At 60.4% G+C, this 111609-nt stretch carries 116 protein-coding genes, 1 pseudogene and 1 riboswitch (2 of these 118 cut by a window edge); of the genes and pseudogenes, 59 read left to right on the plus strand and 58 right to left on the minus strand.

From position 1 onward, the window contains the following. The 7 genes from HXX25_RS07945 to HXX25_RS07975 all read left to right on the plus strand — a co-directional run. Positions 1 to 288: the end of a thioredoxin domain-containing protein gene (locus HXX25_RS07945; RefSeq protein ID WP_187165405.1), read on the plus strand. 435 nt of this gene lie to the left of the window's left edge; the window shows 288 of its 723 coding nt (coding positions 436-723); the start codon falls outside the window, past its left edge; it ends in the stop codon at positions 286 to 288. Between the two features lie 55 nt (positions 289 to 343). Then, the gene (locus HXX25_RS07950; RefSeq protein ID WP_187165406.1) at positions 344 to 3778 is read left to right on the plus strand and encodes an AAA family ATPase; all 3435 of its coding nucleotides are present in this window, start codon (positions 344 to 346) and stop codon (positions 3776 to 3778) included. A 110-nt stretch (positions 3779 to 3888) separates the two neighbouring features. Next, complete coding sequence (locus tag HXX25_RS07955; protein ID WP_233346600.1) at positions 3889 to 4221, plus strand: AtpZ/AtpI family protein; 333 nt, start codon at positions 3889 to 3891, stop codon at positions 4219 to 4221. A 10-nt stretch (positions 4222 to 4231) separates the two neighbouring features. After that, positions 4232 to 5017, plus strand: coding sequence for a F0F1 ATP synthase subunit A (locus tag HXX25_RS07960; protein WP_187165407.1), 786 nt, complete (start codon positions 4232 to 4234; stop codon positions 5015 to 5017). 48 nt (positions 5018 to 5065) lie between these two features. Next, positions 5066 to 5302 carry a F0F1 ATP synthase subunit C gene (locus HXX25_RS07965; RefSeq protein WP_109260931.1) on the plus strand — a complete coding sequence of 79 codons (237 nt, stop codon included), beginning with the start codon at positions 5066 to 5068 and terminating at the stop codon, positions 5300 to 5302. Positions 5303 to 5379: 77 nt separating this feature from the next. Beyond that, the gene (locus tag HXX25_RS07970; RefSeq protein WP_233346601.1) at positions 5380 to 5946 is read left to right on the plus strand and encodes a F0F1 ATP synthase subunit B'; all 567 of its coding nucleotides are present in this window, start codon (positions 5380 to 5382) and stop codon (positions 5944 to 5946) included. A gap of 11 nt (positions 5947 to 5957) precedes the next feature. Continuing rightward, positions 5958 to 6452 carry a F0F1 ATP synthase subunit B gene (locus HXX25_RS07975; protein ID WP_187165408.1) on the plus strand — a complete coding sequence of 165 codons (495 nt, stop codon included), beginning with the start codon at positions 5958 to 5960 and terminating at the stop codon, positions 6450 to 6452. 47 nt (positions 6453 to 6499) lie between these two features. On the opposite strand, the gene HXX25_RS07980 is transcribed toward HXX25_RS07975, so the two are convergent. The 7 genes from HXX25_RS07980 to HXX25_RS08010 all read right to left on the minus strand — a co-directional run bounded on the left by HXX25_RS07980 (position 6500) and on the right by HXX25_RS08010 (position 14019). Then, positions 6500 to 6817 (minus strand): hypothetical protein, encoded by a 318-nt coding sequence (locus tag HXX25_RS07980; protein WP_187165409.1) that lies wholly within the window; start codon positions 6815 to 6817, stop codon positions 6500 to 6502. A gap of 142 nt (positions 6818 to 6959) precedes the next feature. After that, positions 6960 to 8543 carry an aminomethyl-transferring glycine dehydrogenase subunit GcvPB gene (gene gcvPB, locus HXX25_RS07985; RefSeq protein WP_187165410.1) on the minus strand — a complete coding sequence of 528 codons (1584 nt, stop codon included), beginning with the start codon at positions 8541 to 8543 and terminating at the stop codon, positions 6960 to 6962. Further along, the gene (gene gcvPA, locus HXX25_RS07990; protein ID WP_187165411.1) at positions 8540 to 9889 is read right to left on the minus strand and encodes an aminomethyl-transferring glycine dehydrogenase subunit GcvPA; all 1350 of its coding nucleotides are present in this window, start codon (positions 9887 to 9889) and stop codon (positions 8540 to 8542) included. Before gcvPA ends, gcvPB begins: the two co-directional genes overlap by 4 nt. A gap of 20 nt (positions 9890 to 9909) precedes the next feature. Continuing rightward, positions 9910 to 10275, minus strand: coding sequence for a glycine cleavage system protein GcvH (gcvH, locus tag HXX25_RS07995; protein WP_187165412.1), 366 nt, complete (start codon positions 10273 to 10275; stop codon positions 9910 to 9912). Positions 10276 to 10293: 18 nt separating this feature from the next. After that, a complete protein-coding gene (gene gcvT / locus HXX25_RS08000; protein ID WP_187165413.1) occupies positions 10294 to 11388 on the minus strand; it encodes a glycine cleavage system aminomethyltransferase GcvT in 1095 nt (364 codons plus the stop codon). A 150-nt stretch (positions 11389 to 11538) separates the two neighbouring features. Then, a riboswitch (glycine riboswitch) is annotated at positions 11539 to 11629 on the minus strand. A gap of 58 nt (positions 11630 to 11687) precedes the next feature. Next, on the minus strand, positions 11688 to 13451 hold the full coding sequence (argS, locus tag HXX25_RS08005) for an arginine--tRNA ligase (RefSeq protein WP_187165414.1): 1764 nt from the start codon (positions 13449 to 13451) through the stop codon (positions 11688 to 11690). A gap of 4 nt (positions 13452 to 13455) precedes the next feature. Next, positions 13456 to 14019 carry a hypothetical protein gene (locus tag HXX25_RS08010; protein WP_187165415.1) on the minus strand — a complete coding sequence of 188 codons (564 nt, stop codon included), beginning with the start codon at positions 14017 to 14019 and terminating at the stop codon, positions 13456 to 13458. A 94-nt stretch (positions 14020 to 14113) separates the two neighbouring features. On the opposite strand from HXX25_RS08010, the gene ispH reads away from it, so the two are divergent. The 4 genes from ispH to rnhA are packed head-to-tail and all read left to right on the plus strand — an operon-like array spanning position 14114 to position 16473. Further along, positions 14114 to 15061 (plus strand): 4-hydroxy-3-methylbut-2-enyl diphosphate reductase, encoded by a 948-nt coding sequence (gene ispH, locus HXX25_RS08015; RefSeq protein ID WP_187165416.1) that lies wholly within the window; start codon positions 14114 to 14116, stop codon positions 15059 to 15061. A gap of 4 nt (positions 15062 to 15065) precedes the next feature. After that, positions 15066 to 15611: a hypothetical protein gene (locus tag HXX25_RS08020; RefSeq protein WP_187165417.1), complete on the plus strand. Its 546-nt coding sequence runs from the start codon at positions 15066 to 15068 to the stop codon at positions 15609 to 15611. Further along, positions 15608 to 16036, plus strand: coding sequence for a DUF1801 domain-containing protein (locus tag HXX25_RS08025; protein WP_187165418.1), 429 nt, complete (start codon positions 15608 to 15610; stop codon positions 16034 to 16036). Before HXX25_RS08020 ends, HXX25_RS08025 begins: the two co-directional genes overlap by 4 nt. Beyond that, positions 16036 to 16473, plus strand: a complete 438-nt coding sequence (gene rnhA / locus HXX25_RS08030) for a ribonuclease HI (RefSeq protein ID WP_187165419.1) — start codon at positions 16036 to 16038, stop codon at positions 16471 to 16473. The genes HXX25_RS08025 and rnhA overlap by 1 nt, the downstream gene beginning before the upstream one ends. Before the next feature lie 526 nt (positions 16474 to 16999). Here the strand turns inward: rnhA and HXX25_RS08035 are convergent. The 4 genes from HXX25_RS08035 to HXX25_RS08050 form a co-directional block, all read right to left on the minus strand. Continuing rightward, positions 17000 to 18169 carry a hypothetical protein gene (locus HXX25_RS08035; protein WP_187165420.1) on the minus strand — a complete coding sequence of 390 codons (1170 nt, stop codon included), beginning with the start codon at positions 18167 to 18169 and terminating at the stop codon, positions 17000 to 17002. Positions 18170 to 18459: 290 nt separating this feature from the next. Then, positions 18460 to 18915: an NfeD family protein gene (locus tag HXX25_RS08040; protein ID WP_187165421.1), complete on the minus strand. Its 456-nt coding sequence runs from the start codon at positions 18913 to 18915 to the stop codon at positions 18460 to 18462. A gap of 12 nt (positions 18916 to 18927) precedes the next feature. Next, positions 18928 to 19899 carry an SPFH domain-containing protein gene (locus HXX25_RS08045; RefSeq protein WP_187165422.1) on the minus strand — a complete coding sequence of 324 codons (972 nt, stop codon included), beginning with the start codon at positions 19897 to 19899 and terminating at the stop codon, positions 18928 to 18930. A 22-nt stretch (positions 19900 to 19921) separates the two neighbouring features. Beyond that, entirely contained in the window at positions 19922 to 20404 is a 483-nt protein-coding gene (locus HXX25_RS08050) for a peroxiredoxin (RefSeq protein ID WP_187165423.1), read from the minus strand. 111 nt (positions 20405 to 20515) lie between these two features. Here HXX25_RS08050 and HXX25_RS08055 point away from each other — a divergent pair, with 111 nt between their 5' ends. Beyond that, entirely contained in the window at positions 20516 to 21082 is a 567-nt protein-coding gene (locus tag HXX25_RS08055; protein WP_187165424.1) for a YqgE/AlgH family protein, read from the plus strand. Here the strand turns inward: HXX25_RS08055 and HXX25_RS08060 are convergent. The 10 genes from HXX25_RS08060 to coxB all read right to left on the minus strand — a co-directional run bounded on the left by HXX25_RS08060 (position 21073) and on the right by coxB (position 29198). Further along, positions 21073 to 22251 (minus strand): EAL domain-containing protein, encoded by a 1179-nt coding sequence (locus HXX25_RS08060; protein ID WP_187165425.1) that lies wholly within the window; start codon positions 22249 to 22251, stop codon positions 21073 to 21075. The two genes, HXX25_RS08055 and HXX25_RS08060, sit on opposite strands and share 10 nt — an antisense overlap. Further along, complete coding sequence (locus tag HXX25_RS08065) at positions 22208 to 22789, minus strand: GNAT family N-acetyltransferase (protein WP_187165426.1); 582 nt, start codon at positions 22787 to 22789, stop codon at positions 22208 to 22210. The genes HXX25_RS08060 and HXX25_RS08065 overlap by 44 nt, the downstream gene beginning before the upstream one ends. Before the next feature lie 44 nt (positions 22790 to 22833). Beyond that, positions 22834 to 23520: an SURF1 family protein gene (locus HXX25_RS08070; protein WP_187165427.1), complete on the minus strand. Its 687-nt coding sequence runs from the start codon at positions 23518 to 23520 to the stop codon at positions 22834 to 22836. 12 nt (positions 23521 to 23532) lie between these two features. Beyond that, the gene (locus HXX25_RS08075) at positions 23533 to 23832 is read right to left on the minus strand and encodes a DUF983 domain-containing protein (RefSeq protein ID WP_233346602.1); all 300 of its coding nucleotides are present in this window, start codon (positions 23830 to 23832) and stop codon (positions 23533 to 23535) included. A 69-nt stretch (positions 23833 to 23901) separates the two neighbouring features. Then, positions 23902 to 24765: a cytochrome c oxidase subunit 3 gene (locus HXX25_RS08080; protein ID WP_187165429.1), complete on the minus strand. Its 864-nt coding sequence runs from the start codon at positions 24763 to 24765 to the stop codon at positions 23902 to 23904. A 72-nt stretch (positions 24766 to 24837) separates the two neighbouring features. After that, a complete protein-coding gene (locus HXX25_RS08085; RefSeq protein ID WP_187165430.1) occupies positions 24838 to 25413 on the minus strand; it encodes a cytochrome c oxidase assembly protein in 576 nt (191 codons plus the stop codon). After that, a complete protein-coding gene (locus tag HXX25_RS08090; RefSeq protein ID WP_187167862.1) occupies positions 25391 to 25648 on the minus strand; it encodes a hypothetical protein in 258 nt (85 codons plus the stop codon). Before HXX25_RS08090 ends, HXX25_RS08085 begins: the two co-directional genes overlap by 23 nt. Further along, the gene (locus HXX25_RS08095) at positions 25645 to 26628 is read right to left on the minus strand and encodes a heme o synthase (protein ID WP_187167791.1); all 984 of its coding nucleotides are present in this window, start codon (positions 26626 to 26628) and stop codon (positions 25645 to 25647) included. The genes HXX25_RS08090 and HXX25_RS08095 overlap by 4 nt, the downstream gene beginning before the upstream one ends. Positions 26629 to 26688: 60 nt before the next feature. Continuing rightward, positions 26689 to 28338: a cytochrome c oxidase subunit I gene (gene ctaD / locus HXX25_RS08100; RefSeq protein ID WP_187165431.1), complete on the minus strand. Its 1650-nt coding sequence runs from the start codon at positions 28336 to 28338 to the stop codon at positions 26689 to 26691. A gap of 11 nt (positions 28339 to 28349) precedes the next feature. Next, positions 28350 to 29198 carry a cytochrome c oxidase subunit II gene (coxB, locus tag HXX25_RS08105; RefSeq protein WP_187165432.1) on the minus strand — a complete coding sequence of 283 codons (849 nt, stop codon included), beginning with the start codon at positions 29196 to 29198 and terminating at the stop codon, positions 28350 to 28352. A gap of 233 nt (positions 29199 to 29431) precedes the next feature. Between coxB and HXX25_RS08110 the strand changes: the two genes are divergently transcribed. From HXX25_RS08110 to HXX25_RS08125, 4 genes are all read left to right on the plus strand, one after another. Continuing rightward, positions 29432 to 29986: a hypothetical protein gene (locus HXX25_RS08110; RefSeq protein WP_187165433.1), complete on the plus strand. Its 555-nt coding sequence runs from the start codon at positions 29432 to 29434 to the stop codon at positions 29984 to 29986. An 88-nt stretch (positions 29987 to 30074) separates the two neighbouring features. Beyond that, positions 30075 to 31487: a metalloprotease TldD gene (tldD, locus tag HXX25_RS08115; RefSeq protein ID WP_187165434.1), complete on the plus strand. Its 1413-nt coding sequence runs from the start codon at positions 30075 to 30077 to the stop codon at positions 31485 to 31487. A gap of 115 nt (positions 31488 to 31602) precedes the next feature. After that, the gene (locus HXX25_RS08120; RefSeq protein ID WP_187165435.1) at positions 31603 to 33699 is read left to right on the plus strand and encodes a TonB-dependent siderophore receptor; all 2097 of its coding nucleotides are present in this window, start codon (positions 31603 to 31605) and stop codon (positions 33697 to 33699) included. Between the two features lie 116 nt (positions 33700 to 33815). After that, complete coding sequence (locus HXX25_RS08125; RefSeq protein WP_187165436.1) at positions 33816 to 34718, plus strand: aspartyl protease family protein; 903 nt, start codon at positions 33816 to 33818, stop codon at positions 34716 to 34718. Positions 34719 to 34801: 83 nt separating this feature from the next. Here the strand turns inward: HXX25_RS08125 and HXX25_RS08130 are convergent, their stop codons facing one another. The 3 genes from HXX25_RS08130 to HXX25_RS08140 form a co-directional block, all read right to left on the minus strand. Continuing rightward, positions 34802 to 36517, minus strand: a complete 1716-nt coding sequence (locus tag HXX25_RS08130; RefSeq protein WP_370543764.1) for a peptide MFS transporter — start codon at positions 36515 to 36517, stop codon at positions 34802 to 34804. A 198-nt stretch (positions 36518 to 36715) separates the two neighbouring features. After that, a complete protein-coding gene (locus HXX25_RS08135) occupies positions 36716 to 38089 on the minus strand; it encodes a glutamate--cysteine ligase (protein ID WP_187165438.1) in 1374 nt (457 codons plus the stop codon). A 70-nt stretch (positions 38090 to 38159) separates the two neighbouring features. Further along, positions 38160 to 38906, minus strand: coding sequence for a 16S rRNA (uracil(1498)-N(3))-methyltransferase (locus HXX25_RS08140; protein WP_187165439.1), 747 nt, complete (start codon positions 38904 to 38906; stop codon positions 38160 to 38162). A gap of 76 nt (positions 38907 to 38982) precedes the next feature. Here HXX25_RS08140 and ubiA point away from each other — a divergent pair, with 76 nt between their 5' ends. The 9 genes from ubiA to HXX25_RS08185 all read left to right on the plus strand — a co-directional run bounded on the left by ubiA (position 38983) and on the right by HXX25_RS08185 (position 47574). Beyond that, entirely contained in the window at positions 38983 to 39915 is a 933-nt protein-coding gene (gene ubiA / locus HXX25_RS08145) for a 4-hydroxybenzoate octaprenyltransferase (RefSeq protein WP_187165440.1), read from the plus strand. Positions 39916 to 39987: 72 nt separating this feature from the next. Next, entirely contained in the window at positions 39988 to 41454 is a 1467-nt protein-coding gene (locus HXX25_RS08150; RefSeq protein WP_187165441.1) for a pitrilysin family protein, read from the plus strand. 7 nt (positions 41455 to 41461) lie between these two features. Further along, positions 41462 to 42880: a pitrilysin family protein gene (locus tag HXX25_RS08155; protein WP_187165442.1), complete on the plus strand. Its 1419-nt coding sequence runs from the start codon at positions 41462 to 41464 to the stop codon at positions 42878 to 42880. A gap of 97 nt (positions 42881 to 42977) precedes the next feature. Then, positions 42978 to 43412, plus strand: coding sequence for a MarR family winged helix-turn-helix transcriptional regulator (locus HXX25_RS08160; protein WP_187165443.1), 435 nt, complete (start codon positions 42978 to 42980; stop codon positions 43410 to 43412). Between the two features lie 74 nt (positions 43413 to 43486). Continuing rightward, entirely contained in the window at positions 43487 to 44263 is a 777-nt protein-coding gene (locus HXX25_RS08165) for an enoyl-CoA hydratase (protein WP_187165444.1), read from the plus strand. After that, positions 44263 to 45171, plus strand: coding sequence for an aminotransferase class IV (locus tag HXX25_RS08170; protein ID WP_187165445.1), 909 nt, complete (start codon positions 44263 to 44265; stop codon positions 45169 to 45171). The genes HXX25_RS08165 and HXX25_RS08170 overlap by 1 nt, the downstream gene beginning before the upstream one ends. Continuing rightward, positions 45168 to 45902, plus strand: a complete 735-nt coding sequence (locus tag HXX25_RS08175) for a sulfotransferase (RefSeq protein ID WP_233346605.1) — start codon at positions 45168 to 45170, stop codon at positions 45900 to 45902. Before HXX25_RS08170 ends, HXX25_RS08175 begins: the two co-directional genes overlap by 4 nt. Before the next feature lie 4 nt (positions 45903 to 45906). Next, a complete protein-coding gene (locus tag HXX25_RS08180) occupies positions 45907 to 46197 on the plus strand; it encodes a GNAT family N-acetyltransferase (RefSeq protein ID WP_187165446.1) in 291 nt (96 codons plus the stop codon). A gap of 33 nt (positions 46198 to 46230) precedes the next feature. Continuing rightward, entirely contained in the window at positions 46231 to 47574 is a 1344-nt protein-coding gene (locus HXX25_RS08185) for a serine hydrolase (RefSeq protein ID WP_187165447.1), read from the plus strand. A 16-nt stretch (positions 47575 to 47590) separates the two neighbouring features. On the opposite strand, the gene HXX25_RS08190 is transcribed toward HXX25_RS08185, so the two are convergent. Next, complete coding sequence (locus HXX25_RS08190) at positions 47591 to 47866, minus strand: hypothetical protein (RefSeq protein ID WP_187165448.1); 276 nt, start codon at positions 47864 to 47866, stop codon at positions 47591 to 47593. A 122-nt stretch (positions 47867 to 47988) separates the two neighbouring features. Here HXX25_RS08190 and HXX25_RS08195 point away from each other — a divergent pair, with 122 nt between their 5' ends. Beyond that, positions 47989 to 49491, plus strand: coding sequence for a UbiD family decarboxylase (locus HXX25_RS08195; RefSeq protein ID WP_187165449.1), 1503 nt, complete (start codon positions 47989 to 47991; stop codon positions 49489 to 49491). Positions 49492 to 49512: 21 nt separating this feature from the next. Here HXX25_RS08195 and HXX25_RS08200 read toward each other — a convergent pair whose 3' ends face one another. Both HXX25_RS08200 and HXX25_RS08205 read right to left on the minus strand, forming a co-directional pair. Beyond that, the gene (locus HXX25_RS08200) at positions 49513 to 50184 is read right to left on the minus strand and encodes a DUF4386 domain-containing protein (RefSeq protein ID WP_187165450.1); all 672 of its coding nucleotides are present in this window, start codon (positions 50182 to 50184) and stop codon (positions 49513 to 49515) included. A 38-nt stretch (positions 50185 to 50222) separates the two neighbouring features. Next, entirely contained in the window at positions 50223 to 50891 is a 669-nt protein-coding gene (locus tag HXX25_RS08205; protein ID WP_187165451.1) for a hypothetical protein, read from the minus strand. A gap of 157 nt (positions 50892 to 51048) precedes the next feature. Here HXX25_RS08205 and HXX25_RS08210 point away from each other — a divergent pair, with 157 nt between their 5' ends. Both HXX25_RS08210 and HXX25_RS08215 read left to right on the plus strand, forming a co-directional pair. Continuing rightward, positions 51049 to 52236: an AraC family transcriptional regulator gene (locus HXX25_RS08210; protein WP_187165452.1), complete on the plus strand. Its 1188-nt coding sequence runs from the start codon at positions 51049 to 51051 to the stop codon at positions 52234 to 52236. Positions 52237 to 52347: 111 nt separating this feature from the next. After that, positions 52348 to 52785: a peptidylprolyl isomerase gene (locus tag HXX25_RS08215; protein ID WP_187165453.1), complete on the plus strand. Its 438-nt coding sequence runs from the start codon at positions 52348 to 52350 to the stop codon at positions 52783 to 52785. A gap of 55 nt (positions 52786 to 52840) precedes the next feature. Here the strand turns inward: HXX25_RS08215 and HXX25_RS08220 are convergent, their stop codons facing one another. After that, positions 52841 to 53344 carry a DUF6512 family protein gene (locus tag HXX25_RS08220; RefSeq protein WP_187165454.1) on the minus strand — a complete coding sequence of 168 codons (504 nt, stop codon included), beginning with the start codon at positions 53342 to 53344 and terminating at the stop codon, positions 52841 to 52843. A gap of 396 nt (positions 53345 to 53740) precedes the next feature. Here HXX25_RS08220 and HXX25_RS08225 point away from each other — a divergent pair, with 396 nt between their 5' ends. From HXX25_RS08225 to HXX25_RS08265, 9 genes are read left to right on the plus strand one after another with little or no spacing between them, the layout of a single operon-like run. Continuing rightward, positions 53741 to 55072: a dicarboxylate/amino acid:cation symporter gene (locus tag HXX25_RS08225; RefSeq protein WP_187165455.1), complete on the plus strand. Its 1332-nt coding sequence runs from the start codon at positions 53741 to 53743 to the stop codon at positions 55070 to 55072. Between the two features lie 54 nt (positions 55073 to 55126). Beyond that, positions 55127 to 55345 carry a hypothetical protein gene (locus tag HXX25_RS08230; RefSeq protein WP_187165456.1) on the plus strand — a complete coding sequence of 73 codons (219 nt, stop codon included), beginning with the start codon at positions 55127 to 55129 and terminating at the stop codon, positions 55343 to 55345. A 59-nt stretch (positions 55346 to 55404) separates the two neighbouring features. Next, the gene (locus HXX25_RS08235) at positions 55405 to 55800 is read left to right on the plus strand and encodes a hypothetical protein (protein ID WP_187165457.1); all 396 of its coding nucleotides are present in this window, start codon (positions 55405 to 55407) and stop codon (positions 55798 to 55800) included. Continuing rightward, entirely contained in the window at positions 55800 to 56462 is a 663-nt protein-coding gene (locus HXX25_RS08240; RefSeq protein ID WP_187165458.1) for a DsbA family protein, read from the plus strand. The genes HXX25_RS08235 and HXX25_RS08240 overlap by 1 nt, the downstream gene beginning before the upstream one ends. Before the next feature lie 59 nt (positions 56463 to 56521). Next, positions 56522 to 56956 (plus strand): hypothetical protein, encoded by a 435-nt coding sequence (locus HXX25_RS08245; RefSeq protein ID WP_187165459.1) that lies wholly within the window; start codon positions 56522 to 56524, stop codon positions 56954 to 56956. Positions 56957 to 56968: 12 nt separating this feature from the next. Continuing rightward, on the plus strand, positions 56969 to 57361 hold the full coding sequence (locus tag HXX25_RS08250) for an MAPEG family protein (RefSeq protein WP_187165460.1): 393 nt from the start codon (positions 56969 to 56971) through the stop codon (positions 57359 to 57361). A 44-nt stretch (positions 57362 to 57405) separates the two neighbouring features. Beyond that, a complete protein-coding gene (locus HXX25_RS08255; protein WP_187165461.1) occupies positions 57406 to 58767 on the plus strand; it encodes a TldD/PmbA family protein in 1362 nt (453 codons plus the stop codon). A gap of 16 nt (positions 58768 to 58783) precedes the next feature. After that, positions 58784 to 59026, plus strand: a complete 243-nt coding sequence (locus HXX25_RS08260; protein ID WP_187165462.1) for a DUF4170 domain-containing protein — start codon at positions 58784 to 58786, stop codon at positions 59024 to 59026. After that, positions 59007 to 60788, plus strand: coding sequence for an ABC transporter ATP-binding protein (locus HXX25_RS08265; protein WP_187165463.1), 1782 nt, complete (start codon positions 59007 to 59009; stop codon positions 60786 to 60788). The genes HXX25_RS08260 and HXX25_RS08265 overlap by 20 nt, the downstream gene beginning before the upstream one ends. Here the strand turns inward: HXX25_RS08265 and HXX25_RS08270 are convergent, their stop codons facing one another. Beyond that, complete coding sequence (locus HXX25_RS08270; RefSeq protein WP_187165464.1) at positions 60789 to 61454, minus strand: dual specificity protein phosphatase family protein; 666 nt, start codon at positions 61452 to 61454, stop codon at positions 60789 to 60791. A gap of 86 nt (positions 61455 to 61540) precedes the next feature. On the opposite strand from HXX25_RS08270, the gene HXX25_RS08275 reads away from it, so the two are divergent. The 4 genes from HXX25_RS08275 to HXX25_RS08290 are packed head-to-tail and all read left to right on the plus strand — an operon-like array spanning position 61541 to position 65516. Beyond that, the gene (locus HXX25_RS08275; protein ID WP_187165465.1) at positions 61541 to 62290 is read left to right on the plus strand and encodes a lysophospholipid acyltransferase family protein; all 750 of its coding nucleotides are present in this window, start codon (positions 61541 to 61543) and stop codon (positions 62288 to 62290) included. Then, entirely contained in the window at positions 62287 to 63555 is a 1269-nt protein-coding gene (locus HXX25_RS08280) for a 3-deoxy-D-manno-octulosonic acid transferase (RefSeq protein WP_187165466.1), read from the plus strand. Before HXX25_RS08275 ends, HXX25_RS08280 begins: the two co-directional genes overlap by 4 nt. Next, a complete protein-coding gene (gene lpxK / locus HXX25_RS08285; RefSeq protein ID WP_187165467.1) occupies positions 63552 to 64562 on the plus strand; it encodes a tetraacyldisaccharide 4'-kinase in 1011 nt (336 codons plus the stop codon). The genes HXX25_RS08280 and lpxK overlap by 4 nt, the downstream gene beginning before the upstream one ends. A 9-nt stretch (positions 64563 to 64571) precedes the next feature. Then, on the plus strand, positions 64572 to 65516 hold the full coding sequence (locus HXX25_RS08290; protein ID WP_187165468.1) for a lysophospholipid acyltransferase family protein: 945 nt from the start codon (positions 64572 to 64574) through the stop codon (positions 65514 to 65516). Here HXX25_RS08290 and HXX25_RS08295 read toward each other — a convergent pair. The 3 genes from HXX25_RS08295 to xseA are packed head-to-tail and all read right to left on the minus strand — an operon-like array spanning position 65465 to position 68087. Then, a complete protein-coding gene (locus HXX25_RS08295; protein WP_187165469.1) occupies positions 65465 to 66346 on the minus strand; it encodes a M23 family metallopeptidase in 882 nt (293 codons plus the stop codon). The genes HXX25_RS08290 and HXX25_RS08295 overlap by 52 nt on opposite strands. Further along, entirely contained in the window at positions 66343 to 66570 is a 228-nt protein-coding gene (locus tag HXX25_RS08300) for a DUF2093 domain-containing protein (protein ID WP_187165470.1), read from the minus strand. The genes HXX25_RS08295 and HXX25_RS08300 overlap by 4 nt, the downstream gene beginning before the upstream one ends. 29 nt (positions 66571 to 66599) lie before the next feature. Further along, positions 66600 to 68087 (minus strand): exodeoxyribonuclease VII large subunit, encoded by a 1488-nt coding sequence (gene xseA, locus HXX25_RS08305; protein ID WP_187165471.1) that lies wholly within the window; start codon positions 68085 to 68087, stop codon positions 66600 to 66602. 99 nt (positions 68088 to 68186) lie between these two features. Between xseA and purD the strand changes: the two genes are divergently transcribed. From purD to HXX25_RS08320, 3 genes are read left to right on the plus strand one after another with little or no spacing between them, the layout of a single operon-like run. Then, entirely contained in the window at positions 68187 to 69467 is a 1281-nt protein-coding gene (gene purD, locus HXX25_RS08310) for a phosphoribosylamine--glycine ligase (protein WP_187165472.1), read from the plus strand. 28 nt (positions 69468 to 69495) lie between these two features. Then, the gene (locus HXX25_RS08315; RefSeq protein ID WP_187165473.1) at positions 69496 to 70773 is read left to right on the plus strand and encodes an amidohydrolase family protein; all 1278 of its coding nucleotides are present in this window, start codon (positions 69496 to 69498) and stop codon (positions 70771 to 70773) included. Then, on the plus strand, positions 70773 to 71837 hold the full coding sequence (locus tag HXX25_RS08320; protein ID WP_187165474.1) for a phosphotransferase: 1065 nt from the start codon (positions 70773 to 70775) through the stop codon (positions 71835 to 71837). The genes HXX25_RS08315 and HXX25_RS08320 overlap by 1 nt, the downstream gene beginning before the upstream one ends. On the opposite strand, the gene HXX25_RS08325 is transcribed toward HXX25_RS08320, so the two are convergent. From HXX25_RS08325 to HXX25_RS08335, 3 genes are read right to left on the minus strand one after another with little or no spacing between them, the layout of a single operon-like run. Beyond that, on the minus strand, positions 71838 to 72254 hold the full coding sequence (locus tag HXX25_RS08325) for a hypothetical protein (RefSeq protein WP_187165475.1): 417 nt from the start codon (positions 72252 to 72254) through the stop codon (positions 71838 to 71840). Positions 72255 to 72311: 57 nt separating this feature from the next. Continuing rightward, the gene (locus HXX25_RS08330; protein WP_187165476.1) at positions 72312 to 72719 is read right to left on the minus strand and encodes a DUF4345 family protein; all 408 of its coding nucleotides are present in this window, start codon (positions 72717 to 72719) and stop codon (positions 72312 to 72314) included. A gap of 2 nt (positions 72720 to 72721) precedes the next feature. Next, positions 72722 to 73939 carry an acyl-CoA dehydrogenase family protein gene (locus HXX25_RS08335; protein WP_187165477.1) on the minus strand — a complete coding sequence of 406 codons (1218 nt, stop codon included), beginning with the start codon at positions 73937 to 73939 and terminating at the stop codon, positions 72722 to 72724. 88 nt (positions 73940 to 74027) lie between these two features. On the opposite strand from HXX25_RS08335, the gene HXX25_RS08340 reads away from it, so the two are divergent. Together HXX25_RS08340 and HXX25_RS08345 are read left to right on the plus strand one after the other, a co-directional pair. Next, positions 74028 to 74759, plus strand: coding sequence for a sulfite exporter TauE/SafE family protein (locus HXX25_RS08340; protein WP_187165478.1), 732 nt, complete (start codon positions 74028 to 74030; stop codon positions 74757 to 74759). Between the two features lie 11 nt (positions 74760 to 74770). Further along, positions 74771 to 75355, plus strand: coding sequence for a GNAT family N-acetyltransferase (locus HXX25_RS08345; protein WP_187165479.1), 585 nt, complete (start codon positions 74771 to 74773; stop codon positions 75353 to 75355). On the opposite strand, the gene HXX25_RS08350 is transcribed toward HXX25_RS08345, so the two are convergent. Then, positions 75339 to 75800 (minus strand): nucleoside deaminase, encoded by a 462-nt coding sequence (locus tag HXX25_RS08350; RefSeq protein ID WP_233346606.1) that lies wholly within the window; start codon positions 75798 to 75800, stop codon positions 75339 to 75341. The genes HXX25_RS08345 and HXX25_RS08350 overlap by 17 nt on opposite strands. Positions 75801 to 75841: 41 nt before the next feature. Between HXX25_RS08350 and HXX25_RS08355 the strand changes: the two genes are divergently transcribed. Next, positions 75842 to 76588: a pseudouridine synthase gene (locus HXX25_RS08355; RefSeq protein WP_233346607.1), complete on the plus strand. Its 747-nt coding sequence runs from the start codon at positions 75842 to 75844 to the stop codon at positions 76586 to 76588. 1 nt (position 76589) lies between these two features. Further along, entirely contained in the window at positions 76590 to 77153 is a 564-nt protein-coding gene (gene rsmD, locus HXX25_RS08360; RefSeq protein ID WP_187165481.1) for a 16S rRNA (guanine(966)-N(2))-methyltransferase RsmD, read from the plus strand. Here the strand turns inward: rsmD and HXX25_RS08365 are convergent. From HXX25_RS08365 to HXX25_RS08410, 10 genes are all read right to left on the minus strand, one after another. Beyond that, a complete protein-coding gene (locus tag HXX25_RS08365; protein ID WP_187165482.1) occupies positions 77150 to 77644 on the minus strand; it encodes a hypothetical protein in 495 nt (164 codons plus the stop codon). The genes rsmD and HXX25_RS08365 overlap by 4 nt on opposite strands. Then, positions 77644 to 79458, minus strand: a complete 1815-nt coding sequence (gene mutL / locus HXX25_RS08370) for a DNA mismatch repair endonuclease MutL (protein WP_187165483.1) — start codon at positions 79456 to 79458, stop codon at positions 77644 to 77646. Before mutL ends, HXX25_RS08365 begins: the two co-directional genes overlap by 1 nt. A gap of 31 nt (positions 79459 to 79489) precedes the next feature. Beyond that, on the minus strand, positions 79490 to 79777 hold the full coding sequence (locus HXX25_RS08375) for a TMEM165/GDT1 family protein (RefSeq protein ID WP_233346608.1): 288 nt from the start codon (positions 79775 to 79777) through the stop codon (positions 79490 to 79492). 71 nt (positions 79778 to 79848) lie between these two features. After that, complete coding sequence (locus HXX25_RS08380; protein WP_187165484.1) at positions 79849 to 80379, minus strand: DUF3035 domain-containing protein; 531 nt, start codon at positions 80377 to 80379, stop codon at positions 79849 to 79851. A gap of 68 nt (positions 80380 to 80447) precedes the next feature. Then, positions 80448 to 80921 carry a signal peptidase II gene (gene lspA, locus HXX25_RS08385; protein ID WP_233346609.1) on the minus strand — a complete coding sequence of 158 codons (474 nt, stop codon included), beginning with the start codon at positions 80919 to 80921 and terminating at the stop codon, positions 80448 to 80450. A gap of 59 nt (positions 80922 to 80980) precedes the next feature. Then, on the minus strand, positions 80981 to 81928 hold the full coding sequence (locus HXX25_RS08390) for a bifunctional riboflavin kinase/FAD synthetase (protein ID WP_187165486.1): 948 nt from the start codon (positions 81926 to 81928) through the stop codon (positions 80981 to 80983). Positions 81929 to 81937: 9 nt separating this feature from the next. Continuing rightward, the gene (locus HXX25_RS08395) at positions 81938 to 82381 is read right to left on the minus strand and encodes a MaoC family dehydratase (RefSeq protein ID WP_187165487.1); all 444 of its coding nucleotides are present in this window, start codon (positions 82379 to 82381) and stop codon (positions 81938 to 81940) included. Positions 82382 to 82442: 61 nt separating this feature from the next. Then, positions 82443 to 83288: a TIGR01459 family HAD-type hydrolase gene (locus HXX25_RS08400; protein WP_187165488.1), complete on the minus strand. Its 846-nt coding sequence runs from the start codon at positions 83286 to 83288 to the stop codon at positions 82443 to 82445. Between the two features lie 42 nt (positions 83289 to 83330). Beyond that, positions 83331 to 84545, minus strand: coding sequence for an EAL domain-containing protein (locus HXX25_RS08405; protein ID WP_187165489.1), 1215 nt, complete (start codon positions 84543 to 84545; stop codon positions 83331 to 83333). Between the two features lie 98 nt (positions 84546 to 84643). Then, entirely contained in the window at positions 84644 to 85315 is a 672-nt protein-coding gene (locus HXX25_RS08410) for an OmpA family protein (RefSeq protein ID WP_187165490.1), read from the minus strand. Between the two features lie 247 nt (positions 85316 to 85562). Between HXX25_RS08410 and HXX25_RS08415 the strand changes: the two genes are divergently transcribed. The 3 genes and pseudogenes from HXX25_RS08415 to HXX25_RS08425 all read left to right on the plus strand — a co-directional run bounded on the left by HXX25_RS08415 (position 85563) and on the right by HXX25_RS08425 (position 89672). Then, a complete protein-coding gene (locus tag HXX25_RS08415; RefSeq protein ID WP_187165491.1) occupies positions 85563 to 85850 on the plus strand; it encodes a co-chaperone GroES in 288 nt (95 codons plus the stop codon). 59 nt (positions 85851 to 85909) lie between these two features. Further along, a pseudogene (gene groL / locus HXX25_RS08420) lies at positions 85910 to 87560 on the plus strand (chaperonin GroEL). A 138-nt stretch (positions 87561 to 87698) separates the two neighbouring features. Continuing rightward, positions 87699 to 89672, plus strand: coding sequence for a S9 family peptidase (locus tag HXX25_RS08425; protein WP_187165492.1), 1974 nt, complete (start codon positions 87699 to 87701; stop codon positions 89670 to 89672). Between the two features lie 65 nt (positions 89673 to 89737). Here HXX25_RS08425 and HXX25_RS08430 read toward each other — a convergent pair whose 3' ends face one another. After that, a complete protein-coding gene (locus HXX25_RS08430) occupies positions 89738 to 90826 on the minus strand; it encodes a glycoside hydrolase family 3 protein (protein WP_233346610.1) in 1089 nt (362 codons plus the stop codon). A 302-nt stretch (positions 90827 to 91128) separates the two neighbouring features. On the opposite strand from HXX25_RS08430, the gene HXX25_RS08435 reads away from it, so the two are divergent. Next, positions 91129 to 92055: a hypothetical protein gene (locus tag HXX25_RS08435; protein WP_187165493.1), complete on the plus strand. Its 927-nt coding sequence runs from the start codon at positions 91129 to 91131 to the stop codon at positions 92053 to 92055. 107 nt (positions 92056 to 92162) lie between these two features. Further along, complete coding sequence (locus HXX25_RS08440) at positions 92163 to 92309, plus strand: hypothetical protein (protein WP_187165494.1); 147 nt, start codon at positions 92163 to 92165, stop codon at positions 92307 to 92309. A gap of 170 nt (positions 92310 to 92479) precedes the next feature. Here HXX25_RS08440 and pgi read toward each other — a convergent pair whose 3' ends face one another. Further along, positions 92480 to 94084, minus strand: coding sequence for a glucose-6-phosphate isomerase (gene pgi, locus HXX25_RS08445; protein WP_187165495.1), 1605 nt, complete (start codon positions 94082 to 94084; stop codon positions 92480 to 92482). Positions 94085 to 94132: 48 nt separating this feature from the next. On the opposite strand from pgi, the gene HXX25_RS08450 reads away from it, so the two are divergent. Beyond that, on the plus strand, positions 94133 to 94594 hold the full coding sequence (locus tag HXX25_RS08450; protein ID WP_187165496.1) for a hypothetical protein: 462 nt from the start codon (positions 94133 to 94135) through the stop codon (positions 94592 to 94594). Here the strand turns inward: HXX25_RS08450 and HXX25_RS08455 are convergent. From HXX25_RS08455 to HXX25_RS08470, 4 genes are all read right to left on the minus strand, one after another. Next, on the minus strand, positions 94591 to 96681 hold the full coding sequence (locus tag HXX25_RS08455; RefSeq protein ID WP_187165497.1) for a protein-disulfide reductase DsbD: 2091 nt from the start codon (positions 96679 to 96681) through the stop codon (positions 94591 to 94593). The genes HXX25_RS08450 and HXX25_RS08455 overlap by 4 nt on opposite strands. A gap of 97 nt (positions 96682 to 96778) precedes the next feature. Further along, a complete protein-coding gene (locus HXX25_RS08460; RefSeq protein ID WP_187165498.1) occupies positions 96779 to 97555 on the minus strand; it encodes a SapC family protein in 777 nt (258 codons plus the stop codon). Positions 97556 to 97694: 139 nt separating this feature from the next. Beyond that, the gene (locus HXX25_RS08465; RefSeq protein ID WP_187165499.1) at positions 97695 to 98315 is read right to left on the minus strand and encodes an OmpW family protein; all 621 of its coding nucleotides are present in this window, start codon (positions 98313 to 98315) and stop codon (positions 97695 to 97697) included. Between the two features lie 99 nt (positions 98316 to 98414). Beyond that, entirely contained in the window at positions 98415 to 100571 is a 2157-nt protein-coding gene (locus HXX25_RS08470; RefSeq protein ID WP_187165500.1) for a TonB-dependent receptor, read from the minus strand. 103 nt (positions 100572 to 100674) lie between these two features. On the opposite strand from HXX25_RS08470, the gene HXX25_RS08475 reads away from it, so the two are divergent. Together HXX25_RS08475 and HXX25_RS08480 are read left to right on the plus strand one after the other, a co-directional pair. After that, complete coding sequence (locus tag HXX25_RS08475) at positions 100675 to 101103, plus strand: transcriptional repressor (RefSeq protein WP_187165501.1); 429 nt, start codon at positions 100675 to 100677, stop codon at positions 101101 to 101103. An 18-nt stretch (positions 101104 to 101121) separates the two neighbouring features. Further along, positions 101122 to 102039 carry a thioesterase family protein gene (locus HXX25_RS08480; protein WP_187165502.1) on the plus strand — a complete coding sequence of 306 codons (918 nt, stop codon included), beginning with the start codon at positions 101122 to 101124 and terminating at the stop codon, positions 102037 to 102039. On the opposite strand, the gene HXX25_RS08485 is transcribed toward HXX25_RS08480, so the two are convergent. The 4 genes from HXX25_RS08485 to HXX25_RS08500 all read right to left on the minus strand — a co-directional run bounded on the left by HXX25_RS08485 (position 102036) and on the right by HXX25_RS08500 (position 105528). Next, a complete protein-coding gene (locus HXX25_RS08485) occupies positions 102036 to 102869 on the minus strand; it encodes a type IV pilus biogenesis/stability protein PilW (protein ID WP_187165503.1) in 834 nt (277 codons plus the stop codon). The genes HXX25_RS08480 and HXX25_RS08485 overlap by 4 nt on opposite strands. A 35-nt stretch (positions 102870 to 102904) precedes the next feature. Then, entirely contained in the window at positions 102905 to 103714 is an 810-nt protein-coding gene (locus HXX25_RS08490; protein ID WP_187165504.1) for a hypothetical protein, read from the minus strand. A 74-nt stretch (positions 103715 to 103788) separates the two neighbouring features. Then, entirely contained in the window at positions 103789 to 104679 is an 891-nt protein-coding gene (locus HXX25_RS08495; RefSeq protein ID WP_187165505.1) for a LysR family transcriptional regulator, read from the minus strand. 9 nt (positions 104680 to 104688) lie between these two features. Then, positions 104689 to 105528 carry a class I SAM-dependent methyltransferase gene (locus tag HXX25_RS08500; protein WP_187165506.1) on the minus strand — a complete coding sequence of 280 codons (840 nt, stop codon included), beginning with the start codon at positions 105526 to 105528 and terminating at the stop codon, positions 104689 to 104691. A gap of 375 nt (positions 105529 to 105903) precedes the next feature. Here HXX25_RS08500 and HXX25_RS08505 point away from each other — a divergent pair, with 375 nt between their 5' ends. The 3 genes from HXX25_RS08505 to HXX25_RS08515 all read left to right on the plus strand — a co-directional run bounded on the left by HXX25_RS08505 (position 105904) and on the right by HXX25_RS08515 (position 108322). Further along, positions 105904 to 106626 carry a hypothetical protein gene (locus HXX25_RS08505; RefSeq protein ID WP_233346611.1) on the plus strand — a complete coding sequence of 241 codons (723 nt, stop codon included), beginning with the start codon at positions 105904 to 105906 and terminating at the stop codon, positions 106624 to 106626. 297 nt (positions 106627 to 106923) lie between these two features. Further along, positions 106924 to 107355, plus strand: coding sequence for a DUF2141 domain-containing protein (locus HXX25_RS08510; RefSeq protein WP_187165507.1), 432 nt, complete (start codon positions 106924 to 106926; stop codon positions 107353 to 107355). Positions 107356 to 107995: 640 nt separating this feature from the next. Beyond that, the gene (locus tag HXX25_RS08515; protein WP_233346994.1) at positions 107996 to 108322 is read left to right on the plus strand and encodes an endonuclease domain-containing protein; all 327 of its coding nucleotides are present in this window, start codon (positions 107996 to 107998) and stop codon (positions 108320 to 108322) included. Between the two features lie 237 nt (positions 108323 to 108559). On the opposite strand, the gene HXX25_RS08520 is transcribed toward HXX25_RS08515, so the two are convergent. After that, entirely contained in the window at positions 108560 to 110749 is a 2190-nt protein-coding gene (locus HXX25_RS08520; RefSeq protein ID WP_187165509.1) for a 3-hydroxyacyl-CoA dehydrogenase NAD-binding domain-containing protein, read from the minus strand. A 12-nt stretch (positions 110750 to 110761) separates the two neighbouring features. Further along, positions 110762 to 111609 carry the 3' portion of an acetyl-CoA C-acetyltransferase gene (locus HXX25_RS08525; RefSeq protein ID WP_187165510.1) on the minus strand. The gene runs 361 nt beyond the window's last position, so only the last 848 of its 1209 coding nucleotides appear in the window; the start codon falls outside the window, past its right edge; the stop codon is at positions 110762 to 110764.

Genomic DNA, 111609 nt, shown 5'->3' on the forward strand with positions numbered 1-111609 from the left:
GAAGAGGAAGCAGATGCCTGCATTGAGGATGAAGCCATGCAACAACGTGTGCTGGCGCGGCATCAGCAATCGGTTGAAGACGGCGCGGGCGGCACTCCGGCCTTTTTTATCAACAATTATTTGTTGACCACAGACCCCACACCGGACGGGTTAGCGTATGTTTATCATGTGGATGGCGAGCCATTGATGCTGGATGGCGATCTGGTCCCTTCTACACATGATGCAGACACATTCCGCCGAATCATTCTGTATTTGGCCTATGAGCACGGTGAAGACACCGGCGAATAGGATGGGTCAGACGGCAGCCACACGGCATAGGACCGTCATGTAGGGACGGGACTGCGTGGAATTCAACTCACTCAGGCTGACCGGCTTCAAGTCGTTTGTGGACTCGACCGAGCTCTCGATCGAGCCTGGCCTGACGGGCGTGATTGGTCCCAATGGCTGCGGTAAATCCAACTTGCTGGAAGCTCTGCGCTGGGTGATGGGCGCCACCTCTGCCAAGTCCCTGCGCGGCTCGGGCATGGAAGATGTCATCTTCTCCGGTACCGATGCCCGCCCGTCGCGTGAGCATGCCGAGGTCAAGCTGGTGATCTCGAATGAAGACCGGACCGCGCCCGCCCGCTTCAATGACAACACCATTCTGGAAGTGGTCCGCCGCATCGTGCGGGGGGCCGGGTCGAGCTACAAGGTCAATGGCGAGGAAGTCCGCGCCAAGGACGTCCAGCTCCTGTTTGCCGATGCCGGCACCGGTGCCAACTCGCCCGCCCTCGTCCGTCAGGGACAGATCAGCGAACTGATCAATGCCAAGCCGGAAAACCGCCGCAAGGTGCTGGAAGAGGCCGCCGGCGTGTCCGGCCTGCGTGCCCGCCGCCATGAGAGCGAATTGCGCCTGAAAGGGGCCGAGACCAATCTCGACCGCTTGCAGGATGTGATCGACGAGCTGGAATCGCGTCAGGCTGATCTTGAGCGTCAGTCACGTCAGGCCGCCCGCTATCGCAAACTCTCTTCTGATATTCGCGGACTGGAAGCCGCGCTCTGGCTTCGCCGCTGGCGCGAGGCTGAAGCGGCTGTAGAAGCCGCAGCCGAAGCGCTGGACGCCTCGCGCGGCATTGCCAGCCAGGCCGCAGAAGCGGCAGCCTCTGCCAGTCTGGTCGCCGAGAAATCTGCGGCGGATCTGGACCCGCTGCGTCAGGCCGAAGCCGAAGCCAGCGCCGCCCTGCGCCGCATTGAACGCGAGCGCGATACGCTCGACCGGGATGCCGCCGATGCCGAACGTCACGTACAGTCGCTGGAACAACGCCTCGCCGATCTGACCGCCCAGATCGAGCGTGAAGGCCTGATCGGTGAGGACGCCGAGGCCGCCATCAGTCGCATCCGGGACGGCATTGCCGCGCTTGAAGCCGAAGCCGAAGGTGAAGCCGCGGCCATGGAAGCAGCCGCTGCATTGCGCGATGAACGCGATGCCGAGCGGCAGAAAAAGCAATCCGCACTCGATGATGCGTCCAACAGCTTTGCCGCCATTCGCGCCGAACGCGACGCCGCCGCGCGCAACCGGACACAGGCCGAACAACGCGTCTCCCGCCTCAATCTGGAACGCGATCGCGCCAATCAGTCCTTTGCTCTGCTGGGCGAAGGCGATGAGAGCGAACTGACCGCCATCATCAAGGCCGCAGAAGCCGCAGAAGCCGCTGTGGAAACGGCCCGCAATACACGCGACGCCGCCGAGGCCGCGCGCCTTGAGAGCGAAACGGCGGAACGGGCGGCGCTTGAACCTCTGAGCGCGCTTCAATCGGAAGCCTCGGCGCTGGAACGGGAAATCGCCACCCTCACCCGCCTTCTGGAACAGGACCATGTCGACGACCGCGCGCTCGATTCCATGCGCGCAGCCCCCGGATATGAAAAGGCGCTCGGCGCCGCACTGGGAGATGATCTGGAAGCCTCGCTGAACGAGGAATCTCCACGGCATTGGGGCGGAGAGGCGCAAAAAGCCGGTGATCTGCCGCGAGGCTGTGAGCCGCTTTCGAAATATGTCGATGCGCCCGCCGCGCTCACCGCTCGGCTGGACGCCATCGGCATTGCCGATTCGCAAAGCGCCAGTGAACTGGCAAAACACCTTCTGCCCGGACAGCGCCTTGTCACGCGGCAGGGCGATCTCTGGCGCTGGGACGGATATGTCTCGCGCGCGGACGCTCCTTCTGCCGCAGCTGCGCGCCTGGAACAACGCAATCGCCTTGAAACCGCCCGCCAGGAAGCCGCCACTCTGGACGAGAAAGCCGCGGCCGCGTCCGATGCCGTAGATGAAGCCCGCCTTGCCCTGGCACAGGCCCGCGAATTTGAACGCAAGACGCGCCAGCAGGCCGCCGATGCCGAACGCGCCGCGCGGGACGCCCAGTCGAAAGCCGCCGGCGCCCGGGAGAAAGCCGCCCGCGACAATGAGCGCCGGGCCGCCCTGTCGGCCGAAATCGATCGTCTGACCGCTGAATGCGAGGACGCCCGCGAACAATTGAAGACGGCCGAGGCCTCGCTTCAGGATGAAACCGGCCTCGCCGCCGCACAGGAAAACCTGACGGCCGCCCGTGAGGCCGCCGATCAGGCCCGCGCCGTCTTCGATGAGGCCCGTCAGGCCTACGAAGATCTCGCCCGCGCCTCAGCTGACCGGCAACGCCGGATCGCGGAAATGGGTCAGGAACGCGATGAATGGCAAACGCGGGCGCAAAGTGCCGCGACACGCCTCGATGAATTGACCACTGCCCACAATGAAACCGGAAAGGCGCTGGAAACCGCCCGTCTGAAGCCAGGCGAAATCCGTGAACGTCTGGGCAAGATCGGCGAAGCCCTCGCGGAAGCCGCGCGCCTTGCCGAAGAAGCCCGCGACCGGGCGCTGGGCGCTGAAACCGCCGCAAAGGCCGCTGATAGTGCCGCCCGCACGGCCGAGCGCGATGCCTCGACGGCGCGCGAGAAGCGCGCCGCCGATGAAGCCCGGCTGGCCGCGGCCAATGAACGCCTCGACGAAACCGATTCGCGCCTGCGCGAAGCGACGGGCGAGACCGCCCTTGTGCTGGCAGAGCGCGTTGATCCGGCCTTTGAAACGCTGGATCTGGATGATCTGGAACGCAAGCTCGACGGGTCCCGCCAGTCGCGCGAACGCCTCGGTGCGGTCAATCTGCGCGCCGATCAGGAGGCCACCGAGCTTCAGGAAAAACGCGACGAACTGGTTAGGGAACGCGATGATTTGCTGGCGGCGATTGATCGCTTGCGCAAGGGCATTGATGCTCTGTCGCGGGAAGGCCGGGCACGCTTGTTGGAAGCGTTTGAACGAATCGATCAGCATTTCCGCCAGCTCTTCGAAACCCTGTTTGAAGGCGGCCATGCCGAGCTGGCCCTGACCGAAAGTGATGACCCGCTGGAAGCCGGCCTTGAAATCTTCGCCTGCCCGCCGGGCAAGAAGATGGAGCGGATGTCGCTGATGTCCGGCGGCGAACAGGCCCTGACGGCATCGGCGCTGATCTTCGCGGTCTTCCTGTCCAACCCTGCCCCGGTTTGCGTTCTCGACGAAGTCGACGCGCCTCTCGATGACGCCAATGTCGATCGCTATTGCCGGATGCTGGATGAAATGCGCCGCCTCACGGCGACCCGCTTCCTCGTGATTACCCACAATCCGCTCACCATGTCGCGCATGGATCGGCTCTATGGCGTCACAATGGCGGAACGCGGCGTTTCGCAGCTTGTCTCTGTCGATCTCGCACGTGCGGAAGAACTCATCGCGGCTGAATAAATTTTCTCTTATTTTTCATAAGGATAATATGCGCATAGCTATGCTTGACTTGCCCTCCCCCCTTGTCTAGCTTGCGCGCGCTTTCCGGGGGTCCGGAGGGCAGCAAGATCATGATGTCCAGACGCGACGAACCAGACCGGAGCAATCCTGAAGATCACCTCGCCGATTTCGAGAAAAGGCTGTCCGCCAAGCTCGAAGCCCGGAGAGTGGAAGATCACAAATATGACCGCCCGCAGCAGGGTTGGGCGACAGGATTGAGGTACGGAACGGAGTTCATGGTTGGAGTATTGGTAGGGGCGTTAATCGGCTATCTGATTGACATCCTCTTTAATACCCTTCCGTTCGGATTGTTGATCGGGACTTTTTTGGGATTTGGTGCTGGGACGGTTAACGTCGTTCGAGCCGCAAAAGAACTGAGCGAACGCGCATCGCGCGAAAATTAAGGGGCCGGCCGTGGTAGACACGAACCCGATCAAGCAGTTCGAGATTCATGAAGTCGCTCCGCTGGAAATCGCGGGCCTCAATCTGGCGTTCACGAACTCTGCATTCTTCATGTTGCTGGCCACCGTCTCGGTGACGCTGCTGATGGTTCTGGCCACCAACAAGCGCGCCCTGGTGCCGGGCCGCGGCCAATCGGTTGCGGAAATCCTCTACGGCTTCGTGGCCGACATGGTGCGATCCTCGGCCGGCAATGAAGGGCTGCGCTTCTTCCCCTTCGTCTTCACGCTCTTCATCTTCATTCTGGCCGGCAACATGTTCGGCATGTTCCCGTATCTGCCGCTGCCGATCCCCGGTGTCGACAATCACAGCTTCACCATTACCAGCCACATCATTGTCACGCTGACCCTGTCCATGATGGTCATGACCATCGTCGTCGGCTTTGGCATTTACAAGAATGGCTTCAAATTCCTGAAGCTCTTTGTTCCTGCAGGCGTGCCGCCTGTTCTCTATCTTATCGTGACGCCGATCGAGGTCATTTCCTTCCTCTCGCGTCCGATTTCGTTGTCCGTGCGTCTCTTCGCAAACATGCTTGCCGGTCACATTCTCCTGAAAGTGTTCGCAGGCTTCATCATCATGCTGGCAAGTGCAGGCGCTGCCTGGGGTATTGTCGGTGTCTTGCCGTTTGCCATGGTGATCGGACTGACGGCGCTGGAATTCCTCGTGGCCTTCCTTCAGGCCTACGTGTTCGCCATTCTGACTTGCATTTATCTCAACGACGCGCTTCACCCGGCACACTGACGGGTAAAGCCGGACTATTTAACCGGACCGCTTACAAGGAGCTCCAAAATGGAACAGGGTCTTATCGATCTCGGAAAATACATCGGCGCTGGCCTCGCTTGCCTCGGCATGCTGGGCGCCGCCATGGGCGTGGGCAACATCTTTGGTTCCTTCCTGCAAGGTGCCATGCGCAACCCCGCCGCTGCTCAACAACAATTCGGCACGCTGATCTTCGGCTTCGCCGTGACGGAAGCCCTCGGCATCTTCTCGCTGCTGATCGCGCTTCTGCTTCTCTTCGTCGTCTAGAACGACAGACAACGTATTGGGCCGCGGGCTTGCCAGCCCGCGGCTGACGGTATTGTGCTAACGGAAAGAGTCGTCCCATGACGCTCATTGCGCTGATGAATCTGGCGGTCACCGCGGCTGAGGAAGCCGACGGCGGAGAGCATGAAGCCTCCGGCGTCTTCCCGCCATTTGATCCGACCTATTTTGCATCACAGATCTTCTGGCTCCTGATTTCCTTCGGGGCGCTGTATTTGCTGATGTCCCGGTGGGTCCTTCCGCGGATTGGCGGCATCATTGAAGAGCGCCGCGACCGGATTGCCGACGATCTGGATGCGGCTCAGCAGGTCTCTGCCGAGGCCGAGGAAACACGTTCAGCATACGAGCAAGCCTTGTCTGACGCCCGGGCTCGCGCCCACAGCCTGGCCGCGGATGCCAAGGCCGCCATGGACAAGGAAGTCGCTGCCGAGACCGCCGAGGTCGACGCCGCGATTGCCGCCAAGTCGGCCGAGGCTGAAAAGGCCCTGTCCGAAGCGCGCACCAGAGCGCTGGCCGAAGTGCGCACCATCGCATCTTCGACAGCCGCTGATGTGGCCAATCAGATTGGTGGACTGAGTGTATCCGAAGCGGATGCTGACAAGGTCATCACCGCCCTCGAAGGCCGGTAGGAGAAACGCGCATGACCTATCTCCTGAACGACACCTCATTCTGGGCCATGCTGGCCCTTGTCATTTTCTTTGGCATCCTCATCTGGGCCAAAGTCCCCGGCATTATCACCAAACAGCTTGATGACCGCGCCGACAAGATTCGCGGCGATCTCGACGAGGCCCGCCGCATGCGCGAAGAAGCGCAGGAATTGCTGGCCAGCTTCCAGCGCAAGCAACGCGAAGCCGAAGCCGAGGCCGAAGCCATCATCGAGCAGGCCAAATCCGACGCCAAGCATCTTCGCGAGGAGGCCCGCGTCGAACTGGCCGCCCGTATGGAGCGCCGCACCGCTCTGGCCGAGCAGCGCATCGCACAGGCAGAAGCCCACGCCGTCGCCGAGGTGAAGGCGCTCGCTGCGGACCTCGCAACGGATGCCGCCGCGCAGCTGATCGCCGAAAATACGAAGAAGGCCGATCATGCCAAGCGTCTGAAAGACGACCTGGCCGATCTGGAAATCAAGCTGAACTGATCCGCGCTTTTTTCGAATAAATGGAGCCCCGGCACGCCGGGGCTTTTTTATGTCTGACGGCTCGACGGACCGTCATCAGGACCATCGTCTTTTTCACCGAATACGCTTTTGACGCGCTGCCAGATACCGGGATGACGCTTCAGAAAACCGGTAATGATCCGGTGACCTGTGGCCGAACTGCCCGCAAGCATGAGGGCGCCAAGAATAAAGAGCGGCAAGCCGATCGGTATAAACGGTGTAATCACCGCCAGGGGTATGGAAATCACCATCAGGGCCAGGCCAAGCGCAATGCCGATCATCCGCAGAACCGTGGCAATGACGCTGCCCAGCGGCGTCTTGCTCATATTATTCAGCGTCTCGTTCATGGTCTTGCTTGCGTTCCTGACTCTCGGGTCAACGAGGTAGATGACTCTGCCTATTCGATCTTCAAGTCGGCGGATATCACCCATTCGACACATAAACAGTGAAAAAGTCCGGAATCAGGCAAAGCACTGACTCCGGACTGATTTATTCAGCGGCTTGCAGATCGTCCGCCGTTGGCGTCCAGCGCAGCACAGGCTGCCGTGCAGCACGGGTTTCATCGAGGCGGCGCATGGGCGCATGGATCGGGGCAGCCTTGAACCGATCCGCTTCTCCCGCGCTGGCCGCTTCTGCCAGACCCAGCAGGACATCGCAGAACCGGTCAAGACCGGATTTTGATTCCGTCTCCGTCGGCTCGATCAGCATCGCGCCATGTACGACCAGCGGGAAATACATGGTCATGGGGTGATAGCCCTCATCGATCATGGCTTTAGCAAAATCGAGCGTGGTGACACCGGTGTCTTTCAGGAAGCGATCATCAAACAGCGCCTCGTGCATACATGTGCCCTCAAAGGCCGGGGTCATGACATCCTTCAGACGGGCCAGAATGTAATTCGCATTCAGCACCGCATCTTCCGATGCCTGTTTCAGGCCATCCGAGCCGTGGCTCATCATATAGGTCAGGGCGCGGGTAAACATGCCCATCTGGCCATGGAAGGCCGTCAGGCGGCCAAAAGGCCGGGCGCCGGAACCGTCCACATCGGACAGGTTCTCGGCCATTTTCAGCTCGGCTCCGTCCGCCGTTTTCACGACAAAAGGCAAAGGCGCAAACGGCGCCAGCGCTTCGGAGAAGACGGTCGGGCCTGAACCGGGACCGCCACCGCCATGCGGGGTGGAGAAGGTCTTGTGCAGGTTGATGTGCATGGCATCAATGCCGAGATCGCCCGGCCGCACGCGGCCGACGATGGCGTTGAAATTCGCCCCGTCACAATAGAAATAGCCACCCGCCTCATGGATCAGGTCGGCAATCTCCTTGATGTCGCGCTCAAACAGGCCGCACGTATTCGGATTGGTCAGCATGATGCCGGCGACATCATCGCCCAGCTTGGCCTTGAAGGCCTCCATGTCGACCCGGCCGGTCTTGTCGGCCGGAATCTCGTCGGTGAAGAAGCCGCACTGGACCGCCGTCGCCGGATTCGTGCCATGGGCCGATTCCGGCACCAGCACGCGGCGGCGGCCGGTTTCACCGCGCGCATCCAGCGCCGCGCGGATCGCCATCATGCCGCACAATTCGCCATGCGCGCCGGCCTTCGGGCTCATGGCGACTGCCGGTGTATTGGTCAGCACCATCAGCCAGTGCGCCAATTCCTCGATCAGCTTGTAGGCGCCCTGCACCGTTTTTTCAGGTTGCAGCGGATGAATGTCGGCAAAGCCCGGCAAGCGCGCCATCTTCTCGTTGAGGCGGGGATTATGCTTCATCGTGCAGGAGCCAAGCGGATAGAGGCCCAGATCAATCGCATAATTCTTGCGGGACAGGCGCACATAATGGCGCATGGCTTCCGGCTCAGCCAGACCCGGCAAACCAATCGGGCCCTCGCGCTTCATTCCGCCCAGACGGTTTGGTCCGCCCTTTGGCGTTGGCAGGTCAACGCCGGACACATCCAGCGAGCCGCGTTCAAACAATAGCGGTTCGGCCTGATCCAGACCGCGCGAACCGGATAGTGTTTCATACCCGCCCGGATCAATATCGTGCTCGATGCGGGTTGGACGACCTTGTGTGTTCATGCTCATGCCAACACCTCCCGCAGGGCGGTTTCGAACGCCGCCAGATCCTCTGGCGTATTGGTTTCGGTGGCCGCGACGATCAGCACATCGTCCAGTCCGCCGCCCGGATAGAGGCGCGAGGCCGGCACACCACCCAGAACGCCCTTGTCGACCAGCGCGTCCACGACGTCCGCGGCCGGCCTGGTCAGGCGCAGGGCAAATTCATTGAAGAAGGTGTCGGTCAAGAGATCGACGCCTTCAATCGCGCCCAGACGGTCCGCGAGATCGCAGGCCGTTTCATGGTTCAGCTGCGCCAGCGTCGTCAGGCCTTTTTCGCCCAGCAGCGTCATGTGAATGGTGAAGGCCAGCGCACACAGGCCGGAATTGGTGCAGATATTCGAGGTCGCCTTGTCGCGGCGGATATGTTGCTCGCGCGTGGAAAGCGTCAGCACATAGCCGCGGCGGCCATCGGCATCGACGGTTTCGCCCGCCAGACGGCCGGGCAGATTGCGAATGAAATTGCGATCGTTTTTACAAGCAAACAAACCGACATACGGCCCGCCGAAATTGAGACCGACGCCGATCCCCTGCCCTTCGCCTACGGCGATATCCGCGCCCATTTCGCCCGGCGACTTGACGAGGCCCAGCGAGACCGGCTCGGTGAAGACGGCAATGACCAGCGCCCCGTGCGCATGCGCCTTCTCGGAGATATCTGTCAGGTCATGCAGGCGGCCGAATACATCCGGGGTCTGGATGACCACACAGGCCGTCTCGTCATCAATCGCCTCGGCAATACCCGACAGACCGCCCGGATCCGGATCGGTGGAGGCGATGTCGATATCCAGATATTTCGCCGATGTGCGCGTCGTCTCGGCGTAATGCGGGTGAAGGGACCCGGCGAGGACCGCTTTCTTGCGCTTGGTGACGCGGGCCGCCATCAACACGGCTTCGGCACAGGCCGTGGAGCCGTCATACATGGAGGCATTGGCGACATCCATGCCGGTCATGAGCGCAACCTGTGTCTGGAATTCGAACAGGGTCTGCAACGTGCCCTGGCTGATCTCCGGCTGGTAGGGCGTATAGGCCGTCAGGAATTCCGAGCGCTGGATCAGATGATCCACCGTGGCGGGAACATGGTGCTTGTAGGCCCCGGCCCCGACAAAGAAGGGCACGCTGGAGGCTGCCGTATTCTCGCCCGCCAGTTTCGACAGCGCGCGCTCCACCTGAAGCTCGGTCTGATACGCCGGAAGGCCGACCGGCCCGTCCAGACGTGCCGCCTCCGGTACATCGGTAAACAGCTGGTCGATCGACGACACACCGATCCGTTGCAGCATGTCCTGCCGGTCAGCCGGCGTCAGGGGGAGATATCGCATCCGCTTGTCCTGTCAGAGATTTAGGAGATATGCGCCGCATAGGCGGCTTCATCCATGAGGCCGTCCAGCTCGCTTGTGTCGCTGAGCTTCAGCTTCACGAACCAGCCATCGGCATCGGCACTTTCATTGACTTTCTGGGGCTCGCCTTCGAGTTCGCTATTGACCGCGACAATCTCGCCGGAGACCGGCGCATAGACTTCGGATGCGGCCTTCACCGATTCCACAACGGCCATTTCGTCACCCTGGTCGAAGGATTTGCCGACATCCGGCAATTCGACAAAGACGACATCGCCCAGTTGTTCGGCGGCATAGGCGGTGATGCCGACGGTAGCGGTGTCGCCATCGACTTTCACCCATTCATGATCCTTGGTGTATTTCACGCTCATCGCGTCCTCCCCTGTTGGCTATTCGCCCCGATAATAACGTTGTGCAACGAAAGGCATTTTCGCCACTTTTGCCGGCCGCGCCTTGCCGCGCAGCAGAATCTCGATGTCTGTGTCCGCAACGGCGTGTTCCGTGTCGATATAGGCCATGCCCACAGGGCCGCCCACCGTCGGCCCGAAACCGCCGGATGTGACAATACCAATGGACTGCCCGTCCTTGACGATCTCGGCCCCTTCGCGCGCCGGAGCGCCGGCCATGGTGAAGCCCACCCGCTTGCGCGCCGGCTTGTCGGCGAACATCTTCATAACCAGCGGGGCGCCAGGGAAGTCCAGCCGCTCGCGGCGCGGCTTGGCAACCGCCCACATCAGAACCGCCTCGACCGGCGTCGTCTCTTCATTCATGTCATGACCATAAAGGCAGAGTCCGGCTTCAAGACGCAGCGAATCCCGCGCGCCCAGACCGATCGGCTTGACCCGCTCATCGGCGAGAATTCTCTGTGTAATATCCGCCGCCCGGTCTGCCGGAATGGAAATTTCAAAACCGTCCTCGCCGGTATAGCCGGAGCGGGAGACGTAGATCTCCACGCCATCCAGCGTGAAGACGCCGCACTGCATGAAAATCAGCTTCGCCGCATCGGGTACCAGCGCGCCAAACGCGTCGGCCGCCTGCGGCCCCTGCAGAGCGATCAGGGCGCGATCCTCGATGACGCGCAGCTCACCCATTCCGGCGGTGTTTCTGGCAATGTGGGCGAAGTCATCGCCCTTGGTGGCCGCATTGACGACCAGAAAGAGACCATCTTCCCCGAACGGGCGCGACACCATCAGATCATCGCGAATGCCGCCCTGCTCGTTCAGGAGCAGCGTATATTTCTGTTCGCCCGGTTGCAGCGCCGAAAGGTCCGCCGTGACCAGCTTTTCAAGCGCCGCTTCATCGCCGGTATAATGCGCCTGACCCATATGCGAGACATCAAACAGGCCGGCGGCATCACGGGTGCGATTATGCTCGGCCATGATACCGTCATACTGAAGCGGCATGTCATAGCCCGCAAACGGGACGATCTTCGCGCCCAGCGCGACATGAAGGTCAAAGAGCGGTGTCTGCAGCGTATCCGTCATATTCTCGGGCCCCGTTTCCGGCATGTCCGGACTGTCCGGACGGCCCCCGCTGTCTTAATGACCTGAGAGATTCCGCAGGAAGAAGGACAATCCCTCTCCGGCTTGCTCCGTCGGTGGGACGCCGTATCCGGCGCCCGCTTTCCAGCGTTTCGTCATCCCGCGGTCCATTTGCCTGAGCGTTTCCGGGGCGGTTGCGCCTTCGGCGCCGGCCTTATTCGCCGGTCTCTCCCGCGGGGACGGGAGAAATGAGGTTTAGAGCGCGCGTATACAGAGTCAATCGCGCACAGCCGGTTTGCTGCTTACATCTTCTCCGGCGCGTCCATGCCTATCAGTGACAGCGCGATTTCCAGCTGTTTCAGCGTGGTTTGCGCCAGTGCCAGCCGCGATGACCGGATGGCTTCGTCTTTTTCCGGCAGGATCGGACAGGCCGCATAGAAGGACGAAAACGCCTGCGCCAGCGAATACACATGATCGCAAATGTGATTCGGTGCCCGCAGATCATAGGCGCGTTGCAGGGCCGCATCGAAGCCATCCAGACGGCGCACCAGGGCCGCCTCGGCCGGATCGGTGATCCGGATCGGCCCCGCCTTCAGCCCTTCGGCTTCGGCCTTGCGCATGATCGATTTCACCCGCACGGCCTGATACAGGAGATAAGGGCCGGTCTTGCCTTCAAACGAGATGAAGCGGTCCAGCTCGAAAATATAATTCGTGGTCCGGTAGTTTTGCAGGTCGGCAAACTTGATTGCGGCATTGGCGACCATGCGGGCAACCCGGTCGAACTCGTCAGCGGACAATTCCGCCCCGAGCCCCGCCTCGTTCAGACGGGCGCGCGCGCGCTCATAGGCCTCACTGATCAGGTCGGCGAGCCGGAATGTGCCGCCCGCGCGCGTGCGCAGGCGCTTTCCATCCGGGCCGTTGACCGTGCCGAACTTGATGTGCTCCAGCGAATCTTCCACCGCGAGGCCGGCCTTGTAGGCGGCGCGATAGACCTGCTCGAAATGATCCGACTGGCCCAGATCCACGACATAGAGGATCAGATCCGGATCATAATGCGTCTTCCGGTCCTGAATGGTGGCGAGATCGGTCGTGCCATAAAGGGCAGACCCCTGGGATGAAACAAGGATCAGTGGCGCCAGCTCCTTCTTGTCGTCCTCGCGGGCGACACGCACCACCCAGGCACCGTCCGATTTTTCGGCCACGCCGCGCGCCTTGAAATCCTCGACCAGAGCGGGGATCAGGTCATTGACGTCGCTTTCGCCTTTCCACAGGTCGAAATGCACGCCCAGCGCATCGAAATCATGTTTCAGAGCGGCGATGGACACGGCGATGAAGTGCGCCAGCAGCGCCCGGTATCCCCGGCGTCCGGCCTGCAATTCCGCCGTCGCCTTGCGCGCCAGCGCCGCACGGGCCTCGTTGTCCTTCGCGGCGGCGGCTGCTTGCGGATACAGCCGGGACAAATCCTCGATCGTCACTGGCGGCTCGGACGGATATTCGCCGGCAAAGTCCGCATCAAAATACGGCAGGTCCGGTTGTTCGGATTGCAGCTCGGTGACCAGCAATCCCATCTGATAGCCCCAGTCACCCAGATGAATGTCCGAGATCACCGTGTCACCGCGGAAGCGGAAGAGGCGCTGCAGACTGTCGCCCAGCACAGAGGAGCGCAAATGCCCGACATGCATCGGCTTGGCCACATTGGGCCCGCCAAAATCGATCATCACGGTTCGCGCCGCTTCGACCAACGCCGCCCCGGCCCGGTCATCCGCCACGATTCCATTGGCCTGCGCCTCGTAAACGCTTGTCGCCGGCGTGATATTCAGAAAGCCCGGCCCGGCGATTTCCAGCTCGGCAATCAGCGCATCGCCGTCAAGCTGCGCCGCAATATCGTCTGCGACCGCGCGCGGTGCCTTCTTGGCCAGCCTGGCCGCCGCCATGGCCCCGTTACATTGATAGGGCGCGAGGTCAGGCCGGTCCGATTCGGTGCATCGTCCGAGATCAGCCGGCAATCCAATAGCCTCGAACGCCGCACCGATACGGGCGGACAGCTGATCAACGATAGACGTCATGAGATCAGTCCTGATCCTGGCCTGCGTCCACGCGGAAGCGTTGACCGGCCCGGTTCCAGGCAATCTGTTCCGGTGTCAGATCAAAGCCGACAATGATTTCGAAATTCGTACCCGATGTCGTTTCGGTCGCGCGCGGGATCGAGATCCGGCTAATTGTTTCGGTCAGGAAAACCCGGTCCTGTCCGGGCTCGAAGCGGACGGTGATCGGGAATTCCTCGCGGTGAATCACGACGCTGTCCCGGCGGGTAACCGCTACGAAATATGTATAGGTATGAGTGCTGCCTTGCGCGGCAGGCCCGCGGCCAAACCCGAAATCAATCTCCAGATTCGCATTGATCGGCTCGAGATTGAAATAGCGGCAGAGCGAACGCACCCCGTTGATCTCTCCGGTGAAACCAACAGAGTCTATGGTGGCAGGCAGTTGTGTCAGCTCGACAACACGGTGAGCATCATACAATGCCAGCGCAGAAGGACACGGTCCCGGATTGTCAGGCGCTTCGGAAAAGACACGATCAACTGTGTTACAGCCGACAAGGGCGATTGCAATAAGCGGGACAAACAAGCGCATGGGTGATGACTCCGGACGGACGCTTCACTAGATCAGGGTCTTACGATGCCTATCCGGCCGCCGCAACGCCAAGACCGCACATGAAGGACAGGAAATGACGCAAGAGAAACGTCCGATGAAAGTTCTGCTGGCCGCCCCGCGCGGATTTTGCGCGGGCGTTGACCGCGCCATCCAGATTGTCGAGCAATCCATCGCCAGGTTCGGTGCGCCGGTCTATGTCCGCCACGAAATCGTTCATAACCGCCACGTCGTTGAGCGTCTGGAGCGGATCGGTGCGGTATTCGTGGATGAACTGGATCAGGCGCCGACGGACAGGCCCGTCGTCTTCTCCGCCCATGGCGTGCCCAAATCGGTGCCGGCGGAAGCCGAGCGCCGGGACATGATCTATATTGATGCCACCTGCCCGCTGGTCTCGAAAGTCCATGTCGAGGCCCAGCGCCATCATGCGGCCGGTATGGAAATCGTGCTGATCGGCCATGCCGGTCACCCAGAAGTCGTGGGCACGCTGGGCCAGTTGCCGGACGGCGCAATCACCCTGATCGAGACCGTCGAGGACGCCGCAACCTTCGAACCGAAAGATCCGTCGCGGATCGCCTTTGCCACCCAGACAACGCTGTCAGTCGATGATACCGCCGAGATTGTCGCCATGTTGCAATCGCGCTTTCCGCAGATCGCTGCCCCGCACAAGGAAGACATCTGCTACGCCACCACCAATCGTCAGGCGGCCGTCAAGGCCATGGCCGAACCGTGTGACGTCGTGCTGGTAATCGGCTCGGAAACCTCCTCCAACTCCAAGCGTCTGGTCGAGGTTGCGCTGCGCGCCGGTGCCAAACAGGCGGCTCTGGTGGAAGATGCCGCTGCCGTCGACTGGTCGATGCTGGACAAGGCCAAAACCGTCGGTGTCACGGCGGGGGCCTCGGCACCTGAACAGCTGGTTGAAGACCTCATCGCCGCGATTGGCGCGCGCTTCGAGACCTCGGTTGAAGAATTGCGCGTCACCGACGAGAATGTCGTCTTCAAACTTCCGCGCCTGGTGGCATAAACAAATGACATTCCGTCAACTCATTTCCCTCGCAATAGCGCTGCCTGTTGTTGCAGTCGCCGGATTCTATCTACACGAGCTCGGCCATTGGGGTATGGGCGAAGGGCTGGGGTATGACATGCAAATGTCGCTCAATGGCGCGTCGCCGATTGATCCGTCAATCCAGCCACCACTTCTGCATACAATGCTGGTAAAAGGGGCCGGCCCCGCAGTGACGGTGATTTTGGCCGTACTCAGTCTTTTTCTGGTACGCCTGAGTGCGGTTTTGGGCTTCGCCCTCGCTTTCTTTTCCCTTCACATGCGACTGACCGCATACTTGATATCAGTATTTATCAATCCCAATGACGAAGCCTCGATTGGATTACAGCTTGGGGTCGGCCCCCACATCGTCCATCTGGCTGTTATTGCGTTGTTGTGCGTTATCGCCCTCATTGTCGGGCACAGAGCCAAGGCGGGATGGCTTGCATGGCTTGTCGCATTCATCGCATCGTCAGCGAGTATTGCACTGGTCGTGATGACCCTGGACCCCATGCTGGGACGGCTGTTATGAGTGAAAACAAGACAAAGCCGACCGAAGTGTCTCCCGCCGAATTCATCGCCTCGGTCGAACCGGAACGCCGGCGCACGGAAGGCCGTATCCTGCTGGACCTGTTTGCAAAAACCACCGGCTGGACACCCCGTATGTGGGGGCCGTCCATCATCGGCTATGGCGAATATCACTACAAATACGACAGCGGCCGTGAGGGTGACTTCATGGCCACCGGCTTCTCACCGCGCAAGGCCAAGCTGTCAGTCTATATTCTGCCTGGCTATCAGGATTACGGGTCCATTCTGGCGCGCCTCGGCAAGCATTCCCTTGGTAAATCCTGCCTCTATCTCAACAAGCTTGGGGATATTGATCTGGACGTACTCGCCGAACTGATCACCGCCGGAATTACAGATCTCGCGAAGAAATATCCGGTCAAGGCCAGCTGATGGGACTGATTACAATTCACACCGACGGCGCCTGTTCAGGCAATCCCGGCCCGGGAGGCTGGGGGGCTTTGTTGGAATGGAAAGGTCATGAGAAAGAGCTCTATGGCGGCGAGCCCGAGACCACCAATAACCGCATGGAGCTGATGGCCGCAATCCAGGCACTGGAGAGTCTGAAACGCGCCGCGAAGGTCCGGCTGGTGACCGACAGCGTCTATGTCCGCGACGGCATCACAAAATGGCTTCATGGCTGGAAGAAAAATGGCTGGAAAACCGCCGCCAAAAAGCCGGTGAAGAATGAGGATCTCTGGCGGCGACTGGACGAAGCCGCCAGCCGCCACGAGATTCGGTGGGATTGGGTCAAGGGCCACAATGGTGACCCCGGAAATGAACGCGCCGACGAGCTGGCCCGAATGGGGTGTCAGTCGGTCATGGGGTAACAGGCCAGGGGCAGACGCCTGATTTGAACCTCTGCCCCCGATCCGGACTTATCGCGCCACCAGAACGATGGGGAATGTATCGAGTGTTCCTGCATTTGCACCGCGAGCATAGGCAAAGAGCTCCGCGCGCCGCGCCCCGCGCGTGTCATCTACAAAGCCAATGAGATCAAAACTCGGAACGCCACAGGCATCATCTTTCCCGGTCACAAACAACCAGGTCGTGCGATCCTGATTGAGGCGGGAGTTTGCGACAGTGACGGTACATTCGGCCGATTGCCCGGGCCATGTGACCGTCGCGGACCCCGCCCCTGCCCCATTCACTTCCGACCCGGTGTTCAGATCGCCGATATCGCTGCCATTGTAGAAGACATCGAAGGTCTGTCCGATCAGCGAATTGCCTTCAGCCGTCAGACTGCCGGTCAGTGTTTGTTCGGCAACCGGATCGTAAATCGCCTGATACGTAAATGTGTAGGGGCTCGCAAACAGATTGGTGATCTGGGCATTGATGCCGGCACTCGGGAAAACATTACCAGACTGCCGATTGACCGCATTGCTGGCAGTGCGGGTCGCGCTGACCCCTCGCGCAAAAGCAATCGCCGACTGGGATATGGAACGGCCACCCGGCAGCCCCGCGCTCGGAGATAAACATCGAGTTCGCGCCATAAATGATTATGGTCGCAGGGAAACTGCCGAATGGCCCGCCAGCTCCACCGAAGATCAGGCCGCGATAAACACCGACAATCGCATCTCCTGATGTATCAGGCGCCGCTGCGATGACGGCAAAACTGGTCGCACTATATCGCGTAGCAAGCTGGGCATCGGGCGAATTGATCGACACCTCACCAACCGCATCAGCGGCTGGCGCAGAAATGCCGAACTCAAAATAGACGCGCGCCAGACCGGGCAGGTTCGCAATTCCTTGCTGCCCGTTTGACTGTACATAGACGTTGAAAGTCCGCACCTGATTATTGGCGAAAATGACCTCAAGCGACTCTGCGCGATTGCCGATGCAGACGCCGTTGCTGTCGGTTTCACACAAATTGAGGGTGACAGGCAAAGGCGTATCGCCGGTATTGGCAGACACTGTCACGGTGCCGGCTGCGCCTATATTCACCGCTGCAATTGCCGCGGGACGACGTGCGCCTGCGGTCGGCAAATTAACATAACCGTCGCCCGAAAGCGTCTGGCCAATGACGAGAATATCCGGCGTCGGAGCTGCCGATACGTTGAGCAGCAGCGTATTGACGCCAGGAAAAAGCGGATTTCGGTAAAAATCGAAAGAGGCATTTTGCGCGGTATTTGCGCATCGCGTGAAGATATCGACATCGGCATTATTGAGCGGCACGGGCGAAGAAATCGCGACGAGCAAGTTCTGCGGCACACCACCGGGGTTAACGCTACTCGCCCCTGTCAGCGGGAAATGCGCATTCGCGGCGGCACCCGTCGGCTGATTGCTCGCATCCAGAAGCTGCCAGCTCAGCGATGCGCCCGGCGCGCCCTCTCCCAGAACAAGCTCGCAATCTGTTTGCGGAACAGAACTCAGGGCGGTGCCAAACACTGTCGCCGTCTCGCCAACGGCGACCGAACGGGACGATGGCAGCATCGAGAATTGAACGGCGTCTGCGCGATATGTCTGTGCATCCGCAGATGCTGCAGCCACGATACCCGCGAGGGCAAGACCAATAATTCTGAACATGAGCTTCCTTTGGATGGCGGGCGTTGAAACGCGGGGACCAACAAGACCTGAACGCGAGGGTTTGGTAGCAAACGCTTGCAGACCAGCGTGAATGCCGGATGCCAATCGAAGCTAATTTACGAAAATCGCTCACGCTATAGTAAACGGAGCTGAGATTGAAAATTATTGCGAACTTTCAGCGACAGGAACCCCGCCGGTAACGCCGGTACCGTCGCCTGGGGATTCAGGCAACGGCGCGCGGATGGGTGCGCGGAATGGAAAGCGCATGGCGCGAAACCGCAATCAGGTCATCAGACGGCCTTCAGCACCAGTCGTGTGCCGTCCAGCGCTGCCACGATGGCTTTGGCGCCCTCGGCAAGATCGGATCCGTCCTCGGTCTTGGCCGACCATTCGGTATCGCCATGACGCACCCGGCCGCGCCCTTCCGAGAAACCGCCCACGACCGTCACGCTCTCTCCCACGAGGTAGGTGGCGCGGCTGTTGAGGCCGCTGTCCGCACCGCTTTTCAGACGCGGTTTCAGCCAGCGGTCGCCGGCGATGAGAAAGCCCACGCCCAGTATCGCGAAGACGGCGAGCTCGACCGGCCAGCCGGTGAAGCTGGAGATCAGAGCCGTGACAAAGGCGGCCGCGGCCGGCCAGAGGATATAAGTGGTGCCGGTGAGCAATTCGGCGATCAGCAACACCGCCGCCAGGCCCAGCCACCACCACAGATTCAGGCCTTCCAGCCCCGCGATAATGATATCCACGACCCTGTCTCCCTAATCCGTTGACGGAACGCTGCCGCGGGACTGTTTGATGGCGCCCTCGGCGGCCCCTTTCGCCGCATCACGCGCCGCTTTGGTCAATTCACCCACGCCCATGACGGTTGAGACGATATTGGAAAACTCGGCCGGAATGATCACGGTTTTCTGCTGATCGCTCTCGGCCAGCTTGGCAAAGGCTTCAACGTATTTCTGGCCGAGGAAATAATTGATCGCGTTGAGGTCGCCTTCCGCGATGGCTTTTGACACCATTTCGGTCGCTCGCGCTTCCGCCTCTGCCGCCCGTTCGCGCGCTTCCGCATCCCGGAATGCGGCCTCCTTGCGGCCCTCTGCCTCCAGTATCTGGGATTGCTTCTGGCCTTCGGCACGCAGGATTTCAGACTGCTTCTCGCCTTCCGCTTCCAGGATTTCCGCGCGCTTCAGGCGTTCCGCCTTCATCTGCCGGGCCATCGCCTCGGTAATGTCCGGCGGTGGCGACAGATCGCGAATCTCTATGCGCGTGACCTTCACACCCCAGGGATTGGTCGCCGCATCAATGACAGACAGAAGCCGCGCATTGATGTCATCGCGGTTGGACAGGGTCTCGTCCAGATCCATCGAACCGACAACCGACCGGACATTCGTCATCGCCAGATTGAGGATGGAGAAATCGAGATTATCGACCTCATAGGCGGCGCGGGCCGGCTCCATCACCTGGATGAACACTACGGCGTCCACAGACACCATGGCGTTATCCTTGGTGATGACTTCCTGCTTGGGCACGTCGAGCACACGTTCCCGCATGTTGATTTTGTACCGAACGGAATCGACAAAGGGCACAATGAAATGAAGACCGGGGCTCAGCTTGCGTGTGTAACGCCCGAAACGCTCGACCGTATATTCCATGCCCTGGGGCACGGACTTGATCGTCATGGAAATGACCAGAAGTGCCAGAACGACGATAACGCCGATAAAGATCAACTCGCCCATGAAAAACTTCCTTTTTTGGTTATCAGAGCTGGCCGAGCATGTGTTCGGCACTGGAGGTCCGGAAGTCGCCGGGCTCCTCGGTGTTCAGAATCTCGACCACGCCGTCTTTCACCAGCATGGAAAAGCGCTGTGAGCGTGTGCCCATGCCAAAGCCGCTACCATCCATCGTCAGGCCGGTTGCTTTGGCGAAATCGCCATTGCCGTCGGCCAGCATGACGACATCATCGCCGACGCCCTGATCCTTGCCCCACGCATTCATCACGAACACGTCGTTGACCGAAACACAGGCAATGGTATCGATGCCCTTGGCGCGCAAATCGCCGGCTTTTTCAACGAAGCCCGGCAGGTGCTTGGCCGAACAGGTCGGCGTATAGGCCCCCGGCACGGCGAAGAGCGCGACGGTCTTGCCGGCGAAAACGTCGGATGTGCTTTTCTGCGACGGACCGTCTGCGGTCATCACGCCGAATTTGACGTCCGGAAGGCGGTCACCTTGTGAAATTGTCATTGCGTACTGCTCCTCGCATTTCCTGCTTTGGTTGAATTTGAACGAATGCTTTCCCTAAGAATAGCGGGAATTTGCCTTTACGTATCCCTGTTTTGCGGCAAGCATGGCGTTATGGCTGCAGACGGATATCTAACCGGCAAACTGTTGATCGCAAGCCCTGCGATTGGCGACCCGCGATTTGATCGGGCGCTGATCTATATCTGCGATCATGATGATGAGCATGCGATGGGCATTGCCATCAACAACCCGGTCGAGGATTTGCGCCTGCCGACCCTGTTCGAGCAATTGGGGATTGAGAGCGACATCCGCCTGCCGGACCAGGCCGTCCTGAAGGGCGGGCCGGTCGATGGGGATCGCGGCTTCGTCCTGCACACGCCGGACTTCGCCCACGAGAACGCCACACTGCGGGTTTCCGGCAATATCTGCCTGACGGCGACGCGGGATGTGCTGGATGCCATGGCCTCCGATCACCCGCCCCAGAAAGCCGTTCTGGCCCTCGGCTACGCCGGATGGGGACCAGGTCAGCTGGAAGACGAGTTACAGGCGAGCGTCTGGCTGGTCGCCGATCCCGAAGAAGCGCTGATCTTTGATGATCATTTTGACGATAAATGGGAGCGCGCCCTGCATCAGATCGGGGTCAATCCGGCGCATCTGTCAGCGGTTTCCGGTCACGCCTGAGCTCCGCCCATTGGCGATCTGATTCGGCCCGGCAGTCCTGCCCGGACGATTTCCGCGGCCAGTTCCGGTGCCACCGCGCCCGCATAGCGAAAGCCCTGACCAAAGTCACAGCCCATCGCCGCCAGTTGTTCGGCCGTGTCCGCCGACTCAATGCCTTCGGCGACAACCGTCATGCCGTAATGCTTGGCCAGTTGCAGGACGGACTCCACCACTTTCGTGGCACTCGCCGAGGTCGACATGGCGCGCACGAAATAGCGGTCGATCTTGACCGTATCGAAGCTGAACTGATCAAGCCGCGAAAGAGAGGAATAGCCGGTACCAAAATCATCCAGCGCAATCTGGATGCCCGCCGCTTTCAATTGCGTGAGCACCGCCGCCGCCCGGTCCGGCTCCCGCATGATTTCGGTCTCGGCGATTTCCAGCTTGTAGGTCCCGGCGCGAAGTCCGGCCCCGGAGATCGCCGCGATCAGGCGTTCGGCAAATCCGTCCGCCAGCAGCTCGCCAACGCTGGCATTGGCGGCCATGAAAAGCGGCGCGCTCGCCGCCGTCTGCCGCCAGGCAGACAGATCGCGCGCGGCCATCTCCCGCACCTGATCGCCGATTGCCCCCAACAGATCCATATCATCGGCCAGGGACAGAAAATCATCGGGACCGATAATGCCGACACCCGGGCGATCCCACCGTGCCAACGCTTCAAAGCCGGCCAGCGCGCCGGTTTCCAGCGCAATGATCGGCTGGTAGTGGGCGAGGATTTCCCCGCCCTCCACCGCATCGGAAATCCGCGTCTCCCGATCCAGCTGGTCGCGCGCATCGACCGAGAAACGTCCGGCCGGCAGAACCAGTCCTGACACGGATCCGTTCTCGATCCGCGAGCCGATGAAGCGCAGATAGCGCACGGCGCCTTCTTCACCGACCAGCCGGACCCGCAGGTCGATATCGCCGGCCACCAGAGCCGCCGTGAAATCCTCACGGTCGCCGGGCGCCAGCATGTTGATGATGTCATCCAGCTTGTAGTCCGGCTTCAGGAGGCCCAGCTCGCCCACACGCCCGGAAAAACGGGCGGTTTCAAGGTCGATGGCAAAGGCTACCGCCCCGGAGGCCCTCGCCGCGCGGCTGAACAGGGCCTCATCCACGGATGGGGTCCATCGCCAGAAGCGCCAACTTGTCATGATCGCGCCATTCACCGGCAATGTAGAGGAAGCGGCGCGCCAGCCCCTCATGCTGGAAACCGATCTCTTCCAGCAATTTGCGCGAGATTGTATTGTCCGGCTGCACCGCCGCCTCGATGCGGTTCAGTTTCAGTTCGTTGAAGGCAAAGGCCAGTACCCGCCTTATCGCCTGCCGCGCATATCCTTGCCGGATATAGGGCGTACCGATCCAGTAGCCGATATCCGCTGACTGCATCACGCCGCGTCTGATGTTGTTGAGATTACACGCCCCGACCAGAAGATTGCCGCGCTTGCGGATCACGAAGAAGGGCGCACCCCGCCCCTCTTTCCAGTCCAGGTCATAGCGCCGCATCCGGCCGCGATAGGCTGTCCGCGTCAGCTCGTCTTCTGTCCAGGACGGCTCCCACGGCTCGGTGCGGCGGCGGCTGGCAGCGCGCAGCTTGGCCCAGGCCTCATAATCTTCTGCACGCGGGGCCCGAAGCACGAGATCGCGGGTTTCCAGTTCGATTGTCGGGGAATCATCGCGCCACAACGCCATTCGCCAGCCTCATGCTTGTCGATGAACTCTATACACCAAACCCGCTAACGCCGGGTGAAACGCAACCGCCCGGCCTGCACATGCATCAGAAGGTAGACCGCGATCAGCCCGATCGCGAGCCCCCACCATGTCAGCGCATAGCCCAGATGCTGACCGGGCGGCACATTCGCCAGTTGCGGCGGCATCTCATCTCCCGCCGCGATCATCCAGAAATCCGTGGCGACGGGCCGCCCGCCCAACGCAGACGAGAGTGCCTCGGCTTCATAGCGGAAGAACTCTCCCGTCTCGACATTGTTGGCGGCATCAAAGGCGCCCGGCTCGGGCGGACGCGCAAACATCAGCACATCCGGAGCGGGAAGCACATTGCCGGTAAAGGTTTCAAAGCCCGTCTGGACCAGAAAATACTGTCCGGCAGCCGGATCAAAACAGGCCGGCACCGGCACGGGCGACATCAGCCGCCATCCCAGCTCTCCGGAGGTCGAGCGTCCGTGAAAACGGACTTCACCGCCTTCGACACCATCGGGCGGGAAAACGGCCCGGCCTGTAAAACTGCTGCGAATATCGCAAAGCGCCGCTTGCCAGTCGGCCGGGTCGCCGACCTCGCGGCTTTCCCAGCCAGAAATGGCGTCGGCCTTCTCTGCCATACGGCCGAATTGCCATGCTCCCAGCCAGATCAACAAGGCCAGGGCCGGAATGGAAAGAAGGGTCAGGAGAGGGAGCGGGCGAAACATCAGCGCCTCGCGTCAGTGCTCGTTATTGAAGCGGGCTTCTTCAGCGGCGTGCTTGAATTGCAGCGCAAACAGAATGCCCTTGCACGGCCGCAGCAAAAGCAGGCAAAGCAAGACGGTGACCGGCAGCCACAGCACCATATGCACCCACAATGGCGGCTGCATCGCGACTTCCATCAGAAGTGCCAGAAACACCACCGGAAAGCCGACAATCGACATGACGAAGAAGGCCGGACCGTCGCCTGCATCCGCAAAACTGTAATCGAGATCACAGACCTCGCAGGACGGGGCAATGGTCAGAAAGCCGGCAAACATGGCCCCCTCCCCACATCGCGGGCAGCGGCCTTTGGCGCCCGCGAGGAAGGGAGAGGTTTCAGCCATGCCTTACTGGAAAGCGACGTAGACGAAGGCAAACAGGAAGAGCCAGACCACATCCACGAAGTGCCAGTACCAGGCGGCAGCTTCCAGGCCGAAATGCTTCTGCGGAGACATGCCGCCCATCAACAGACGGATCAGGCAAACCGCCAGGAAGATCGTCCCGATGATAACGTGCGCGCCGTGGAAGCCCGTCGCCATGAAGAAGGTCGCGCCATAGAGATTGCCGTCAAAGGCAAAGTGCGCGTGGCTGTACTCATAGGCCTGAACAAAGGAGAAGCTGACACCCAGAATCACGGTCAGGATCAGGCCCTGGATGGCCCCCTTGCGGTCGCCATGCTGCAGCGCGTGGTGCGCCCAGGTCACGGTCGTACCGGACAGTAGCAGGATCAGTGTGTTTATCAGCGGCAGATGCCACGGATCAAAGGTTTCAACTCCCGGCGGCGGCCAGCTTTCCCAGCCGGAGAAATCGGCACCAATGGCAATCGCATCCCAACTTCCGCCCGCCCGCAGATCGTGGAAAAGCGCGCCTTCGAAGAACATCCAGAACCAGGCCACGAAGAACATGACTTCCGACAGGATGAAGAGGATCATGCCGTAGCGCAGGCCGATATCGACAACCGGCGTGTGGTCGCCGGCGCGGGATTCCCTGATCACATCACCCCACCAGCCGAACATCACATAGAAAATGCCCAGCAGGCCGATAGCGAACAGCCAGGGCTGCCCTTCGCCAAAGACAAAACTGTCTTCGGCCAGGCCCTTCATCCAGACCACAGCGCCCAGCATCATGATGAATGCAAACAGCGACGCTACAACCGGCCATGGGCTCGGATTGACGAGATGATAATCGTGTTTGACGGCGTGACCGGCCATGTCCTGTCTCCTGCGAGTCGTCCCCGGACGAATTTCAAAACCTGATACAGGCCGCCGGGGAAAGGATCAATGCTATGGTGCCGCTTCGCGGCGACCTGTCGCGCCTGCGCCGTCGGCATCCTGTTCGAAAAAGGTGTAGGACAATGTGATAGTGTGCACATCATCCATGCGGCTTTCTTCATCCATCAACGGATCGACGAAGAATAATACGGGCATTTCAATACTTTCGCCGGGCTGCAGGGTCTGCTCGGTAAAGCAGAAACATTCCAGCTTGGAAAAATACGGCGCGGCCTTGAACGGGGTCACATTATAAGACGCCATCCCGGTCACCGGGCGGTCCGAATTATTGGTCGCGCGATAGAAGGCCAGAGAGGTTTCTCCCACCCGCACCGTCATCGACGACTGCATCGGTTCAAAGGTCCAGGGCAAATCGCGCGACTGGCTGGCATCAAACCGGACCTCAACCGTGCGGTCGAGAATGGAACCCGCCTCGGCGGTGGCCACCTGCGTCGTGCCGCCATAGCCCGTCACCTGACAGAACAGATTGTAGAGCGGAACCGCCGCATAGGCCGCGCCGACCATGGCAATCGCCACGCCGGACAGCGTCACCATCAGGCGCGTATTCTTATTCTTCAGAAGTTGCTTCATCACCTGTCACAGCCTCCTCTTCCGCGGCCATAGCGTCCTGACGGGCGCTCACATTCTGCGTCAACCGGATCGCCGTAATCGAAAAGATCAGCACCATGAACGCCACCAGCGACAGGGCGATCATCACATTGCGGCGGCCACGCGCCTTGATGAAATCACGCTGGTGTTGCGCAGCATCGACTGCCGGCGTTTCGCCGGGAGCATGTGTGTCCGGAGGCGCGTTGTCTTCGGTCATAGAAGACCTCCGAGCGGCGTCGCGAAATAGGCGCCCATCGCATGCTCGGCGATCAATGCGGCGAACAGTGTTGCCAGGTATCCGATCGAATAGGCGAACAGATCCCGCGCCGCCTTGTCGCCAACGCGCACGGCATAGAGCGCACCATCCTCTGCCGATCCGGCTTCACCGGCGCGCGAATCAAAGATGCGCCAGGCCAGAATCAGGAAGACCGCTCCGCCCAGAAGCGCCGCCAGACCATAAAGCAATCCCCCCAGGCCGGTCAGCACCGGGGCCAGGGCGAAGGGTGTCAGGATCAGCGAATAGATCAGGATTTCCAGACGCGTGCGTTTCGGCCCCTTGGCCACCGGCATCATCGGCACGCCCGCGTCGGAATAATCGCCGGACTTGTAGAGCGCCAGTGCCCAGCTGTGCGGCGGCGTCCACAGGAAGATGATGGCAAACAGGATGACCGCATCCATCGACACGCCGCCCGTGGCGATCACCCAGCCAATCATGGGCGGGAATGCCCCGGCCGCACCGCCAATGACGATATTCTGCGGCGTCCGGCGCTTCAGGATCATGGTGTAGATGACGGCGTAGAAAAAGATCGAGAAAGCCAGCATGGCGGCGGCGAAGACATTGGCCGCCAGCGACATCAGGACAATCGCCAGTGCGGACGCAACGAGGCCGAAGCCATAGGCATCTTCCTGACGGACCTTGCCCAGCGGCACCGGGCGCAACCGTGTGCGGCGCATTTTCTGGTCGATATCGGCGTCATACGCCATGTTCAGCGCACCCGCCGCCCCGGCACCGAGGGCCAGAGCAAAGATGGCAATCGCCGCCATAAGCGGATGGATCGAGACCGGCGCCGCCACATAGCCGGCAAAAGCCGTGAACACGACAAGCGTCATCACCCGCGGCTTCATCAGCGAGACGTAATCCCGCCACTCTGCGGGTCTGGACGAGACATGCCCCGTCATGGCGATATCGCTTCGCATTTCCATTGTGTCATTCAATTGCGGCCGGGGCGGAGGTTTGCCTCCGCCCCGTAACCATTTCTAGTGTTTGTCCGACTTTACCACCGGCAGTTCGTTGAACTGGTGGAAAGGCGGCGGAGAGGACAACGTCCACTCCAGTGTCGTGGCACCCTCGCCCCACGGATTCGCCGCACCTTTGCGGCGGCGCAGGAAGATGTCGGCCAGCATGACGAAGAACACCACAGTACCGACCATCGTCACGACATAGCCGATCGACGAAACCTGGTTCCACAGCGCATAGCCATCCGCATAATCCGGGACGCGGCGTTGCATACCCTGAAGGCCCAGGAAGTGCTGCGGGAAGAAGATCAGATTCACGCCAATGAAGGTGATCCAGAAGTGCAGCTGTCCGAGGAATTCGGAGTATTTATAGCCACTCATTTTCTCGATCCAGTAGTAGAAACCGGCGAAAATGGCAAAGATCGCACCCAGCGACAGCACATAGTGGAAGTGCGCCACGACGTAATAGGTGTCGTGCAGGAAGGCATCGATACCCGCATTGGCCAGCATCACACCTGTCACACCACCCACGGTGAACAGGAAGATGAAGCCAATGGCCCAGACCATGGGAGTCTTGAACTCGATCGAGCCGCCCCACATCGTCGCAATCCACGAGAATATCTTGATGCCGGTCGGCACCGCGATAATCATGGTGGCCGCCACGAAATAGGCTTTCAGGTCCACGTCCATGCCGACGGTGTACATGTGGTGTGCCCACACGATGAAGCCGATGAAACCGATCGAGACCATCGCATAGGCCATGCCGAGATAACCGAAGACCGGCTTGCGCGAGAAGGTCGATACGATGTGGCTGATCATACCGAAGCCCGGCAGGATCATGATGTAGACTTCCGGGTGTCCGAAGAACCAGAACAGGTGCTGGAACATCACCGGATCACCGCCGCCGGCCGGATCAAAGAAAGTCGTGCCGAAATTCCGGTCCGTCAGCAACATGGTGATGGCACCCGCCAATACCGGCAGGGACAGAAGCAGCAGGAAGGCGGTGATCAGCATCGACCACACAAAGAGCGGCATCTTGTGAATGGTCATGCCCGGTGCGCGCATGTTGAAAATGGTCGTGATGAAGTTGATCGCACCGAGGATGGATGACGCACCGGCAAGGTGCAACGACAGGATCGCCAGATCCATCGAGGGTCCGGGGTGGCCACTGGTGGAGAGCGGCGGATAGATTACCCAGCCGCCGCCAAATCCGTTACCGGCACCTGAGCCCGGCACAAAGATCGAGAGCAGCAAAAGAGCGAAAGCAAACGGCAGCAGCCAGAACGAGATATTGTTCATCCGCGGGAAGGCCATGTCCGGCGCGCCGATCTGGATCGGAACAAACCAGTTACCAAAACCGCCAATCATGGCCGGCATGACCACGAAGAAGACCATGATCAGGCCGTGGCCGGTAATGAACACATTGTAGGAGTGCTCATTGGCCGCCAGCGCCCCGATGAGCGAGTTGCCGTCAAAGACCTGGATACCCGGCTCATACAGCTCCCAGCGGATAACCCCCGACATGGCGAAGCCGATAATGCCGGCGACAATGGCGAACACCAGATACATCGTGCCGATGTCCTTGTGGTTCGTCGAGAACAGCCAGCGGCGCGGATCCCAGATGCTGGGCGAGTGGTCGTGGTCGTCGTGTTGAGCGATTGTGTCTGACATATCTCTTCTCCTCAGCGCGAGGCCACCCGGGTCTCACGGACACCGGCTTGATATTCGGCAATCATCGTCCGGCCCGCGTCGACGTCTTCGGCGGCCGCGACCGCCCAGGCATCAAACACGTCTTGCGGAACGACATGGATTTCGATGGGCATGTAGGCATGGCGCAGGCCACAGATTTCCGAGCATTGCCCGTAATACACGCCGGTCTGTTCGGCACGGAACCAGGTCTCGTTCAGGCGGCCCGGAATGGCGTCGATCTTGATGCCGAAATTCGGCATCGCCCATGAGTGAATCACATCGGCGGCGGTGACGTTGAGACGCACCGTGGCATCGACCGGCACGACCAGCGGATAATCGGTCGACAGCAGGCGAAGCTGACCCGCTTCGGCGTCGATATCCTCGTCCGCGACCATGTTGGCATAGAACTCGCCGATCCCGAGATCGGCATATTCATAACCCCAATACCACTGATACCCGGTCGCCTTGATCGTCAGATCGGATTCGGGAACCACATCCTGAAGATAGAGGAGCCGGAAGGACGGGATCGCAATTACAACCAGGATCAACACCGGAACGGCCGTCCAGATAATCTCGATCAGCGTGTTGTGGCTGTTCTTGGACGGGGTCGGGTTCGCCCTGCGGTTATAGCGGATCATCACATATAACAGCAGGATCATCACCAGAATGACGATCGCGGTGATGATGTACATGACCAGAGTATGGAACTCGACGACTGATTCCATCACCGGAGTGACGGCGTCGCGAATGCCGATGGCATCAGGTATCGGTGCCCCGACCTGCGCTGCGGCAGTCGCTGCAAGGCCGGTCCAGATGGCGAGTAACGCGCTTAGAAATCGCATGGCTTCCCCAGATAATTGCTTGCCCACAAGTAGCCCTCTCGTGGATTGCGGCGGAATATAGAGCGCTACGTCGAGCCTGTCAGGCCGCTATCAGCGCTTTTTTGTCGCATACGTGGCTCTGCCCGGATTGTCGACGAAAAACATCTGCCAGATTCAGTGTTTTCCATGCCCGTACAATCTGCTATTTTGAAACCTCGAACAGTTGACCGTCCGCTGCAGGAGGGCTGGTAGCCATGACAAGACTGATCGCAGGAGTTCTGATTGCCTGCTTTTGGGCAGGCGTCGCAAGTGCGCAGTCGCTTGTCGTGATCGGCGAAACGCCGGCCGCCCGGTGTTACGATCATGCCCGCTGGGCCCGCGCCCATTATTCCTCACTGAATGCCTGCGATAACGCACTGGCTGCCGACGACTTGCCCTTGCGCGACCGTCAGCGCACCTGGGTCAACCGCGCCGTCATCAATCTCCATCTTGGTGAAGCCGAGGAAGCCTTGCGCAATCTCGACCGCGCCGTTGAGCTGGGCTTCGAGTCTCCCGAAATCGCAATGAATCGGTCCGCTGCACTGATTCGCCTCTCCCGTTTCGAGGAAGCGATTGAAGCCGCGACACTGGCGCTGGAAGGCGGATTGGCGGAAGTCGAAAAGGCCTATTTCAACCGCGCCGTCGCTCACGAACGCCTCGGGCGCATTGCCGAAGCCTATGCCGATTTCCGCGCCGCCAGCGATGCGGCACCGTCATGGGCCGCCGCACGCGAGCAGCTGGATCGCTTCAGCGTTTCCAACGGCACCTGATCACCTGATTCATCTATAAACAGTTCGCAGGCTCGCAACCGGGGCGCGGCACGGCTATGTCTGATACACGCCTTGCAGGAGTAGTGATATGTCGAGCGATCCCTTCGCCCCCTTTCAATTTGACGCCGATTCAGCGCGGTCGGTTATCGCCGACCCCTTGAATGGCGCCGATGATGGCGAGCTTTTCCTCGAACATGGCACGTCCGAAACACTGGCCTTCGATGATGGCCGGCTGAAAACCGCCTCTTTCGATGCCTTCCGCGGCTTCGGACTGCGCTGCGTGTCCGGCGAGGCGTCTGGCTATTCCCACTCCAGCGACCCCACGATTGACGCATTGAAACGCGCCGCCGGCACGGTTGGCGCCGCCAGAGAGGGCCGCAGCGGCACATTCGCCGCCGCGCCACAGGGCACAAACCGCCATCTCTATGATGCGATCGATCCGGTCAACGAGCCGGGCTTTGAAACCAAATCCGTTCTGCTGCAGGAAATCGACGCCTATCTGCGGGCCCGCGATCCTTCCGTGGTGCAGGTCTCCGCCTCCATCGCGGGATCAAAACGGGTGGTCGGTATTCTGCGCCCGGATGGCGATCTGAAAACCGATGACCGGCCGCTGGTCCGGCTGAATGTTTCCGTCACCGTGGAACGCGATGGCCGCCGCGAATCCGGGTCTGCCGGCGCTGGTGGACGCGACGCCTTCGAGGCCTGGATTTCGCCGGACAGCTGGAAGGCGCTCGCCGACGAAGCCTTGCGCATTGCCCGGGTCAATCTGGACGCCGTCGATATCAAGGCCGGTCAGATGGATGTGGTCCTCGGGCCCGGCTGGCCGGCCGTGCTCCTGCACGAAGCTGTCGGCCATGGACTGGAAGGCGACTTCAATCGCAAGGGCACATCGGCCTTTGCCGGGCGTATGGCCCAGCAGGTGGCGTCGAAGGGCGTCACCGTCGTCGACGATGGCACGATGGAAAAGCGCCGCGGCTCCCTGACCATTGATGACGAAGGCACACCCACCGAACGCACTGTCCTGATCGAGGATGGTGTGCTGGTCGGCTATATGCAGGATCGCCAGAATGCCCGCCTGATGGGGGTCGCGCCCACCGGTAATGGCCGCCGCGAATCCTATGCCCACACCCCCATGCCGCGTATGACCAACACCTACATGCTCGGCGGTGATCACGACCCGGCAGAAATGCTCGAAAGCCTGAGTGACGGGCTTTACGCCGTCGGCTTCGGCGGCGGTCAGGTCGACATCACCTCCGGCAAATTCGTCTTTCAATGCACCGAGGCCTATCGCGTCCGGAATGGCAGGATCGAGGAGCCGGTCAAGGGCGCAACCCTGATCGGCGACGGTCCGACCGCTCTGACCAAAGTGTCGATGATCGGCAATGACTTTGCCATGGACCCCGGCGTCGGCGTCTGCGGCAAGGGCGGTCAGGGCGTGCCGGTCGGCGTCGGTCAGCCCTCATTGAAAGTCGCCGGTTTGACGGTCGGCGGCGCAGGCTGATCACAGCAGTTCGCAGTTCAGTGATTGAAATTACAACCATTTAATCCAGATGAGTCGTTTTCTCCGCTAGCTTCCCCTGGCTTGGCCGGAGGGGGTCAGACAGGGATAGGATCTCATGCGAGAGAGATTGACCGCCTGCGCGTCCGCGCTGGCATTATTGCTGCTTGCCACACCGGCTGGCGCGCAGGACCTGAACCCGAATTCAGGGCCGATAGCCAATTCAGCCATTGTCGGCTTCGATTCGGCTTTCTTCACGGCCTTCAGCCCGGTCACGGCGCTCGACATGGTCAGCCGCATTCCGGGGTTCTCCCTTTCCGGCGGCGATACCGAACGACGCGGCCTGGCGGATTCCTTCGGCAATTTGCTGATCAATGGCCGCCGTCCGTCGAACAAGACAATCTCGCTTGAAACCGTGCTTCAGCGCATCAATGCCGATGATGTCGAACATATCGAGCTGATCCGCGAACCGCTGCCCGAATACGAAATGCGCGGCCATGCGCGGCTGGTGAATGTTGTCCTGCGTGAAGGCGCGGGCTCGTCAGGCTCGTGGAACACCCGGATCCGCTATTTTGACGGTGGCCGTCTTGTCGGAGATGGCGAGATCGCCTGGTCAACGACACGCGGCAATACGGATTACAATTTCGGTCTGGAGACAGATTTGAGACCGCAACGGGTCAGGCGCCGGGAATCCCTTTTCGACGCGGCAGGAAACCGGCTCGAAGCCCGGAACGACAGCGAACACCGTCGCTGGTGGGAGGTGGCCATCAATGCCTCCATCGCCCATCAGATCAGTCCAGACACCCGCATTCAGCTCGATGCGAGGGGCAGTACCTGGAATTGGCGGCGAAACCAGTATTCGCTGGTAGACGGATTCGCCGGCGGCACCCCCACGCTGATCCGCTACGAGCAATCCAGCACCACAAATTACGGCAATGAAGGGTCACTGACGGCCACCCTCAATCACACATTCAGTGATCGCTTTTCAACAACGACAACCGCGCTGTGGCGGCAATCAGGCTCCGAGGACGGACCAGAAGCATTCGAAGTCTATGATCCCGGCAACTTTGTCGAAGCGACAATCGTTTCCGTGGACAGCGAGAATTCAGAGCAGGTTCTGCGTCAGGCCTTCAGCTTCATCATCAATCCGACACACCTCGTCGAGTTCGGCGCGGAGGCCGCGCTGAACTGGCAGGAAACGCGGCTCGACATCCAGTTTGACGACGGCATCAATATTGTACCGATTGCCTTGCCCGTCGCCAATTCCCGCGTCGAAGAGCGGCGCGCTGAAGCCTTCTTCAACCATGTCTGGACCGTCAGCGAGTCCCTGATTCTGGAATCCGGACTTCGCTATGAGTTTTCGGAAATCGAACAGACCGGTGATACCAGTCAATCACGCAGCTTTTCCTATCCGAAGCCGTCGATCGCGCTGACATGGCAGGCCAGCGCCAATACCAGTCTCAGGCTTTCGGGCCGGCGCGATGTCGACCAGCTCGACTTTGACAAATTCGCCAGCTCCGTGGACGTGGCGGACAATAATGCCGTTGTCGGAAATCCGGATTACGAGCCGCAGCGGACCTGGACGCTGGAAGCGGAGGCCGAACGCCGGATCGGCGACGGCGGGTCCGTCTCCTTCCGCATTGGGCAGGACTGGATCGAAGGCGTTGATGACTTCATTTCCATCGTGACGCCCGAGGGCGTGTTTGATGCGCCGGGGAATATCGGTGATGGCACCATCTTCCGACTAACGGCCGAAGCCTCCTTGCCTCTGGACGCGATCGGGCTTTCGAATGCCGTCTTTGATGGCTTTCTCGAATGGTACAATACCGACATCTTCGACACGCTGACACAGCAGCACCGCCACCTGTCCGGTCTGCGGGAATGGGAGTTGCGGCTGGACTACCGGCAGACCTTTCCGGCGCTGGATCTGGCCTGGGGATGGGATTACTTCTGGCTCTCGGACGGTGAGGTGTTCCGCGCCAGCGAATATCGTCTCGAAGGCCGCACCGACGGCGATCTCGATATCTATGTTGAAACCACACGCTGGACCGGTCTGACCGCTCGTCTGGGCATAGATCAGGCGCTCGACAATGGGAATTCGCGGCAGCGGGTTTTCTTTAACGGTTCAAGGGCGCTGAACGTGATCGACCGCATCGAGTATCAGAACCGCCGTGAAGGCCCCCGGGTCTATCTCGAATTCCGCGGTACATTCTGACCAACACCGGTGCGGCCGCAGCAGCATCTTCCAAGATCACAATGCCGCGATCAGGCTCTTGCTGGCGTTGGAGCGGCAGCGCGCCTGCGCTAGGCTCGCTTCAAAAGGAGGATGCCATGTCCCTGAAATTCGGGAATACAGCCATTGCTCTTGCCGCTCTTGTGGCCCTGACTGTCAGTGGAGCCGCCGTGGCGCGCCTGGACAGCGTAACTCTGGAGCGAGCGCCGAGCGGTCATTTCCTCGTCCCGGTGACGATCAATGGCCAGGGCCCCTACACTTTCCTGTTCGATACAGGCGCAAGCCACACGGCCATTGCTCAACCGGTAGCCGAAACACTGGGATTCCGTTCGGAATGGAATCGAACCGACGATGTGCAATCGCTGACCACCCGGTTCGAAGCCGAGCGCTTTGCACTGAACCGGTTTGAATTTGCCACAACCGGCCCGATGCTGATCGACAGCGTCGTCATTCCGGACAGTGCGGACAATCCCAATCCGATTGATGGCCTTCTCGGCGCGGATGCGATCAATGCAAGGCGTTATGCCATGGATTTCTCTGCCGGCACGCTGACCTTTCATGCCGCGCCGGCACAGATTGCGGATGGCCGCGTCAGCCCGATTGGACTGCTCCTGTCGCGCGCTCACCTTCAACGCGGCGTCAGCCACATCAATGTCATTATCGATTCCGGAAGTGCGCTATCCATCGTCAATCAACGCCTCGCGCGCTATATCCGTCACCGCTCCGGAACGGTGCGATACAACATCAATGGTGTTGATGACGACGTCGATATCGAGGCCGCGCCGGTGAATGTTCGCCGCTTCCAGATCGGCGGACTTTGCGTTGACAGATTTCCGGCCCTGCAGGCCGATCTCGATGTCTTCAGTGCGCAGGGCTGGGATCATGAACCGGCGATGATACTGGGCATGGATGTGCTTCAATATGCGACCATCTCGATCGACCGGGATTCGGGCATCGTCCAGATCGACGCGTCCGACGCCAGCCATTCCTGCGCGCGCTGATCCACAAGGCAAGACAACAGTTATCCGTAGAAAAAAGCCCCGGCACAGGACCGGGGCTTTTCCATTTCAGACCTACGCCTGACTTACGGCGCGCCGGACGACCGGTCCATCGAGGGACCACCGGCTTCGGTGTCCTCGGGATGCGGCGTCATCGTGCCATCCGCATCACCCATCAATTTCTTGATGATCGGCGAGATCAGCAACATGCCGACCGCAATCGCCATCGCGATCAGGCCGACCTGCGTATACACCGCCGTATAGGTCGCTTTCGCCGCTGCAACGTCTGTCAGCTGGCCGCCAATGGTTTCCGCGCCCGTTGACGAGGCGATTATGCCGGCCAGGAAGTTGGACAGGCCCGAATAGAGGAACCAGGCCCCCATCGTCATGCCGACGACACGCGCCGGAGCCAGCTTGGTCACGGCTGACAGGCCAACCGGCGACAGCATCAGCTCACCCATCGTGTGAACGAAGTAGATGAGGAAGATGAAGTAGACCGCCGTCATGCCGGCTGTGCCACTGACATTCATGCCCAGAACGAGTGCCAGGAAGCCCAAGCCGACGAGGAAGACGCCAAAGGCAAACTTCACCGGCGTTGACGGATTCATTCGCCGCTTGGCGAGGTATATCCATAGCCATGCGATCAACGGCGCGAAGATGAAGATGAAGGCCGCATTCAGGCTCTGGAAGACCGGTGCGGGCACCGACCATCCGAGTATCGTCCGGTCCACAAGGCGGTCCGTGAACAGGTTCAGCGAAGAGCCGGCCTGTTCAAACAGCGCCCAGAACGGAATCTGTGCCAGTACGAAATAGATGGCGGCCAACATCTGGCCGCGTTCCTGCCCGGCCGTCTTGGTAAAGGCGTAGATCACAAGGAAGGCCAGCATGATCAGGCCAAGCGGACCCAGAATGCCGCCCATATATTGCGGGTTCATCACCGCCAGCATGGAAATGCCAATGATGGCCAGCCCTGCCAGATAGCAGGCCCATTCCACATTGATTGGGCCAAACACCTTCTTTTTCAGCTTTTCCGCATCGGGCGGATCCGCGCGGCCTTCAAGCCATCCCTGGAAGAACAGGAAGGTCAAAAGGCCGACTAGCATGCCAACGCCGGCAAGCCCGAACCCCCACGCCCATCCATAAACGATACCGATAATCCCGACCGAGACCGATGACAGGAATGACCCCAGATTGATGCCCATATAGAAGAGCGTGAACCCGGAATCCCGGCGTGTATCGCCCAACCCGTAAAGCGTTCCGACAATGGTCGAGATATTCGCCTTCAGGAAACCGACCCCGGCAATGATCAGTGCCAGAGCGAGATAGAGAATATTGACGTAAAGCTCTTCCTGCTCGATCCGGGTCATGTCACCGGAAAAATCGATCTGAGCGGGAAGACCGACCGCCGCCGGGTCAGCGACAACCATGACGCTGCCTTCATTCTCGAATGAAACAATCGACTGGCCGGAGTCTGAAATGACGATCTGGTTCGCATCCCCTCCGCGGCCATCAAGCGTCAGCTGATATTCCGCGCCCTCATAGGTCATGATTTCGCGGGAACCCGCGCCTTCGAACGCCATCATGCCGTGACCGAGCACCAGAAGAATGGCCCCGAATGTCACCGCTTTTCGTTGTCCGAGATAACGGTCAGCGAGTGTCCCGCCTATAATCGTCATCACGTAAACCAGCGCCGTATAGGCACCATAAATCAGCGTCGATTGCTGATCCGAAAACAGGAAATGCTGGGTCAGATAGATGATCAGCAGGCCGCGCATCCCGTAATAGGAAAAGCGCTCCCACATCTCGGTGAAGAACAGAATGGCCAGCCCTTTCGGGTGCCCGAAGAAACTTGTATCGCGCGAAGCGGCGTCGCCCGGCTGCCCCGCGACTGCTGGTGTATCTGTCACACTCATCCTCCCCAGATGAATTAAGTCTCGAATCCGGCCGGCACTTGACCACGGTGTTAACCACAGAACAAGTCGGGAGATGTCACGAATCTGTCAGTAAGCGCATTCGCGGAAGGCGGGGTCGACAGAATGCTCCCAGCCGGAGTGGTAGCGCTGCAGGAGTTCGCGCGCCGGACTGCGGCCACTGGCAGCAATGGCATCCAGCTCATCCAGGAAGATGGTTTCGTTCTCGCCATGGCCATTCAGCCGCGCCCGGGCCCGCAACCCATCGCGGGAAATCCGGAGTACGTCCCTGGCAATGTCCTGCAGGGTGTGATCGCGGAAGGGCGTGTGAAGTGCATCCCGCGCGGCACCGCGGCGCAGGCCTTCACGCTCCTCGGCGGTCCAGTCTTTCACCAGCTGCCAGGCGGCGTCCAGCGCGGCATCATCATAGAGAATCCCGGTCCAGAAGGCCGGCAGGGCGCACAGCCGGTTCCACGGCCCGCCATCCGCACCGCGCATTTCCAGGAAGGTCTTCAGGCGCACTTCCGGGAAAATCGTCGAGAGGTGATCGTCGAAATCATCCATGGTCGGGCGTTCACCCGGCAGCACCGAAAGCTTGCCATCGAGAAAATCGCGGAAGCTGAGCCCGGTCGCATCCAGAAACACGCCCTTGCGCTTCACGAAATACATCGGCACGTCCAGCGCATAATCGACATAGCGCTCGAAACTCATCCCGTCATCGAAGACGAAGGGCAGCATGCCGGTGCGGTTATTGTCGGTGTCGGTCCAGATATGCGCGCGATAGGACATGAAGCCGTTCGGCTTGCCATCCGAGAAGGGCGAGTTCGCGAACAGCGCCGTCGCCACCGGCTGCAGCGCCAGCGAGACGCGGAACATCTTCACCATTGTCGCTTCGCTGTCGAAGTCGAGATTGACCTGAACCGTACACGAGCGGAACATCATCTGATGACCCAGCGTGCCGACTTTCGGCATGTAAGCCTTCATCAGGTCATAGCGGCCCTTGGGCATCATCGGCGTTTCTTCCAGAGACCATTTCGGCGAAAAGCCCAGCCCCAGAAAGCCGGCCCCGATTTCATCGGCGACAGCGCGCACTTCGCGCAAATGGCTGTTCACTTCGGCGCAGGTCTGGTGGACGGATTCCAGCGGCGCACCCGACAATTCAAACTGCCCGCCCGGTTCCAGGCTGACGCTGGCACCATCACGCTTCAGCGCAATCGGCTTGCCGTTTTCCAGCACCGGTTCCCAGCCAAACCGCGTCATGCCTTCCAGCATCTTGCGCACGGTCGGTCCGTCGCCTTCATAAGGCAAAGGCCCATGATCATTCAGGCGGAAGCCGAATTTCTCGTGCTCTGTGCCGATCCGCCACCGGTCTTTGGGCTTGCAGCCCGTGGCAAGGTGTTCGGCCATCTGGCCGATGGACTCGATAATGGGCCCCTGGCCACCGTCTGAATAGGATCCGCTCAAAGCCTGTCGCTCCCTTGCCCTTTGAGCCTAGGTAATCAGCCGATACCCCTGCGGCAAGGCGGAACACGCATTATTCACGCGGTTGTGCACCGCCGGCCCAGTCACCGCACTGGCTCTGCCAGAGGCTCAGGGCCGCCGCCGCCGCTGTGTCGGCTCGCAATATGCGCGGGCCGAGGCTCACCGGCAGGGCCGATGGCAGGCTGCGAATTCTGGCCCGCTCTTCCGGCGTGAACCCGCCTTCCGGCCCGATCAGGATGGCGGCCTTGTTCGTCGGGCGATCGCGCAGCGCCGTCGCCATTGGCAAGGCCTCTCCGGCCTCGTCGCAATAGATCAGCACGCGATCCGCTGGCCAGCCATCCAGAATGGCGGCCAGTTTTTCCGCTTCGAATATCTCCGGCAGATCGAACCGTTCCGTCTGCTCGGCAGCTTCCTTCGCAAGCGCGCCCAACCGGTCGATTCGGACCTTGTCGGCGATGGTGCGCTGCGTCAGCACGGGCCGAATCCGGCGTACGCCCAGCTCGGCTGCTTTTTCCACAATGAAATCGGTCCGCGCTTTCTTCACCGGCGCAAACAGAAGATCGAGATCCGGTACACCCTGCGCCACCCGCAACCGCGCCCCGACAGTCAGGACAGCGCCCTTGCGGTCAGCGGCCCCGATTTCGGCCTCCCACTCACCGTCTTGCGCGTTGAAAAGACGAACTTTATCGCCGGTTTTCCGGCGCATGACGGAAATCAGGTAATGGCTCTCATCCCGCCCCAGCCGGATTTCGGCAGCGGCACTGAGCGAAGAGTCGCAATAAAGGCGCGGGTCGGTCATATCCTGCCGGTACGCATGACAGACTGCGGCGTCAACTCTCTTGCCCGGCTTTGCCGGTTCGGGGCAGAACAGACGCATGGTAACGGAATCAGATCGACGGGTGGCGGACAGCCTGCCGAAAAGCTGGGTGGATGCAGCGCCCGTCCGCTTCCGGCCGTTTCTGCGTCTCGCCCGCTATGACCGGCCGGTCGGCTTCTGGCTCCTGACCATCCCTTGCTGGACCGGCCTGCTGCTGGCCCGCCTCGGCAGCGGCGTTCCCCCGCAATGGAGCGATCTCGGGCTCGCCGTCCTGTTTGCCATCGGCGCCATCGCCATGCGCGGCGCGGGCTGCACCTATAACGACATCGTCGACCGGGATTTGGATCGCCGCGTCGCCCGCACCGCCGACCGCCCGCTGGCCGCCGGAACCCTGTCGGTACGCTCGGCATGGCTCTTCCTGCTCGCGCAATGCCTGATCGGTTTTGTGGTCCTGATGCAATTGCCGCCGCTGGCGATCTGGATCGCACTCGGCTCTCTGGCACTGGTGGCCGCCTATCCCTTCATGAAACGCATCACCTGGTGGCCGCAGGCCTGGCTCGGCCTGACCTTCAACTGGGGCGTTCTCGTCGGGTATGCCACTATCGCCGGGCAGATCGATGCAGCCGTGCTCGCCCTGTTTGCCTCCAGCGTTTTCTGGACGATCGGCTATGACACCATCTATGCCTGTCAGGATATGGAAGACGATGCGCTGGTCGGCGTGAAATCCACGGCCCGCGCCCTGCAATCCAATCTGCACCTCTGGCTATGGGTGTTTTACGCCCTGACCGCGCTGGGCGCGGCGCTCGCCGGCGTATTGGCGGGCGCGCCCGCCTGGTTTGCACTCGCCATCCTGCCCTTCACATTCCACCTTTTTGACCAGATCCGGAAGGTTGACCCGGATGACGGGCCCGCCTGCCTTGCCGTATTCAAAAGCAACCGGACGACAGGTCTGTTGCTGGCGGCGTCCTTTCTTTTCTGTTCGTTCATTTGACCTTTGTTCCGCATCATGGCGGGATAGGCACAGGCTTGCGCCCGGTGCGGCGCGATTAGAGGGAGGCTTTTAATGGCAAACCGGCTTTTGGCCGTATTGGGTGCCGCGGCATTATTTGCATGCAGTGAACCCGTCACGGAAACAGTTGTCGTCGATGCGCCCGATACCGAAACGACGGTCTCGGGCATTCAGGTCGATGTTCAGTATCACACGCTTGAAAACGGCCTGCGGGTCGTCTTGTCCCGCGACACCTCCGTCCCGACGGCCACCGTGGCCGTCTATTACGGCGTCGGTTTCCGCAATGAACCACGCGGCCGCACCGGCTTTGCCCACCTGTTCGAGCACCTGATGTTCGAAGGATCCGAAAACCTGCCCGGCGGCACGATGACCAATCTCATCTACAATGCCGGCGGCGTACAGAACGGCTCCACCCGCTTCGATTTCACCAATTACTTCGAGGTCGTGCCCAATAATGCGCTGGAAGCCATCATCTGGGCCGAATCCGACCGCATGGCGCGCCCGATCATTGATGAGGAAAATCTCGCAGCCCAGGGCGGCGTCGTGGAGAACGAGGTTCTGGTGAACGTCATCAACCAGCCCTATGGCGGCTGGATCTGGATCGACCTGCCCATGCTCGCCAATGAAAACTGGCACAATGCCCATAATTTCTATGGCGATCTGGACGATTTGCGGGCCGCCACGCTGGACGATGTCCAGACCTTCTTCGACACCTATTATGCGGTCAACAACGCCACGATCGTCGTCGTCGGCGATATTGATTACGACGAAACCCTCGGCTGGATCGAGGCCAATTTCGCCAGTATCGAACCGGGTCCGCCCCTGCCGGAGATCGATATTTCCGAGCCGCGCCAGGAAGAAGAGAAGTTCGGCGAAATCTATGACCGTCTGGCGCCGCAGCCCGCCTTGGGTTTCGGCTATCACATGCCGGAGCGCGGCACGCCGGAATATTACGCCATGGCCGTGATCGACCAGATTCTGGTCCAGGGCGATGACAGTCTCCTGAACCAGCGCATCGTCAATGAAGAGGGCTACGCCTCCAGCGTTTTTGGCGGCATCAATCTGCTCGGCAACATGTACAATTATAATGGCCCGATGCTGTGGTCGGCCGGCATGATTCACGGTGATGAATACGACCACGAAGTCATCATGGCCGATGTGGACGAGGTGATCGAGCAACTGCGCACCGAGGAGATCAGCGAGGAACAGCTCAACCGCGCCATCACCAAATTGCGCTCGCAATTCTACAATATCGTCGATTCCGCGTCGCGGTTCGGCCTGGCGGATCTGCTCGCGGTTTTCGCCATGTTTGATGATGATCCGTCCCGGATCAACCGGATCGAGCAAGGCTTTGATCAGGTCACGCCGGAACTGGTTCTGGCTACCGCGCAGGAATATCTGCGGCCCACCAACCGATCCGTGCTGCGGGTCATTCCGGATCCCGATGGCACATTGGGCGGTCAGGCAGAGGATACAGATCAAGGCGACTCCGGGACTGAAACACCGGATGAGGATCAATAGGGAGGACATGACGATGATGAAATCGACCACATTTCTGATGGCGGCATCCCTGATGCTTATGTCCGCTCCGACGGCTTTCTCGCAAGCCCTGCCGCGGCCGGAAATCGGCCCGGCACCGGCGTTCGAACTGCCGGAAACATCGACCGTCGTGCTCGATAACGGGCTCGAAGTCACCTTCATCCATTTCGGCCTGGCGCCGAAGGTGAACATTTCGGTGCAGATTCTGGCCGGCAATGTCTTTGATGGCGAGAATACCTATATCGCCGACCTGACCGCCGCCATGATGGAAGAAGGTGCCGGCGGGGAATCGCCGGAATCGATTGCCCGGGCCTTTGCTTCCATGGGCGGCGACATGAATGTCGGCGTCGGCATGCATACGACGAATTTCTCGGCCAATGTGCTGACCGAATTCGGGCCGGAAGCCCTTTCCCGCATCGCCACCGTGATCCGCAATCCGGATTTTCCGGAATCGGAATTCGAGCGCATCCGCCAAAGCCAGGTCCGCAATATGACAGTGGCCCGGTCACAACCGGGGCCGGTCGCCAATGAAGCCTATGTTGGCCTCCTCTACGGCACTGACCATCCCTATGGTCAGGGCATGCCGGACGAAGACCAGATGGAAAGCTTCACCATGGATCAGGTGCGCGCTTTCTATGACGCCAATTTCGGTGCCGCCCGGACCCGAATCTATGTGGCCGGACGCTTTGACGAAGAGCGTCTGGAGGCCGCCATTCGCGAGGCATTCGGCGACTGGGAGTCCGGCCCCGAAGCCAATATTCCGCCCGCCTCGATCAATGGCGGCCCGGTAGTCCAGCTGATTGATCGTCCCGGCGCACCGCAGGCCACCATCCGTCTCGGCTTTCCGGTTGCACCGATCGGTACCGAAGACGCCTACCGGATGACCGTCATGAACGCGATTCTCGGCGGCTCCTTCACCTCCCGCCTGACCAGCAATCTGCGCGAGGAGCGCGGCTGGACCTATTCGCCCGGATCCGGTGTCACCAACCGGGTCGGTACATCCTACTGGACTTTCAGTGCGGACATCACGACGGGTGCCACGATCCAAGCCTTCTCGGAAATCTTCAGTGAAATCCAGACACTCCAGCTGAATACGCCCGACGAGGAAGAAGCGGGCGGCATGCGAAGCTGGCTGTCGGGCCTGTTCATTCTCCAGAACGCCTCGACCGGCGGGCTAATCGGCCAGATTTCGAACCGCGATTTCTACGGTCTTCCGGGCGATTATCTGGAAACCTATGTTGACCGCATCAATGATGTCTCCAATGGCGACATCTCGGCAGTAGCGTCCGAATACCTGCAACCGGACCGCATGGTGCTGGTTGTGGTCGGCGACCTCGATTCGATTGGCGAAGGGCTTCAGGCCTTCCCGCAATTCGCGGATGCCGAATTCATCATGGACGAGGAATAGCTTCGGATAACGGAATTGAAAGGCCGGGCGGAATACGCCCGGCCTTTTTCCAATCCGGTTTCTTTCGGAAACGAACGAATCGGCCTTATCTTCCGGCATGGCCAGAATCCGCGCCGTCGACCGGCGATTATTCCTCTTGATAGAAATTGCCGCCCGGCGTCTCAACCGGGAGGCGGACAAGCGCCTGAAAGACGAGGCCGGCGTCTCGTCCGCTCAGGCCGGCGTGCTGTTTCTGCTGCTCCGGCGCGGCCAGCGCCGGATGGGCGGTCTGAGCAAGACCCTGTCGCTGAATCCGCCTGCCGTCACCGGGCTCGTGGACCGCATGGTCAAGGCCGGGCTGGTATCCCGGACAACCGACAAGACAGACGGGCGCGGTGCCATGGTGGCGCTCACCCGCAAGGGCACCGAGGCGGCCGAGCGGGCCGATATCGTGCTACGCGAATTGAATGCGGATCTGGAAGCGCGCCTCGGCGAGGAGGTCTCCGACATTCTCCACGACGCCCTGACCCGGATTGTTATCGCGGAAAGTTGACGCCTACGCGAACTGGATTTGGTCCGCAGACTTGCCTACACATTGACCGATCAATCGGTAACGGAGCCCGCCGCATGAGCAATCTAGTCTCGGTCGAAACATCAGACGGCGTGCGGACCATCCGCTGGAACCGTCCGGAAAAGAAAAACGCCCTCCTGCGTGAAATGTACACCGCCGCAGCCGAGGCCATTGAATCCGGTGAAGCGGAAAAGTCGGTGCGGGTTTTCGTACTGGGCGGACAGCCCGGCCTGTTCACGGCCGGCAATGATCTGGTCGATTTCATGGAAGCCCCGCCTCATATCGGTTCGGGCGATATGCCGCCGGTCGAGCGTTTCATGCGCGCCCTGATGGGAGCGAAAAAGCCCGTAATCGCCGAAGTGGACGGCCTCGCCATCGGCATCGGCACGACGCTTCTGATGCATTGCGATCTCGCTTACGCATCCGAGAATGCCGCCTTCAAGACGCCTTTTGCCGATCTGGCTTTGGCCCCGGAATTTGCCTCCAGCCTGCTCTTTCCCACGCGCCTCGGACGCGCGGCGGCCTCGGACCTTTTGATGCTGGGCAGTGTCTGGAATGCGGCCCGCGCCCTCGAGGCCGGCCTGATTACCGGTATCTTCCCGTCGGCGCGCCTTGCCAATGATGTGCGCGAGAAGGCGCTGGCCCTCGCCGCCAAATCCCCCGGCGCGGTCCGCAAGGCCAAGGAGTTGATGATGACGCCGGACGAGCCACTTGATGCCCGGATGGCCCGCGAGGGCGGCATTTTCGCCGAGATGCTGCAATCGCCGGAATTTTCCGAAGCCGTCACCGCTTTCATGGAACGCCGCGCGCCTGACTTCTCGAAGTTCGGCTGATGGGCAAGGGCGCGCATTCCTATATCGACGATCCGCGCAATGCGGATGTGAAGGTCTGGATCAATGGCGCGCTCTATCCGCGCGCCGAGGCGAAAATCTCCGTGCTCGATTCCGGCTTCGTGCTGGGCGATGGCGTCTGGGAGGGCCTGCGCGTTCACAAGGGCAGGATCGCCTTTCTGGACACCCATCTCGACCGGCTGGAAGAAGGCGCAAAAGCGCTCGATTATGATCTGGGCCTGTCGCGGGAAGACCTAACCAAAGCCCTCTACGACACGCTTGATGCCAATGGCATGCTCGACGGCGATGGCGTCCATATCCGCCTGATGACCACGCGCGGCCTTAAGGCGACGCCCTATCAGGATCCGCGTGTCACCATATCGTCGGCCACCATCGTTATCCTGCCCGAATGGAAGCGCCCGGACCCGGCAGTCGCGGAAAAAGGCCTGCGCCTCTTCACCGTCCATGTCCGCCGCGGCTATCCCGATGTTCAGGACCAGAAGCTGAACTCGCATTCCAAAATCAACTGCATCACCGCCTGCATCCAGGCCACCAAGGCCGGGGCCGACGAAGCCCTGATGCTGGACCCGCACGGATTTGTGGCCACCTGCAATTCGACGCACTTCTTCATTGTCCGCAAGGGCGAAGTATGGACGTCCACAGGCGATTATTGCCTCGGCGGCGTCACGCGCGGTGTGATCATCGACATTTGCCGCGAAGCCGGGATTCCGGTGTTCGAGAAGAATTTCACCCTGGCTCAGGTCTATTCAGCCGAAGAAGCCTTCACCACCGGCACTTTCGCCGGGCTGGTGCCGGTCATCGAGGTCGATGGCCGCAAGATTTCCGGCGGCCGCGGACCCATGGTGGAGCGCTTGCAGGCGCTCTATCGACGGAAGCTCGAGGCGGAATGACGCAAACCATCCGTATCTGCCTCTGGTCCGGGCCGCGCAATATCTCGACGGCGACCATGCGCGCGTTTGAAAACCGTCCCGATTGCGCCGTCTGGGACGAACCCTTCTACGGGCCCTATCTGGTTCGCACCGGCCTCGATCACCCCGGCCGCGACACCATTCTCGCCGCTGTACCGCTGGACGAGGATGACATCGCCGCCCGCTGCGCCGGTGAGGCACCCGATGGATCGCCGCTCTTCTTCCAGAAACATATGTGCCAGCACATGCTGGACGGAATACCGCGCGACTGGGCGGCCCATTGCCGTCACATCTTCCTGATCCGCGACCCGGCCGAGGTTGCCGCCAGTTTTGCCGCGACCACGGGCAGTGTGACCGCCGATGACATCGGTCAGGTCCGGCAGTCGGAACTCTACGAGAAAATCAGCCAGCGCACGGGCCGGGCCTGGCCGGTGATCGAGGGCGCGGATGTGCTCGCCGATCCCGAAGGCCTGCTACGCGCGCTTTGCGCCGCAATAGACATTCCTTTCGATGCCGCCATGCTGTCCTGGCCTGCGGGAAAGCGGGAGAGTGATGGCGTCTGGGCGCCGTGGTGGTATGGCCGCGTCGAGGCCTCGACCGGTTTCGAGCCGCCACAGCCGAGCCCGCACGATCTGCCGGACGGCGCGCGCAACGCCGTCGAAACCAGCCAGCCGCATTACGAGAAAATGCAGGCGCGGAAACTGAGGATCTGAAGCCATGAGTGAATATGAAATCCAGCATGAATCATCTGAAACCAAAGGCCGGTTCTTCATGGATCTGGGCGATGGATCGGAAGCCGAGCTGACCTATTCCATTGCCGGCCAGACCCGCTGGATCGCCGACCATACCGGTGTCCCGCAACAGCATGGCGGCAAGGGGCTGGCAGGCGAGCTCGTGCGCGCACTGATCGCGGGCGCCCGCAAGGCCGATGTAAAAATCATCCCGCTCTGCCCCTATGTGAAAGCCTGGGCACAAAAACATCCTGAAGAGGCGGAGATTTTCGACTAGGCTGCAGCCAGGACGTTTTCGGGGGAGAACCACATGACCATTCTGCGCTGGATCGGCGGCATCGTCGTTATCACCATCATCGCCGGCCTTGTCTGGCTCAACACATCGTCGATTGGCCGCATCTATATTCCGACCGCGACCGGCATCACCGCCAAACAGATCTGCTCGCTGACCTTCGTCTCGGATATCGATCCCGGTCTCGCCCGCGAGCTCTATGTCGACCCGTTGTTGGGCGGTCCGGCTTCGCTGATCAGCGCCAATGTCGACCGCGAGGACATGTCCGTGCATTCGCGCCTGCTCGGCCTCTGGCATGCCGAAGCCCAGTACCGCGAAGGGATGGGCTGTACGCTGGTCCACGGCGCACGGGAATTCGACCGTGATCTGACCGCGCCGTGGGAAAACGACCCCCAATATTATGCGCTGGATGCCGCGCACCGCGATGCCACCTTCGATTCGGACGCCTTGCAAGCCGCTATCGACGGCGTGTTTGATGACGATTTCGGTGCGCGCAATACGCTGGCCGTCGTCGTGCTGCAGGACGGCCGCCTGGTCGCCGAGCAATATGCGCCCGGCTTTTCCCGCGAAAACCGCCTGCACTCCTGGTCGATGGCCAAATCCGTTGCCGCCACCCTCGCCGGCGCCATGACCTTGCGCGGTGATCTCGACGTCTACGAAGAAAGCACGATCGAGCTTTTGGACGGTCTGGGCGAGGACGCGGAGACGACCACAATTGACGATCTTTTGCGCATGACCGGCGGCCGCGCCGCGCATGAGATCAATGACGGCACGGATCCCAATTCCGACATGCTGTTTACAGAGACCGACATGGCCCGCTTTTCCGCGACACGCGAGCGGCTCTTCCCGCCGGGCGAGCACTGGGAATACCAGTCCGGCGATACCGTGCTGGCCACCTGGGAGATGCAATCGCGCCTCGGCGACACGCTGGACGATCAGGTCCGCGCCCTGCGCGCGCTGATCTTCGAGCCGGCGGGTATTTATTCGCCGATTTTCGAGGCCGATGCCTCGGGCACGCTGCAGGGCTCGTCCTACATCTACGCCACGCCGCACGACTGGGCCCGTCTGATGCAGGTCTATCTTGATGACGGCATGGCCAATGACACCCGAATCCTGCCAGAAAACTGGCGCGACTATGTCACCACGGAAACGCCCGGCTCGAACGGGATTTACGGGTCAGGCTTCTGGCTCGCGCCGGAACTCTCGCCGCAGGCCTTCTATATGTCCGGCTTCCAGGGACAGACCACGCTCGCCATCCCGGAACATGATCTGGTGATCGTGCGCATGGGCGCCACGAATTATACCGGCACCGGCACATGGGACATGGCGCGGGCCATCATGGCGGCGCATATCGCGGAGTGACGCCAGACGCCGCGCGCTAGTCCGGCTGTCTGTGCCAGCCATCACTGTCCGTACTGCGCAGGATGCGGTCGAACGGGTCGGGCAGAAGGCGCTCGGCCTTGCGCAACCACTTGTCCAGCTTCCGGTGGTCTGCGCGCAGATTGCGCAGGCGGTTTCGCGCGGCGGCCGAATTGGCGAGGATCAGCCCCGCGCCAATGCCGACGATGACAATCCCGACCGGCACGGGCGAAAGCGTGAGCGGTAATCCCACGAGCACCAGCACCCAGCCGATCAATTGCAGAAACAGCGTCATCCGAACCTCATCCTGAAAAAAACAACGATTGCGACGCGGCGCGGTTCCATTCGCCGCAGGCGAAAGACTGGACAATGCCAGCGTAAATCGCAGATTGGGCGGCAGGCAAGAAGGCACCGGCCATGGCATACAAATCTCTGCGCGATTTTCTGGCGATGCTGGAGGCAAATGGCGATCTGAAGCGCATCACCACGCCGGTCTCGACCCATCTGGAAATGACCGAGATCCACCGCCGCGTGCTCGCCGCCGGCGGCCCGGCCCTGCTGTTCGAGAATGTCATCAACGAAAAGGGCGAGCGCTCGGACATGCCGGTGCTCGCCAACCTCTTCGGCACGGTGCAGCGCGTCGCCAATGCCGTCACCCTGGGCGGCACGCCGCGCTCTACCGCCGCCGAATTGCGCGAGGTCGGCGAGCTCCTCGCCTTCCTCCGCCAGCCCGAACCGCCGCGCGGCATAAAGGATGCGCTCTCCATGCTGCCGCTGGCGAAAACGGTGATGAGCATGCGCCCGAAAACCGTGCGCAACGCCCCCTGTCAGGAGGTGGTGCTCACCGGCGAGGATATCGATCTCGACAAACTGCCCATCCAGACCTGCTGGCCGGGAGAGCCGGCCCCGCTGATCACCTGGCCGCTGGTCGTCACCAAAGGTCCGTCGGACAAGAAGGAAGACGATTTCAATCTCGGCATTTATCGCATGCAGAAGCTGGGCAAGGACAAAACCCTGATGCGCTGGCTGAAACATCGCGGCGGCGCACAGCATTATCAACGCTGGAAAGACAAAAAGCCCGACCCCCTGCCCGCCGCCGTCGTGCTCGGCGCCGATCCCGGCACCATCCTCGCTGCGGTGACGCCCGTGCCGGACACGCTGTCGGAATACCAGTTCGCGGGCCTCCTGCGCGGGGCCAAGGCGGAACTCGTCGATTGCAAGACCGTGCCCCTGAAAGTGCCCGCCGAAGCGGAAATCATCCTCGAAGGCCATGTCCTGCTGGATGAATATGGCGATGAAGGCCCCTATGGCGACCACACCGGTTACTATAATTCGGTCGAGCCCTTCCCGGTGTTCCAGATCAGTGCCATTACCATGCGCAAGGACCCGATTTACCTCTCCACCTTCACCGGCCGCCCGCCGGACGAGCCCAGCGTGCTGGGCGAGGCGCTGAACGAGGTCTTCATCCCGCTTTTCCAGCAGCAATTCCCGGAAATCACGGATTTCTGGCTGCCGCCGGAGGGCTGTTCCTACCGCATCGCCGTGGTCTCGATGAAGAAGGCCTATGCCGGCCATGCCAAGCGGGTCATGCTCGGCGTCTGGTCTTATCTGCGCCAGTTCATGTACACCAAATGGGTGATCGTCGTGGATGACGACATCAATGCGCGCGACTGGAAGGATGTGATGTGGGCCATCTCCACCCGCATGGACCCGGCACGCGACATCACCCTGATCGAGAACACCCCGATCGACTATCTCGACTTCGCCTCACCCGTCTCCGGCCTCGGCTCCAAGATCGGCCTCGACGCCACCAACAAGATGGACGGCGAAACAACACGCGAATGGGGCGACAAGCTGGATATGGACGAGGCGACGAAAAAGCGGGTGGATGAGATGTGGGCGGAGCTGGGGCTGGGTTAAGCCCCAGCCCCCATCCGGCCGCTAGACCGGGTCTGCCCGCTGGGTCGATTTGAGCAGGATCAAAGCAAGGCCCGCAACGACAAACCAGACGATAAAGCCGAGCCCGAACACCATCGTGGCATCGGACAGCGCCGGGATCGTCGAGACAATCCCGGCCCCACCCACGAGAAAGCCCAGCCCGCTCACGGCCAGCGGCAGAGTCTTGGTCTGGAATCCGGCCAGGCTCAGAACGAAGATCCACATGCCGCCGGTGATTTCATTGCCGCCGCCCAGTCCGGCGCTGACAACCGTCGTCGACCGCCAGAGCGCGACTGCCGAATCCATATCCACCTCTGCCAGCCGGACAATCTGGCCGATCGCGATATTTTCCAGCATGCCGGTGGCAAGGATCAGCCCGGCCCAGATCAGCCCGAAGGCAGAAGCCGTCTGCGCGATGGCCCCGCTGGCTGTCAGACGCCGGTGCAAGCCGATGACGATGAACACCATCAGCACCGCATTGAGCACATAGATGACCTGGTTCCAAAGCGTCATCAGCGCCTGGTTGTCCACGAGAAAGCTGACATGGTCTGCGGCGGGCACAGCCGGGCTGCCATATTGGGCCGGCCCCAGGATCGAGAAATAGACCCAGAAGCCGATGATATAGGTTGCGCCTGCGGCAATGGCCGCCAGCCCGCTGATTTTCTGAAAACTCATCTCGTCTTGCCTTTCGTGTTTCGTTGGATGGAGGAGGGTCAGTCCGCGACGGCGTGGCCAAACCGGGTGCGCACCGCATGGAATACGGTCCAGACGACGACCGCCAGAACCGGCAGCGCCAGAAAAACGGGTGTTCGGAGAACCTCCGGCAGGACATGGTTATTGCCGAAGAAGAAGATGCCGGTCGCCAGGAAGAAGGAAAATCCCATCCGCCATAAATGCCGCGTCAGCCGCACCCGGAGCGCAGGCGCAGACATAAGGGCGTAGAAGATATCCAGCCCGCAAAGGATCGCGCTGACGAGCGCCAGCCCGTAGAAGGCGTCCGGAGGCAGGCCGTCGAGAGCGCCATCCGGGCTTGCGCCAGCGATCATGCCGCCCGCTACCGCCCCCAGCCCAATCAGGCCGGAAGAGACCGGTGCCATACGGCTGATCCAGCGGCACAGAACGAACCGGCTTTTGGCCGCCGCCCATCCGGTGATCAGCGCGTGAAAGCTGATCGCGGACAAAAAGACCGTGAACAGAATCTCGCGCGCCAGGCTGAGCCAGAGACCGCTGATCGCCAGCAATCCCATTGAGACCACAAACAGCGTGCCCGCTTTCCGGTGCACACCTTCGCCCTTGCGCGAGGCAAACGCCGTAAAGCCCGCAGCAATCGCGCCGCATCCGATCCAGAAGTGAAGATCGCCGAGGAGTTCCGGTTCAGTCATGTTTCGTCCGTTGTGAATGCCGGTAAACGGGCCGACGATGTGTCGTCTGGCACCCTCTATTCCGCATCACGCTATTGTCTGTCGTCCGTGCGGGACGGCGCGGACAAATTGCCGGCACAAGATTGATCCGCCCGCAGCTCTCCCCTAGACCACGCCAATGCAGACAGATGGCGTTCTTTTGCTTTCGGCACTGGTGACCGGAATTGCGCTGGCCGGTGCATTGGCGGTGGCCGTGACCGGCGCACGCCAGAATTCCGCCAAGTCGAGCCGGATTTATCTGCTCTCGGTTTTCGTGACGATGGCCGGACTATGCGCTCTGCCGCTGGCAACGGCCGTGCAGCCAGCCCTCTTCACCTTCTACACGCCCGCGCTTCTACCGCTGATGTTCGCCTTGCCCGTCGCTGTTTATCGCTATGCACAAAGCCGGCTGACCGGCACGGCCGAACCGCAAAACTGGCAGCGGGATGCCGTGCTGCCCCTGGCCGGTCTGGGCGTCATGCTCGGTTATTGGATGCTTCCTGCATCGGCCCGGCGCGACTTGTTCATCAACGGCGACCTTCCCGGCGGCATCGCACCGGCGGCTTTGACCCTGCTGACCTTCGCACTGATCTTCGTGTGGGTGGCCGCGTCCATCCTCTATCTGATCGCCACCTTGCGGACGCTGGCCCGCTACCGGGCGACTCTCAAATCCCTGTATTCGAACACTGAAGCCTTCGAACTGCGTTGGATCGATGGATTTCTGATCCTTCTGGTCGGCGTGTGGGCCGCCGCCGCCATCTCCCTGTTGAGCGACAATCTGGGCATCGGCTTTCTGACGCCGGACACGCTCGTATTTGCCCTCGCAGGCGGCGTCCTGTTGACGCTCACCGCTTTTGCCAACGCCCCTGTTCCACCTAATGCGTTGAATCTGCCGACCTCGCCGTCCGGCGACCCGGCCACGGAAAAATATGCGCGCTCGGCCCTCTCCACAGAGCGTGCGGAAAAGATCGCCGAACGCATTCTCAAGGCCATGGAAACCGAAAAACTCTACCTCGATCCCGGCCTCTCCCTGCAGAAACTGGCCCGGCATGTCACCACGCCGCCGAACCTGGTGTCGCAAACCCTGAATGAACAGCTGGGCATGACGTTTTTCGACTTCGTCGCTCAATGGCGCGTTGAAGACGCAAAATCACGAATCCTCGCAGGCGATGATTCTGTTTTGAACATCGCGCTGGATGTCGGCTTCAACTCCCGCTCGACCTTCTACAAGGCCTTCAAGCGCGAGACCGGGCAAACACCGAAGGAATTTCGCCGCATGCCGGGGGCATCCACGTCGATGGCGTCAACAGAACATGCCGGGCAGTGACGGATGCAACTCCCCCGAATTTGACACCCGCCGCTCATCTTGCGACCTATAGGGACCGCAGCGCGTCACTGGAACGCGCGACACCTTTTCACCCTCCACCAGGAAGAATTCATGCCAACAGCAAAAAAGGGCGACACCGTCCTGTTAACCTACATTGTAAAGACCGCAGACGGCACCGTCGTCGGCAAGACGGAAGATGATGCGCCCGTGCCGGTGACCATCGGCAATGCCGAAATTTTCCCCGAAGTCGAAGCCGCGCTGGACGGCCTGGAAGTCGGCAAGGAAAGCGCCGCCGTGGTCAGTTCCGGCAATGCCTTCGGCCCGCGCCGCGAGGAAATGGTCATCGACATTCCGCTCGCCCAGCTGCCGGGCGATCTGACGCCGCAACCGGGTATGACGCTCGGCGCACAGCAGCCGGATGGCTCGACCCAGCAGCTCACCATCACAAAGGTCGGCGAGGAAAGCGTCACCGTCGACGGGAATCACCCGCTGGCCGGCGAAGATCTCCATTTCGGCCTGACCCTGGTCGACATCCAGACCGCCGCCTGAGGCCATTCGTCAGAGCGCGCGCCTGCTGCAAATGCGGCGGCGCGCCTCGCTCACCCTAAGGCTCGCGGAACAGGAAGAGGTCGGGCGCCATGAAGGTCAGCCCGCCGAAGGCGAGGCAAAGCATAACGATCAGCGCGCCGCATGCCCGGGACAGTCCCGGGCTCGGCGCCGGAGCATGGTAAATCCCCACCGCGGCAAGCTGGCCCAACGCGATCGCGCCCACAAAAAGCACCATGTCGGCCAGCAGGCTGTGATGCCCGACGAGCGCCATGTAGCCGTAGAAGCCCAGCGCAATGACCAGCGGCGGCAAGGCCAGCGCGACCAGCCGCCCGGCCCAGAAACTCGGCAAACGGTGCCCGAACGCAAGAAAGCCGAAGCCCGACCAGGCCATCGCCGGCCAGAAGGCCAGCTTGAGATGCTCCCATACACTTTCATTGACGGCAGCGAAGACCGCAACCGGCCACGACTCACCTGACCATGCATAAGCGAAGTGCAGCGCCGAGCCGGCGAGCACGATGACGACAATGCCGAAAGTCTCGAAAAGCAGGAACCGGTGCATCGGGGTGTCCTTTCAACCGCAGCTGCCAGAATAGCACCGTTTGTGGCCGCGCGTCCGGGCGTGTTCGAAGCCGCGAGTGCCGCACCCTTCCTGTCCCCGCCGCCCTCTGCGGTATTAGACTGCCGGGTGGCGCTGGCCGTGACCGCTGGAGAGGGGCATACAGAGGCAGGTGCCGCAATGACCGGAGAATCCGGAATCATTGGGGGATAAAACTGGAGTCGTTGGAGGAAAAACCGGAGTCTCTGGAGAAAAACCGGAGTCATGTCGGAAGACCGCCAGAACCGGGATCATGATGACAGGACAGGAAAATCCGACGACCAAACCGCATCCGTCGACGGAAATTGTAGTAGTCGTAGTAGGAGACTCTTTTCTTCGTAGAATTATGAGACATTTTGAATGACCGAACCCAAACGCATCCGCACAAGAGGCCTCCGCAAGAAGCTGGAAAGCTGGATTCGCGGCCGCCTCTGGGCGCAGGTCATCACCGCGCTTGTCCTCGGCGCCGGTCTCGGCTTTCTGATCGGTCCGGATACCGGCCTTGTCAGCGCCGAAGCGGCGGATCTGGCCGGGCGCTGGCTGGCTCTGCCCGGCGGCCTGTTCCTCAACCTCATCCAGATGGTGCTGATGCCGCTGGTCGCCGCCTCCATCGTGCTCGGCCTCGCCGCCGGGGCGTCCGACCCGGAAAAGCTGCGCCGCCTCGGCGGACGGCTCGCCCTCTTCATCACCGGCACCACCCTGTTTGCCGCCGCCCTGGGCGCCACACTGGCGCTGTGGGTCCGGCCGGGGCTTTCTGTGATCACAAATCCCATGCCGCTGCCGCGCCTGCGCCCGGATCCGGCAAGTCTCACCGATCCCCTGACCGAAGCTGCGGCGCGCGCGCCCGATCTCATCGCCCGCATCGTTCCGTCCAACCCGCTCGGCGCCGCCGCCAACAGCGAGATGCTCGCCATCGTCGTGTTCTCGATCTTTGTCGGCCTCGCCTTCGTCGCCTCCAGCAATCAGGCGCGCCTCGCCCCGCTGAAGCAATTGTTCGAGGCCATGCTGGAAGTCTCGATGACCGTGGTGAAATGGGCCATGCACATCACCCCGCTGGCCGTGTTCGGCCTCACCGCCCAGCTCGTCGCGCGCATGGGCGTCTCGGCGATTTCCACGCTCGCCGCCTATGTCGGCCTTGTCCTCGGCGGGCTGGCGCTGCTGTTGATGCTCTATGTCGTCCTGGTCATGGTGCTGGGACGGATGGGGCCAGTGACCTTCCTGAAAGCCATCTTCCCGGTTCAACTTCTCGCCTTTTCCACCTCATCCTCGGCGGCCGTCATGCCGCTGTCGATGGAAACCGCGCGCAATCGGCTGGGCACGCCGGGCGATACCGCCAGCTTCATCATTCCGCTCGCCGCCACCATGAATATGGCCGGCACCGCGCTCTATCAGGCCATCGCGGTGATTTTCGTGGCGCAGGTCGCCGGGGTCCAGCTTTCCCTGCCGGAAGTCTCGCTGATCGTGCTCAGCCTTGTCGCCGCCTCGATCGGCGCACCGGGCGCGCCGGGCGTCTCCATCGCCATCCTGTCGGGCATGCTGGCCAGTTTCGGCATCCCGGCCGCCGGACTGGTCTTTGTCATCGGCGTCGACCGGCTGCTGGACATGTCGCGCACCGTCGTCAATGTCACCGGCGACCTCGCCGCCTGCCGGATATTGTCGCGAAATCAGGAGGAAACGGAAACCGGCGGTTAAGTCTGTTACCAGATCCGGCTCGCCTTCGCGGCCGGGTCCGTGCAGTCTGGCGGCATGAATACGGCCTATAACACCTCGCTGAACGCCATGACCGCCGCGCAGGCGCAAGTCGCCCAATCGGCCCGGCAGATCGCCAATCCCCGCGCCGACGAGAGCGGTGTGATCGAAGCCCTGATCGCCATCAAGGAAGCCGAAGCGCTGCATGCTGCCGCGGCCAGCGTCGCCCGCACCACAGCAGACATGGAACAGCATCTGATCGACATCATGGCTTGAGGCCCGCGTCACAAAACGTCATCCTGTTGCCTGACAGATTCAACTGACAGGATTGATTCATGCTGACCGTGCTTGCCGCCGCCTTGAGCCTGACCGCGCAGACCGCCGAATTCACCCACGACCCCGACCTGCTGAGCCAGTACATGGTGCAGGCCTGCCAGGTCCAGCAAGTGGGCCGGAATGGCGCAACGGAAGCGGAAAACCTGCCTTTCTGCACCTGTCTCGACGGGGAGCTCGCGAGCAACGCATCCGATGAACTCTACCGCATTTTCGCCCTCGGCAGCCAGGGCGCCATCGGCGAAGACGCGCAGATCGATGCCGCCATGGCGCAGGCCGAAAGCCAGCGCATTTTCCTGGAAATGCCCGCCGAGGAACAGGCCGGCGTCCAACCCGTCCTGCAATCCGCCGTTCTTGCCTGCCGGGACGAAGCCCCCGTCACCACGAGCGCGCAATAATGCCGGGTCCGGTCCGGATTGATCTCGTCGCCGATTTCGTTTGCCCGTGGTGCTGGCTCGGATGGCGCAATTGGCTCGCCGCGAAAAAGCTCGCACCGGACATCCAGACCGAAGTGACCTGGCGGCCCTATGAGCTCGACCCCGCAATGCCCGAGGAAGGCGCGCCCTATCGCGACTACATGAAAGCCAAATTCTCCGGTGAAAATGCCGACCGCTGGAAAGCCATGCGCACTCATCTGGAAGCGGCCGGCCCCGGCGCGGGCATTGATTTCCGCTTCGATTCCATCACCCGCCGTCCGTCCACCATCAATGCACATCGCCTCATCCGCTGGGCGCGCGGGCAAAGCGCGAAGAAAGCCGATGCCGTCGCCGAAGGGCTGTTTGCGGCCTTCTTCCGCGATGGCAAGGATATCGGCGATACCAGCGTGTTGGCCGATATCGCCGCCGAAGCCGGACTGGACAGGGACATCGTGACCGACCTCCTGTCTTCTGACCGGGACAAGGCCGATGTCCGGGAAGAAGCGAATTTCTTCCGCCAGCTGGGCGTGACCGGCGTGCCGAGTTTTATCTTCGAGGGGCAATTTGCCGTACCGGGCGCCGCAGAACCGCCCGTACTGGCAGACGCCTTGCGTCAGGCCGCGAACCTGCCCGGACACGAATAGTCTTTACCGCCGGGCGCTGCCGGGTTCATACTCCGGCCCAATCGGGACAGGAGATGGAAATGAAAAAACTCACCCCACTGGCCATTCTGGCCGCGCTCGCCCTTGCCGCCTGCAACAACAGCAGTCCGGACACCACTGATGCCGCGACAGACAGCAATACGGAAATCGAAAACGGAAATGCCGGCAGCGGGAGCGGTCATGACTCCGGCGATATGGCCGTCGAAACCGGTGATTCTAACGGCGCTTCGGACGATGAATTTGTCGCCGCTTGCCTCAGCGCATCAAATCAGACCGAATCGATGTGCACCTGCCTGTCGGAAAGGGCGGAAGCCGATCTGACAGAAACCAGCCGCGAATTCCTGATTGCCACGCTGAATGAGCAGTCCGATGAGGTCACGGAATTGCGTTCACGCATGAGCATGGAAGAAATGTCGACCGCCGGAATGTTTCTGGTGACGGCGTCCACACAGTGCGCCCGCGAAGGCCGCCAATAGAAAGCTGACCCCATGACTGCACTACAAGCTGTCGCGCTTTACGCCGGCATCAACCTCTTGCTGCTGACATTTCTGTCCGTGCCCATCGGCCTGAATCGCAACAAGAAAAAGATCAGCATTGGCGATGGGGGCGATCCGCAGATGACGGCCCTCATTCGTGCCCATGGCAATGCCGCGGAATGGATCCCCGGCGCGCTGATCGGCCTGTTTCTGATGGCCTCGCTCGGCTATGGTACGCTTTTCATCCATATCGTAGGCGTGCTGTTCACCATTGCCCGCGGCGCTCATGGCTATGCCTTTGTATCCAACCAGACCGGCGGACCGGCCCGTCGCATTGGTGCCGGGCTGACACTCCTTTGCTATCTTGTGATCTCGGGGGCGTTGATCTGGAAAGCGGTCAGCTGAACGAAGCGTTGCACCCACAGGGCGTCACGGGCTAGGTCAGGAGCATGACGTCTGCAACCGATGCCCCTGACACCGACCAGCTCCTCTCGATCGCAGAGGATTTGATGAAACGCGCCCGGACCCTGGGCGCCGACGCAGCTGAAGCGGCGGTAACCCAATCGCGGGCAACCGAAGTTGCCGTCCGCGACGGAAAGCTGGAAGCCGTTGAAGGCTCCGAAAGCAAGGATGCGGGCCTGCGGGTCTTTTTCGGAAAGCGGCAAGCGGGCGTCAGTTTTTCCGATCTCTCGGAAGAAGGCGTATCGCTGGCCGTCGAGCGCGCCATCGCGATGGCAAAGCTCGCTCCGGAAGACCCTTATTGTGGACTCGTGGAAGCGCATTTTCTGGCCACTGGGTCGCTTGAACTGGCGCTCTATGAAGCTCCGCACTGGAACAGCGAAGACCTGTCGCGACTGGCACAGAGCGTCGAAACCGCCGCGCGGGACATCCCCGGTGTCACGATGACGGAAACAGCCTTTGCCAGCACGGGTGAAACCGCATCCGCTTCGGTCTCGACGAATGGCGTCAGCCATACGGCGCGCCGGTCCAATAGCGGTTATGGAGTCAGCGTCATCGCGGCCAGCGACAGCGGAATGGAACGCGACTATTCGATGACCAGTGCGCGCCGTGTCGCCGATCTCAGGGATGACGCAGAAATCGGCAAGGAAGCCGGTGAACGCACGGTAAGCCGCCTTGGCGCAACACAGATGTCTTCCGGCAATCGCCCCGTCATTTTTGACCGCCGCGTTTCAGCGCGCTTCCTCGGATCACTGGAAGGGGCGATATCCGGCCCGTCCATCGCCCGCGGTGTCTCTTTTCTGAGAGAGCATATGGGCCAGCCCGTGTTTGGCACCCACATCAACATCATTGACGACCCGCATCGTCCCTGGGGGCTGGGCTCACGGCCGGTGGATGGCGAAGGTCTCGCCAATACCAAATGCCACATCATCGAAAACGGTGTGCTGACGACCTGGCTCTTGAACTCGCCATCGGCCCGACAGCTTGGTCTGGAGCCGAACGGCTATGCGACACGGTCGCTGGGCGGTTCGCCCGGCGTATCCTCGACCAATTTGCACATCGAAGCCGGCGAACAATCGCGCGAAGACATGATCGCGGACATCTCCGATGGCCTGCTCATCACCGAAATGTTCAGCCCCTCCCAGAATCCCAATACCGGCGACTGGTCGGTGGGCGTTTCCGGATTCGCAATTCTTTCGGGCGAGATTGCCCACCCGGTCAGTGAAATCACCGTCGCTGGCAATCTGAAAGACATTTTTGCGCGGCTGATCCCCGCCAATGATCTGAAATTCTGGTCCTCGACCAATGCACCCAGCCTTCTGGTGGATAATCTGTCCATCGGTGGCGCTTGAACCGAAAGGCAGGCATATGAGCGACGCGCAACTCCTTCATCTGGTTATCGGTGGCGAGCTGACCGATCTCGGTCCAAACGCAAACCAGTTCAAGGACATGTCAAAAGTCGATTTCGTCGGCGCTTTCGCAAATTACGACGATGCGCGCCGAGCATGGAAATCGGCGGCGCAACGAACCGTGGACAACGCGCACATGCGATATTTCATCATCCACGCGCACCGCTTGCTGGACCCCCGAGATGACGGGCACGACCACTAGCCCCGAGCCCTCATCGCCCTCGGCGACCTCCGCGTCGGGCAATGCCCTGATTGCGCGATTCTGGCACGACCGGATTGCGCCGCGCTGGCGGCTGGTCACGATTGCCGTAATACTCTCGGCCACAACAGCGGCGGCGGCAACGAGCTACGCCTTCATGGTCCGCTGGGTGTTCGGCATGCTCGAGAGGGAGGACATGAGCGTCGTCTGGCTTGCGCCGGTCGTGATCATATCCATCACGTCAATTCGCGCGGCCTCGCTCTATCTGCAAACCGTACAGAGCAATCGTTTGGCCCTGCGCATCATGCAGGACTTGCAGGAATCGCTTTTTATTCGACTCGTGCGTGCGGATTATGCACGCATAATTGCGGAACCTGTCGGTGCCATTGTTTCGCGTTTTACCAATGACATAACCATTCTTCGCGACTTGCTGGTTCGTGCTGTCAATAACCTGCTGCGCGATACGCTGACCATTCTTGGCGCTGTCATTGCCATGCTCTACTTCGACTGGATGCTCGCCTTGCTCATTCTGGTCGTCTATCCATTGGCGGCCCTTCCCGTCATCCGCATCGGTAACATGTTGCGCAAGACGTCCAGCAAGGCGCAAAGCCAGATGGGCGAAGTCACCAGTTTTCTGGAAGAGAGCTTTTCCGGAGCGCGTATGGTGAAGGCTTACGGCCTGGAAGATCACGAGATTGATCGATCTCGATTTGCCTTCCTGCAACGGTTTCGCCTGGCATTGTCGCTCGCTTCGTCCAAGGCGCGGGTCGATCCGATCCTCGAAGTCGTCGGCGGCGTGGCCTTTGCTGGCGTGTTGGGTTTTGCGGGATGGCGAATATCTCACGATGCCATCACCATCGCAGACCTTATGGGCTTCATCACGGCTATCGGTGTCATGGCCCCGGCGGTGCGCGCTGTCGGGACACTGGGCGCGGCCATACAGGAGGGCGTCGCCGTTCTTCAGCGTATCTATGATGTAACGGATGAGACCGATGACGTGGTAGAGCAGGCTGCTGCCAAACCACTGAACGTCATGCGGGCGCGAGTGGAATTCGACAATGTCAGTTTCTCATACGGTGGCGATCTGACGGCATTGCGCAATGTCGATATTATTGCCGACGCTGCAAAAACCACGGCCATTGTCGGCGCATCCGGATCCGGCAAGACAACTCTGCTCAATCTTATCCCCCGCCTGTATGATCCGGCCAGTGGTGCCGTGCTGATCGATAATCAGGACATAAGCAAAGCCACGATCCGTTCGGTCCGCGATGCCGTCGCGCTGGTAAGCCAGGATGTGGTTCTGTTCAACGACACCATCGCGGCCAACATCGCTTTCGGTCGAATGGATGCCAGCCGGGCCGACATAGAGGCCGCCGCAAAAGCGGCTGACGCACATGACTTCATAATGGAGATGCCAGATGGCTACGACGCATCGGTAGGTCCCCGCGGCAGTCAGTTATCGGGCGGCCAGCGTCAACGTATCGCCATTGCGCGCGCCATTCTCGCCGATGCACCGATATTGCTCCTCGACGAGGCCACAAGCGCCCTGGATGCCGAAGCCGAAGCAAGGGTTCAGGCTGCCCTCAAAAAGCTATCGGAAGGCCGCACGACGATCGTCATTGCGCATCGTCTGGCCACGGTGCGCGAGGCGGATCGTATCTATGTCATGGACAATGGACGCATTGCCGAAACCGGCAAGCATGAAGAACTGATCGCTCAGGGCGGAATCTATGCACGCCTCTGCAAGCTCCAGTTCGCCAACTGATTACTCGCGGCGCAGGATTTTTTCCGTCAGGAGACTGCCCCACCAACTGGCCATGAAGCCATCATGCACGGCTTGTCGGTCGTATCGGGTGCGCACCCATTCGAGGAAGTCGATGGGCCCGGCCTCGTTCGCCAGACGATATTGCTCGAAGAAATAATCCAGCATCCCCGTCTTGCCCTGCTTTACATGCAGATATTTGAAAGACAGATGATCGATTGCTTCCTCGAACGGCGCTTTCTCGTGAAGCAGCATATACATGACCGCGACGATGCCAGCCCGGTCTGCGCCGGATTTGCAATGCATCATCGCCGGATATTCGATCGAATTGAAGATCTCGATCAGATGCTCGATACGCTCGACGTAGGGCGCTTCCCGGGATCCCCACGGCAAGTCGTGAATCGCCAGCCCAAGGCGCTCACAGGTCTCATGCTCCAGATCATAGTAGGACCGGCCCGGCTGTGTGCCGCGAAGATTCAATATCGTCTTGAAACCCTGATCTTTCAGCCATTCAAGCCGGTGGGGCGAGGGTTGATTGGCGCGCCACATACCCTTGCTGCCGACGGGATGCATGTTGTGAAAACGCAGACGCAAAACGCCATGGTCCTGCCAGAGGTAATGATTCCAGGCGCGTTTGCGATCTTCAGGATTCGTCAAATCGTAGCTCATAAACATTCATTTACGAGCCCACGCAGCGGGCGGCAACCGTGACGAACGCTTGACGCCCGCGCCAATCAAAGCAAGCAAAGACGCAAATGTTGCGATCGCTTACATCCTCCGCCGCATTCCAGCAGGTGATTTCGTGGATACTCGCGAAATACATGCAGTTTTGCGCCGCCACAAAAAGCTGGGACAGACGCGGCATGGAACATCTGGACGCCTGTACGCAGTCCGGTGAAGGGCTGATTTCGGCTATGTGGCACTCCCGCCTGAGCCTCAGCTTTATGGGATGGGACAGAAAGGCACCGCAGAAACCGACCATGCTGATTTCCCGCTCGCGCGAGGGGGATTTCATTGCGCGGTTTGCGCACAATATCGGCGTTGATGTCGTCCGTGGATCGTCCCAGAACACTCGAAAGACAAAGCAAAAAGGCGGGATGACAGCCTTTCGCGACATGCAACGCGCCATTGAGAACAAGGCGTGTATGGGCCTGACCGTCGACGGGCCGCGCGGGCCGCGCCAACGGGCCAGCATGGGGGCGATTCAGCTGGCCCGGATAACCGGCAAGCCCATCATGATTTTCTCCCTGTCTGTCTCCAACAAGAAAATCTTCAATTCCTGGGACCGGTTCATGTTGCCCTTCCCGTTCGGTAAAGGCGTGCTGATCTGGAAGGAACCGATGTTTGTTCCGCCAGACGCCGACGAGGACGCGATGGAGGCGATGCGCCTGGAATTGGAACGCCGCCTGAACGAAGCCAGCAGAGAGGCCGATGAAGCGGTTGGCGGGCCTGTGATTGAGCCAGCAGCCCCCCGGCCGCCGCGCAGGGCGGCGCAAGGCGCGTGAGCCTCCCGGTCTCCCTGCGCCTCTACAGGGCAATGGTCTGGCTGGCCGCTCCCGTTTCCGGATGGCTCCTCAATCGCCGGGCCGCGCGCGGGAAGGAAGACCCGGCCCGCATTCGCGAGCGCTTCGGCTATACGGCGGCCAAACGCCCGCAGGGGAAACTGCTCTGGCTGCACGGCGCCAGCGTCGGCGAATCCCTGATCCTTCTGGAACTGGTCCGCCGCTTGTCGGACGTGTCTGACTTGAACTTTCTGGTGACCACAGGCACCACGACGTCGGCGACGCTGATGCGCGAGAAGCTGCCCGAGCGCGCGCGGCACCAATATATTCCCATTGACCGGCTTGCCCCGGTTAGGCGGTTTCTGGATCACTGGAGGCCGGATGCCGCCGTTTTCGTCGAATCCGAACTCTGGCCGAACCTGCTTCTGGAAATGCAAAGGCGTGGTCTTCGGGCCGCGCTCGTGAATGCCCGCATGAATGACGGATCACTGGCGGGCTGGCGCAAGCGGCCCGGGGCCGCCAAACGATTGCTCGCGACGTTTCAATGGATCGGCGCAGCCGATGCCCGCACCGCAATAGGGCTGAGCGAGATCACCGGCCATGCTATTCCGCAGACAGGCAATCTGAAGCTTCAGATCACACCACCGGCGGCAGACGATGCACAGCTGGTGCCCATTCGCGCCGCAATTGGCGGCCGCCCGGTTTGGCTTGCGGCCAGCACGCATGCCGGTGAGGAGGAGATTCTGCTCGACGCCCACCGGCAATATCTGGAAGCCCGGCCAGATGCCCTGCTGATACTGGCTCCGAGGCATCCGGAGCGGGGTGATCACGTCGCGCATCTCGTAAATGAAACGGGTCTGATCTGCGCCCGGCGCTCCGCCGGCGAAACGCCGGGTCCCAAAACCCACGTTTGGCTGGCGGATACCTTGGGCGAGATGGCCTATTGGTACGCGGTCGCCGATCAGGCGTTTATCGGCGGCAGCCTCAGGGACGGTATCGGTGGCCACAACCCGATCGAAGCGACCCGGTCCGACTGCCCGGTCATGAGCGGCCGGTATACGGCCAGTTTTGATGACGTCTTCGCGGCCTACCTCGCCAATGCAGGCGTCACGCTGGTCGACACGGCTGACGACATCGTCAAGGCGCTGGAAAAACCATCGCAAAGCAGTCTTGAGGGCGCCCATCGCGCCTTGCAGGAATTGACAGGCGGCGCAATGGACGAAACGCTGAGTGCCATCCTTTCACTCATTCCCGAAGTCAGACAATGAAGCCCCCTCATTTCTGGTATCAAGAACCGGTAACGCTGATGGATCAGCTTGTGGCCCTGCTCACACGGCCGCTGGCACCGGTCTATGCCGCCAGAGTGGCTGCGCGAATTCGCAATTCCGAACCCGCCAAAGTCGATGCTGCAATTATTTGCGTCGGAAATCTGACCATGGGCGGCACCGGAAAAACTCCGGTGACGAGGGCCCTGATTGAAATGCTCACAGAGGCCGGAACGAAGGCCCATGCTCTTAGCCGGGGATATGGCGGCTCGGTGAAAGGTCCGATTTGCGTCGATCTCTCTCGCCATACAGCGAAGGATGTCGGCGACGAACCGCTTATTCTGGCACAGGCGGCGCCCGTCTGGATCAGCCGCAACCGGCTGGACGGTGCCAGTGCAGCCATCCTGCACGAAGCGCAAGCCATCGTCATGGATGACGGTCACCAGAACCCGCAACTCCACAAGGACCTTTCAGTTGTGGTGATGGATGCCGAAGCGGGATGGGGCAATAAACGCGTCTTTCCGGCAGGCCCGCTGCGCGAACCGGTGACAGAAGGCCTGTCACGCGCGCATGCGATCATCCTGATGATGCCGACTCCCGACTATGAACCGGACTACGATGCGTTGGGATTGACCGATATCGAGCTGCCTGTCCTGAAAGCCTGGCTGGAACCGGTCGCGCCACCGCCGGATGGGCCGCTTTTGGCTTTCGCCGGCATTGGCCGCCCGGAAAAGTTTTTCAAAGCATTGGCGAATGAAGGCGGACAGCTTGCCGGTACCAAGGCCTATCCGGATCATCATGATTTTTCACGCAATGACTTGCGCCAACTGAAATCGATGGCGTCCACCGCGGGCGCACAATTGATCACCACCGAAAAGGATTGGGTGCGCATTCCTGCCGCCGAACGGGACGGACTCCTTTCTTGGCCGGTCCGCGCGAAATTTGCCGAACCTGCCAGAGCGGCCGCCTTGCTCGCTCAGGCATTGGACGCCGCGGCTGCGCGGCGCTAAACCCCGGATATGAGCGCGGACATTCTTCAAAGAATCGGTTGGCGAGCGGAAGCTCTGGCCTGGGACAGTTTTCAGCTGACCTTCCAGTCCATGGGATTGGAAGGCGCTTCGGCCTTCGGCAGTGCGGCCTTGCGCCGTATCGGGCCCATGACATCGGTTCACCGGGTGGCGCGCATCAACATGCAGCGCTGTTTTCCCAATGCGTCCAAACCGGAACTGGATCGCCTTCTGGACCGCATGTGGGACAATTTCGGGCGTCTGGTCGGCGAGAACCCGAACATGCGCCACTACAGGCCTGAAGTTTATGACGAGCGCGGCGAGATTGCCGGCGAAGATATCGTCCTCGACCTGGAGCGACAGGGACAGCCCTATGTTCTGGTAGCTGGACACTTTGCCAACTGGGAAGTGATGGGCGCGGCCATCGCCAAGCTGAATCTCAACTGCAACATCACCTATCGGCATGCAAACAACCCGCTGGTCGACAAGCGAATTCTGGACTCGCGCCATGCCTACGGGATCAAGCTTCTGACCGCCAAGGGCGGCGTCGGTGCGAAGGAATTGCTGTTGAATCTGAAGCAAGGCATGTCCGTCGCCTTGATGAACGACCAGAAAATGAATGACGGAATTGCGGCGCCCTTTTTCGGTCATGACGCCATGACGGCGTCCGGCCCGGCGAAAATGGCCATGCGTTTCGGCGCGCCCATTGTGCCCATTGGTGTCCGGAGAATAGGCGGCACGCGCTTTCGAGTGACCTTCTACGAGCCCATCCCGCATTCAACGCTGGAGGATAAATCCGCCGCGGTGCTGGAAACGGTGACCGGCATCAACAAATGGGTCGAGAACCGCATTCTGGAAGCACCGGAACAATGGTTCTGGGTGCACCGCAGATGGGATAAGGCGATTTATCGCAAGGACGCCGGATCAAGCTCCAGCACCAGTGCCGGATCGATATAACGGTTTCGCCACTTGATCCGCCAGTCGAGATGCGCGCCTGTCGCGCGGCCCCCTGAACCAATCTCACCGATCTGATCGCCTTGCGCGACAATGTCGCCCACCTCGACCTCGACCGCGCCCAGATGCAGAAAGGCGCTGGTGAAGCCCTGACCGTGATCAATGAAGATCAGCCCGCCCTCATAATACATGTCCGGATGCGCCAGCGTGACGATGCCACCCGCAGGCGCGTAGACCGGCGTACCGGCAACATTGGCAAAATCCAGCCCGTAATGCGGACGCCGGGGCTCGCCATTATAGACACGTTGTGACCCGTATACGCCCGAGATGATGCCTTCGGCGGGTTGAATGAAACCCGCGGCGAAACCGGCCCCATCCCAACGGCTGGTATAGGCTGCTGCCTTCATGCGCGATTGCTCACGGATCAGCACAAGCGCCTCTTCCGGAGGATTGACCGTGCGGGGCGGCACGCCGTCCACGCGCTGGATATCGTATTCCCGCTGCTCAACCAGATGCACCTGCCGGATCATTTCACCCGATGGCAGCACAGCGGTCAGCGTCATCTCCTCGTCACTGTCGCGATTGAGGCCGAGAATGAGCCAGCCATCATCATCAGCCGTGGCTGACTGGTCACCCAGCGTCACAATCGTACCGGAAGCGGCCCGGCAGATAATGGCCGCGCCTTCGACATAGTCGCCGATACAATTCAGGGAGGTTTCTGTTACGTCCTGTACTTCTCCTGCAAGCGGAAATTCGGAATCCGCCGTCAGGACATCGGCAATCGGATCCGCGGCGTGCGCCTGCAATGCCATCAAGGCGGCAAGAATGATCATCGGCCCGGCTCCTCGTTTACAGATTTCCAGCGCTCGGCGGACGCCACCCCGTCGCGATAGGCTTCCTGCAGCTCGGCGCTCCAATAGCGCAAATTCTGCAATGGAATTTCTTCTTTTGTGACGGCGCAGCGTACAAAAGACCCCGGCTTCAGGATCATGAAATCGGAATCGCCGAATTCCAGTACAGCTTCGCCGGCAAATTCTTTGCTGAAAGGTGTTTTCATAAGCGTCATCCTAGCATGCTTGTCTCAGCCTAGAACAGTCGGCCCTGCTTTTCGGGCGCAGCCGGTTTGTTCTTGCGAGATCGGGGCCGTGGTGTCCCCGCCTGCCCTTCAATCACTGCATCCTTCCGGCCATCGGCCAATTCGATGGAGACCGCCTGACCGCTCGACAGGCGGCCCGCCGATCTCACCAATTGACCATCTGCATCCCGGACAAGCGCAAATCCCCGTTTGAGAACAGATTGGTGACCCAGAAGCGCATGGCGTCCGGCCACGGCCGCCAGATCACGCGCTTTGCGATTGACGGCCCGCTCACCGGCCTGAACAAGCCGCCCCGCCAGCTTCCGCACGCTATCGCGGTTCTGCACCGCTTGCCGCAACGGGCTGGCACGGCCCAGGCGAGCGCTGATCGAAGACAAGCGCTCACGACCGGATCGGGATTGCCGCGCCAGACTGGCCGTCAAGCGTCCGCCCGCACTGGCCACTTTCTCCGCCTTCGCTCGAACATCCCGGCGCAGAGCGTCCGGACGGATACCCGTTGACGCCAGATCCAGCCTCTGCCGCATGGGGCCGAGCAGGGTTTGGGTTGTTGGAAACGCGCGCGCTGTCGCGCGAAAATCGGTCCGCCGGCGATCGATCAACCGCGTCAGGCCGCGCGACAGGCGATCAGCCCATCCGCGCAGATCCTGCATCAGCTCCGAACGCACCGGAACAGCGATTTCCGCGGCACCGGTCGGTGTCGGGGCACGGCGATCAGAAGCAAAATCTATCAGCGTCGTATCGGTTTCGTGCCCGACCGCTGAAATGAGCGGGATTTTGGAATTTGCAGCCGCGCGAACGACGCTCTCCTCGTTGAAGCACCAGAGGTCCTCGACCGACCCACCACCGCGCGCCACGATCAGCACATCCGGACGCGGGATACCGCCCTGCCCGTCTATCGCGTTGAAACCGTCAATTGCCGCCGCGATCTGCGCTGCTGCCCCTTCGCCCTGGACCAGAACCGGCCACAGAAGAACATGCCGCGGAAAGCGATCCTCAAGCCGGTGCAGGATATCGCGAATGACCGCACCCGTGGGCGAGGTCACAACGCCGATCACCTTGGGAAGATAGGGAATCGGGCGTTTTCGCGATGTTTCGAACAGGCCTTCCGCCGCCAGCTTTTTCTTGCGTTCCTCCAGCAGAGCCATGAGCGCGCCCGCGCCGGCGGGCTCCATGCGCTCGATAATGATCTGGTATTTCGACTGACCGGGATAGGTCGTCAGCTTGCCTTCGCAAATCACCTCCAGCCCTTCCTCGGGCTTGAAATTGAGGCGCGCGGCCAGACCTTTCCAGATGATGCCGTTGATGACCGCCTTGTCGTCCTTCAGATCCAGATAGATATGACCTGAGCGCGGCACAGTGACCCGGCCCAGCTCTCCCCGCACCCGGACGTGACCGAACGCATCCTCGACGGTGCGTTTCAGCGAATTGGCGAGTTCGGAGACTGAAAACTCGGGCGTATTGGACTCGGTTTCTGCCATTCCCTGTTGGTAATCGCTTGTCTTTGCGGCGGCAATGGCGGTGACAGACTCGCCAACAGCTTTCCAATCCGCTAGCCGTGAAGCAACAGGAGGTCGGCGATGAAAATACTGGTCGTAGGCGGCGGAGGCCGGGAACACGCACTGTGCTGGAAAATCCGCAAAAGCCCGCTGGTCAAGGCGCTCTTTTGCGCACCTGGAAATGCCGGAATCGCAAAGGTTGCCGAACTGGTCGACATTGGCTCTGATGACGTGCCCGCCCTGATCGAATTTGCCATTGAAAAATCAATCGATCTGGTGGTGATTGGTCCTGAAGCACCTCTCGTCGCAGGCTTGGGCGACCGCTTGCGTGCCATCAGCATTCCCGTGTTCGGACCCAACGCAAATGCTGCGCAGGTTGAGGCCTCCAAAGCCTTTACAAAAGAACTCTGCGACCGGGCCAATATTCCGACCGCGCGATATGGAAAATTCACCGACCCGGCGGCCGCCAAGGCCTTCCTCGATGAATTGTCGCCACCCTATGTCCTGAAAGCCGACGGCCTGGCGGCTGGCAAGGGCGTGGTCATTCCAGAGACCCGCGCGGAAGCCGAAGCCGAAATTGACGAGATGATGTCGGGAAAATTCGGCGCCGCGGGCAAAACCCTCGTGATCGAGGAATTCCTAAAAGGTGAAGAAGCCTCATTCTTCGCGCTTTGCGACGGCACGACAGCCATGCCGATGATCGCGGCGCAGGATCACAAACGCGTCCATGATGGCGACAAGGGACCGAATACCGGCGGTATGGGGGCCTATTCACCCACGCCGATAGCCGATCATGCGCTGGTGCGGCGAACCATGACGGACATCATTATCCCGGCGATAACCACCTTGGCGAATGAGGGCATGCCCTATTCCGGCGTTCTGTTTGCCGGCCTGATGATTGGCGAAGACGGCCCGAAGCTTATTGAATTCAATGCGCGCTTCGGCGACCCGGAATGCCAGATTCTGATGACGCGCTTGCTGAGCGACATCGTTCCGTATCTGAAAGCCTGCGCTGATAACGAGCTGGCGCTGATGCCACCCATGTCCTGGCACGGCAGCGCCGCCGTAACAGTCGTCATGGCCGCGAACGGCTATCCCGGTGACTATGAAAAAGGCACCGAAATTCGAAATGTCAACGCCGCCGACGCACTGGATCATGTCACCGTTTTTCACGCCGGCACAAAGCGTGGGGCGAAGGGCGAGCTTCTGGCCAATGGCGGCAGGGTTTTGAACGTCACGGCCAGCGGCGACACCTATGCCCAGGCGATTGAACGCGCCTATCAAGCGGTCGACACGATTGACTGGCCTGAAGGCTTCTGTCGCCGCGATATAGGCTGGCGTGCACTCGAGAGTTCACGCTAGTCTGTGCAGCATCCCCGGGGAGGATCAAATGAAATCAGTTTTCGCTGCCATTCTGGCTATTGCATTAAGTCCGCTGGCGTTCGCGCAGGACGACATCACGGTCATTCACGCCGGCTGGCTTCTGGCAGTCCCGGGGGACGCCCCCGCTGAAGACCAGTCCATTGTCATAATTGGCGAGCGGATCGACCGCATTGAGGACGGTTTCGTCGAAATCGAGGACGCAACAATCATCGATCTCTCGGATCAGTATGTTCTGCCGGGCCTGATCGATAGCCATGTTCACCTGCTGTCAGAACTCAACCCGAACCGCCGTTTGCAGAATGTGACCTTCTCTTCGGCTGACTGGGCCATTGATGGCGTTCGCAATGCCCGATCAACCCTGATGGCGGGTTTTACGACCGTGCAGGATGTTGGTGGCGACCTGGAAGCCATTATCGCTTTGCGTGACGGTCAGCGCGATGGCGATATCGTCGGTCCCCGCATGCGTGTATCCGGCCCGTCCGTCACGCCAACAGGCGGTCATGGCGATATCAACGGCTATAACGAAGACATCATGCACGCCTTCTCCAGCCAATCGGCCTGCAATGGTCCGGACGACTGCCGGCGCGCCGTGCGCGAACTCGTGCGCGCCCGCGTTGACCTGATCAAGATCACAGCGACCGGTGGCGTGCTGTCGCAAACCGCCGCAGGAACCGAACAGCAATTCTTCGACGACGAACTGGCCGCGATCATGGAGGCAGCCAGCATGATGGGCCGGTATGTGACCGCCCATGCCCACGGCGTCACCGGGATAAATTCCGCAATTGAAAATGGCGTTCACTCCATCGAACACGGTACCTATCTGGATGGTGAATCCATCCGTCTTTTCCGGCGCAACAATGTCTATCTCGTGCCGACACTTCTGGCCGGTGCGACAGTTGTCGAACTGGCCGAAAACGCGGACTGGATGAGCCCGGAAACACGGCAAAAATCCCTCGAAGTCGGCCCGCAAATGCTCGAAATGGCCCGCCGTGCGCATGAAGGCGGTGTGATGATTGCCTTCGGCACCGATACCGGCGTCTCTCGTCACGGCGACAATGCCCGCGAATTCGCACTACTGGTCGAGGCCGGCCTGTCACCGATGGAGGCCATCCGGTCCGCGACGGTTACGGCGTCCGAACACGTCATGATGGACGACGACATCGGCACCATCGAGGCCGGCAAGTTTGCTGACATCATTGCCGTTGCCGCAAATCCTCTGGAAGATGTAACGGCGTTGGAAGATGTGGGTTTTGTGATGCAAGGCGGAGAGGTCTATTCCGACTGATGGCAAACATTGATGATACCTTTTCGGGCACCAAGGACGTTGCGGATGCCCTTCGATTCGACGAAACCGCTTTGCTCGAATGGATGGAAGCCAATGTCGACGGCTTCTCCGGCCCGCTGAAAATCGGACAATTCAAGGGCGGCCAGTCAAACCCGACCTACAAGCTGGATTCGCCCGGCGGATCCTATGTTCTGCGCCGCAAGCCACCGGGAAAATTGCTTCCGTCAGCCCATGCCGTCGACCGCGAGTTTCGCGTGATGAGCGCCCTGGGCGGGCAGAATTTCCCGGTGCCGAAAATGCATGGCCTGTGTGAAGATCCGGACGTTATTGGCACCGCCTTCTACGTCATGGACTTCATTGATGGACGTATTTTCTGGGATCCCTTCCTGCCCTCGATTGACGGCAAGGAACGGGCGAAAATCTACGACTCGATGAATGAAACACTGGCGTCACTGCATGCCTTTGATCCGGCGGAAATCGGCCTTGGCGATTACGGCAAGCCGGACGCCTATATCCCCCGCCAGATCGCGCGATGGTCCAAGCAATACAAAGCATCGGAAACCCGAACAATCGCCGCCATGGACCGATTGATCGAATGGCTTCCGGCAGCCGCGCCGGAACAGGACCGCGCCAGCATCGTGCATGGCGATTTCCGGCTGGATAACATGATTTTCGCCAGGGATGAGCCGAAAGTCGTCGCCGTGCTCGACTGGGAGCTCTCGACGCTTGGCGATCCGTTGGCCGACTTCACCTATCAGCTCATGCAATGGCGGACGCCAAAGGAAATGCGCAATGGCTTCCTGGGCGCCAATCTGTCAGAGCTCAACATTCCCGACGAAACGGCCTATGTAGAGGCGTATTGCCGCCGGACGGGGCGTTCCGGTCTGCCGCAGCTCGACTTCTACTTTGCCTATAATCTGTTCCGCCTCGCGGCCATTGTGCAGGGCGTCTACCATCGCTCGACGCTCGGTAATGCTTCCAATGCGAAAGCAAAGGAATACGGAGCCATGGTGGAGCCGATGGCGGATTACGCATGGTCGTTTGCGGAAAAAGCGGGCGTCTGATCAGCCGCCGATATGGCCGAGGAAAGGTGACCAGAGCGCCAGGCCCATAACGGTTTCAAAGCCGACCGCCGCAAGGTTATAGCCCGTGCGCGTTTCATGATCGCGGTTGTCAGCGACTATGGAAGCGATACGGCCGAGGGCCATGCCGATCCAGAATGCACCCATGGCAAAGCTGGTACCCATCAAGGCCGCCGGGCCGGCCTGAGATCGCATGAAAAAGGTCAGCAGGATCGCGGCATGTCCAAGGAAAAACGCCCCGCCATAGCTGGCGCGGAATTCCGCCCAACCACCTTTCCATCTCGGATCGGCTTGCAAGCGAACCACCGACGCGCCCCAGCGCGGGACCACCAGGCTGGCCCCCCCCATGAGACAGCCGATAGCGGCGGCGATGACCGTCGGGATCAGAACCATTTCCATGCAACGCCTCTCCTGCCAGCTTCTGTCGTGAGTGACATAGACCGGTTTGCGCAGAAGTCAGGCCGGTGGCTGGATCACGAAGACAATGACCGGCAGCGCAAAGGCGACGGCGGCCACAAGTTCAACGCCCAACGACACATAATTGTGCCGGGTCCGGACGGCTGGCCCGTCCAGCAGGAGCGACAATACCCGGCCAAATGCCGCGCCGCCCCAGCCAAAACATAGAACAGCCGCCGCACCGATAACGCCCTGACCGAGCAGGACCGCAGCCAGGAATGCGACATGAAGGAAGAAAAAGACCCCGCCGAACGTCGCCCGGAATTCGGCATAGCCGTCCGGATTGTCCGGGTCAGCCTGCATCCGGACCATCTTCGCCGACCAGGCCGGTGAGATCATGGCGCCGAGCCCCAGCCCGGCACCAATGACTCCGAAAATCCCGGCAATGCCCGTGGCCATGCTTTCCATGATCAAGCCTCGTTCGAATGCCGCTTCATTTCCATACGCGCAATCGCCCGCTCATGCACCTCATCCGGGCCATCTGCCAGACGCAGGGTGCGGATACCCGCATAGGCGCTGGCCAGCGGTGTATCGGCCGAAACCCCGGCCCCGCCGTGAATCTGGATCGCATCGTCGATCACCTGCAGGGCCACACGTGGTGCCAGCACCTTGATCATGGCGATCTCGCGCTGGGCGACCTTGTTGCCCACGGTATCCATCATCCAGGCCGCCTTAAGCGTCAGAAGACGGGCGCTTTCAATATCGATGCGCGCCTTGGCGATGCGGTGATGCCAGATCGAGTGATCGGCAACGCGCTGACCGAACGCCACGCGGCTCATGCCGCGCTTGACCATCAGTTCCAGTGCGCGCTCCGCGGCGCCAATCGTGCGCATGCAGTGGTGGATGCGGCCCGGTCCAAGCCGGCCTTGCGCGATCTCGAAGCCACGCCCCTCGCCCAGCAGCATGTTGCCGGCGGGGACGCGAACATCCTTCAGTTCGACTTCCATATGGCCGTGCGGCGCATCATCATAGCCGAAGACGGGCAGATGGCGCTTTACCGTCACGCCCTTGGCATCGGCCGGCACGAGGATCATCGACTGCTGGCGATATTTATCGGCATTCGGATCCGACTTGCCCATCACGATATAGATCGCGCAACGCGGATCACCGGCACCAGATGACCACCATTTGCGGCCATTGATGACGTATTCGTCGCCATCGCGCTCGATCTTGCACTGGATATTGGTAGCATCGGAAGAGGCCACATCCGGCTCAGTCATCAGGAAGGCCGAGCGGATCTTTCCGGCCAGCAGCGGTTCCATCCACTGCTTTTGCTGCTCTGGTGTTCCGTAGCGGGCCAGCACTTCCATATTGCCGGTATCCGGCGCGGCACAGTTGAACACCTCAGATGACCACGGCGCACGCCCCATTTCTTCGGCCAATGGCGCATAATCGAGATTGGTCAACCCGGCGCCTTTTTCGGATTCCGGCAGGAACAGATTCCAGAGGTCGGCGGCCTTGGCCTTTTCCTTCAGCTCTTCGATGATCGGAATCACCTGCCAGCGATTTTCGCCAAACCCGGCGAGTTGTTCGGCGTAGGTCGATTCATTCGGATAGATGTGTGCGTCCATGAAGGCGCGCAGGCGGTCCAGATAATCCTGGCATCGCGGTGAATACGAAAATTCCATAAGAGCTCCCCTTAAATCCCGGTCGGATATTTGAATACGATCTGACACCGACTATAGCCGGGTCAATAGCTTTGCGGGGATGATTCACATGACATGGCCCTTCATTATTGTCGCAGCCCTCGTGACGTCCTTTATTTCCGGAATATTCGGAATGGCGGGGGGACTCATCCTGATGGGCGTTCTGGCCCTGCTCCTGCCGGTTTCGACAGCGATGGTCACCCATGGCGCCATCCAGAGTGTCTCGAATGGCTGGCGTGCAATCCTGTGGCGGGATTTTATCGATTGGCGCGTGCTCGGCATTTATCTCGGCGGATCTGTTGCCGCCTTCGCGCTGCTGATCGGCATTGCGTTTGAAGTGTCAAAACCCTGGCTATTCATCATTCTGGGGCTGGTACCCTCGCTGGTCTGGATCCCGAAACGTCACCTCCATCTGGATGCCCGGCGTCCCGACCATGCCGTATTCTGCGGTTTTGCCGTCACCGGGTTGAACATCGTCGCGGGCGTCTCCGGGCCATTGCTCGACATCTTCTTTGTTGCCGACGGCATGGACCGGCGCAGCATCGTCGCGACCAAAGCCTCCACACAGGTCGCCGCCCACGCCGCGAAAATCGCCTTCTACCTGGCCCCCGCTCTGGCCGGAGGGGACCTGACTGAATGGCCATGGCTGCTGGCGGCCGCACCGCTGGCCATTATCGGCACAACGCTCGGTGCCCGTGTGCTCAATCTGATGAGCGACGCGGATTTCCGAAAATATACGAAATGGATCGTGACGGGCGTCGGCCTGATCTATGTGATACGCGGCGTCATTCTCTTGAGTTGAGACCCGCCACCATGAATTTGACGCCTGCCATTCTCGAAAACATCTGGGTCAGACTGGAGCCCATGAGCGACACCCATCGCGAGTCCCTGCGGCCGCTGGCCGGCGACCCCGACATCTGGTCGCTGATGACGCTGCGCGGCGATGGCGAGCATTTCGATGCCTGGTTCGACCTGATGCTGGACACGCAGGCAACCGGCACACAGATCAGCCATGTCATCTATCGCAAGACCACCGGCGAAATGGTCGGACATTCCGCCTATCTCGTGATTTCGCCACCCAATCAGCGCGCTGAAATCGGCTGGACCTGGTATGCGGCATCCGCCCGCGGCACGGAGGTCAATCCGGCGTCCAAACTCGCCCTGCTCGGCCGCCTGTTCGAATGCGGCGCCGAACGCGCAGAGCTGAAAACCCATGGCCTCAACAAGCGGTCACAGGCCGCTATGCTGAGAATGGGCGCGCAACATGAGGGCACGCTGCGACGGCAGATGCGGACCTGGCGAGGCGACTTGCGCGATACGGCCTGGTTCTCAATCTTGAAAGACGAATGGCCGGGTGTGAAAGCCGGGCTCGAAGCGCGCCTCAGCGCCGCTTCCTGAAAAAGACCCGGAGCAACTCTGAGCTTTGTTCGGCCAGAACGCCTGACACCAGCTCGGGTTTCCAGTGACAGGTCGGCTGGTCGAAAAAGCGCGGGCCATGCAGGACGGCTCCGCCCTTTTCATCGCTGGCACCAAACACAACGCGGCCGATCCGCGCGAAACTGATGGCACCCGCGCACATGGCGCAAGGCTCCAGCGTCACATACATTTCCAGCCCGGACAGTCGGTAATTCCCTAGCTTTTCCGCCGCGATACGAATGGCCCGGATCTCGGCATGCGCGGTCGGATCATGACCGGCAATCGGCGCATTCCCAGCCTTTGCAAAAACCTGATCGGTTGCCGGATCAACGATCACGGCACCGACCGGCACTTCACCAGCATCAGCGGCGGCTTGCGCCTCGGCCAGTGCCAACTGCATAAAGGATTGATCGCGGGTCTCGCTCATGACACTTGCGGCGTATGCGTGAAGCGCAGAAGGGTCAAGCTTTGGCAGAACAACAACATTCCGGCGAGCGTATCGCAAAAGTGCTGGCGCGGGCCGGTGTCGCCAGCCGGCGCGGAGCCGAGCAGCTGATTGCCGACGGCCGTGTGGCGGTCAATGGCAAGACGTTGAAGAGCCCGGCGCTCAACGTCACGGCCAAAGACAGGGTGTCCGTTGATGGCAAGGATATCGGCGAACCGGAGAAAACACGCCTCTGGCGCTACCACAAGCCAACGGGGCTCGTGACCTCGCACAAGGATCCGGAAGGCCGCGACACCGTCTTCCAGAAATTGCCGAAGGAATTGGGCCGTGTGATCTCGATCGGCCGCCTCGATCTCAACTCCGAAGGCTTGCTGCTGCTCACCAATAATGGCGAGCTCTCCCGCGCCCTTGAGCTGCCGTCGACCGGCTGGGCCCGCCGCTACAGGGTCCGCGCCTTTGGCCGTGTCACCGAAACGGAGCTGGAGAAGCTGCGCAAGGGCATTACCGCCGAAGGTGTGAAATACGGTCCGATCGAGGTCGAGATCGAACGCGAACAAGGCGGCAATAAATGGCTGAATGTCTCCCTGCGCGAAGGCAAGAACCGGGAAATCCGTAAAGCGCTGGCCGCTGTCGGCATGACGGTGAACCGGCTCATTCGCATTTCCTACGGGCCTTTCCAGCTGGGCAATCTGCAGCCCGGTGAAGTCAAGCCCGTGCCGGAGCGCGTCTTGCAGGATCAGTGCGGCCATTTCCTGAGCGGCAAGGACTGAGATGCGTATCGTTGCCGGTAAATTCAAAGGCCGCCCGCTCAACGCCCCCAAAGGCGTGAATACAAGGCCGACCTCTGACAAGGCGCGCCAGGCTCTGTTCAATGTGCTGGAACATGCCGACTGGGCGCCCCCGCTGGATGATGCCCGGATTATCGATCTCTTTGCCGGATCGGGTGCGCTCGGCTTTGAAGCCATGAGCCGCGGCGGAAGCTTTTGCCTGTTCGTCGATACCGACGCCGGCGCACGCGGCGCTGTTCGCGACAATATCGAAACGCTCCAGCTCTTTGGAAATACGCGCCTTCACCGGCGGTCCGCGACAGATCTCGGCGAGAAACCGGCCAAGCTCGGCGCGCCCTTCAATCTGGTTTTTCTCGATCCGCCCTATGGCAAGGATCTCGCACCGCCTGCCCTTTCCGGTCTGATCGAGGGCCGCTGGATCACAGACGACGCTCTGGCCGTGCTCGAAGTCGCAGCCAACGAAGACGTGCCGACCCTGCCGGGTTGGGCGCCGGTCGATGAACGCATTTGGGGCGCAGCGAAAGTGGTCTTTCTGAAGCGGGGCTAATCGCTATGTGAATCGTGTGGTGACCAAGGCCGGTCAGGTTCCAAATGCGCATTTGAAGACGGTAGCCGAGTCACTTCAAACACTTCCTGAGCCAAAGTGATTTGCTGAATGGTTGCTTCGTAGACCGGATCACCAACCCAATATTCGACGAGCAACGCGTTTTCAGCTTGCCAAGTCACCTCGAATGCGCGCCACGGAATGGTAGCGGCTCGTCCCGCGCAAGGCGCTTCGTCTCCGGTTTCGACGATATCAATTCGGGCTGTATCAGAGTCAATTGCACTGGTATGCGTTATACATACCACCGCTTCATACCGGTTGTCGGGTGACTCGACGCGATAATACTCGTGCGTGACATAACTGGAACGGATGGCCAGTCCCAGAATAAGCGCGGCGAGGATCAACAAGACGAAATAGCCCACAACGAGAATGACGGGTGACGCGATGAGCGCGACAAGAATCCAGAGCCATCTGCGACGAATAAAGACCCACATCACCGCCGCCCGAACAGGCGCTCGATATCGGCCAGTTTCAGTTCGACATAGGTCGGGCGGCCGTGATTGCACTGACCCGAATTTGGCGTGGTTTCCATTTCCCGCAGAAGCGCATTCATTTCCTCACCTGTCAGGCGGCGGCCTGCGCGCACAGAGCCGTGACAGGCCATTGTGCCAACGACTTCTTCCAGTTTTTCCTTGAGTGAGAGTGCCGTATCATAGTCGGCCAGATCATCGGCCAGATCGCGGATCAGACCCTGCACATTCAGCTTGCCCAGCAAGGCCGGGACTTCGCGCACGGCAATCGAATTCGCGCCAAAGCCTTCCACCACCAGACCCAGCTCGGCCAACTCATCCGCGCGGGACAGAACCCGCTCGGCCTCGGCGGCATCCAGATCAACAATCTCGGGCACCAGCAAGGCCTGTTTTGAAACGCCGCTGTCCGCCAGCATCTTTTTCATGCGCTCATAGACAAGGCGCTCATGGGCGGCATGTTGATCCACAATCACCATGCCATCCTGCGTCTGCGCCACAACATAGGTCTCGTGCAGCTGCGCCCGCGCCATGCCCAGCGGATAGTCTCCAACAGGTGCCGTATCAGTACTCGGGCCTGCAAACCCGGCAGGCTGGGAAAAATCAGCTTCAACCCGCGCGGAGCGGTCCTGAACCAGCGTCCCGGACTCCGGCGGCCGCGCACTGCCCCAGGCCGCCATAAGTGAATGCGGTGTCTGATAAACCGCCCCGTCCGGCCGTGCTCGGCCCAGCGCATAGCCCGCCACAGTCGTTGACGCCCGGTGCCCGGCCCCGGCCAGCGCATGGCGCAGGGACCCGACAATCAGGCCGCGCACGAGGCCCGGATCCCGAAACCGCACTTCGGCTTTGGCCGGATGAACATTCACGTCCACTTGCCCGCCGGGCAGATCGACGAACAAAGCCACGACCGGATGGCGGTCGCGCGCCAGAAAGTCCTGATAGGCCCCGCGCACGGCGCCGCCGAGCAATTTGTCACGCACCGGACGGCCATTCACAAACAGGTATTGGTGCTGCGCGGACCCCCGGTTGAAGGTCGGCAGCGAGCCCAGACCCGTAATACGAACACCCTCGCGTTCCTGATCAATCTCGAGCGCGTTCTCGCCAAAATCCTTGCCGAGGATGGCCGAAAGGCGAAGCCGCCGCGCTTCGTCACCGCGTTCTGCGGCGAGCGCCAATCGGCTTCGCCCGTCAATTGTCAGGGTGAAGCCCACATCCGGCCGCGACAGCGCCAGACGGCGGACAACATCGGCGATTGCATTGCCTTCCGCGCGTTCCGACTTCATGAATTTCAACCGGGCAGGCGTCGCATAGAAAACATCGCGCACATCAATGCGCGTCCCGCCAAGCCCCATGGGCGGCGCCGGTTTGATGTCGCTCTGCCGCCCGCCCTCAACGCTTAAGGAAAACGCGTCCTTCGTGCCCTGCGCCTGCGTCGTGATGGACAGGCGGGCAATGGAGCCAATCGACGGCAGGGCTTCGCCGCGAAACCCCATGGTGTCGATATTCAGAAGGTCGTCCTCGCCATCTCCGCCAATGGGCAGTTTCGACGTGGCATGGCGCTCGACGCACAGCGCGAGCCGCTCCTCATCCATGCCTTCGCCGTCATCGGTCACGGTCAGGCGGGCCAGGCCGCCCTTTTCGGCATGGATATCAATCTGCCGCGCACCGGCATCGAGCGCATTTTCGACCAGCTCCTTGACCACGCTGGCCGGTCGCTCGACAACTTCGCCGGCGGCGATCCGGTTGACGGTTTCAGGGCTGAGTCGGCGGATTTTGGTCATGACCGCAGCCTCTTGAAGGCCGGGCGGCGGGTCAAGCCGCTGCGGCGGTTCTGAAATGATCAAAAATGGTCCACCCGCCGACCAGGATAAAACCGATCCCGGCCAGCAATTTCAGTGGCAGGAAAGCCAGCCAGCGTTCTGCTGCGGTTCCGAGCGCCACGGCCAGCGCGGTCGAGGCCACAAGTGCGGCAGACGCTGCCAGAAAAATGAGGATAGGCGACGTCTGGCGCTCGGAGGCAAACAGCACCGTCGCCAATTGCGTCTTGTCGCCCAATTCGGCCAGAAAAACAGTTACAAAGATCGCAAGAAGTTGCGTCATTCTGATCTCCATGGAAATGAAAAAGGCGGCGGGCCGAAGCCGCACCGCCTTGAATCGGTAATGTTCGGGTTTTACAGGCCCGGGATTTTGCCAATGCCACCGCGGTCGCGGTGGATTTCCACCGTGCCACCGCCGGTGACGCGTTCAATCAGCTGAAGGCGCTCGGCCTCTTCTTCGGCGTCAATGGTCACGGCATTATCGCCAATGCCTTCCGTGCCCTCGCGCCAGAACAGGATCTGGTTGCTGAAATCGGTCGACTTGCGAACAACAGCGGCCGTTTCACCATCGATGATGGCGCGAATGAACGGGTCAGCATCACCGCCGCCAGCGCGTGCGACAAGCAGGGCTTCGCCATCAGAACCTTCAAAATCACCCTGCGCACCAAACAGTGCAGCGCGAGCAGCCTGATCCGGATAGATTTCTTCCGGGCGCGGCTCACCGGGACGCGGCGGGCGCAAATTATATTCCGGCGGCACGGTCAAAGGCGCAATCGTGACAACGCGGAACTCATCCGGCTCGGCGCTTCCGCCGCGAACCCCGGCGCATCCAGCTACCGCGATGGTCGCGGTCAGGACCGCGAGCGTGATCAGACGCTGACGCATAAATATACTCCCGAATAAACGTTCGTCGGTTTTCTAGCGAAAGACAGGCGGTTTCACCAGCCCGGCCCTCACCTCGCGTCGCGATCATTGACCAGCAGGTCAATCAGAAGCGCGACAACACCGATATTGATGGCGACATCCGCCACATTGAACACCCAGTTGAATTGAAACCCGAATGGCAAAGGCAGACTGGAAAAATCAAGGAAGTCTGCGACCGCGCCGTAAATGGCGCGATCAATCGCATTGCCCAGCGCACCGCCAATGATCAGCGCATAGGCGCTGGCCTGCAGCCAACGCGTCGCTTTCAACATCCAGCTCGCCAAAAGCCCCGAGACGGCCAGCGAGAACAGAATAAGCAGCAGGCTTTGCCAGAAGGCTTGCGCCTGCAGAAAACCAAAGCTGATCCCGCGATTCCACACCATGGTCAGGTGAAAGAAGGAGAAGACCTCGATGCGGCTGCCCGGCGTCTGATTGATCAGGTCCAGCCCGTAAAGCATCCAGTATTTGCTGGCCTGATCAAGCGCGATCACCAATGCAGCCATGCCAAATCCGGAGTACGGAATGACAGGCGATATCCGGCGTTCAAACATGCTGTGTCCACTTACGGTTTGGTTGAGCCTTCATCCGTCGCGTCCGCGCCCAGAACCGAACGCGCCGCAATGGCATCCTGACCAATTTGCGCTTTCAGGGCGTCGAGTCCATTGAACTTTTGTTCAGGCCGCAGGAACCGGACGAATTCGACGTTCACCATCTGCCCGTAAATGTCGGCGGCAAAATCAAAAACATGGACTTCCAGCCGCTCGGTGGTTCCATCAAACGTCGGACGCCGGCCCACATTGGCAACGCCGTCATGAAGCCGGGAATCAATACGGATCCGCACCGCATAGACCCCGAACGCCGGACGGCAATAATCACCGAGGCTGATATTCGCCGTGGGAAACCCGATGGTCCGGCCACGTTGATCACCTTGCTCGACCTCGCCTCGCACGATCCAGGGCCGACCGAGCAATTGGCGGGCCGCATCAATATCACCAGCTTCGAGTGCCTGACGAATGCCGCTGGACGAAATTTTTTCATCGCCGTTCGATTTCAGCGTGACGCCGGTGACGCCGAAACCGATTTGCGAGCCGATCCCGGCAAGTATCCGCACATCACCGCTTCGGCCTTTGCCAAACTCGAAATCCGCACCGACAAAAACATGGCTCGCATGCGCCCAGCCGGTGAGCACCGTTTCTGCAAACTCGCGCGGCATCATGCGGGACATGGCCGTATTGAAGGGCAGGACGTGCAGGCGTTCAAATCCCAGTTCGCGGATGGCATCGGCCTGCTGCACATCGTCCATCAACCGAAAGGGCGGGGAGTCAGGTTGAAAAAAACGACGAGGATGCGGGTCAAAAACAGCAACCGCCGGTGCGAGACCCGCCTCTCTGGCCTTCTCCAGCGCGGCATCCAACACGACGCGATGGCCTTTGTGGACGCCATCAAAGTTACCCAGCGCCAGGGTGCAGGCAGGTAGCTCCGACTTTGGTGGGCCTTCGACAATCAGCATGAAACGTCGCTATTCCGCGGATTTTCGCTTGCGGGTGCGGACCATGACCGAGGCCCGCGCCGTCATGACTTCAGTGTCACCTACCTTGCAGGAACAGGAGAGTTCGATCATCCGCGATTTGAGGTCGATCGAGATCACTTCCGCACGCGACCGCACGGTATCGCCAATCCGCACCGGAGACCGGAAGCCCAGATCCATGCTGACGAAAATCGAGCCCGGACCAGGCAATTCATTGCCCAGAAGCGCCGACAGGTAGGACGCGATCAACGCGCCATGGGCAATACGTCCCCGATAGGGTGTGCGCCGGGCAAACTCTTCATCAAGATGCAGCGGGTTGTGATCGCCGGACACTTCGGCAAAGGCGCGCACGGTCGTATCGTCCACCAGCCGCGTGATCTCGGCTGATTGGCCAACGCGGAAGTCTTCTAGCGGAATGGGTGCCTTTTGCGTCATATCCGGGCTCCAGTGAGTTCACAGCCTATAGACGGCAACCGGGCGGCGCTGTCCAGACGGCTTACCAGATCAGCCGCGGCGCAAACCAGGTCGCGGTCACGTTGTAACGGGAAAGCTCGGTCTGAATCGCCGGCATATCAGATGGATCGAGTGCCCCGCCCAGAATTCCGTCGCCGATGAAAAGCGAGTCGATGGACATCCGCGCCGCGCCGGCAAGGTCGGTTTCCGGACCGTCGCCAATGGCCAGGACATTCGAACGGTCGCCGCGCCATCCCCGGTCCAGAAGCATGCGGTAAGCGAGCTCGTAGATCGGCTTGTGCGGCTTTCCGGCGATAACGCTCGTGCCGCCCAGCTCCCGATAGAGGCGCGCCAATGCCCCTGCACACCAGACAAGATCATCGCCAACCTGAACCACAATGTCGGGATTGGCGCAGATCATGGGTAATTGCCGGTCGGCCAGCTCTGTCAGCAATGCTTCATAATCATCCGGAGCCGAACCCAGTTCGCGAACCAGCCCGGTGCACACAATGGCATGCGCCTCGTCGACATCCGAAAATGTAATATCCAGACCTGAATAGAGCAAATCGTCGCCGCCCGGCGGACCAATCTTGAAAAATGGGCCCGGCGCATGGTCGTTCAGGGCTATTCGGGTCGCATCACCCGATGTCACAATACCGTCCCAGGCATCATCCGGCGCACCCATCCGGGCCAGCTGCCGCGCAACATCATGTGCCGGGCGCGGCGAGTTGGACACCAGTATGACCGGAACGCCGCTGGCGCGCGCCTGCTGCAGGGCCTCTATCGCATCGGGCAAAATGGCGTGACCATCGCGGATGACGCCCCAGACATCACAAAAGATGGCCGAATAGCGCCCGGCAATGTCCCGAAAGTGAAATGCAGCCTTCATATCGCCTTACCTAGCGGTCTGGCCTGCCGATACAAGCGGATATCAGGCAGAGCGGCGAATGGGCTGGGTGGTGGTTTCGTCAAGTATCTCGTCACGGACCGGGCGGGGCTCACCAAAGAGATGGCCCTGCGCAAAGCCGGTATCGATATCCAGGAGTTCGACGACGGTTTGCTCCTGCTCCACCTTGTCCGCGATAAGGTCCATACCGAACTTGGCAAACAGGCTGGGAATATCCTCGGGCTGGATGGCCCCGGCTGCGAGCCCGCCAATGGGCTCCTCATTCCGGATTGCTGTCACCAGACGCTGGCCTTCGACCTTGGCGAACCGGACACCCGCCCGCTGCATTTCGGAAAAATCACTGTTGAGGTCGGTCATCTGATCGACCGAGAACCGGAATCCGAAATCGGCCAGACGTCCCATATTTCGTGCCGCCCCCGGCGTGCGGGCTTCAAAGGCGGCCTGTGAAACTTCAAAGATCAATGAGCTCGCGAGGTCGGAATTGCGCCGCATGTAGTCGAGGAAATTCGGGAAGAAATCTTCATCCGCCAGAGACCGGAGGGAAACATTACAGAAAATGCCGATCCGGCGATCTGACTGGGTGAGCCGGCGCACGATCTGGACGCATCGGAAAAGCAAAAGATTGTCCACTTCCGCCATCAGGCCCGCATCTTCGGCAGCGCGAATGAAGGCCGCCGGCGTGATGATGTTACCCGCACGGTCTCTCAGTCTTGAAAAGCTTTCATAGAAATAGGTCTTGCGTTGCGGCAACGAGACTATGGGTTGGAGGTAGAGATCGACCCGGTTGGCGGCCAGCGCATCGCGGACGATGTCCATGTTTACCGGTGTCTGACCCGTGTTCGTGGGCTTCGCCGGTGCGATGGACGCGCCACCACCAGCCCCCATGCGACGCACCAGATCTTCCAGAACCCGCACTTCATTCGTCAGGGTTTCTTCGCGCTGATGCGCCTCGGCGCGCATGGTGTCCGCAATAGTATCAAGGCGCGATTGCGCTTCCGCCATCTCTTCGGCGAGATCAAGATTCGCTGCTTTCAGCGCGTCGATTTCGGCGATCATTTCCTTGCGCTCGATGGCCCGGGCGGCTGCGGAATGCGCCTGCCCGGCAATCAGGAAGACCCCGGCGCCCATCATCCAGGCAAAACTGGTCGACATCAGCCCGAGGCGTTCAAACGCCAGCGCCGACACCACGGCAATCATGGCGTAGGTCAGGACGATCAGAATGTCGCTGGCGCGAGGCATGGGCGATCCAAAGCAATCTAAAGCGAATCAGTTCGATTGGCTCCAGACTACGTTGGATCGCACCGTGTTGTCAGAACGTTAACGAATGCCCGACGGCGTTAGCTTGCGACGTGCGGACGAATGCGGATTTCGACACGGCGATTTTGCGCCCGACCCGACGGTGTGTCGTTGGACGCGATCGGAGATGTCTCGCCCAAACCTGCCACATAGAAGCGGTCACGCAGGACACGTTGCGAGATCAGATAGCCCGCCACCGACTGGGCCCGGCGTTCCGACAATTGCTGGTTATAATCCGCCGCACCGGTTGAATCGGCATGACCGATCACGTCGACATAGGTCGCCGGATAGGTGTTCAGCACGTCCGAGACATCGTTCAGCACCGTATAGAAACGCGGCTCGATATCGGCGGAATTGGTCGCGAAGGTGACATCGCCCGGCATGATCAACAAAAGATCATTGCCCTGACGGCGTACACCGACGCCGGAATCCCGCAATTGTTCGCGCATCGCGGCTTCCTGCCGGTCCATGTAGTTACCGACACCGGCCCCTGCCAGAGCGCCGATACCTGCGCCGATCAGCGCGTTGGTGCGGCCTTCTTCGGAATCATTCGTGTTCGTCAGATAACCCAGGGCAGCACCCAGGCCCGCCCCGATCAGCGCGCCGCGAGCCGTATTGTTTGGCCGGGTTTCGCCGGTGTAGGGGTCGGTCGTCGTGCAGCCGGCTGCAAAGGAGAGGGCAGCAACAGATACGACAAGGGTACGAAACAACATGGGTAAACTCCGTTTTGGTTTCAGAACGTCAGTATACGCCTATCATGGCAGAAATACGAGGGTCAGTTGAAAGATTCGCCGGTGAACCGAAGATGAATGATACGGCTCATCTGAAAGCAGACGAGTCGCCGCGCACCACTTGACGCCTCCTCTCCGCATGCTTATCTGCAGCCTCGTTAGCAGCCGGTGCATGTGAGTGCTAACCGGCTCTTCGCAACAACAATGAATACCAAACAGGGGTATGAACATGTCATTTCGTCCGCTGCACGATCGTGTGCTCGTGAAACGCGTGGAAGAAGAATCCAAAACCAAGGGCGGGATCATCATTCCGGATACCGCCAAGGAAAAGCCGCAAGAAGGTGAAGTTATTGCCATCGGCGGCGGCGCCATCAAGGACGATGGTTCAGTGCGCGCACTGGACGTCAAGGTCGGCGACCGCATCCTGTTCGGCAAATGGTCGGGCACCGAAGTCACCCTCGGCGGTGACGAGCTGATCATCATGAAAGAGTCGGACATCCTCGGCGTGATGGGCTAACGCCCCGCCGGTTTCCGCTCATTCAAACCCAATCAAGACAAAGAAAACGGAACTGAAAAATGGCTGCCAAAGAAGTCAAATTCGGCGTTGAAGCCCGCGAAAAGATGCTCAAGGGCGTCGATACGCTTGCCAATGCTGTGAAAGTCACACTCGGCCCGAAAGGCCGTAACGTCGTGATCGAGAAGTCCTTCGGCGCTCCGCGCACCACGAAGGACGGTGTCTCCGTCGCCAAGGAAATCGAGCTCTCCGACAAGTTCGAGAACATGGGCGCCCAGATGGTCCGTGAAGTGGCATCGAAGACCAACGATGCGGCTGGTGATGGCACCACGACCGCAACCGTTCTGGCTCAGGCCATCGTTCGCGAAGGCATGAAGTCGGTCGCGGCCGGCATGAACCCGATGGATCTGAAGCGCGGCATCGACCTCGCCACCTCCAAGGTCGTCGAGCATTCGAAGCAGCCAAGAAGATCAAACCTCCGACGAGGTCGCACAGGTCGGCACCATCTCGGCCAATGGCGAAGCCGAAATCGGCGTCAGATCATTGCCGACGCGATGCAAAGGTCGGCAATGAAGGCGTCATCACCGTCGAAGAAGCCAAGGCCTGGAAACCGAGACTGGACGTGGTCGAAGGCATGCAGTTCGACCGTGGCTACCTGAGCCCCTACTTCGTCACCAACTCCGACAAGATGGTCGCCGAACTCGAAGACTGCCTGTACATCCTGCTGCTTCGAGAAGAAGCTGTCGAGCCTGCAGCCGATGCTGCCGGTGCTCGAAGCAGGTGGTTCAGAGCCAGAAGCCGCTGCTGATCATCGCGAGGATGTCGAAGGCGAAGCCCTCGCGACCCTGGTCGTGAACAAGCTGCGCGGCGGCCTCAAGATCGCGGCCGTCAAGGCACCGGGCTTCGGCGATCGCCGCAAGGCCATGCTGGAAGACATCGCCATCCTGACCGGTGGCACGGTGATCTCCGAAGACATCGGCATCAAGCTGGAAAACGTCACGCTCGACATGCTCGGCACTGCCAAGCGCGTCACCATCACCAAGGACGACACCACGATCGTTGACGGCGCCGGCGACAAGGCCGACATCGAAGCCCGCGTGGGTCAGATCCGTCGTCAGATCGAGGATACCTCCTCGGATTACGACCGCGAAGCTGCAGGAACGTCTGGCGAAACTCGCCGGCGGTGTCGCAGTGATCAAGGTCGGCGGCGCAACCGAAATGGAAGTGAAAGAGCGCAAGGACCGCGTCGATGATGCGCTGAACGCAACGCGTGCGGCGGTCGAAGAAGGCATTGTGCCGGGCGGCGGTGTTGCCTTGCTGAAAGCCTCCAAGGCGCTGGATGGCCTGAAAGGTGACAACACCGATCAGACGCAAGGCATCGGCATCATTGCCCGCGCCGTGCAGGCTCCGATCCGTCAGATCGCGACCAATGCCGGTGTTGAAGGCTCGATCGTTGTCGGCAAGGTGCTGGAAAACGCGAGCCCGACATTCGGCTATAACGCTCAGACCGAAGAATATGGCGACATGCTGGCCTTTGGTGTGATCGACCCGGCCAAGGTTGTGCGTCATGCCCTGCAGGACGCTGCGTCAATCGCGGCTCTGATGATCACGACCGAAGCCGCTGTGGCTGAAAAGCCGAAAAAAGACTCCGGTGGCGCCTCTGATATGGGTGACATGGGCGGAATGGGCGGCATGGGTGGCATGGGCTTCTAGGCCACGCCAACCTCGCTTGAATGATCAAGGGCGGCTCAATCGGGCCGCCCTTTTTCTTTTCGTGCAGGAAATCGGCATGATGCAAGCCCGCCATATCCTGCTAAAGTGAGGCGATCAAAAAATAACGGGAGATCGTAGATGCGCCTGAATGCTTTTTTTGCCGCCATTCCTGCAGCCGTTTTGTTCGCCTGCAGTCCGGCGCCTGAAACCGGCACCGCGCCGGGAGAGTCGAATGGCACCTTTGCAGGCGCTCAGGAGGCATCATCCCGAACAATGCATGATGCAGCCACTTTCCACATGACAACGAGTTTCGGAATGGCCTCGAGCGCGGGTTTCCCGTTTTCGCCCGACGACAGCCGCATCCTGATCTCGTCCGACGAGACCGGCGTATTCAATGCCTATACCGTCGATCCCGAGACGGGCGAGCGCACCGCCCTCACCGACTCCGCCACCAACGCAATCTTTGCCGTCAGTTATTTCCCGGATGACGAGCGCATTCTGATCACCGCCGACAGTGGCGGCAATGAGATCAGCCATATTTTCGTGCGCGATGCGGATGGCGAAATATACGACATCACACCGGGCGAAGAGGTCCGTGCGCAATTCCTCGGCTGGTCGCCGGACGGCAGCGATATCTGGCTTATGACCAATGAGCGCGACCAGACAGCCATGGATATCCTCGCCTATGACACGGTGAGCTTTGAAAGCCAGATCGTTTTTCAGAACGACTCGGCGCTGGAAATCGGTGATGTCAGCCCGGACGGGCGCTGGCTGGCGCTGGTACGCAACCGCACCTCTGCCGACAGCGACATCCTGCTGCTCGATCTGGCCTCTGGCGAAACAGAACCCACGCTGATCACCGAACACGAGGGCAATATCGCCCACGGCGTCTATGCCTTCACGCCCGATAGCGCCGCCCTTGTCTATGCCACAAATGAGCACGGCGAATTCAACCAGGCCTGGACCTATGAGCTTGAGACAGGGACAACCGCCCCGCTGATCGAAGCGGACTGGGACGTGTCCTTCGTCACCTTCTCACCCTCGGGACAGTATCGCGTCTCGGGCATCAATGCCGACGCGCGCACCGAAGTGTCCATTGTCGACACAGGCACTGGGGAGACAATTGCCCTTCCCGACCTGCCCGCAGGCGATATCGGTTCAGTCCGCTTCTCGCGTGATGAACAGCAGATCGCATTCCTGATCGACAGCGCCACCTCGCCGTCCAATCTGCATATCGTCGACCTGGCCACTCAGGACCACGCCCAGCTGACCAGCGCGCTTAACCCCGCCATTTCGGAAGACGAGATGGTGGATGCACAAGTCGTCCGCTTCGAGAGCATTGACGGGCTGGAGATTCCCGGAATTCTCTACCGTCCACATGGCGCGAGCGCGGATGCGCCTGTCCCGGCGCTGGTGTGGGTCCACGGCGGACCGGGCGGGCAGAGCCGGATCGGCTATTCGGCGACGATCCAGCACCTCGTAAATCATGGCTATGCTGTCTATGCCGCGAACAATCGCGGCTCGTCCGGTTACGGGAAGACCTTCTTCCATATGGATGATCGCCGCCATGGCGAAGAGGATCTGCGCGACATAGTCGCCGCTGGCGACTGGCTGCGCGAGCAGGACTGGGTGCGCGATAATCAGGTCGGCGTGATCGGCGGCTCCTATGGCGGCTATATCACCGCGGCGGCGCTCACTTTCCACCCGGACGCCTTCGACGTCGGCATCAACATTTTCGGCGTGACAAACTGGGTCCGGACGCTGGAATCCATCCCGCCCTGGTGGGAAGCCTTCCGCGAGGCGCTCTATGACGAAATGGGCGATCCGGCCACGGACGCGGACCGCCACCGCGCCATCTCGCCGCTCTTCCACGCCCAGAACATCACCAAGCCGATGCTTGTCGTACAAGGGGCCAATGACCCGCGCGTCCTGCAGGTGGAAAGCGATGAACTGGTCGCTGCCGTTGAGGCCAATGGTGTGCCGGTCGAATATGTTCTCTTCCCGGATGAGGGCCACGGCTTTCGTCGCCGCGACAACCGCATCACCGCATCGGAAGCCTATCTCGCCTTCCTCAACGAATATCTGAGGAACGAGACTCCTTCCGGGGAATAGTCTGCGAGGCTAGGGCCTTGAATGATCAAGGGCGGCTCAATCGGGCCGCCCTTTTTCTTTGGTGCCTAGATGGATCGCGCCGCCAGAACATCCAGACGCGCCATCGACTCTTCAATCCGGGATTCGGTGAGCTCACCATTGGCGACCGCGGCCTCGATCCAGTCTGCAAAACGGATCGGCAATTCCGGATCCGGAGCCGCGGAGTTGGACATCATGATCATGTCATTGCCGGCCTGGATCGACCGGATCACGGCTTCGCGTTGATCATAATTTTCGTGGATCGCTCCCATATCGAGATCATCCGTCACCAGTGCGCCCCGAAAGCCCATTTGACCACGCAGCAAATCGGTCAGGATCGGACGGGAAAACGTCACGGGGTCGCCAGCCGGGTCAAGGCCGATATGGGTAAGATGCCCGCCCATGATCAGATGCGCCTGTCCGGCATTAATCAACCGGCGGAACGGATCGAGCTCGGCTTCGCTCCAGCTTTCGGTAATATCGACAAAACCATGATGGCTGTCGCCCGATGACCGGCCATGCCCGGGAAAATGTTTGATGGAGCAGGCCGCCCCGACACTTTCGAAGGCCTCAATGAAGGCTCCGGCATATTCGGCAATCCGTTCGCCGTCTGCCCCATAGCCGCGCCCCCATCGGCCAATCACGCCATTCTCGTCATCCTGAACATCCGCGACGGGCGCAAGATTCAGATTGAATCCGGCATCGCGGAACTCGATGGCGGCGGCACGATAGATGTCGCGCGCCTCCTCGACGGTTTGCTCTTCGGAAATGACATAGGCGCGTGGAATGGGGGAATAGCCAAGATCACCGGAGAGGCGCTGCACCGCGCCACCTTCCTGATCCACCGCCATCCAGGCATCCGGCGCAATGGAACGGAAATGGGCCGTCATGCCTTCCACACCGTCTCGCGATCGCACATTGTGGCGCAGGAACAGGACACCACCGATACGGCCCGATTCAAGATGACCGGCGATCGCGGCGGCACCATCTGTTTCCATATTGTCGCCGATAAAGCCCATCAACAGCATGCGGGCCGCTTTCTGGCGAAGGGTGAACCCCTGCCTCGCAATTGCTGGGGCTGACAGGGCCGCGACGCCGCTGGCGGCTGCGCCTTGCAAGAATGTCCGTCTGCGCATCTCAATCTCCGCCTGAACCGGTCTCATGTCATTATTGCCAACATGAGCGGCTGTGCAAACTCTGCGCCGCTTCATGAACTGTTGCTGACCAATTCGTCACACCATCGCCAAGCCGCCGTAATGTGGAATGGATCAGCTTGATCCGGCCTTCATGAAAGGCCCCTTCCAGCGGCGGTGCATGCTTTCCCAAATCCCCATGCATCGCCGCAACACTTTCAACCACATGACGAAATATTCAGCGAACCGCACACCTCTGGTAATCAGCGGGGTGAGACGGTGAGCGCTCCTAACTGGAGGGACATATGAAAAAGCTTCTCAGCCTTTCCGTCGCCGGGTCAGCGTTGATCGCCGCCGGTTGCACGACCGCCGCCATGGCCAGCGACCAGAATCAATACCGTGAAAATGTTCATGTCGTCGTCGAACGCGATGCTGCTGACGGTCAGACCATCGTCATCCGCGGCGTAAACATTGAAGTTGTCGATGGCGACGTCTTCATCAATGGCGATGCCGTCCGGACATCTGCAGACGGCCGAATCGTCATTTCCGGTGACAATGTTCACGTCATCAACGGGCGTGACGGTACGTTTGAATTCACATTCGACGACAGCGACATGGAGCTTCGAATGGCCGAAGTCCATGCGCAGATGGAAAATCTGGACAACATGCATATCGTCGTTGACGAATTGCACAGCGAGGAAATGGAACGTGCGCTCGCCCGTGTCGAGGAAGAACTGGTACGCAATCAGGGTCGACGCATGGTCGTAATCAACGGCGAACGCCGCGAAATGACGGACGAGGAACGCGAGGAAGTCCGGCGCGAACTGACACGCGCGCGCGAAGACATCGCCGAATCCATGCGTGAAGTCCGGATCGAACTTCGCGAATCCGGAGGCGAACGCGCCGAAGCCTTGCGCGCCATGCGGATCGAGCTGGAGCAGGCCGAGCGTGAACTGGCCGAGGCCGGTCGCGAAGCGCGGCGTGCCCATATCATCGCCCGGCACAATCAGGACATAAACGACGATACGATCCGCGTTCTCCGGGAAAGCGGCGGCCGCGAACTGAGATTTGTCAGTGAAGACGGCGACGAACGGATCTGGGTCGATGGCGAAGAGCTGGAAGGCGAGGCCCGAACCGAATGGCTAAATCGTCTGCAAGTGGAAGAGCTGGCAGGCGGTGAAGGATCATCCAGCCGCAGCATTGTGATCGAAATCGACGAAGACGACGAATAGACGTTTTTTATCGGCCTGTCCGAACGGGGAAAATTCGGGCAGGTCGTGACATTGGAAAGGGCTTCAATTGAGGGCGCACAGCGCTTTAACCTCGAGGGAGTTCCACTATGCGTTTCAAGAAAGTCCTGGCCCTGTTGGCCGCCACACTCTTTGCGGCCACGGCTACCGCTTGTGCCAGCATTCCGGCTGACGATGAGACATCATCGTCTTCATCATCGCGCGAGCAACGTGAAGTACCGCACGGCTATTATTGAATGTGAGCCGGTTTCGGACAAAAAAAGCGGGCCGGCAAATGCCGGCCCGTAATTATTTGGTCGATTGAGGCGTCTCCTCCCCGAAACGCCGAAGGACTGAACGATCAGGTCCTGTCCTGTTTGTTACCTTGGCGTCACAATCAGGGGACGTCAAGCACCTGAATCCCCCATTAGCGGCGATACGACTCGATTTTCCGGAGAAGCGCGGATGTCGACGCATCGTGCAGACCGGACTCTCCCGCCGACAATTCCTTTTCCAGCGCACTTGCGAGCTTCTTGCCGAGCTCCACGCCGAACTGATCAAAAGCATTTATGCCGAACAACACGCTCTGCACAAAAGTCTGATGTTCATAAAAGGCCAGCAGAGCACCTAGCGTTTCGGCATTCAGTTCCGGCCCCAGAATGAAGCTCGACCCCCGCCCGCCCGGCATTACCATATGCGGTGCCAGTTTTTGCGCCTCGCCTTGCGACAGACCCTTTGTGGTGAGCTCGGCCATGGCTGCGTCCTGATTGCGCCCGGTCAGCAATGCCTCGGCTTGCGCGACAGCATTGGCCGCAAGCGATGTTCGGTGCCGGGCTTCACCGCCGGTCGCAAACGCAATGATATCAACCGGGATGGCGTCCTTGCCCTGATGAAGCATCTGGAAGAAGGCGTGCTGGCTGTCTGGCCCCTCGCCGCCAAAAACCGCCGGCCCCGCGGGTCCGTCCAGCGGCGCTCCATCGACCGTGACCGACTTGCCCAGCGATTCCATGGATAATTGCTGCAACCATCCGGGAAGAAGCCGGAGCTTGATAGCATAGGGCACAACCGCCCAAGACTGGCATTCGCGGATTGTGCGGTGCCACCAGCTGATCAGCGCCGATATGGCCGGGGCATTCGCGGCCGTGCGTGCTTGTATAAAATGTTCGTCCATGCGCTGCGCACCGCCGAGCAATCGCTCGAACTCCCGGCGGCCGATCGCCGCCATGACCGACAGCGACACACACGACCACAACGAATACCGCCCGCCGACCCAGTCCCACATCTCGAATATACGCTCATCAGAAAAGCCCAGCGCCCGCGCCGCGTCCGGTTGCGATGTTGCGGCCACAAGATGGCGGCCAATCCCGCCTTCCAGGCCGGCTTCCAGCCATTGGATGGCCGATTGCATGTTCAGGGTCGTTTCCGGTGTTCCAAACGATTTCGACACGACGAAGACGAGGGTTGTTGCGGGATCAAGCCCGGCCGTGGCCCGTTCGAACGCGTCCGGATCCACGCTCGACAGAAATCGCGTTTCGACAGGCGCATTGGGATTGGACAGCGCGTCATGAATCAGGCGCGGTCCGAGATCCGAGCCGCCAATGCCGATGTGCAGTATATGCGTGAACGCCTCATCGCTGGATGAGGTGAAAGCACCGGAGCGAATGTCCTCCGCAAACGCCAGCGCGCGGTCCAGCTCGGCTCTGGCTTGCGACTTGCGCGCCTCATCCTTGCCGCCGCCGCGAAGCGCCATGTGCTGGGCGGCACGGCCTTCGGTCTGATTCGCCACTTCGCCGCGCGCCAGCGCCTGAATGGCAGCGTCCAGTTCCACGGCATTTGCCAGTGCCAATAGCGCCGCCATTGCTTCGCCGGAGACGTCATGCTTGGCAAAGTCGAAGGTCAGACCGGCCGCCGACAGCACAAATTGTTCAAGCCGGCGGTCCTCCTCCCGCAGAAAATCGCGCCCATCGCGGCCGGAATCGCGGTCAGCCTGCGTGCGGATCGCTTCAACGGCTTGTTCACGGGTCATCGCCATGATCATTCACTCCACATCCGGCACGGATTGGCCGCAGAAGAGAGTCCAATGCCCCTCCTTTCAGCCCTGTTAATCGCACTGAGCAGCTATCAGTCCGCACCCGGTGCCGAGTTTGCAGCGCTCGCGTCGGAACTGCAAACCGAAGCGCAGGCACGACTCGCAACGGCTCAATCCTATCCTGCGCAAAGCGCGCCTGAAGTTTCAGCGGATGATGCCCTCTACAGCGGTCTGAACGCCTTCTCGACGCAAGCGATGCGGTTGTCTCTTGAGATGGAAAGGCGCAACGGACCCGAAGATCTGCGCTGCATCTATCGCGGCATGGCGCAAGACGCGCTGGCCCATCAGCAGGCTCTGGCCGCCGCAGAAATCCGCGCCGACAGAATTCAGGTTTTCATCGACCTCGAAGATCTGTTGCAACACGCCGCCGAAATCGGCCCCATCGCCGATCAGGACGAGATCGAACCCTTTACCGGCGTCGATCCCGGCTGTTCGCGCGGACCGCTCCGCTAATCGCCATTCAAGGTATCCAGGATCAGGCCGGTGCTGATAATCGGCGGCAGGATAACCGGTTCCGAACTGCCTGGCGCATAATAGACATAAAGCGGAATCCCCGCAGCGCCATAGCCCCGTATCGCCGCCGCAATCCGGTCATCACGATTGGTCCAGTCCGCGATCAGGACTGTCACCTCGTTCGCCTCGAAGGCCTCGACCACTTGTCGGGAATTCAGCGTCATTTGTTTGTTGAACTGACAGCTGACGCACCAGGCGGCCGTAAAGTCGATGAAAACCGGCCGGCCTTCGGCCACGAGCATGTCGACGCGTTCCTGCGACCATGGCTCCCCGGTATACTCGACAGCCATTGTGCTGCGCGACACGCCAAAAAGCGCCCCAACCAGCATGAGGACACCTGCTGCGGCGGCAATGCGCGCGGTGACATTGGAAAATTTCAATGTCCACACAAGGAATCCCAGAGCGAGGAATCCGATCAGCAACATCAACACGCCTTGCGGCCCGCCCTGCATGGATAGAACCCACACCAGCCAGATCGCCGCGCCGAACATCGGAAAAGCCAGGAATTGTTTGAAGCGAACCATCCACGGTCCGGGTTTGGGCAGCCACTTGAGAAGCGATGGATAGAAAGACAAAATCAGATACGGCAGAGCAAGCCCGAGACCGAGCATCAGCGAGACCAGAACCAGCACGAAACCCGGTTGCGAAAAGGCAAGCCCCAACGCGCCGGCCGCAAAGGGACCGATACACGGCGCCGCCACGACGACCGCCAGCAATCCGGTCATGAACGCCCCGGCATCGCCGCCTGCATTCGCCCAGCGTCCGCCAACGCCTTGCAGGCTGGTACCCACCTCGAACAGGCCGACGAGATTAAGGCCGATACCGAACATCACGAGAGACAGAATGCCGACCGCCAGCGGGTTTTGCAGCTGGAAGCCCCACCCGATCGGATCACCGATCGCCTTGAACGTCAGCAAGACCGCCGCCAGTGCCAGAAACGTGACGAGCACACCCGCCAGAAACAACAGACCATGCCGCCGCAATTCACCCGGCGCGGAATGAGCCCGCTCAACAAAACCCAGCGCCTTGATCGAGAGCACCGGAAAAACGCACGGCATCAGATTGAGGATAAGACCACCAATAAGCGAGAAAATCAGCGTCACCGCCAGGCCGCTGAGCGTCACCGGCAATACCGAACCGGCGAACGCATCTTGCGGCACATCAATGACCTTGACCCCCGATTCCGGAGTGATCACAATCGCCCGGTTGATCCATTCGCCGCCATCCTGAACCTCGTAGGTCAAAACGCCCTGCGGTGCCCGGGTCAGGCCCGAACGCGCTTCAGGCGCAGGGTCCAGTTTCAATGCGATGCCGTCGTCAGAGATATACTCGACCTGTTCAGCAGCGTGATTGATTACCATGTCGGAGTAGGGGTAGAACGCCGCATTGCGAACGGTGCGCCCGTCTTCGGGCTGCTCGATGGTCAGGATGAGGGAACTGGCCGAACGCGCAATACCGGCAGACAGATCACTTTCTGATGGCACGCGATCCAGCCCTGACTGGATCAGCGCCGCTCCGGTGTTATCCGGCGAGGCCGCATCGCTGACCGTCAGAAACAGGTCGAGATCAGCCGATTCGGGGATGCAGACTTCCTCACAGACCAGCCAGCTGGCCGCGGCGCGTATTTCCAGAAACCGGTCAGAATAGTCGTCCGCAATCGTCAGGGGGATCGGCAGAACGACTTCATCGCCATAACCGTAATTCATCAACGGCCCGAAGGGATAGGCTGTCGGGGCAGGCCAGATAATCTCGCCTGCCGAAACGCCTTCGGGCAAGATCCAGTCAATGCTGGTCGGCTCGCCGGAATCGCCGGGATTGCGCCAATAGGTATGCCAGCCCGGCTCGATCTCCATTCTGAGACCGACATAAAATGTTGTGCCCGGTGATACGGCGACCTGGTCCGCCACCAGCCGGGTATCCACCATCGCGTCATTGCCCAGCGCCGATCGCCCCGGCACACTCGATTGCGCAGTTGCAGTCGGCACAAGCGCCAGAAGCGCAATCATCAGGGTCAGTAGACGGGCCATATCCTGTCACTCATTCTATCTGCTGACAGGTCATATAGAAAAAGTGCGAGAGGGGGGTAGCCCTCTCGCACCTTTGTGATCAGTCGTGTGCGATTGATCAGTTCGCTTTGGGCGCAGCATTCTGTTGACGGCGGATGGCCTTGTTCAGAATTCGGTCCCAGCGATTGAGCGAAATCAGATGCGAATAGATGGCCGGCAGGAAGCCTTCATCCCGCAGCTTCAGATAGACATCTGTCGGCAGAGCATTCAGCTTTTTCTCCGAAACGCCATAATACTCGGCAACCTTCTTGCTCTCACCCGTCGTATTGTCCTTGAGCGTAACATCCTTCAACTCGAACAGGTCGAGTTCGAGAATCCGCTTCACAAACATCTCGGTGGAGCGGGCATCGGCGTCAAACGCGCTGACGAAATCAATCGCCTGCTGCAAGGCTTCGGTCGGCTCGCCGTTTTCGTCGAAGAAGGGCAATTGGCCGTTCTCTCCGATGCCATCGGCCTCCACATCAATACAGACAGTGGCCGGCTGGTCCGGCCCGTTGGAAGCGCTCACGAATGGATAACGGCGGGCGAAAGCCGGCAGCATCGTGTCTTGCTCGTAATTACCGTCGGCATCAATGAACAGGTTTTCACCCGCATTCAGCCCCATAACCACGACCGGGAGGCGCTGTTCGCCCAGAAAGATAACCGGGAAGAAGCCGGCATACTGGGAGAATTCGCCGACAATTGCCGGAAGGAAATGCGATTCCTTTAGGAAGGCGAACGGCTCCTTCGGCGGCGACATGCCGAATTTGCGGTGCTTTTCCTTGTTCAGCGGTTCCGGCTTTTTATAAAGCGGGACCTGTCCCGAGAGCGGTTGAGTGGCAGGGGCGTCAGCCATGGCGTCGTCCTTTGGTTTTCGAAATTTGGGGCTAGATAGCGAATCCGGGCGCATATAACAACGGATTGCGTCACCCGGACGTTAAATGGCCGTCCGGCAAACTGCCGAACGGCCATCAGGTGTGGCATTTCGAAAACGTCTAGAAGCGGCGGCCGATGCCGATTCCGAAGACCCAGGGGTCAATATCAACGTCAGCCGTAATGGCATTGTTGATGGTCACATCAGTGTTGATGTCGATGTATTTGACGTCGACATTGAAGAACCAGTTTTCATTGACATCGAAATCAATACCGCCCTGCAAGGCGAGGCCAAAACTATTGTCATAGTCGATGGCCGTCGCAATGCTTCCGGCTGCCAGATTCTCGTTGAAGAAAACGGTATAGTTTATACCCGCCCCGACATAGGGGTGGATCGTCCCTTCAGGTCGGAAATGATATTGAACCGTCAAGGTCGGTGGCAACAACGTCACCTCACCCAGGTCCACATTTCCTGCCGCTGTTCCGATCGCCATCACATCGTGAGGCGTGACGCCGAGAATGAGCTCGACCGCAAAGCGCTCGGTGAAGAAGTAGGAAATATCGAGTTCCGGCACAAAACTGGTATCGATATCGACATCACCACCAATCGGATTGATGGAAGCGCTTTCGTTCGGGGCCACGCTCAGCAGACGTCCACGAATGAGCCAGTCACCCTGATCGGCAAATGACGCGCCCGAACCCAGCACGCTTGCAATGGCGGCGGTAATTAAAATCGATTTCATGGGAACCCCCTATGTCCATAATTGATGTATGGACTTTAGGGGGTTCCGGAATGTCGAGGCAGGGTACGAAACGCCGCGCGGCAGCCTGCCGCAGGCGTTCTAGAAAGCGACCGACAAGGCCGCCCGGAAATTGCGCCCGGGCAGCGGCAGAAGGTCTTTCAGAAAGCTTGTATGCAAGCGGGCTTCTTCGTCCGTCAGGTTCCGTGCTTCCAGAATAAGGCGCACGTCCTGATCTTCGACCGGGCGCAAGACGAGCTGCGCATTCACCAGCGCATAGCTATCCGTTGGAAGTTCGAAACTGGCAATGTCGTTCTGCTCGGCGGACCAGACCACTTCCAGATGCGCCGTTGCGATATCGCGTTCGGCCTCGATCATTGCCGAAAGGCCAAGCGGTGGAATGCGCGGGAGATTATTCCCGTTGTCCAGCTCGCCGCGGACATATTCCGCCGTTACCTCGCCGCGGAAATCCCAGCCGGAGGCCGATCCGAACTCACGTTCAGCCCGTGCCTCGAAGCCCCAGAGACGGGCATCTTGTTGCGCATACTGGAAAACCGGAAGCTCTTCCATTTCCGCGCCGGTTGGAAACAGGCCGATGAAGCCGTCATAATCGGCATAGAACAAGGCGCCTTCCAGAGACCAGTCGCTCCGGTCGATCCGGGCGGTAAGGTCAATTGAGGCCGCCAGTTCTGGCGAAAGATTGATGTCACCAACTTCAAACGCTCGCGTCGCGAGGTGAGCTCCATTGGCAAACAGCTCGACATCCGTCGGCGCCCGCTCGGACAGCGCACCGGTCACGGCAAGGAAAATATCCGGTTGGGGGCGGAAGAAAACAGCAGCAGACCCGCTTGCTGTCTGGAAGGATCGGGAAGCCGTAGCGGTATCAACGTCGCGATTTTCGAAGCGCAACCCGCCTTCAAGGCCCCAATCACCCCTGTCAAACCGTTCGACAAGGAAAACGCCGAAATCAGACGTGTCGACCGGCACGATATAGGCCTCGGCACCTATCGCCGCGAAATCACGGCTAAAGGTTTGAATGCCGAAGGCTCCTTCAAGGTCGCCGATCGGGCGATGGCGCAACTCCAATCGGCCTTCCCAGCCGTCATTGGTGAAAGTGGTAGCAATTTCATCGCCTTCAATTTCGCTATGCCGATAGTCACCGGTTCCCAGAGAGAAGCGGACACGTTCGATCAGCGCGCCCTCAAAGCGGATATCGCCACGGGCATCCCAACGGTTCTGGGTCATGACAAGGCGCGGGTCGGCCTCCTCTGCATGTTCATCGCCATGATCATCATCTTCGGCAAACGCAATCAGACTGCCAGCGTCATCATGATCATCTTCATGTTCGCCCTCTTCCCCATGCCCGTGCGCATGGCCCGGCAGTCCATACGCGCTGTCGCTCGTCCGGTATGACAAGCCGATGAATCCCCAATCGCCGACAAAAGAAACCCCGGCAGAGCCACTGGTAAATTCAAGATCAGAGTTCGGAACAGTGCCAAAAGCTTCCTCTTCTTCCTCGTCGTGATGGTCATCGTCTTCAGCAAATGCCGTCAGCGGCTGTAGCTCATCGTGATCGTCGTCATGATGTTCCTCGGCCTCCAGGGCGCGCTGGCGGGCCGATTCCGCATAGCCGGGGATGTCGTAATTTTCCGAAGCGCGCTGCAAGCCCTCGACGTGAAAGACAAAATTTCCCACCGAAAACCGGCTTCGGCCGGCGAACTGATAGCCTTCGTCGACACTGGTCGATCCGGCGTAGAATCTGCCTTCCATACCCTCTTCGGGCAAGCGTTCCGGAATACGGCCATCAATGACATTCACCACGCCACCGATCGCGCCACCGCCATAGGCAATTGCGGCGGGGCCACGGAGGATTTCCACCCGCTCGGCTTCCAGCGCCTCTGAAGAAACAGCATGATCCGGGCTGGCAGTTGACGCATCGACCAGGCCAACACCGTTCACCAGCACCCGCACGCGATCCGCGCCCAGTCCGCGTAGAACCGGACGGCTGGCGGCGGGCCCGAAATAGGTTGTGGTCACGCCCGGCTCATGCGCAATGGTATCGGCCAGGCTGCCCGAAAGATTCTCCTCGATGTGGTCGGCCGTCAGCACATCAACAGACCCCACGATTTCATCAGCCAGCACCTGCAAGGGTGATGAAGTTACAATAATACGGTCAACCACCGGCTCATCGCTATTCTGAGCTAGGGCCGGAGCACTCAAAAGTGCGGCAATACAGACACCATATTTCAACGCAGACATCGGGCACCTCTCGAAAATTCGATTATGTGATATTATAACATAACGAACACGACAAGCATCAAAGCTCGATTTTCGCAGCCGAACAGGATTAAATCTCTGCAATATGACTCACTCTGATTCCGTCTCTTCTGCTTTGGCGCATGCCGAGAAGCATTGCGCAGACCGCGGCATGCGCATGACGCCATTGCGGCGCAACGTCTTGGCATTGCTCGTCGAGGCCTCGGAACCGATCAAGGCCTATGATCTGCTGGATCAAATGCGCTCGACGGATCGGTCAGCGAAGCCGCCGACCGTCTATCGTTCGCTGGATTTTCTTATGGAGGTCGGGCTCGCTCACAAGGTTGAAGCCCTCAATGCCTATATCGCATGTGCCCACTGCCACGACAAAGGCGGTGCCGAACTCTACATTTGTGGCAATTGCGGATCTGTTGATGAACGCCATGGCGCGCCCGAACCCCAGAACGCTCCGGAGGGTTTCAGGACAGACCGGTCTGTCGTTGAACATTACGGCCGGTGCGCCAATTGCAGCTAGCAAACACCAGGGGCAGGAATGATTGAGCTCTGGAGAGGATGCGCGAACGCGTGGGAGTGCGATGAGCTCGGACACCTCAATGTTCGTTTCTACCTGGCGAAAGCCTGGGAAGCGGTCGGCGATCTGTCTGAACGCATCGGCATGTCGGGCGCATTTGGACCCGGCAGTGTCGCGACACTCCTGCCGCGCGATATCAGCATCCGCTATCTCGGCGAAGTACATCCCGGCACACCGCTGGTGATTGAAGGCGCAATTGTCGGGGTCAACGCGAAGTCCGCAGATATCTGCCTGATTGTTCGCAATGCCGCATCAAAACGCATGGCGGCGGTTTTCACCATGCGGTTGAATCATTGCGTCGCGGGCTCACGAAAGCGATTTGAATGGCCCAATCGCATTCGATCCGAACTCGAAGCGTTACTGACAGGATTGCCTGAGGAGGCGAAGCCACGAAGTCTGTATGCCGGACCACCAAAAAAAGGCATCCGTCTGAGCGATGCCGATAATCTGGGATTGTCGCAAATCGGGCGCGGCCGCATCAATCCGGAAGACTGCGGTCCGTTCCGGCAGATGATGCCCGAACACCTTCAGGGCAAGATATCCAATTCCGCTGCGAATTTTTCCGAAGCCTTTCCCGAGCAGACCGCCGCCCATGCGTCCGGCTCTGTCAAAATCGGCGGCGCGCTTCTGGAAGGGCGCATTTGCATTCGCCGTTGGCCAAAAATCGGCGATGGCTATGTCATCCGCTCCGGTGTGCAGTCCGCCGATCGTAATGTTCGCACCATCATCCATTGGGTTTTTGACAAACGGGGACGCTTGCTTTGGTCGATGCAGGGCATTGCCGGCATTCTCGACCTGTCTGCCCGGAAACTGGTGAAAGCCGATGACGCAACACTCGCGGAACTGGAACGCGTCAGCAAACCGGAATTGAGCCTCTAATTGACAAGCTCCCGCGCGCGGGCCCGGGCGGCGACCGCCTGCCCGTCAGTCGCGGCAACATTCGCGGCCTGCTCGTATAACGCTCTGGCGGCATCCAGATCACCACGTGCCGCATGGGCCTCTGCCAGTGCAATAACCGCATCAAAACGTCCGGGCTCGAACGCGATCACCCGTTCCAGCAAGACCGCCGCCTCATCGGCTTGCCCTTCATCCAGCAAGCATTCGGCATGCCGTGTCAGTGCGTCGATATCCCAGGGGTCGGTTTCCACAGTAGCGGCCGCATCAGCGCAGGCATTCATCGCTGTTGCCGGCACCGGCGTTTCGGCAAGTTGCGATTCCGCCGCGTCAGGCGTTGCCGCATCAGGCGCTGAATTATCCATCGCTTCTGTGTCAGGCATATCGCCAGACGTGGCCGATGGAGGTGCGGGCGTGTCAGTCGGCGTGGATGCTGTCGCCGGGTCACCGTCCGCAGCCATCGCCGTCCAGCTCAACCGGTACCCGCTTGTCGTCGGCGTGACATCCAGGCCATCAGCACTGCCGGGCAGTTCAATCCGGACCATTTGCCCAAATTCGGTTGGCGTGGCCTCGACAGCCAGAATCCAGCGGCTGCGCAGCGGCTCGATACGCCGCGAAAAAGCCCGGGGACCGGAAAATTCCAGCTCGATTACGCCGTCATTCACGCGCGAGACCAGCAATTCCGGAGCGTCATCAAACCCGATAAACAGGTCCGCGCGTTCGCCGGAACCAAGTTCACGCAAATCAATTATATCCGCCACCGCGAGGGCGGGGAAGATCAGGCCCGAAAGGCAGGAGAGAATAAACCGGCGCATGGTCTCCGAGGTGAGCCGCGCCGGTTAAAGAATGCCTAACTGACCGGCGCTCTGGGTCCGGCACAGGAGTCATAGCCGAAGGCCCCGATCAGACTTCCACCGGCATCTCGGACCGTTTCATAAACATAGCACGCATCGCCCCGGGTCGGCATTTCGGACCGGACGAAAATCGGATCCGCCTCACCCAGCCGGACATCAACCGCACTCAAAGGCACAATGGCATTCACCCGTACATCATTGATGGTCACGCATTCCCAGCGATTGCCGGTATGGTCCGCCATCCGGATGGCCGTCCCGCTGGCTGTGGAATAGGCGAAGGTGACGTGATCGGCATCATTGCGCAGCTCGGCCATGCAGAGATCTATCGCCGGCATCCAGTCGGCCAGATAATTGGACCAGCGATCATTCGCCGCATTCTCGGAGGCGCACCCGCGATACCTGTCGCTGCCAATGACGAGCGTTGCAAAATAGGATTCCTCGCCATCCGCGCATGGCCCGGCCTGCAACATGACAAAAACATCCCGGCCATCACCGGTTTGCCCGGTAAAGCGGCGCACACCCTCGTTCAGATAGGGCTCTTCTATGGCCAGATTGACCGTCATCCCGCCATCGCCGTTTGTAAACGAGAAGTCGACATCAATCGTCTGGCCCGAGGACTGATAAACCATCGCCCCGTCCCAACCCGTATCGCCCGACATGACGTATCCGAAATGACTGTCGGGAAGTTCGGTTGCGCGCTGCGGCTCATAGTCGAACGCGCTACTGGCAAGCCCGCCGCCCGGACTGGTCGTTGCGCAAGCCGTCAGCCCGGCGGCCGCGATAAGGACTGCTAGAATTCGTTTCATCGTGATCTCCCCAGATCATGTATCCCCGAGTATTCCGCCATACTGCCACGAGGGCGTGCCGGCCGCCAGTATCGTCAGAGCTGCCCCTTGAAGCTGTCGGCGAGATGGTCAACGAACAGGCGGACACGTTGCGACAGATACCGGCTGGACGGGAAGACCGCCCAGAGATCACGGTGATCCGGTTCCCAGTCCACCAGCACCGGCACGACCCGCCCTGCCCTCAGCGCATCCCGCGCCGCCCAGCTGGGGCTGCAGGCAATCCCCAATCCCTGCGCGGCCGCTTCAATGGCCGCTGTTGCCCCATTGAGCGTCAGGCGGCCGGAGACTTTCACTTCTTCGGTGGCTTCGCCTTGAGAAAACTTCCACAGCTGCGGTGCCGGCTTGTTGCGATCAATGATGCAGTCGTGATTGACGAGATCTGCAGGAATGTCTGGATGGCCGGTCGCCGCCAGATAGTCCGGCGATGCGACGACAGACATGCAGGCGGGGGCGATCTTCTTGGCGATCAGGCTGGAATCGGTGAGATGACCAATACGAACGGCCAGATCAAACCCTTCATCGACCAGATCCACCATGCGGTCGGCCATGGAAATCCGCACATCCACACCCGGCCATTTGCGCATGAAATCCGCCACTACCGGCATCAGGATTCGCGCACCAAAATCGACCGGCGCTGATATTCGCAACACGCCGACCGGCGCTGCGTCATCGTCGGCAAAGCCGTCCTCGATCAGTTCAAATTCCGACAGCCAGGGGCGGATACGTTCCAGCAGGGCCTGGCCGGCATCCGTCAGCCGGACCGAGCGCGTCGTGCGCTCCAGAAGCCGCGCCTGCAGCCGGGTTTCCAGAGCGGTAATCTGCTTGGAGGCCGCGCCGGGCGTCATGCCTTCCTTCTCGGCGGCCTTGGTGAAACTGCCGAGTTCCGCAACGGCAACGAAGAGGCGAAGGGAGTCGATACGATCCATGGCGTCAGCCTAGTCTGAAGACGTTCGCCGGGCGATGACTTCAATCACCATCGGCGTTGTCAGGATGCTGTTCGGATCGGCGGCGCGTTCATTGGCGAGGGCATGAAACCGCTGTCCGTCTTCCTCTGACAGGAATTTCAGCTCGACCAGCCGGTCAATTCCGTCCGATTTCAACCACCCCATCGGCCAGTTCCACACCAGTTCGCCGGGGCGTGTCGTAAAGATATGCGGCGTCATGAATTCGGTTTTCCAGCCGATGTTTGCCATCATGGCGGGCAGCTGTTTGGCGATATTCGGTTCGCCGCCAAAGGCGCGCCAGCTGGCCTTTACGGCATCGATAAAGCGGTCCTGCACGGGATCCGCAGGGGAAAAACCGAAGGTTTCGTAATGGCCATATTCATGCGCGATAAAAACGCCGCCGGGTTTCAAGACCGTTTTCAGACGTTCGAACAAATCCTGCGGGTCGGCGAGGAAGGACAAGACCCAGCGCGACCAGATCATATCCACGCTATGGCCCGGCAGGGTGAGTTTGCCGAGATCGGATTTGAGGGTCTCGATATTGGTCAGCCCCCGCAGTTTCGCGCCTTCATTGACGGCCTCGAGGAAGAGCGCCGATTGATCGACCGCGATGACCTTGCCCGTCGGGCCGACCAGTTGCGCGAGATCAAAGCTGGCATGGCCGGGACCGGACCCGATATCCAGCACCGTCATGCCGGGCTTGAGACCGGCCCGGCGCCAGCCGGCCAGCGCCCGCTCGCGCCAGATCGCATGCTGCTGGCCGAGGCGGAGTATTTCCTGATTGGAGGCGCCGATGATGTAGTCATCTTCCGGCAGGCTGGACTGGCTCATCTGTTTATCCCCGCAATGCGGCGTGAATGGCCACATTTTTCCAGTTTTTGCGATTTTGTCTCCTACTACTACTACAATTGTGTCAGCGGCAGCAGGCAGTATGGGCGGAAAGCTGACGCCATGTGCACCAGTTTACCACCCTGACAATGCGATGGGGATTGTGAAGGGAAAACAGTCCGTCGTGCAAACGGGATCAGCGTGTCTTGTCGCTCGTGTCCGGTTGCGTCTCCTCCTCTTTTTCCGTCTCCGGCATCGCCGTCCCGGGCGAATAGGAGGGCAGGTCGTGTTTTTCGCGTTGCTTCATGGCTGATCTCCAACAGACTACCTGTCAGTCAAACGCATCGGAGACCGGCGCTGTTCCCGCATACAGAATTCATGAACCAGACAGCGGCCCGCCCCCTTCCGGCTTGCCGCCATGCCATCGCCATGAGACGCTTGTGGTTTGCCGCGCCAGCGGTCAACGCGGCGCCTGTGGAGGATGCCGCCATGAAATCCGAGATCAACGCTCTGGCCGCCCGTATCCGGGCACTGGAAGCCGAGCTGGAGGAGAAGCTGATCGAACGCCGCCGCGATCTGGAATACAAATGGTCGCACGGGCGGGCGGTCTTCAGCCGCGAAGTGAAGGAACGCCAGCGCAAGCTGAAAATCTCGGCCGGACGCTTTTTCGCCACATCCGGTTTTCTGGAAATCCTCACCTCACCCTTCATCTATGCGGTGACCCTGCCCTTTATTGCGCTCGATCTGTTCGCCAGCCTGTTCCAGATGGTCTGCTTTCGCGTTTATGGCATCCGGCAGGTCAAACGCCGCGACTATGTCGTCTTCGATCGCCACCGCCTCGCCTATCTGAACATCATGCAGAAGATCAATTGTACCTATTGCGCCTACGCCAATGGCGTCCTCGCCTATGTCCAGGAAATTGCCTCCCGGACCGAGCAATACTGGTGCCCGATCAAACATGCCGAACGGATCAAGGACGCGCACAAGCGCTATGCGGCCTTCCTTGAATATGGAGACACCGCCTCCTATCCGGACGCCCTTCAGGAGCAAAGAGCGGCGCTGAAAGCTGAAGACGACGCGGCAGAGGAAAAATCAGTCTAGCTGCCGGCTCGCCCGTATCTGACCGTTCCGCCAGATCCGCTCAGCCCCGCTGGCGCGCCATAACCGCCTGTCATGCCGCCTGTGATCGATCCTGGCAGGTCTGTTCACCGAGGCATTTCACAATCCTGTCCCTGTAGAGGCACGGCCAGTCTTCCCCACTCGCGATGCGCGAATGGGGAAAGCGCGCCATTCACCCGGGAATTCACTCCGCTCGCGAAGTTCGGATTGCCCGCGGCCAGCCGGGCCCGCAAAGCCGTCTCGCAAGTTCAAAACGTCACTGAGTACGGAGAAACCAACGTGAAACACCTCATCCTCCCCGCCCTGGCAGCTGCCAGTCTTTTCGTTCCCGGCGCAGCCGCCCGCGGTGATACCGCCCGCCTGACGATCACGGTTCACGGCTATTCGGACGCCAATGCCGTTATCGAGCTGGGTCTCTTTGCCGATCAGGCTGGCTGGGACGAGGACCGCGCCTTGCGCGACATTCGCGTGGTCGCCGATGGCAGCAGCGTCGACATCGTGATCGAGGATGTCGAACCGGGCGTCTATGGCATCAAACTGTTCCATGATGCCGACAATGACGGCGAGCTCGACTTCAACCGGTTCGGCATCCCCCAGGAAGACTATGCCTTCTCGAACAATGCACGCGGCCGCTTCGGTCCGGCGCGGTGGGAAAATGCCCGCTTTACGGTGGAAGCGGGCGAGAATTCACACCGCATAGAGCTGAACTGATCATCGGGAAGCAGCGGGGCATCGCACCGATGCCCCATACACCAACCGCCCGTCTCTTCTCTCTTGCGAGCGGAGTGGCGGGCGGCGGCGCGGGGGGATTTCCCGTTTCCGGTCTTTCCCCGTTGCTGGTCCGGTTTCCGTGCCGTATCGCCGGTTTGACCCTTTGATGTCTCCGGTGTGACCCTTCGACTGGCCGGTGTGCCCGAACCTGTCCCTTATCCTTCCGGGTTTGATCCCTTCCGGTCCGGAACCCTCCAGCGCTCTGCTGTTTTGACACAGCGGCGGTCTGAAGGATCGGGTTCCGTTGGCGTTTCGGTGAAGATTGGCCTCTGTTCACCCGATGACTGGAGTGAACGCCTGAATCCGCTTCCGGTCAATTATTGGCCCTACGGTTTTTGTGGATAAAAAAGCGGTTTTTGTTCAAAACTCCGAAAAGCGCCGGTTTTTGAGGGGGAAGGGAATGGCGCTCTTTTTCACAATTAGGATGAAACGAAATACTATTTTGAATTGAAAAAGAAAATTTGTAGAGCCATGTCTTTCTCCCCCCGCTTGCGGGGGGAGTGTCGCGCAGCGACGAGGGGGGCGAATGCGTAAGGGAGAAACCCGGTCCCGCATGTTTGCAAGGCGGCTTCGCCGCTCCATGACCGATGCGGAAACCATACTCTGGTCCCGGCTCCGGCGCGGTGGCCTGAACGGTTACAAATTTCGCCGTCAGCATCCGGTCGGTCCGTACATTGCCGATTTTGACTGCATAGAGGCCAGGCTGGTGGTTGAGGTCGATGGGGCGACCCATGCGACGCCCGATGAAATCGCTTATGACCGGCGGCGAACACATTACCTTCAAAAACGCGGCTGGATCGTCTATCGGGCGGCCAATCCGGACATCTATGAAAATCTCGACGGCGTTCTGGACGGGATAGAGGCGCATCTCCCCCCTCCACCACTACGTGGTCCCCCTCCCCCGTAAATGGGGGGGAATCTGGAGGCCTCCTTCGAGGCTCGCCCTGCTCGCACCTCAGGATGAGGTTTATGAAACGGCCCCTCACCCTTCGCGCTGACGCGCTCTTCCCTCTCCCTCGAGGGAGGGACCCGGCGCTGTCTGCCGTCAGGCAGAATAGCGTTGGGAGGGTGAGGGGGGCATAAAAAAGGGCCGGACGCCTTTCAGCGCCCGGCCCCTCTCTGCGTTGCTCCCGGTCCCTCCGGTTTACGCCGCAGCCTGTTTGCCGCCAAAGCGGCCATAGAAGGTCTCACCCTTTGCGGCCATGTCGCGCAGGAGGCCCGGCACCTTGAACGGCTCGCCGAAATCCTTCGCCATCTGGTCGGCTTTTTCGACAAAGGCTTTCGCGCCAATCGTGTCGATGAAGGAGAGCACCCCGCCGGTATAGGGCGCAAAACCCCAGGCGAGGATGGAGCCGACATCGGCTTCGCGCGGATCCTTGACCACGCCCTCTTCCATGCAGCGCGCCGCTTCGATGGCCTGCGCATAGAGGATGCGGTCTTTGACTTCCTGCACGTCCGGCTGAACCGATTTCAGACCGTCCACCGCGAACTGGTTCAGCTCCGGCCACAGGCTCTTCGACTTGTCTTCGGCATAGTCATAGAAGCCCTTGCCGGTCTTGCGGCCATAGCGGCCGAGCTCATACATCCTGGTGATGATCGGATCGGACTTGCCGGCGACATAGGCAGAGCCCAGGTCTTTCTTGGTCTGCTCCTGGATTTTCCAGGCCAGATCGATGGCCGTCATGTCCATCAATTCCATCGCGCCCATCGGCATGCCGGCCATGCGGGTGCCGTTCTCGATCAGCGCCGGGGCATAGCCTTCTGACAACATGGCCAGACCCTGCTCGCCAAAGCGCATCACACAGCGATTGCAATAGAAGCCGCGCGTGTCGGCGACCACAATCGGCGTCTTCTTGATCTTCGTCACGAAATCAATGGCGCGGGACACAGCCCGGTCGCCGGTCTTGTCGCCGACAATGACTTCGACCAGCGCCATTTTTTCAACCGGCGAGAAGAAGTGGATGCCGACGAACTGGTCCGGCTTGCCCGAGGCTTCGGCCAGCGACGAAATCGGAATGGTCGACGTGTTCGAGCCAAAGATGGCGTCCGCCTTCATATGCTCTTCGGCGGCCTTGGTGATCTTGTGCTTCAGCTCGGAGTTTTCAAACACGGCCTCGACGACCAGATCGACGTCGCTGAGCAGGGAATAATCGGTCGTCGGCGTGATCAGCGCAGCCATGGCATCGGCCTTGTCCTGCGCGACCTTGCCGCGGGCGACGCCCTTGGCGAAATGGTCCACAGCGTGTTGCTTGCCCTTGTCCGCGCCTTCCTGATTGACGTCGATCAGCACGACCTCGATCCCGGCCTGCGCCGAGACGGTGGCGATGCCCGCGCCCATGAAACCGGCACCGATGACGGCGATCTTCCGGACCTCTTCCTTCGAGGTTCCGGCCGGACGCGCCCCGCCCTTGTCCAGCGCCTGCTTGGACAGGAAGATGGAGCGGATCATGTTGCGGCTTTCCGGACGCATGAGCAGCTTGGTGAAATAGCGGCTTTCGATGCGCAGACCGGCATCAATCGGCACCTGGATGCCTTCATAGACGCACGACAGGATATAACGCTGGGCCGGATAATTGCCCTTGGTTTCCTTCAGCAGCATCGGGTTGGCTGCGCCGAAGGTCTGCATGCCCGCAGGCGTATAGACGGCCCCGCCCGGCATTTTGAACTTGTCCTGATCCCAGGGCTGTTTTGCGCCCATCGGATCGGCTTTCACCAGCTCTTTCGCCTTGGCGACGATCTCGGCCAGCGGCGCAATCTCGTGGACGACGCCCTGTTCCTTGGCCTTCTCCGCATCCAGCTGCTTGCCCTGCAGCATGATCGGCGCGGCATTCATCACGCCCATCAGGCGCGGCAGGCGCTGTGTGCCACCACCACCCGGCAGAACGCCGACCAGCGCTTCGGGCAGGCCCAGCTTGGCGCCGGCATCGGTCGCCATGACGCGGTAGTGACAGGCCAGCGTGACTTCAAATCCACCGCCCAGCGCCAGACCATTGATGGCCGCCGCAATCGGCTTGCCGCAGGTTTCCAGCTGGCGCAGCTGCGCATTCAGGCGGAAGGCCATGTCGAAGAGTTTCTGCTTGGCTTCGTCTTCCGACAGGCCCGACAGGTCCATCATGCCGCTGCCCAGCTCGGACAGATCGGCCCCGGCGCAGAAGGCTTTCTTGCCGGAGGTGATGACCGCGCCCTTGATGGCGTCATCGGTCGAGATTTTCTCGACCAGCTCGCCCAGCTCGGACATGACGCCCGCGGACAACACATTCATCGAGACGTTCGGGCTGTCAAAAGTGATCAGCGCAATGCCGTCAGAGTCGAGTTCAAATTTGAAATGGTTCATTGTGATATCTCCTTAAACCCGCTCGATGATCGTTGCCGTGCCCATGCCGCCGCCGACGCACAGCGTGGCAAGGCCCGTGGACTGACCCGTCCGCTCCAGCTCGTCGAGCAGCGTGCCGAGGATCATGGCGCCGGTCGCGCCCAGCGGGTGACCCATGGCAATCGCGCCGCCATTGACGTTGGTCTTGTCGTGCGAAATGCCCATATCGTCCATGAAGCGCAGAACGACAGATGCGAACGCCTCGTTCATTTCATAAAGATCGATATCGCTGGCGCTCATGCCGGCTTTCTTCAGCGCCTTGAGCGCCGACGGCGCCGGGCCGGTCAGCATGATGGTCGGCTCCGAGCCGATAGAGGCCATGGAGACGATGCGCGCGCGCGGTTTCAGGCCGAGCTTCTCGCCCATTTCCTTGGAGCCGACGAGGATCGCTGCCGCGCCATCAACGATACCGGAAGAATTGCCGGCATGGTGGACGAAATTGACCTTCTCCACCTGCGGATATTTCTGGATCGCCACGGCGTCAAACCCGACAAAGGCCGACAAATCGCGGAAGGCCGGATTGAGCGCGGCCAGCGATTGCATGTCGGTTTGCGGGCGCATCAGCTCATCATGGTCGAGCTGGACGAGGCCGAGCTGGTTCTTCACCGGCACGACGGATTTCTTGAAGCGACCCTCTTCCCAGGCCTTGCCCGCGCGCTTCTGGCTTTCCACCGCATAGGCATCAACATCATCGCGCGAATAACCGCCCAGCGTGGCGATCAGGTCCGCGCCCACACCCTGCGGCACGAAGTAATGATCGTACGCCATCTCCGGATCGGCCGCCATCGCGCCACCATCCGAGCCCATCGGCACGCGGCTCA

Source organism: Hyphobacterium sp. CCMP332, assembly GCF_014323565.1.
In the GTDB taxonomy this organism is placed as follows: Bacteria; Pseudomonadota; Alphaproteobacteria; order Caulobacterales; family Maricaulaceae; genus Hyphobacterium.

What these genes read in the sequence shown, in the direction of transcription:
- HXX25_RS08415 (WP_187165491.1), top strand. Translation starts at nt 85,563, where the DNA reads ATGTCATTTCGTCCGCTGCACGATCGTGTGCTCGTGAAACGCGTGGAA.
- HXX25_RS08260 (WP_187165462.1), top strand. Translation starts at nt 58,784, where the DNA reads ATGAGCGACGCGCAACTCCTTCATCTGGTTATCGGTGGCGAGCTGACC.
- ctaD (WP_187165431.1), bottom strand. Translation starts at nt 28,338, where the DNA reads ATGTCAGACACAATCGCTCAACACGACGACCACGACCACTCGCCCAGC.
- HXX25_RS08365 (WP_187165482.1), bottom strand. Translation starts at nt 77,644, where the DNA reads ATGTGGGTCTTTATTCGTCGCAGATGGCTCTGGATTCTTGTCGCGCTC.
- HXX25_RS08035 (WP_187165420.1), bottom strand. Translation starts at nt 18,169, where the DNA reads ATGTTCAGAATTATTGGTCTTGCCCTCGCGGGTATCGTGGCTGCAGCA.
- HXX25_RS08125 (WP_187165436.1), top strand. Translation starts at nt 33,816, where the DNA reads ATGTCCCTGAAATTCGGGAATACAGCCATTGCTCTTGCCGCTCTTGTG.
- HXX25_RS08110 (WP_187165433.1), top strand. Translation starts at nt 29,432, where the DNA reads ATGACAAGACTGATCGCAGGAGTTCTGATTGCCTGCTTTTGGGCAGGC.
- gcvPB (WP_187165410.1), bottom strand. Translation starts at nt 8,543, where the DNA reads ATGAGCATGAACACACAAGGTCGTCCAACCCGCATCGAGCACGATATT.
- HXX25_RS08150 (WP_187165441.1), top strand. Translation starts at nt 39,988, where the DNA reads ATGGCAAACCGGCTTTTGGCCGTATTGGGTGCCGCGGCATTATTTGCA.
- HXX25_RS08450 (WP_187165496.1), top strand. Translation starts at nt 94,133, where the DNA reads ATGCCCCTCCTTTCAGCCCTGTTAATCGCACTGAGCAGCTATCAGTCC.
- HXX25_RS08085 (WP_187165430.1), bottom strand. Translation starts at nt 25,413, where the DNA reads ATGAAGCAACTTCTGAAGAATAAGAATACGCGCCTGATGGTGACGCTG.
- HXX25_RS08175 (WP_233346605.1), top strand. Translation starts at nt 45,168, where the DNA reads ATGACGCAAACCATCCGTATCTGCCTCTGGTCCGGGCCGCGCAATATC.
- HXX25_RS08380 (WP_187165484.1), bottom strand. Translation starts at nt 80,379, where the DNA reads ATGCGTCAGCGTCTGATCACGCTCGCGGTCCTGACCGCGACCATCGCG.
- HXX25_RS08470 (WP_187165500.1), bottom strand. Translation starts at nt 100,571, where the DNA reads ATGTCTGCGTTGAAATATGGTGTCTGTATTGCCGCACTTTTGAGTGCT.
- HXX25_RS08160 (WP_187165443.1), top strand. Translation starts at nt 42,978, where the DNA reads ATGGCCAGAATCCGCGCCGTCGACCGGCGATTATTCCTCTTGATAGAA.
- HXX25_RS08080 (WP_187165429.1), bottom strand. Translation starts at nt 24,765, where the DNA reads ATGGCCGGTCACGCCGTCAAACACGATTATCATCTCGTCAATCCGAGC.
- HXX25_RS08410 (WP_187165490.1), bottom strand. Translation starts at nt 85,315, where the DNA reads ATGTTGTTTCGTACCCTTGTCGTATCTGTTGCTGCCCTCTCCTTTGCA.
- lspA (WP_233346609.1), bottom strand. Translation starts at nt 80,921, where the DNA reads ATGGCTGCATTGGTGATCGCGCTTGATCAGGCCAGCAAATACTGGATG.
- HXX25_RS07975 (WP_187165408.1), top strand. Translation starts at nt 5,958, where the DNA reads ATGACCTATCTCCTGAACGACACCTCATTCTGGGCCATGCTGGCCCTT.
- HXX25_RS08425 (WP_187165492.1), top strand. Translation starts at nt 87,699, where the DNA reads ATGCGCCTGAATGCTTTTTTTGCCGCCATTCCTGCAGCCGTTTTGTTC.
- HXX25_RS08230 (WP_187165456.1), top strand. Translation starts at nt 55,127, where the DNA reads ATGAATACGGCCTATAACACCTCGCTGAACGCCATGACCGCCGCGCAG.
- HXX25_RS08025 (WP_187165418.1), top strand. Translation starts at nt 15,608, where the DNA reads ATGAGTGAAAACAAGACAAAGCCGACCGAAGTGTCTCCCGCCGAATTC.
- lpxK (WP_187165467.1), top strand. Translation starts at nt 63,552, where the DNA reads ATGAAGCCCCCTCATTTCTGGTATCAAGAACCGGTAACGCTGATGGAT.
- HXX25_RS08480 (WP_187165502.1), top strand. Translation starts at nt 101,122, where the DNA reads ATGATTGAGCTCTGGAGAGGATGCGCGAACGCGTGGGAGTGCGATGAG.
- HXX25_RS07970 (WP_233346601.1), top strand. Translation starts at nt 5,380, where the DNA reads ATGACGCTCATTGCGCTGATGAATCTGGCGGTCACCGCGGCTGAGGAA.
- HXX25_RS08330 (WP_187165476.1), bottom strand. Translation starts at nt 72,719, where the DNA reads ATGGAAAGCATGGCCACGGGCATTGCCGGGATTTTCGGAGTCATTGGT.
- HXX25_RS08130 (WP_370543764.1), bottom strand. Translation starts at nt 36,517, where the DNA reads ATGTGGGAGCGCTTTTCCTATTACGGGATGCGCGGCCTGCTGATCATC.
- HXX25_RS08460 (WP_187165498.1), bottom strand. Translation starts at nt 97,555, where the DNA reads ATGGCTGACGCCCCTGCCACTCAACCGCTCTCGGGACAGGTCCCGCTT.
- tldD (WP_187165434.1), top strand. Translation starts at nt 30,075, where the DNA reads ATGTCGAGCGATCCCTTCGCCCCCTTTCAATTTGACGCCGATTCAGCG.
- HXX25_RS08300 (WP_187165470.1), bottom strand. Translation starts at nt 66,570, where the DNA reads ATGAAAACACCTTTCAGCAAAGAATTTGCCGGCGAAGCTGTACTGGAA.
- HXX25_RS08255 (WP_187165461.1), top strand. Translation starts at nt 57,406, where the DNA reads ATGACGTCTGCAACCGATGCCCCTGACACCGACCAGCTCCTCTCGATC.
- HXX25_RS08095 (WP_187167791.1), bottom strand. Translation starts at nt 26,628, where the DNA reads ATGCGAAGCGATATCGCCATGACGGGGCATGTCTCGTCCAGACCCGCA.
- HXX25_RS08215 (WP_187165453.1), top strand. Translation starts at nt 52,348, where the DNA reads ATGCCAACAGCAAAAAAGGGCGACACCGTCCTGTTAACCTACATTGTA.
- HXX25_RS08020 (WP_187165417.1), top strand. Translation starts at nt 15,066, where the DNA reads ATGACATTCCGTCAACTCATTTCCCTCGCAATAGCGCTGCCTGTTGTT.
- HXX25_RS08120 (WP_187165435.1), top strand. Translation starts at nt 31,603, where the DNA reads ATGCGAGAGAGATTGACCGCCTGCGCGTCCGCGCTGGCATTATTGCTG.
- HXX25_RS08430 (WP_233346610.1), bottom strand. Translation starts at nt 90,826, where the DNA reads ATGCGCAGACGGACATTCTTGCAAGGCGCAGCCGCCAGCGGCGTCGCG.
- HXX25_RS08350 (WP_233346606.1), bottom strand. Translation starts at nt 75,800, where the DNA reads ATGAGCGAGACCCGCGATCAATCCTTTATGCAGTTGGCACTGGCCGAG.
- HXX25_RS08265 (WP_187165463.1), top strand. Translation starts at nt 59,007, where the DNA reads ATGACGGGCACGACCACTAGCCCCGAGCCCTCATCGCCCTCGGCGACC.
- HXX25_RS08520 (WP_187165509.1), bottom strand. Translation starts at nt 110,749, where the DNA reads ATGAACCATTTCAAATTTGAACTCGACTCTGACGGCATTGCGCTGATC.
- HXX25_RS08390 (WP_187165486.1), bottom strand. Translation starts at nt 81,928, where the DNA reads ATGCTGATTGTCGAAGGCCCACCAAAGTCGGAGCTACCTGCCTGCACC.
- gcvH (WP_187165412.1), bottom strand. Translation starts at nt 10,275, where the DNA reads ATGAGCGTGAAATACACCAAGGATCATGAATGGGTGAAAGTCGATGGC.
- HXX25_RS08190 (WP_187165448.1), bottom strand. Translation starts at nt 47,866, where the DNA reads ATGACGCTGTTTCTGCAATTGATCGGCTGGGTGCTGGTGCTCGTGGGA.
- HXX25_RS08235 (WP_187165457.1), top strand. Translation starts at nt 55,405, where the DNA reads ATGCTGACCGTGCTTGCCGCCGCCTTGAGCCTGACCGCGCAGACCGCC.
- HXX25_RS08070 (WP_187165427.1), bottom strand. Translation starts at nt 23,520, where the DNA reads ATGTTTCGCCCGCTCCCTCTCCTGACCCTTCTTTCCATTCCGGCCCTG.
- HXX25_RS08320 (WP_187165474.1), top strand. Translation starts at nt 70,773, where the DNA reads ATGGCAAACATTGATGATACCTTTTCGGGCACCAAGGACGTTGCGGAT.
- HXX25_RS08050 (WP_187165423.1), bottom strand. Translation starts at nt 20,404, where the DNA reads ATGACAATTTCACAAGGTGACCGCCTTCCGGACGTCAAATTCGGCGTG.
- HXX25_RS07965 (WP_109260931.1), top strand. Translation starts at nt 5,066, where the DNA reads ATGGAACAGGGTCTTATCGATCTCGGAAAATACATCGGCGCTGGCCTC.
- HXX25_RS07980 (WP_187165409.1), bottom strand. Translation starts at nt 6,817, where the DNA reads ATGAACGAGACGCTGAATAATATGAGCAAGACGCCGCTGGGCAGCGTC.
- HXX25_RS08295 (WP_187165469.1), bottom strand. Translation starts at nt 66,346, where the DNA reads ATGATCATTCTTGCCGCCTTGATGGCATTGCAGGCGCACGCCGCGGAT.
- pgi (WP_187165495.1), bottom strand. Translation starts at nt 94,084, where the DNA reads ATGGCGATGACCCGTGAACAAGCCGTTGAAGCGATCCGCACGCAGGCT.
- HXX25_RS08010 (WP_187165415.1), bottom strand. Translation starts at nt 14,019, where the DNA reads ATGCGCTTGTTTGTCCCGCTTATTGCAATCGCCCTTGTCGGCTGTAAC.
- HXX25_RS08340 (WP_187165478.1), top strand. Translation starts at nt 74,028, where the DNA reads ATGACATGGCCCTTCATTATTGTCGCAGCCCTCGTGACGTCCTTTATT.
- HXX25_RS08140 (WP_187165439.1), bottom strand. Translation starts at nt 38,906, where the DNA reads ATGACCGACCCGCGCCTTTATTGCGACTCTTCGCTCAGTGCCGCTGCC.
- HXX25_RS08335 (WP_187165477.1), bottom strand. Translation starts at nt 73,939, where the DNA reads ATGGAATTTTCGTATTCACCGCGATGCCAGGATTATCTGGACCGCCTG.
- HXX25_RS08485 (WP_187165503.1), bottom strand. Translation starts at nt 102,869, where the DNA reads ATGCGCCGGTTTATTCTCTCCTGCCTTTCGGGCCTGATCTTCCCCGCC.
- HXX25_RS08315 (WP_187165473.1), top strand. Translation starts at nt 69,496, where the DNA reads ATGAAATCAGTTTTCGCTGCCATTCTGGCTATTGCATTAAGTCCGCTG.
- HXX25_RS08400 (WP_187165488.1), bottom strand. Translation starts at nt 83,288, where the DNA reads ATGAAGGCTGCATTTCACTTTCGGGACATTGCCGGGCGCTATTCGGCC.
- HXX25_RS08275 (WP_187165465.1), top strand. Translation starts at nt 61,541, where the DNA reads ATGTTGCGATCGCTTACATCCTCCGCCGCATTCCAGCAGGTGATTTCG.
- HXX25_RS08090 (WP_187167862.1), bottom strand. Translation starts at nt 25,648, where the DNA reads ATGACCGAAGACAACGCGCCTCCGGACACACATGCTCCCGGCGAAACG.
- purD (WP_187165472.1), top strand. Translation starts at nt 68,187, where the DNA reads ATGAAAATACTGGTCGTAGGCGGCGGAGGCCGGGAACACGCACTGTGC.
- HXX25_RS08170 (WP_187165445.1), top strand. Translation starts at nt 44,263, where the DNA reads ATGGGCAAGGGCGCGCATTCCTATATCGACGATCCGCGCAATGCGGAT.
- HXX25_RS08270 (WP_187165464.1), bottom strand. Translation starts at nt 61,454, where the DNA reads ATGAGCTACGATTTGACGAATCCTGAAGATCGCAAACGCGCCTGGAAT.
- HXX25_RS08185 (WP_187165447.1), top strand. Translation starts at nt 46,231, where the DNA reads ATGACCATTCTGCGCTGGATCGGCGGCATCGTCGTTATCACCATCATC.
- HXX25_RS08220 (WP_187165454.1), bottom strand. Translation starts at nt 53,344, where the DNA reads ATGCACCGGTTCCTGCTTTTCGAGACTTTCGGCATTGTCGTCATCGTG.
- mutL (WP_187165483.1), bottom strand. Translation starts at nt 79,458, where the DNA reads ATGACCAAAATCCGCCGACTCAGCCCTGAAACCGTCAACCGGATCGCC.
- HXX25_RS08475 (WP_187165501.1), top strand. Translation starts at nt 100,675, where the DNA reads ATGACTCACTCTGATTCCGTCTCTTCTGCTTTGGCGCATGCCGAGAAG.
- HXX25_RS08250 (WP_187165460.1), top strand. Translation starts at nt 56,969, where the DNA reads ATGACTGCACTACAAGCTGTCGCGCTTTACGCCGGCATCAACCTCTTG.
- HXX25_RS08195 (WP_187165449.1), top strand. Translation starts at nt 47,989, where the DNA reads ATGGCATACAAATCTCTGCGCGATTTTCTGGCGATGCTGGAGGCAAAT.
- HXX25_RS08055 (WP_187165424.1), top strand. Translation starts at nt 20,516, where the DNA reads ATGGCTGCAGACGGATATCTAACCGGCAAACTGTTGATCGCAAGCCCT.
- argS (WP_187165414.1), bottom strand. Translation starts at nt 13,451, where the DNA reads ATGACGTCTATCGTTGATCAGCTGTCCGCCCGTATCGGTGCGGCGTTC.
- HXX25_RS08060 (WP_187165425.1), bottom strand. Translation starts at nt 22,251, where the DNA reads ATGACAAGTTGGCGCTTCTGGCGATGGACCCCATCCGTGGATGAGGCC.
- HXX25_RS08290 (WP_187165468.1), top strand. Translation starts at nt 64,572, where the DNA reads ATGAGCGCGGACATTCTTCAAAGAATCGGTTGGCGAGCGGAAGCTCTG.
- ubiA (WP_187165440.1), top strand. Translation starts at nt 38,983, where the DNA reads ATGGTAACGGAATCAGATCGACGGGTGGCGGACAGCCTGCCGAAAAGC.
- HXX25_RS08375 (WP_233346608.1), bottom strand. Translation starts at nt 79,777, where the DNA reads ATGACGCAACTTCTTGCGATCTTTGTAACTGTTTTTCTGGCCGAATTG.
- HXX25_RS08455 (WP_187165497.1), bottom strand. Translation starts at nt 96,681, where the DNA reads ATGGCCCGTCTACTGACCCTGATGATTGCGCTTCTGGCGCTTGTGCCG.
- HXX25_RS08180 (WP_187165446.1), top strand. Translation starts at nt 45,907, where the DNA reads ATGAGTGAATATGAAATCCAGCATGAATCATCTGAAACCAAAGGCCGG.
- HXX25_RS08065 (WP_187165426.1), bottom strand. Translation starts at nt 22,789, where the DNA reads ATGGCGTTGTGGCGCGATGATTCCCCGACAATCGAACTGGAAACCCGC.
- HXX25_RS08465 (WP_187165499.1), bottom strand. Translation starts at nt 98,315, where the DNA reads ATGAAATCGATTTTAATTACCGCCGCCATTGCAAGCGTGCTGGGTTCG.
- HXX25_RS08515 (WP_233346994.1), top strand. Translation starts at nt 107,996, where the DNA reads ATGACCGATGCGGAAACCATACTCTGGTCCCGGCTCCGGCGCGGTGGC.
- HXX25_RS07955 (WP_233346600.1), top strand. Translation starts at nt 3,889, where the DNA reads ATGATGTCCAGACGCGACGAACCAGACCGGAGCAATCCTGAAGATCAC.
- rsmD (WP_187165481.1), top strand. Translation starts at nt 76,590, where the DNA reads ATGCGTATCGTTGCCGGTAAATTCAAAGGCCGCCCGCTCAACGCCCCC.
- coxB (WP_187165432.1), bottom strand. Translation starts at nt 29,198, where the DNA reads ATGCGATTTCTAAGCGCGTTACTCGCCATCTGGACCGGCCTTGCAGCG.
- HXX25_RS08395 (WP_187165487.1), bottom strand. Translation starts at nt 82,381, where the DNA reads ATGACGCAAAAGGCACCCATTCCGCTAGAAGACTTCCGCGTTGGCCAA.
- rnhA (WP_187165419.1), top strand. Translation starts at nt 16,036, where the DNA reads ATGGGACTGATTACAATTCACACCGACGGCGCCTGTTCAGGCAATCCC.
- HXX25_RS08405 (WP_187165489.1), bottom strand. Translation starts at nt 84,545, where the DNA reads ATGCCTCGCGCCAGCGACATTCTGATCGTCCTGACCTACGCCATGATT.
- HXX25_RS08045 (WP_187165422.1), bottom strand. Translation starts at nt 19,899, where the DNA reads ATGGGCGAGTTGATCTTTATCGGCGTTATCGTCGTTCTGGCACTTCTG.
- xseA (WP_187165471.1), bottom strand. Translation starts at nt 68,087, where the DNA reads ATGGCAGAAACCGAGTCCAATACGCCCGAGTTTTCAGTCTCCGAACTC.
- HXX25_RS08345 (WP_187165479.1), top strand. Translation starts at nt 74,771, where the DNA reads ATGAATTTGACGCCTGCCATTCTCGAAAACATCTGGGTCAGACTGGAG.
- HXX25_RS08165 (WP_187165444.1), top strand. Translation starts at nt 43,487, where the DNA reads ATGAGCAATCTAGTCTCGGTCGAAACATCAGACGGCGTGCGGACCATC.
- ispH (WP_187165416.1), top strand. Translation starts at nt 14,114, where the DNA reads ATGACGCAAGAGAAACGTCCGATGAAAGTTCTGCTGGCCGCCCCGCGC.
- HXX25_RS08155 (WP_187165442.1), top strand. Translation starts at nt 41,462, where the DNA reads ATGACGATGATGAAATCGACCACATTTCTGATGGCGGCATCCCTGATG.
- HXX25_RS08495 (WP_187165505.1), bottom strand. Translation starts at nt 104,679, where the DNA reads ATGGATCGTATCGACTCCCTTCGCCTCTTCGTTGCCGTTGCGGAACTC.
- HXX25_RS08435 (WP_187165493.1), top strand. Translation starts at nt 91,129, where the DNA reads ATGAAAAAGCTTCTCAGCCTTTCCGTCGCCGGGTCAGCGTTGATCGCC.
- HXX25_RS08240 (WP_187165458.1), top strand. Translation starts at nt 55,800, where the DNA reads ATGCCGGGTCCGGTCCGGATTGATCTCGTCGCCGATTTCGTTTGCCCG.
- HXX25_RS08210 (WP_187165452.1), top strand. Translation starts at nt 51,049, where the DNA reads ATGCAGACAGATGGCGTTCTTTTGCTTTCGGCACTGGTGACCGGAATT.
- HXX25_RS08225 (WP_187165455.1), top strand. Translation starts at nt 53,741, where the DNA reads ATGACCGAACCCAAACGCATCCGCACAAGAGGCCTCCGCAAGAAGCTG.
- HXX25_RS08325 (WP_187165475.1), bottom strand. Translation starts at nt 72,254, where the DNA reads ATGGAAATGGTTCTGATCCCGACGGTCATCGCCGCCGCTATCGGCTGT.
- HXX25_RS08205 (WP_187165451.1), bottom strand. Translation starts at nt 50,891, where the DNA reads ATGACTGAACCGGAACTCCTCGGCGATCTTCACTTCTGGATCGGATGC.
- HXX25_RS08440 (WP_187165494.1), top strand. Translation starts at nt 92,163, where the DNA reads ATGCGTTTCAAGAAAGTCCTGGCCCTGTTGGCCGCCACACTCTTTGCG.
- HXX25_RS08505 (WP_233346611.1), top strand. Translation starts at nt 105,904, where the DNA reads ATGAACCAGACAGCGGCCCGCCCCCTTCCGGCTTGCCGCCATGCCATC.
- HXX25_RS08245 (WP_187165459.1), top strand. Translation starts at nt 56,522, where the DNA reads ATGAAAAAACTCACCCCACTGGCCATTCTGGCCGCGCTCGCCCTTGCC.
- HXX25_RS08490 (WP_187165504.1), bottom strand. Translation starts at nt 103,714, where the DNA reads ATGAAACGAATTCTAGCAGTCCTTATCGCGGCCGCCGGGCTGACGGCT.
- gcvT (WP_187165413.1), bottom strand. Translation starts at nt 11,388, where the DNA reads ATGACGGATACGCTGCAGACACCGCTCTTTGACCTTCATGTCGCGCTG.
- HXX25_RS08500 (WP_187165506.1), bottom strand. Translation starts at nt 105,528, where the DNA reads ATGAGCCAGTCCAGCCTGCCGGAAGATGACTACATCATCGGCGCCTCC.
- HXX25_RS08200 (WP_187165450.1), bottom strand. Translation starts at nt 50,184, where the DNA reads ATGAGTTTTCAGAAAATCAGCGGGCTGGCGGCCATTGCCGCAGGCGCA.
- HXX25_RS08075 (WP_233346602.1), bottom strand. Translation starts at nt 23,832, where the DNA reads ATGTTTGCCGGCTTTCTGACCATTGCCCCGTCCTGCGAGGTCTGTGAT.
- gcvPA (WP_187165411.1), bottom strand. Translation starts at nt 9,889, where the DNA reads ATGCGATATCTCCCCCTGACGCCGGCTGACCGGCAGGACATGCTGCAA.